Below are 115,343 nucleotides of genomic sequence, written 5' to 3'. Positions count from 1 at the left end.
CGGCGGCGAGCGGGCGGAGCGCCGCGCGGGCGGCGGGTCCGCGCTCCAGGCGGCACTCGACGAACTCCGCGACCGGCTGCGCGGCCCGGTCCGGGCAGTGCCGGGCACAGTCGCGTACCAGGCCGTCGATGCGGCCGGCGAGCACCGGGTCCTCGGTGCGGGCGAGCATCCGCAGCAGCCCGGCGGCCACCGGCGGACCGGCGCCGCCGACCAGCCGGGCCCGGAAGGCGTCCAGCACCGGCCCGGGGTGGTCGGTGAGGGCGGCCCGGAACGCCGTGGGCGGCAGCTGCGGATCCCCCGCCACGAAGCGGGCCAGCGCCCGGTCCAGGAAACGGTCCCGGGTGGCCGGGTCGCCGACGAGCAGGGCGAGCGCGGAGCCGTGGTGGGCACTGTCCGCGGTGCGGGCGAGCAGGCAGAGGGCGGCGTAGCGCAGCAGCGCGCGGTCGGCCGCGGCGGTGACGTACGGGGCGGCCCGCAGACCGTAGGACGCGGCGGCGGCCCGGCGCTCGGGGCGGGCGTCGTGGGCCCAGCGGTCCACGGCCCGGCACACCGCCGCCGGCTCGTCCTCGGCGAGCGCGTCCATCAGCTCGTCGCCCTTGGGGTGCGCGGCCTGCACCAGCGCGTCCGTGAGCGCGTCGAGCGCCGGCCGGCGGTGGGTGTGCAGCAGGGCCTGCGCGGCGGAGGCCACGGTGATCTGAGGGGGCAGCGCGCGGCGGGCCGAGTGGTCGCCCTCCTCGCCCCCGAGGCGCTGAAGCGGCCGGGCGTCGTCGAACCAGGCGCACAGCAGCGGCTGGATCCGCTCCGGGTCCGCGCACAGCAGCTCGGCCGCGGCGTCGAGAAAGCGCGACGAGCGCGGCGCACCGGCCTCGGCCGCGCCGACAGCACTCTCGGGCGACCCGTCGCCGGTGCCCGTCCCGGAGGCGGGGCGGGGGGCTCCGGTCGGGTGCGTCCGGCCGGGCGGGGTCTCGCCGTCCCATCGGCCGGCGGACGTGTCGTCGGCGGGGTGCACGCGTACCCGCGGGGGCGGGGCGAAGGCGCGGCCGGGGGGCGGCACGTCGTCAGACGGCAGGCCGGGGGCCGGCCCGTCGACGGACGGCAGCAGATCGCCTGACGTCCGGCCGGGCGACGGCGAGTCGGACGAAGACCTGCCGGACGAGGCCAGGCCGGACGCCCACGACCCGGTCGACGCGACGGAAGCGGACGCGGCGACGGACGTGGCGACAGAAGCAGCACCAGCCGCCGCGTCGGACACGGACGCCGACAACCGCCCCCGCGGCCGCGGCGGCCCGACCGGCGCACGATCCGCCTCGTCCCCCGGGCCACCCCGCTCCGCCCCGCCTCGCTCTCCCCCACCCGACACCCGCCCCGCCCCGGCCGGCGGCCCGTCCGCCGGCAGAAGACGGCGCAGCAGGTCCATCCGGTCCTCGTCCGCCAGCGCCAGCCGCTCCCAGAACCATGGGCCGAAGGTCTCCAGCCCGGTGTGCGCGAAACCGCCCGTCCGGAGGGACCGTTCGGTGATCCGGTCGGCGAGCAGCCGCAGCACGCCCGTGTACGGCCTCGCATCGGGGACCCGGAGCAGCACCCCGGACAGCACCCGCGCGGCCCACCAGCGGCCGTCCACGGCGTGCGGGGGCGGTGTTCCGGCGGCGGGGGCGGTGGCCATCGGCACCAACTCCGCCAGCCGGAACGTCAGTTGTACCGAGCCCTCGCGCCCGGCGAGCCGCAGCAGCGCCTGGACGACCGGCCCCACGCGGTGTCCGGGGACGGGCAGCAGATCGAGATCGACATGGGCCCCCTGGAGCCACTCCCCGAACTCCTCGTGCACGAAGCGGTATCCGCTGCCTGCCGGGACCAGCAGGCCCTCGGTGAGCACCGCGGAGGCCCAGCCGGCCGCCCGGGGGAAGACCTCCTCGAAGGACGTACGGTCCAGCGCTCCGGGGCCGGGGCCGAGGCAGCGGCGGGCCGCCTCGTGCACCTGGCCGGCGACCTGGGCCGCCAGCCGGCGGACGGCGGTGCCGCGCAGTGCGGGCCGGTGCGCGGCCGCGATCCGTACGGCGATGCGCAGGCACACCAGGTCCAGGTAGGCGTCGAAGATCTGGTGGCGGTCCGGCGAGCCGATGCCGCCGTCCCGCCCGGCCTCGTCCCCCTTGGGGAGCGCCGCCCGGACCTCCGCGAGCAGCCGCAGGGCCAGCGGATGGCGGGCGTCCGGGGCGGCGGGTGCGCCGGACGGCAGGCCGTAGCGGGCGCGGGCGCGCTCCGCGGCCTCCTGGGGGAGGTCGCCGAGCTCCACACAGGCGGGCAGCGCGGGCACCGGGCGGTGCGGCCGGTGCAGCAGGCCGGGCGGGAAGAGCGCACCGGCCCGCTCCCAGTACTCGGGGCGGCAGGCGATCACCAGCCGCACCCCGGCCGTCCCCAGCCAGTCGGCCGTCGCCCCGGTCCACTCGGCCAGCCGCCGCAGCAGGCCCGTCGGCATCTCCTCCGGCCCGTCGAGCAGTACGAGCAACGGACTTCCGGCCGCGGCCGCCGCGTGGGCCACGCCCTGCGCCGTGGTGTCCGCCGGGTCACCGGCCGTACGGTCCGCACCGGCGACGGTCCGGCCCGCGGAGCGCAGCGCGCGCTCGACCGCGCTGCGGACGCCGTCGTCGCCGGGCCGCAGCGCCGCACCGCGCAGCCAGACGGTCGGGGCGGGCGCGGGGCCCTGCGCGCGGCGGGCGGCCAGTCCGGCGAGCTCGGTGCTCCGCCCGGTCCCGGGCTCCCCCACCAGGCCCAGCACCCGTGCGCCCGCCGCCCCGCCGTCCGCCTCGAAACGGGTGAACTCCGCTGCCACGTCGGGCCGTTCGACCGGTTCGCGCCACAGTCGTGGCCGCGTGGCGGAGCCCAGCGCCACTTCGGCGAGATGCCGCGCACCGGCCGGATTCAGCTCGCTGCCGTAGGCCGGGACCGTCCGCGCGTTGCGCTCCAGCAGCGCGGCGAGCGGGCCCCGTGGCGCGGCCTCGGCGGCCGCGCGCAGCGGAATGGCGAAGCCGCCCGCCCGGCGCCCGGGGGCCTGCCCCTTCCGGAAACCGCCGGGTGCCTGGGGGTGCAGCGCGGTGCCGAGGACCGCGAGGACCACGCCCGTACGGGCGTCCAGCACCGGCCCGCCGATCGCGGGACCGCCCAGCCGCAGCGCCTCCCGGCCGCCCGCGCAGAGGCCGAGTTCCAGCGTTTCGTCGAGCAGATGGACGCGCGCGGCGGCGGTGTACATCACCCCGGAGCCGGGCCCGACGACCGTGCCGTCCAGCCAGCCGCCCGCCCAGAGACGGGCGCGGGTGTCCGGGGCCGGCCGGCGCATGGCGAGGGGCAGCGGCGCGAGCCGGTGCGGCCCGAAGCTGTCGGTCCGTACGAGGGCGAGCCCGGCCTCCGGAAGGGGCGTGATCGCCTCGCCCGCCACCAGGCAGGTCCATCCGCCGCCCCCGGCCGCACCCCCGCCCGCGCCGTCCGCCATGGGTTGCAGCACCAGCTGTGCCGCACCCTCCACCGCTTCGTGGCTGGTGACCACGGTGCCGTCGTGGTCCGCGAGGAAGCCCGTGCCCCGCGTCCGACCTGCCAGATCGCGGATCCGCACCAGTGCCGCGTCCGCATCGGCATCCAGCAACGCCATCGTCGGTCCTCTCGCCCTGTCCCGTTCTCCGCACGGTAAGCAGGCGGTGATCGCCGCGGGAGAGCAGCCGGCCAACGCGCCCCCGTCCACTCCTTGATTCACTTCGAGCGCCTCACCGAATGAGTGAATGGCCGGAACCTGTCGGAGCGGAGGGGGTGGGCGGCGGGTGGCGCACGGCCGGCGCCGGTGCGGGCGGCCCCGCGCCGCCGCCGGGTGGCGGCCGGTGCCCCCTATCCGGACACGCGGAAGGCCGGGTCCGGAGCGTGTCTCCACGCCCGGACCCGGCCCCGGTACCAGGCCCTGAGCCCGCCCCTAGAGGGCGAACACCGCCAGGCTCTTGGCCTTCCCGCCCTGGTTCTCCACCAGTGCCAGGAACGTGCCGTCCGGCCCGAAAGCCGCGACCGGCCCGTCGCCCTCGAAGCGCGGCATCGGGATCCGCGCGCCGTTGAGCAGCAGCCGTACCTGCGGTTCGGCGACATCCCAGCGGGTGAACGCCGCGGCGGCCGCGTCGCCGAGCGGCATGACCGGCAGGCCCTCGCCCTCGGCGTCGTCCACCGCCGCCTGGAGCTGGTCGAGCGTGCGCGCCCGGTCCAGCTTGTACGGGCCGACGCGGGTGCGGCGCAGCGCGGTCAGATGGCCGCCGACGCCGAGCCCGGCCCCCAGATCGCGGGCCAGCGCGCGGATGTACGTACCGGACGAGCACTCGACGGAGACCAGCAGGTCGGTCACCGGGGTGCCGTCCTCGGCCTCGGCCTCGTGCGCGGAGTGCACCACGAACGAGGAGACGGTCACCGGGCGGGCCGGGATCTCCACGTCCTCGCCGTCGCGGACCCGCGAGTACGAGCGCTTGCCGTTGATCTTGATGGCGCTGACCTTGGACGGCACCTGCATGATCGCGCCGGACAGCTCGGCGACGCCCGCGTCGATGTCCTCGCGGGCGAGGCCGTGCGCCGGCTTCGACTCGGTGATCTCGCCCTCGGCGTCATCGGTGACGGTCGTCTGGCCGAGCCGGATCGTGCCGACGTACTCCTTCTCCGTCAGCGCGAGATGGCCCAGCAGCTTGGTGGCCCGCTCCAGGCCCAGGACGAGGACGCCGGTGGCCATCGGGTCGAGCGTGCCGGCGTGCCCGACCCTGCGGGTACGCGCCATACCGCGCATCTTCGCCACCACGTCGTGCGAAGTGAAGCCGGACGGCTTGTCGACGATGACAAGACCGCCCGGCTGGTTGCTCTCACGCTTCATTCTGCCGCGGTGCCCTCGTCGTCCTCGTCCTCGCCCGGCTTGCGGTACGGATCGGCCTCACCGGCGTACTGCGCGCCCGAGGAGACCTCGCGCACCTGGGCGTCCGAGGCCCGTGCCTTGTCGAGCAGGTCCTCGATGGTCTTGGCGTTCTCCGGCAGGGCGTCCGCCACGAACGCCAGGGTCGGCGTGAACTTCGTACCGGCCGCCGCACCGACCGCGGAGCGCAGGATGCCCTTGGCGCTCTCCAGTCCGGCGGCGGCGCTGGCGCGGTCCTCGTCGTCCCCGTAGACCGTGTAGAAGACCGTAGCCTCCCGCAGGTCGCCGGTGACCCGGGTGTCCGTGATGGTCACATGCGTGCCGAGCCGCGGGTCCTTGATACCGCGCTGCAGCTTCTGGGCGACCACCTCCCGGATGAGGTCCGCCAGCTTCTTCGCCCGCGCATTGTCGGCCACTGGTCCGTCTCCTTCTTTCTTCCACAATTGTGCTTCCGCCGGCGACGGGACGCCTGGTCATCAGGTCAGTCGTCGTCGCCGTGCAGCCGTCGGCGTACCGACAGCAGCTCCACTTCGGGCCGTGCGGCGACCAGGCGCTCGCAGCGGTCCATGACTTCGGTGAGATGCCCCGTGTCCCCGGAGACCACCGCCAGGCCGATGGTGGCCCTGCGGTGCAGATCCTGGTCCCCGACCTCCGCGACGCTCACCGCGAATTTGCGGTGCAGCTCGGCGACGATCGGGCGGACGACGGAGCGCTTCTCCTTCAGCGACCGTACGTCGCCGAGAAGCAGGTCGAAGGACAGTGTCCCTACGTACATGCAAGACGGGTCGAGCCACCCGTGGGGCCTTGGGAATCCGTGTCTTTTCGAACCGTACACGGAACGGCCGGGGCCGATCGACGGAATTACCTTCCGCCGACCGGCCCCGGCCGGTCCTGCACGGTCAGCCGCGCGGCTTCTCGCGCATCTCGTACGTCGCGATGACGTCGTCGATCTTGATGTCGTTGAAGTTTCCGAGGTTGATACCGCCCTCGAAGCCTTCGCGGATCTCGGTGACGTCGTCCTTGAACCGGCGCAGACCCTGGATGTTGAGGTCCTCCGCGACCACCTTGCCGTCGCGGATGAGGCGCGCCTTGGTGTTGCGCTTGACCTCGCCGGAGCGGATGAGCACACCCGCGATGTTGCCGAGCTTGGACGAGCGGAAGATCTCACGGATCTCCGCGGTACCGAGCTCGACCTCCTCGTACTCCGGCTTCAGCATGCCCTTGAGGGCCGCCTCGATCTCCTCGATCGCCTGGTAGATGACCGAGTAGTACCGGACGTCGACGCCCTCGCGCTCGGCCATCTGCGTCGCACGGCCTTCGGCGCGCACGTTGAAGCCGATGACGATCGCGTCGGAGCCGGACGCCAGGTTGATGTCGGTCTCCGTGACCGCACCGACGCCGCGGTGCAGCACCCGGATGTCGACCTCTTCGCCGACGTCGAGCTGGAGCAGCGAGGACTCCAGGGCCTCGACGGAACCAGAAGCGTCACCCTTGATGATGAGGTTGAGCTGCTGGACCTCGCCGGCCTTGAGCACCTTGTCCAGGTCCTCGAGGGACACCCGGCGGGTGCGCTTGGCGAAGGCGGCGTTGCGCTCGCGCGCCGCGCGCTTCTCGGCGATCTGACGGGCCGTACGGTCCTCGTCGACGACCAGGAAGTTGTCGCCGGCGCCCGGGACGTTGGTCAGACCCAGGACCAGGACGGGGGTCGACGGACCCGCTTCCTCGACGTTGTTGCCCTTGTCGTCGAACATCGCACGGACTCGGCCGTACGCGTCGCCGACGACCATCGTCTCGCCGACGCGCAGCGTGCCGCGCTGGACCAGGACGGTCGCCACGGCGCCGCGGCCACGGTCGAGGTGGGCCTCGATCGCGATGCCCTGCGCGTCCTGCTCCGCGTTGGCGCGCAGGTCGAGCGAGGCGTCCGCGGTCAGGACCACGGCCTCGAGCAGCTGCTCGATGTTCAGACCCTCACGGGCGGAGATGTCGACGAACATCGTGTCGCCGCCGTACTCCTCGGCCACCAGACCGAACTCGGTGAGCTGGCCGCGCACCTTGGTCGGGTCGGCGCCCTCGACGTCGATCTTGTTGACCGCGACCACGATCGGCACATCGGCCGCCTTGGCGTGGTTCAGGGCCTCGATCGTCTGCGGCATGACACCGTCGTTGGCCGCCACCACGAGGATCGCGATGTCGGTCGACTTGGCACCACGGGCACGCATGGCGGTGAACGCCTCGTGACCCGGGGTGTCGATGAAGGTGATGCGACGCTCTTCGTCGTTGACCTCGGTCGCGACCTGGTAGGCACCGATGTGCTGGGTGATGCCGCCGGCCTCGCCCGCGATGACGTTCGTCTTGCGGATCGCGTCCAGCAGTCGCGTCTTACCGTGGTCGACGTGACCCATGACGGTCACCACCGGCGGACGCGCGACGAGCATGTCCTCGCCGCCCTCGTTCTCACCGAAGTCGATGTCGAAGGACTCGAGCAGCTCGCGGTCCTCCTCCTCCGGGCTGACGATCTCGACGACGTAGTTCATCTCGTCGGCGAGCAGCTGGAGGGTCTCGTCGGAGACCGACTGGGTCGCGGTGACCATCTCGCCCAGGTTCAGCATGACCTGGACCAGCGACGCCGGGTTGGCGTTGATCTTCTCGGCGAAGTCCGTCAGCGAGGCACCACGCGACAGGCGAACCGTCGCGCCGTTGCCGCGGGGCAGCATGATGCCGCCCACCGACGGGGCCTGCATGGCCTCGTACTCCTGACGCCTCTGCCGCTTCGACTTGCGGCCACGACGCGCCGGACCGCCGGGACGGCCGAACGCACCCTGCGTGCCACCACGGCCACCGGGACCGCCGGGACGGCCACCGAAGCCGGGACGACCGCCGAAGCCGCCGCCACCACCGGGACCGCCGCCACCGGGACGACCGGCGAAACCGCCGCCGCCACCCGGACGACCGCCGCCGCCACCACCGGGACGACCGGCGAAACCGCCGCCGCCACCGGGACGACCGCCGCCGCCGGGACGACCGGCACCGCCGGGACCGCGACCGCCGCCACCGCCGGGGCCCGGACGCGGGCCGGCAGCGGGACGCTGCGGCATCATGCCCGGGTTCGGGCGGTTACCGCCGCCGCCACCGGGACGCGGGGCGCCACCGGGGGCCGCACCCTGCGGACGGGGCATACCACCGGGGGTGGGACGCGCGCCGCCCTGACCGCCCTGGGGACGGGGACCGCCCTGGCCGCCACCCTGCGGGCGCGGACCGCCGGGACCACCCTGGCCGCCGGGACGCGGGGCGCCACCGGGACGGGGGGCCTGCGGGCGGGCCATGCCCGTGGAGCCACCGGACGTGAAGGGGTTGTTGCCCGGACGCGGACCGGACGGACGGCCGCCGGGACGCGGGCCCGGACGCTCGCCACCGGGACGCGGGGCGTTACCGCGGCCCTGGCCACCCTGGCCGCCCTGACCACCCTGGCCGGACGCCGGACGGGCCGGACGCGGGGCGGGGGCACCGGGACGGGGAGCCGACTGGCTGGCCGCCGGAGCAGCCGGAGCGGCCGGCGGAGCCTGGAACTCGGGCTGCGCGGGGGCGGCCGGAGCGGGCTTGGGTGCCGCGGGGCGCGCCGGGGTGGGGCGCGGACCCGGGGTGGGGCCGGCGGCGGGAGTGCTCTTGGGAGCCACCGGGGCCTCGGGTGCCTTCGGCGCCTCGGGGACCTTCGGTGCCTCGGGGGCTGCCGGAGCCGCGGGGCCCGGCTTGGGGGCGCCCGGCTTCGGGGCAGCAGGACGTTCCCCCGCTGCCTTGGCGGCAGGGGAGGTGCCCCCAGCCTGCGCCGGGGACGGCGCGGACGGCTTCGCGGGGGCCGACTTGCGCGGCGCCGCGGGCTTACCGGCGGCGCGGCCGTTGCCGCTGCCTGCCTGGAAAGCGTCGGTCAACTTGCGAACAACCGGCGCCTCGATCGTCGAGGACGCCGAACGGACGAATTCACCAAGTTCTTGGAGCTTGGCCATGACGACCTTGCTCTCAACGCCGAACTCCTTGGCGAGTTCGTATACCCGGACCTTAGCCACTTCGCTCCTTCTAGGTCCGGGTTTGTCCACCGGACCGTCGCTACTTCATGGGCGTACTCATCGCGTACTCATCGAGTGCTCATCGCAATCTCGACCTACTTCCGACTCGCGAGGTACCTGACCGCACGGTTTTCCGTGCGCTGTGCATTTCGTGCTGTGCGTTATTGCAGGGGCTGCTCGGCACGCTCGACGGACCGCCGCAAGGCCGTCGTGTCGAACGGTCCCCGGGCCCGGTAGGCCCGGTTGAACGCCCGGCGGCGAACCGCCAGGTCGAGGCAGACCAGTGTCGGGTGCACGTAAGCACCCCGGCCGGGCAGCGTACCGCGAGGATCGGGGACGCACTCACCCTCGATCTCCACGATGCGCAGCAAATCGCCCTTGGCCGCTCGCTCCCGGCATCCCAGACAGGTGCGCTCAGGGCATGCGCGGGCATGCGTCCGGCCAGACACTGCTTAAGTCTACCTCCCCGCGCCGCTCCGGCCCCGATGGGGTGAAGGCCGGACGGCTACTCAGAATTCCCGGACGGGCGCCGCGGCACCACCGATTTTCCGGGGCCCGCGGCGCGACCGGCCGCCTAGGACGGTCTCAGTCCTGCGGCGCGTGCTCGGTGTCCGGACGGATGTCGATCCGCCAGCCCGTGAGACGGGCGGCGAGCCGGGCATTCTGCCCTTCCTTACCGATGGCCAGTGACAGCTGGTAATCGGGCACCGTGACCCGGGCGGAGCGCGCCGCCAGGTCCACGACCTCGACCTTGCTGACCCGGGCCGGCGACAGCGCGTTCGCCACCAGCTCGGCCGGGTCGTCCGACCAGTCCACAATGTCGATCTTCTCGCCGTGCAGCTCGGCCATCACGGCGCGCACCCGGCCGCCCATGGGGCCGATGCAGGCGCCCTTGGCGTTCAGGCCGGAGCGGGTGGACCGTACGGCGATCTTGGTGCGGTGGCCGGCCTCGCGGGCGATGGCGGAGATCTCCACCGAGCCGTCCGCGATCTCCGGGACCTCCATGGCGAAGAGCTTCTTCACCAGATTGGGGTGGGTGCGCGACAGCGTCACCGACGGGCCGCGGACGCCCTTGCTCACCCGTACGACGTACGAGCGCAGCCGGGTGCCGTGCGCGTAGTCCTCACCGGGGACCTGCTCCTGCACCGGCAGCATGGCCTCCATCGGGCCGACGTCCACCAGCACGTTCTTGGGGTCCTTGCCCTGCTGGACGACACCGGTGATGACATCACCCTCGCGCCCGGCGAACTCGCCGAAGGTGATCTCCTCCTCGGCGTCCCGCAGCCGCTGGAGAATGACCTGCTTGGCGGTGGTCGCCGCGATCCTTCCGAAGCCGGAGGGGGTGTCGTCGAAGTCGCGGGGCTCCGCGCCCTCCTCCAGGTCCTCCGGATCCTCCTTCGCCCACACCGTCACATGACCGGTGTTGCGGTTCAGCTCCACCCGCGCCCGCCGCCGGCTGCCTTCGGTGCGGTGGTAGGCGATGAGGAGGGCCGACTCGATCGCCTCGACCAGCAGGTCGAACGAGATCTCCTTCTCCCGCACCAGACCCCGCAGGGCACTCATGTCGATATCCACGGCTACGCCTCCTCCTTGTTCTCGTCGATCTTCTCGTCGTGCTGCGCGTCACGCTTGTCGGACTTGCGGTTGAATTCCAGCTCGACGCGCGCCTTGGCGATCTCGTCGAAGGAGACCCGGCGGGCGGTCGGCTTGCGGCCCTTGACTCCCGGCACCTCGAGGTCCAGTCCGGAGTCGTCGACGGCGGTGATCCTTGCCACCAGCTCGCCGCCCTCGTGGAGTTGGGCCTTGATGAGGCGGCCGACGGCGCGGCGGTAGTGCCGCAGCTCGGTCAGCGGGCGGTCGGCGCCGGGTGAGGTCACCTCAAGGGTGTAGGGGGCGCCGCCCATCACATCGGAGTCGTCCAGGATCTGGGAGGCCTCGCGGCTCAGCGCGGCACACTCGTCCAGCTGGACGCCCTCGTCGGAATCGACCACGATCCTCAGCACCCGCCGCTTGCCTGCCGGTGTCACCTCGATCTCTTCCAGATCCAGGTCCCGCGCGGCGATGAGCGGTTCAAGCAGTCCGCGCAGCCTCTCGCTCTGGGTGGTGCTCATCCGGGTGACTCCTCGGCCGCGTGTGCTGTTGTGGGTAGGTCGCGTGTCGGGTCAAAGCCTATCGGTTCCGGCGGGGTACTGACGATTCGGTGGGTGGTCACGGATACTCTCGCCTGCGGTGATCACTACGGAAGACCCCGGGAAGTGCAACGTGCCGAATGCGGCGTACGCGCGTAGAAGGACCCTGCTGGCCGGCGCCGCCCTCGGGGGCGCGGCCCTGCTCACGGGCTGCTCCGAGGACTCCGGCCCCGACCGGGCCGAGCACTCCTCCGCCGCCGAACGGCTGCGCAAGCGCTCGGCCCGCGACAGCGCGACCCTGCTGGCGCGCTACGACGCGACGCTGGCCGCGCACCCGGCGCTGGAGTCGCGGCTGCGCCCGCTGCGCTCCGAAGTCGCCCGGCACGCCGAGGCGTTCGGCGACGAGCGGGCCGCGCCCTCGCCCGGGGGCGGCGCCTCCGACGGCCCCGCACAGGACGCCGGAGCCCCCGCGTCCGGACCCTCGCCGCACGGCGCCCGGCCGTCCGGCCCCCCGGTCCCCGAGGACGAGCGGGCCGCCCGCTCGGCGCTCGCCGACGCGGAGCGCCGGCTCGCCGACACCCGTACCAAGGCGCTGATCGCCGCGCCTCCGGAACTGGCCCGGCTGCTGGCCTCGGTCGCGGCGGCCGGTGCGGTGCACGCGTATCTGCTGGCGGAGCGGGCCGGATGACGGGCCGGGCGGAGCACCGGGCAGGAACCAGCGAAGGGGTGTGCGGATGACGGCCGGAACGGCTCGCGGCAGCAGGCGCGACAACGACGACAGCGGACATGACGAGCTGACGGCGGTGCAGGCGGCGCTGGCCGCCGAGCATGCCGCGGTGTACGGCTACGGCGTGGTGGGCGGGCGGATCGTCGGTGACCGGCGCACCGAGGCCCAGGCGGCGTACGACGGGCACCGTGCCCGCCGGGACGCGCTGCGCCGCGTGGTGCGCGATCTGGGCGGTACCCCGCAGGCCGCGGCCGCCGCCTACGAGCTGCCCTTCCCGGTGCCGGACGCGGCCGCCGCGGCCCGGCTGGCGGCGGAGCTGGAGGACCGGCTGGCCGCCGTGTACGCAGATCTCGTACGGGCCGGCGGCGCGGTCCGGCGGCGGGAGGCGGCGGCCGCGCTGCGCGAGGCGGCGGTGCGGTCGGTGCGCTGGCGCGGCGGCGGCGTAGCCTTCCCTGGGCTCGTGGAGCGGGCCGCGGAGGCCGCGCCGGCCGGCTCCGCGAGCGCCGCCGCGGGCGCGCTCTGAACGACCGGCCGCTCCGCGGTCTCCGCCACCGGGAAAGGGACAGCTCAAGCATGGCAACGGCACCCATCGAACCGCCGCAGCGGTTGGTGAGTTCGCTGAGCGGCGATCCGGAAAGTCCGGTGCGGCAGTGGCTCACGGCGCTGCCGACGCTGGTTCAGCAGCAGCTGGCGGCCTGGGAGCTGACGCTGGAGCGGGTGCAGGCGCCCGGTGGCCGCAGCAGTCTGCTCGCGCTCGTACGGCAGCAGGACGGGACGCCGGCGGCGCTGAAGTTCCCGGTCCCGGGGCGGGTGTCGGCGCACGAGGGCGCGGCGCTGGAGATATGGGACGGCTGGGGCGCGGTGCGGCTGCTGCGGTCCGACGACACGAGCGGTGCGCTGCTGCTGGAGCGGCTCCAGGGCGGGGTGTCGCTGCGTTCGCTGCCGGAGGCCAAGGCGCTGCTGGAGGCGGCCGGCACGGTACGGCGGCTGTGGGTGGAGCCCCCCGCGGGGCACCCGTTCGAGACGCTGGCCGGGCGGACCGAGCAGGACGTGGAAGGGCTGCGCACGGCCGGGGCGCTGACCCGGGCCGCCGGGCCGCTGGTGGAGCAGGCGCTGGAGCTGCGGCGCGCTCTGCCGGCCGGGTCCGACGAGGAGTTTCTGCTGCACGGTGCGTTCCGGCAGGGCAAGGTGCTGGCCGGGGCGCGGGCGCCCTGGCTGGCGGTCGGCCCGTCGCCCGTCGTCGGCGAGCGGGCGTATGACCTGACGGCGCTGGTGCTGGACCGGTTCGAGGATCTGCTGGCCGGGTCCGGCGCGGCCGCCGCGGCCCGCCGCCGGGTGGCCAAACTGGCCGACTCCCTGGAAGTGGACCGGGACCGGCTGCGCGACTGGACGCTGTACCGGGCGGTGGACACCGGCGTCCGGGAGGTGGCCGTGGGTGACCGTCAGCGCGGGGAACTGCTGCTGGAGTTCGCGGCCTGGCTGTAGGCCTCAACCGGTGGTCGGCGCGCGCCCACCGGACAGGCCCTGGTGCACAGGCGAACGGGCCGGCCGGGGCGCACCCCTGGCCGGGCCCGTTCGCCGTACGCCGGTTACGCGCTGAGGCGGGCGACGGCCTCCTCGACCGTCAGCTCCTCGCGCTCGCCGGTACGGCGGTCCTTGACCTCGACGACGCCCTCAGCCGCGCGCCGGCCGGCGACCACGATGGTCGGGACACCCAGCAGCTCGGCGTCGGTGAACTTCACACCCGGCGAGACACCGGCCCGGTCGTCGACGAGGACCCGCAGGCCCGCGGCGCCGAGCTGCTCGCCGACCTCCAGGGCGAGCTCGGTCTGCTTGGCCTTGCCGGCCGCCACGACATGCACATCGGCCGGGGCGATCTCGCGGGGCCAGCACAGGCCCTTCTCGTCGTGGGTCTGCTCGGCGAGGGCGGCCACCGCACGGGAGACACCGATGCCGTAGGAGCCCATGGTGACCCGGGCGGGCTTGCCGTTCTGGCCGAGCACATCGAGCTCGAAGGCGTCCGCGTACTTGCGGCCGAGCTGGAAGATGTGGCCGATCTCGATGGCGCGGTCGATCTTCAGGCCGGTGCCGCACTTCGGGCAGGGGTCGCCGGGCTCGACGACGACCATGTCGAGGTACTCGTCGACCTCGAAGTCCCGGCCGGCGACGACGTTCCTGGCGTGCTTGCCCTCCTTGTTGGCGCCGGTGACCCAGGCGGTACCGGAGGCGACGCGGGGGTCGGCGAGGTAGCGGAACGCCTTGCCGGCCAGGCCCTGCGGGCCGACGTAGCCGCGGACCAGGTCCGGGCGGTCGGTGAAGTCCTCGGCGGTGACCAGCTCGACGGTGGCCGGTGCCAGGTGCTCACCGAGCTTGCCGAGGTCGACCTCGCGGTTGCCGGGGACGCCGACCGCCACGATCTCGCCGTCGACCTTGATCAAGAGGTTCTTGAGGGTCGCGGCGGCCGGTACACCGAGGTACTCGGCGAGGGACTCGATGGTCGGGGTGTCGGGGGTGTCCAGCTCCTCGACGGGGCCGTGCGCGGAGCCGTCGGCCGGCTCGACCTTGACCGTGACGGCCTCGGTGTTGGCGGCGTAGTCGCAGGCCGGGCAGTCGACGAAGGTGTCCTCACCGGCCGCGGCGGGGGCCAGGAACTCCTCGGAGGCGGAGCCGCCCATCGCGCCGGAGACGGCGGAGACGATGCGGTAGTCCAGGCCGAGCCGCTCGAAGATCTTGGTGTAGGCCTCGCGGTGCAGGGCGTAGGACTGCTCCAGGCCCTCGTCGGTGGTGTCGAAGCTGTACGAGTCCTTCATCTGGAACTCGCGGCCGCGCAGCACACCGGAACGGGGGCGGGCCTCGTCGCGGTACTTGGTCTGGATCTGGTAGAGGATCACCGGCAGGTCCTTGTAGGACGTGCACTGGTCCTTGACCGTGAGGGTGAAGATCTCCTCGTGGGTGGGGCCGAGGAGGTAGTCCGCGCCCTTGCGGTCCTTCAGGCGGAAGAGCAGGTCGCCGTACTCCTCCCAGCGGCCGCTGGCCTCGTAGGGCTCCTTGGGCAGCAGGGCCGGCAGCAGGACCTCCTGGCCGCCGATGGCGTCCATCTCCTCGCGCACCACGCGGGAGACGTTCTCCAGGACCTTCTTGCCCAGCGGCAGCCACGTCCAGATGCCGGCGGAGGAGCGGCGGACGTAACCGGCGCGGACGAGCAGCTTGTGGCTGGCGGTCTCGGCGTCGGCCGGGTCGTCGCGCAGTGTCTTGATCATCAAGCGGGACATGCGCTGGACCTGTGCGGCGTGGGCCATGGGAGATTCTCCTGCGTAAGAAAGGTGACTCCCTGGAGGTTAGCTGTAGGGGTGTGGCGCTAGGAAATGCGTATCCGCTGCGCTTTGCCTGTCTCCCGCGATTTTGGCTTTCCCGCCGTGGTGGTTGTTCGCCGTTGCGCCTGCGGCGGGCGGGTCCGCTGCGCGGGGCTGTCGGGGTGCGGTGACGGGCCTCCGGGGCAGGGGTGTGGGACTGCTTCGCTTTACGTCCCACACCCCTGCCCCTCCGGCCCGTCCCCTCCCGTTGGGGGTGGGTGGGGGCCGGTGGGGGTGGGCCCTTGTTCTTGCCTGCGGCCTGATGGCTCGTTCAGGGGCGCTTCAGGGGGAGGGGGGCGCCCATCACCGCGTAGGGGGTGGGGGCGCTGGGGAAGAGGACTCGGCGGGCGAGGTCGTGGTAGCCGAGGGAGCGGTAGAGGCGGCGGGCGGGGCTTTCGGTGTCGATGGCGGAGAGGATGGAGCGGGGTTCGGCGGCCTCGTCGGTGATGCGGGTGATCAGTGCGCGGCCGAGGCCGCGGTGCTGGTAGCCGGGGTGGACGTGCAGCTCGGTGATGGTGAAGGAGTCGTCGAGCCAGTGGTCGAGGCACTCGTTGCGGAGGTAGGGCTCGACGACGGTGGACCACCAGTGGGCGCGGTCGTTGGGCATGCCGTAGACGAAGCCGACCAGCCGGCCCTCGGGAGTGGTGGCGCCGAGCGCGCGGGCGCCGGGGCAGCCGAGGTGGCGCAGCACGATGTGCCGGCGGACGGCGATCTCCTCGTCACTCAGGCCGAAGGCGAGCGCCTGGACGGCCAGCGCGTCATCCACGCGGGCAGCGAGATCAAGGGGGCCGACCGCGACGTCATCCATGCCCGGAGCGTACAAGGCGGTGGGTCAGAACAGTACGCTCATGAACGCTCCGACTTCCTCGAAGCCCACCCGGCGATAGGAGGCGCGGGCCGCGGTGTTGAAGTCGTTGACGTAGAGGCTGACGACGGGGGCGACGTCGCTGAGGGCGTAGCGCAGCACGGCGGCCATGCCGGTCTCGGAGAGGCCCTTGCCGCGGTAGGCGGGGTCGACCCAGACGCCCTGGATCTGGCAGGCCCGCTGGGTGGCGGCGCCGATCTCGGCCTTGAAGATGACCTTGCCGTTCTCCGTACGGGCGAAGGAGCGGCCGGCGCCGACGAGTTCGGCGACTCTGGCCTGGTAGAGCAGTCCGCCGTCGCCGGCCATCGGGGAGATGCCGACCTCTTCGGTGAACATGGCCACGCAGGCGGGCATGATCAGGTCCATCTCGTTCTTGCGGATCCGCCGGACGTACGGGTCGGGGGCGATCTCGGCGGACGGTGCGGTGGTGACCATCAGGGGCTGGTGGGCCCGGATGTCGCGGGCCGGCCCCCAGTGGGGCTCCAGCAGCGACCACAGTTCGGCGGTGGCTTCCGCGGGGCCGACGATGGACGAGCAGCGGCGGCCCTGGCGGCGGGCGCGCTCGGCGAAGCCGCGGATGGCTTCGGAGGTGGCGCAGACCGGGACGAGGTTGGCGCCGGCGTAGCAGAGCGACTCCAGGCGGCCGTCCACGTACCAGCCCCACATCTCGCCGCCCAGCCGCCAGGGGTCGAGGCCGGCGATCTGTACGCGGGCGGCGACGAAGGCATTGGCGACCGGATCGCGGTCGAGGACCGCGAGGGCGTCGTCGAGCTCCCCGGGCTCGAGGACCTTGATGGCAGTGGTCGTCAGCACGTGTCGGAAAGCCTCACCGTTACGGGCCTGGGAGGCCAGGCGGGAGCAGGTCTTGGCACTTTACCTCCCCCCGCGCGGGAGCACCCGGCCGCTGCGGGGGCGGATTGCGCCGGGCAGCGCGGAGCCCCGCGGCCCGGGGCGGGCGCGGGGCTCGGCGGCGGTGCCGCGGGGCCGTGGTGGCCGTGGATCAGCCGGCGACGGCGACGGTGGGCTCGCCGGAGGCGATGCCGTCCTTCTCCATCTGCTCGGCGATCTTCATCGCCTCTTCGATGAGGGTCTCGACGATCTTCGACTCGGGGACGGTCTTGATGACCTCGCCCTTGACGAAGATCTGGCCCTTGCCGTTGCCGGAGGCGACACCGAGGTCGGCCTCGCGGGCCTCGCCGGGGCCGTTGACGACGCAGCCCATGACGGCGACGCGCAGCGGCACCTCCATGCCGTCCAGGCCCGCGGTGACCTCGTCGGCGAGCTTGTAGACATCGACCTGGGCGCGACCGCAGGACGGGCAGGAGACGATCTCCAGCCGGCGCTGGCGGAGGTTGAGCGACTCCAGGATGGAGATGCCGACCTTGACCTCTTCGGCGGGCGGCGCCGAGAGGGAGACGCGGATGGTGTCGCCGATGCCCTCGCTGAGCAGGGCCCCGAAGGCGACGGCGGACTTGATGGTGCCCTGGAAGGCCGGGCCGGCCTCGGTGACGCCGAGGTGGAGCGGGTAGTCGCACTGGGCGGCGAGCTGCCGGTAGGCGTTGACCATCACGACCGGGTCGTTGTGCTTGACCGAGATCTTGATGTCGCGGAAGCCGTGCTCCTCGAAGAGGGAGGCTTCCCACAGCGCGGACTCGACGAGCGCCTCGGGGGTGGCCTTGCCGTACTTCTGGAGCAGGCGGCGGTCGAGGGAGCCGGCGTTGACGCCGATCCGGATCGGGGTGCCGGCGTCGCCGGCCGCCTTCGCGATCTCCTTGACCTGGTCGTCGAACTGCTTGATGTTGCCGGGGTTGACCCGGACCGCGGCACAGCCGGCGTCGATCGCGGCGAAGACGTACTTCGGCTGGAAATGGATGTCCGCGATGACCGGAATCTGCGACTTCCGGGCGATCACGGGCAGCGCATCGGCGTCGTCCTGCGTCGGGCAGGCGACCCGGACGATCTGGCAGCCGGAGGCCGTCAGCTCGGCGATCTGCTGCAATGTCGCGCCGATGTCGGACGTGCGCGTGGTCGTCATCGACTGCACCGAGACCGGTGCGTCTCCGCCCACGGCGACCGGACCGACCTGGATCTTGCGGCTGACCCGTCGGTCGGCAAGTTTCGTCGGTACGTCCGGCATTCCCAGTGAAATGGCAGTCATCTGGCGAGCAACCCCAAGGTGTGGATCAAGGCCCCGCAGCGGCGGGCTCCGGTCTTCGAGATTACGGCACGGGAGTCGCGGCAAGCACATCGCGCCCGTGTCGCGCCACGAATGGAGACGGCCGGACACCTCCAAACGCCACAGAGGCGCCCGGCAAACGCCAGGGAGGTGTCCGGCCGCCGCCAAACCCGTTTTCAGGTCAGCTTCACCGGATTCACCACGTCGGCGACCAGGACCAGCAGCGTGAAGCAGATGAAGATCCCGGCGACGACGTAGGCGACCGGCATCAGCTTGGCGACGTCGAAGGGGCCGGGGTCGGGACGCCGGACGATCTTGGCGAAGGCCCGCCGGATCGACTCCCACACGGCACCGGCGATGTGCCCGCCGTCCAGGGGCAGCAGCGGCAGCATGTTGAACAGGAACAGCGAGAGGTTGAAGCCCGCGACCAGGAACAGCATGGTCGCCACCCGCTGCTCCGGCGGAATGTCCAGGGAGAAGACCTCGCCGCCGACCCGGGCCGCACCGACCACGCCCATCGGGGAGTCCTGCTTGCGCTCGCCGCCGTTGAAGGCCGCGTCCCACAGGTCCGGCACCTTGGCGGGCAGGTTTATCAGCGAGGAGACGCCCTGCTCGACCATGTTGCCCATGCGGTCGACGGACTGGCCGAAGGACTGCTGGACGACGCCGCTGGCCGGGGTGAAGCCGAGGAATCCGGCGGTGACGAATTCGCCGGGGACATAGCCGCCGCGGCCGTCGGTCTTGGCGACCTTGTTCTCGATCAGGTCGGCGTGCAGGGTCTTGCGCGCACCGTGCCGTTCGACGACGAGGGTCGCGGGCCCGGTGGTGTCGCGGATCTGCTGCTGGAGGGCGCCCCAGTCCGGCACGGGGTGGCCGTTGAACGAGACGATCTTGTCGCCGGCCCGCAGGCCCGCGGCCTTGGCCGGGGAGTCCTTCGCGCCGGCCGGGCACTTGTCCGTCTTGGCCGCGGCCGAGATGACGCACTCCGAGACCGAGCCGACCTGGGTGGTCTGGGTGTTGATTCCGAAGCCCATCAGGACGCTCATGAAGATCACGACCGCCAGGATCAGATTCATGAACGGCCCGGCGAACATCACGATGACGCGCTTCCAGGGCTTACGGGTGTAGAAGAGCCGCTTCTCGTCGCCGGGCTGGAGCTCCTCGAAGGCCGCCGAGCGGGCATCCTCGATCATGCCGCGGAACGGCGAGGTGGAGCGGGCCTGGAGCTTTCCGTCGTCGCCGGGCGGGAACATCCCGATCATGCGGATGTAGCCGCCGAGCGGGACGGCCTTGATGCCGTACTCGGTATCGCCCTTCTTACGGGAGAAGAGCGTCGGCCCGAAGCCCACCATGTACTGCGGCACGCGGATACCGAACATCTTGGCCGTGGAGAGGTGGCCGAGCTCGTGCCAGGCAATGGAGAACAGCAGGCCGACGACGAAGACGACTATGCCGAGGATGGTCATCCAGGTCGTCATGCGCGAGCCTCCGAAGGTGTCCGTGCCGCACGGGCGGCCAGTTCGCGGGCGCGGGCGCGCGCCCAGGTTTCCGCCTCCAGGACGTCCGCGACCGTCAGGGAGGTTCCCCGTGCGGGCGTGCCGTGCTCGGCGACCACTGCGGCGACCGTATCCACAATCCCTGTGAATGGCAGCCCGCCCTGGAGGAAGGCAGCCACACATTCCTCGTTCGCCGCGTTGAAGACGGCGGGGGCGGTGCCGCCCAGATCACCGACCCGGCAGGCCAGCGATACGGCGGGGAAGGCCTCCTCGTCCAGCGGGAAGAACTCCCAGGTCTGCGCCTTCGTCCAGTCCACGCCCGGGGCCGCGTCCGGGACCCGCTCGGGCCAGCCGATGCCCAGCGCGATCGGCATCCGCATGTCGGGCGGGCTGGCCTGGGCGAGCGTGGAGCCGTCGGTGAACTCCACCATCGAGTGGATGTAGGACTGCGGATGGACGACGACCTCGATGCGGTCGAAGGGGACGTCGAACAGCAGATGCGCCTCGATGACCTCCAGACCCTTGTTGACGAGGGTCGCGGAGTTGATGGTGACGACCGGACCCATCGCCCAGGTGGGGTGGGCCAGCGCCTGCTCGGGTGTGACCCCGGCCAGCTCGCGCTTGGTGCGGCCGCGGAACGGGCCGCCGGAGGCGGTGACGACCAGCTTGCGGACCTCGGCCCGGTCACCGCCGGCGAGCGCCTGGAAGAGCGCGGAGTGCTCGGAGTCGACGGGGATGATCTGGCCGGGCGCGGCGAGCGCCTTGACCAGGGGGCCGCCGACGATCAGCGACTCCTTGTTGGCCAGCGCGAGCACCCGGCCCGCCTTGAGGGCGGCCAGCGTGGGCGCGAGCCCGATGGAGCCGGTGATGCCGTTGAGGACGGTGTGGCAGGGGGAGGCGGCCAGGTCGGTGGCCGCGTCGGGGCCGGCCAGGATCTCGGGCAGCGGCTCGCCCGCGCCGTAGCGGTCCGCCAGCGCCGTACGCAGCGCGGGCACCGCGTCCTCGCGCGCCACGGCGACGGCGGTCACCCGCAGCTGGTGCGCCTGATCGGCGAGCAGCTCGACCCGGCCGCCGGCCGCGGAGAGCGCGGTCACCCGGAAGCGGTCGGGGTTACGCAGCACGATGTCGATCGCCTGGGTGCCGATCGACCCGGTCGAGCCGAGGATCACGATGTCGCGCGGGCCGCCGGGGTGCGGGGCGGCCGGCTCGAAACGCAGATGCGGGTGGGCGAGGGAGTCCGTCATGTGGTCCATTGTGGCCGGTCGCCGAGGGGGCCCGGACACCCAGGCCCGGTCGGATGGATCATGTGGCTCGCCCGCGCCGCGGGACATGCCCCGGGGCCGGTCCGGTGGATCGCTGCCGGACCGGCCCCGGGCGTGCGGCCGAGGGACGTTCAGCGGATGGGCCGCCGGACGTTGTCGGTCATGCTCGGTCCCGGAGTGGCGTCGGCGATCCAGGGGCCGTCGCTGCTGGGGTCGATGATGCCCTCCTCCAGCCAGGCGTAGCTGCCGTCGAGGACTCCGGAGACGACCTTGCGGTCGAGTTCGTCGGTGTTGGTCCACAGCCGGCCGAACAGCTCCTCGACGCGGATCCGCGCCTGCCGGCAGAACACATCGGCCAGCTGCTGTGCCTCCCGGCCGTGGTCCCCGGTCTCCCGGAGGTACTCGGCACGTACGCAGGCGGCGCTCATCGCGAAGAGTTCGGCGCCGATGTCGACGATCCGGCCGAGGAAGCCCTGCTTGGTCTCCATCCGGCCCTGCCAGCGGGACATCGCGTAGAAGGTGGAGCGGGCAAGCTTGCGGGAGGTCCGCTCGACATACCGCAGATGACCCGAGAGCTTGCCGAACTCCTGGTACGTACGCGGGAGTTGGCCCGGTCCGGCGACGAGCTTGGGCAGCCAGCGGGCGTAGAACCCGCCGGCCTTGGCCGCCGCCCGGCCCTTGTCGGCGAGGGTCTTGTCCGGGTCGATGAGGTCACCGGCGACCGACAGATGGGCGTCCACCGCCTCGCGGGCGATCAGCAGATGCATGATCTCCGTGGAACCCTCGAAGATCCGGTTGATGCGCATATCGCGCAGCATCTGCTCGGCGGGGACCCCGCGTTCGCCGCGGGCGGCGAGCGAGTCGGCGGTCTCGAAGCCGCGGCCGCCGCGGATCTGGACGAGTTCGTCGGCCATCAGCCAGCCCATCTCGGAGCCGTAGAGCTTGGCGAGGGCGGCCTCGATACGGATGTCGTTGCGGTTCTCGTCGGCCATCTGGGAGGACAGGTCGACGACCGCTTCGAGGGCGAAGGTGGTGGCGGCGATGAAGGAGATCTTGGCGCCGACGGCCTCATGCTTGGCGACCGGCCGGCCCCACTGCTCGCGGGCCCCGGACCACTCGCGGGCGATCTTCAGGCACCACTTGCCGGAGCCGACGCACATCGCGGGCAGCGACAGCCGGCCGGTGTTGAGCGTGGTCAGGGCGATCTTCAGACCGGCGCCCTCGGGGCCGATGCGGTTCGCGGCCGGGACCCGCACCTGGTGGAAGCGGGTGACGCCGTTCTCCAGGCCGCGCAGGCCCATGAACGCGTTGCGGTTCTCGACGGTGATGCCGGGTGAGTCCGCCTCGACGACGAAGGCCGTGATGCCGCCCTTGTGGCCCTCGGACGCGGGCACCCGCGCCATCACCACCAGCAGATCGGCGACCACGCCGTTGGTGGTCCACAGCTTCACACCGTCGAGCACATAGTCCGTGCCGTCCGGGACGGCCATGGTCGCCAGCCGGGCCGGGTCCGAGCCGACATCGGGCTCGGTCAGCAGGAAGGCCGAGATGTCCGTACGGGCGCAGCGGGGCAGGAAGGTCTCCTTCTGCTCCTTGGTGCCGAACAGCTTCAGCGGCTGGGGGACGCCGATCGACTGGTGGGCCGACAGCAGCGCGCCGATGGCGGGGCTGGCGGTGCCGACCAGGGACAGCGCGCGGTTGTAGTAGACCTGGGTGAGGCCGAGGCCGCCGTACTTGGGGTCGATCTTCATCCCGAACGCGCCGAGCGCCTTCAGGCCGTCCACGGTCTCGTCCGGAATCTGCCCCTCGCGCTCGATCCGCGCCCCGTCGACCTCCGTCTCGCAGAATTCGCGCAGCGTGGCCAGGAACTTCTCGCCGCGGCGTACGTCGTCGACCGCGGGGGTGGGGTGCGGATGGATGAGGTCGAGCCGGAAGCGCCCCAGGAACAGTTCCTTGGCGAAGCTGGGCTTGCGCCAGTCCTGCTCGCGGGCCGCCTCGGCGACCTGGCGTGCTTCGCGCTCGGAAACGTTGCGGATGGATGGAGCGGTCATCAGGAGCTCACCTCGCCGCGGGATCGGGAGTTCTGCGCCGGCGGGCCGGTCGGCCGCTGGACAGCGCTACTTGTGAGAGTTACCCGATCCGCACGGGTTGCACCACTGGAGCTACCGGGCGCGGGTGGGTGTTCGGGCCACCGCACGCCAAGCGGGACCTGTGCCCCGGCCCCGGACCGGGCCGGCCGGCCGCCCTCCGCCCTTCGGGGGGTGCGGCATACCGCGAAGGTGGTACGCGCGGCGCGGTCTCCCCCCTGGGGCACCGGCGCGGCTCCCCCTCGGACAGGAGGAAGCGGCGGGGGCGCGTCCCGTACGGTCAAGATCCGGCATGGCGGGAGACGATGCCGGAAACGGGGGACGCGGCGCGCTCCGGAAACAGGGTGCCGGAGCGCGCCGCGTCGAGAGGCCGGCGCCGGGGGGCGCGCCGGCCTGGGCCCGGACGGCGATACGGCCCCAGGGAGGGCCGTCGCTGTCCACCGGTCCGGGCCGGGCCGGGTGTTACAGGGCGAGTCCGGTCAGGACCAGCACCCGCTCGTAGGTGTAGTCGTCCATCGCGAAGCGCACGCCCTCGCGGCCCACACCGGACTGCTTGACGCCGCCGTACGGCATCTGGTCGGCGCGGTAGGACGGCACATCGCCGATGATCACGCCGCCGACCTCCAGCGCGCGGTGGGCGCGGAAGGCGGTCTGCACGTCATGGGTGAACACACCCGCCTGAAGGCCGAACTTGGAGTCGTTGACGGCCGCGAAGGCCGCGGCCTCCCCGTCCACCTTCTTGAGCGTGAGGACCGGGCCGAAGACCTCCTCGCAGGCGAGGGTGGCGTCGGCGGGCACGTCCTCCAGGACGGTCGGCGCGTAGGAGGCGCCGTCGCGCTTGCCGCCCGCGAGCAGCTTCGCCCCGCGCTCCACGGCCTCGTCGACCCAGCTCTCGACGCGCTGGGCGGCGTCCTCGTTGACCAGCGGGCCGACCTCGGTCGCGTCGTCCGACGGATCGCCGGTGACCTGCGCCTCGACGGCCGCCACGATCTTCGGCACCAGCCGGTCGTACACGGAGGCGTCCGCGATGACCCGCTGTACCGAGATGCAGGACTGTCCGCCCTGGTAGTTGGAGAAGGTGGCGATGCGCTGCGCCGCCCAGTCCAGGTCCGCCTCGGAGGAGAAGTCCGGCAGGACGACGGCCGCGCCGTTGCCGCCGAGCTCCAGGGTGCAGTGCTTGCGCGGCACCGAGTCGAGGATCGCGTAGCCGACCTTCTCGGAACCGGTGAAGGAGACCACCGGCAGCCGCTCGTCCTGGACCAGCGCCGGCATCCGGTCGTTGGGCACCGGGAGGATCGACCAGGAACCGGCCGGCAGGTCGGTCTCGGCCAGCAGCTCGCCGAGGATCAGGCCGGAGAGCGGGGTGGCCGGCGCCGGCTTGAGGATGATCGGCGCGCCGGCCGCGATAGCCGGGGCGATCTTGTGGGCGCAGAGGTTCAGCGGGAAGTTGAACGGGGCGATGCCCAGGACCGTGCCACGCGGGAAGCGCCGGGTCAGCGCCAGCCGGCCGGCGCCACCGGCGTCGGTGTCCAGCCGCTGCGCCTCGCCACCGTTGAAGCGGCGGGCCTCCTCGGCGGCGAAACGGAACACGGAGACGGCGCGGCCGACCTCGCCACGCGCCCACTTCATGGGCTTGCCGTTCTCCGCGGAGATCAGCCGGGCGATCTCCTCCGTACGCTCCACCAGCCGGCGGTGCACATGGTCCAGCGCGGCGGCCCGCACATGCGCGGGGGTCGCGGCGAGCTCCTCCTGGACGGCGACGGAGGCCGCGACGGCCTCCTCGACCTGGGCCTCGGTGGGGACGCTCACCGTGCCGACGAGACGTCCGTCCCAGGGGGAGGTGACATCGAAGGTGGCCTCGCCGGTGGCCTCGCGGCCGGCGAGCCAAAAGGCGGTGGGGGCTGCATCAGTGGGGATCGGCACAGTGGAACCCGGCCCTTCAGAAGTGGTGGGTGGTGCGCATGGCTCAGGGAGCGTCTCTGCGGTTTTGACTCTGGACCCACGGTAGGGGTGCGGCGCCGTTGTGGCGTTTGTCCGAAGCGGCGTAATCACAGCGCCCGTCTCTCCGCGGTGGAGGGGGCGTACGGGGCCGATCCGGGGCGCGTGGCGGCGCGGCCTCCCGGAGCTCCCGCGGCCGGTCCTCAGGGGGAGCTTCTAGGCGCCTCCGACGCGCTCGTCACCGGCCCGCCGCCGGCCTACGAGGACACGGCCCACCGGCCTACGGGGACGCTGCCTCCCCGCGCCTTCCAAAGACTGCCACCACGCGGAAGCAGCGAGCTCGCTCGGGCGGCCCTCCCCGGGGCGACCCCACCCTCACTACTCCCCCTGCGGCGCCGAGGTGGCCTTGAGCGCCAGCCACAGCTCCATCCGCACATCCGCGTCGTCCAGCGAGCGCCCCAGGATCTCCTCCACCCGCCGCATCCGGTAGCGCAGCGTGTGACGGTGCACCCCCAGGTCGGCGGCGGCCGCGTCCCACTGGCCGTGCCGGGCGAGCCAGGCGCGCAGCGAGGCCACCAGATCGCCGCGGCCGGTCGCGTCGTGCTCACGCAGCGCCCGCAGCAGCCCGTCCGCGAAGGCGCGGACCGCATCGTCGGCGAGCAGCGGCAGCACGGAGCCGGCCGCCACGTCCTCGTGCTCGACCAGCGCACGGCCGCGCCGCCGTGCCACCGAGAGCGCCTGTTCGGCCTGGCGGTAGGCGTTCGCGGCGGCTATCGGCCCGGTCGGCGCCGACAGCCCGACGGCCAGCCACGCACTGTTGCCCGCCTCCGCCCGCGCCGCCCGGCCGCGCGCCCGCGGCTGCGCACCGGCCCGGGCCTCGGCCTCGGCGGCGTACGCGGCACAGGCGTCCGCGGCCGCCCCGCCGTCCGTGACCAGCACGATCAGCCGGCCGCCGTCCGGAACGGCCAGCACCGCCTCACCGGTCCGCGCGGCCGCGGAGTCCATCGCGTCGGCCAGCGCATCGAGCACCCCCACGGCCCCGGCGCCCGCGGCACCGCCCGACGACGGCTCCTCACCGGCCACCGGTTCGGCGACCACCACCCGGAACGGCGCGTCCAGCAGCCCGCCGTAGAGCCGCCCGGCCACCGCCCGCGCATGGTCCGGCTCCCCCGCGAGCAGCATCTTCAGCACCGCGTCACCCAGCCGCTGCTCGGCGTCCTGAAGCGCCCGGGACCGCTCGGTGGTCAGGGTGAGCAGCGCGACCGCGGAGTGCACGGCATAGCGCTCGGCGGTGCCGAGCGGCGCGGCGGTCCCCACCGCGAGCACCCCGCGGGCCCGCCGCCCGGTGCCCAGCGACTGGAGCTCGACCCGGTCATCGCCGTCGGTGTCGCTGACGACCGAGCTGGCGGGGGCGGGCCGCTCCCGCAGCCGCCCGACGTCGTCGGTCAGCCGGGCCGCGCGACGGGCGGCCCAGTCGGGGGCGGCGGCCACCACCGCGCCCGACGCGTCGTAGAGCGCGGCCCAGCCGTCCAGATGCGCCGCGAGCCGGGCCAGCAGCTCGGCCGGCCCCTCCGCGCTGAGCGCCGCCCGGGTCAGCTCCCGCTGCGCCTCGAACCCCGCCGTCACCGCCCGGTACTGGTCGGCGGCGACGGCCGCCGACACCGCCTTGCTGATCGCGATGAACGGCGTCCTGCGCGGCACCCCGAGCAGCGGCAGCCCCTGCTCCCTGGCCGCGTCCACCAGCGCCTGCGGCACCCCCTCGTAATTCACCCCGACCGCGAACCCCAGCCCGACGACCCCGGCCTCCGCGATCCGCCGCACATACCTCCGGGTCGCCTCCGCGTCCTCCGCGTCCAGCTTGAGCGCGGTGATCAGCAGCAGCTCGCCGCCCTCCATGTAGGGCACCGGATCGATCAGCTCGCTGGCGTGCGCCCAGCGCACCGGTGCCTCCAGCCGCTCCTCGCCCGCGAGCACGGTCAGCTTGAGCGCGGTGTGATTGACCAGGGAAGCCAGGGTGTGCGGCATGGAACCTTCATGACATCGACGACTACGAGCGACCGACCGGCAACCGGCCACGAACGGCCGATGCCCGCCCGGCACCCGATTGATTACGCCGCCTCGTATGAACGGCCACTGCCGATTCTGCCTCAACGGAGGAATCGGGGGACCCACCTTTCCAGCCCCCCACGCCTCCGGGCCGGGCAAACGGGAAGGGCGGTCCCCCGGCCCCTCAGGACCGCAGATCCACCAGCACCGGCGGAGCATGCTCCCCGGCCACCGAGGTCACGGACAGCACCGCATGCCCGGGCGGCACCGAATTCGCCAGATCCGACGCGGACCAGCGCTCCCGCTCCACGGTGCGGACGGTGACGGCTTTGGCGGTCACGTTCTTGCCCGTGACCAGCCGCCGGATGGAGTGCATGACCTTGGTGAACGGCTCGTCGGAGACGATCTGCCGGTCGGTGACGTCCCGTGTCTCGACCCACGCCTTGCCCCACACCTCGGCGAACCGCGCCCCGTCCCAGGTGGTCACGCCCGCGAACGCCATCCGGCAGCCGACCGCACCGAGCAGGGTGCCGCGCAGCGCATCGGGCACGTCGTCCAGCGAGCGCAGTGTCAGCACCGCTCCCGCGTTGGCCGACCGCAGCCGCTGTAGCCCGCGGAGCGCCTCCTGGGTGATCACATGTGAGGCGTCGTCAAGTACCAGGCAGGCGAAGACCGACCGGTCCGACCGGGCCACCGCGCACTCGGTGAACTGCGCCAGGACCAGCCGGGCCAGAATCCGCGCGGCCTCCGTGTGTCCGCGTTCGGGCAGATCGATCCGTACCCGCAGCGGATGGTCCAGGGCGCGCAGCGACACCTGCCGTGCGCGCCCGGTCGGGTCGAAGAATCCCGCGAACGCCGGCCGGTCCAGCAACGCGATCCGGTCCGCGAGCAGCACCCCGGCGTCTCCCGGCCGTTCCGCCTGCCGCTCCCGGGCGTCCAGTTCCCGCAGCGCGCCGTGCTCACCGGCCGCGTCGAGCGTGGCCCGCAGCCCCGCCATCGCCTCCCGTGCCCCGTCCAGCAACTCCCGTAGCTCCGCCACCCCGGGGAACCGCCCGTGCGCCACCTGGAACGGCCCCAGCAACTGCCCCAGCACGGTGGCCGCCCGGCGCACATCGCCTCCGGGCAGTGTCGCCGCCACATCCCCTACCAGTGCCTCGGCCAGCATTCCGGCCGCCTCATCGGGGTCGGTCGTCCCGCCGTACAGGTCCAGGTCGCACTCCGCGTCGCGGTGCCCGATCCTGATCACGGCGTCGAAGGCGTCCTCGGGCGCGGGCGTCGAGGCCGCCGTCCCGAGGGAAACGACGGCGGCACGCCCGGCCAGCGCCTGGAGGCACAGGCTCTCAACCAGCGGGCGCACCAGGCGCGTTGTCTTTCCGGAACCGGGCGGACCGACCGCCAGCAGCGAGGTACCGAGCACGTCGGGTTCGAGGGCACAGCCCGTGCCGCGCCGCTCATAGGGGTTGCGTGCGTCCTCGGAGGCCGTGCCGATACGCACCTGGGAGGTGAGGAGATCGTGCGGTGCGGTCCGCGTCGGCAGATCGCGTGCCCCGGAGGGGTGCAGACACGCGGCGGCGCCGTGGTCCCGCACGCTGTCGACGAAGGCCTGAAGCCGGCTCGGCTGTGCTCGCACGGACTGCCAGGCACGGCTGATCCGCGCATGATCGACATCGTTCATGAGCCCGGACCGGGCCTCGTGCGCCAGGCGGTCGGCGGCCCCGGGAGCGCCCGCGGCACGCAGGGCGGCCCACTCGGCCTGGTCCACCTGAAGCACCCGGGCGGTGGGGTCGGCCTTCGTCCCGGCGTCGGACGTGCCCCGACGGCTCGGCGAGCCGTACCGGCGACGCAGCTCCGGCAGGCAGGCGAACCGGCTGAAGACGGCCAGCAGCAGCCCGAGGTCGATCAGCGAGAAGCTGGTGGCGTAGTAGAAGTACGACGCGGCCTGCCCCGACACCGGCGTCAGATGCTCCAGCTGAAGCATCAGGAGGGACGAGTCGGTCGTCTTGTCGATGCACCACTGCCAGAGCAACCACACGAGCAGCAGGGTCACGGCCGCCCGCGCGAACAGCTGTCCGCCGGGGAGCGCAGCGGGGTCCTTGGGCGCCAGCCACGCCGGCAGCCTGTCCCAGACCCGGTTCGCCGCCGGGGCGAGCAGCCGGCGGAACAGCGTGGGCCATCGCCCCACCCGGCTGAAGACGATGACGATCACGCCGAGAACGAGGGCCATATAGATGAACGACGAGACGATGTTGGCGTTGCCCGTCTTCCACGCGTCGGGGAGCATCACCTCGCGCGGCCACTTCCAGTAGGGGCCGAGGTAGTCGTTCATCAGCAACGACCAAATCAGCCACGCACACAGGAACGAAATCACCGCCCCGGCGATCAGCTGCGGCACCGCGATCTCGTGCGGCTCCTCCTTGGGCCGGGGCTTGTGCTCGAAGGCCCAGACCCCTGGCCCCGACAGGACCCGCGGAGCGCTCAGCCAGGCCATGAGCGGGGACTGCGCCGCATCGCCGGGCCGGGTGCCGGAGCCCGCGGCCCGGCCGGCCGCGGCGGTCGGAGCGGCGAAGTGCGGCGCCGCAGTGGGCCGCGGCGGCACGTCCGGGGGTGCCGCCGGCCGCGGCACCTGGTCGGAGCGGGTGTTGCGTGCGTCGTGCGTGCCCTCGGTGTCCATCCGGTGCCCCTTGTCCCCCTTGAGCCATGGCCTGCTGCGGCCGGGGCGGCCGGCCGCGTTGTCATTGTCATGCCCGCGCTGGTGGCCGCCGTTGCCGGGTGGGCCGCGTTCAATCTACTGGCCGTGGGGCGTCGCTATGTCCGGTGCGGACAACGCAACACGCGCACTTCTCCCGAACGGAACATGCCAGACCCGCCCGGCCGCCCCTAGCCTGCGAGAACAACACCTGTGTACGTCCCGTTCCACCCCCAGGAGACTGCCATGACCGAACTGTCCGGAGGCCCCGCCCTCGCCCAGGAGCGTCGCGTCGTCACCGCGATCCCCGGCCCGAAGTCGCAGGAGCTGTGGGCCCGTAAGCAGGCCACGGTGGCCGGTGGTGTCGGCGCCGTGCTGCCCGTCTTCGTCAAGCGCGCGGGCGGTGGCGTCCTGGAGGACGTGGACGGCAACTCCCTGATCGACTTCGGCTCCGGCATCGCGGTGACCTCCGTGGGCAACAGCGCGGAGGCGGTCGTCCGCCGGGCCACCGCGCAGCTCCAAGCCTTCACCCACACCTGCGCCATGGTGGCGCCGTACGAGCCGTACATCGAGGTCTGTGAGCAGCTGGCGGAGCTGACGCCGGGCGACCACGCGAAGAAGTCGGCGCTGTTCAACTCCGGTGCGGAGGCGGTCGAGAACGCCGTCAAGATCGCCCGGGTGCACACCAAGCGTCAGGCGGTCGTCGTCTTCGACCACGGCTACCACGGCCGGACGAACCTGACGATGGCGCTCACGTCCAAGAACATGCCGTACAAGCAGGGCTTCGGCCCGTTCGCGCCCGAGGTCTACCGCGTCCCGGTGGCCTACCCCTACCGCTGGCTGACCGGCCCGGAGAACTGCGCGCAGGAGGCCGCCGACCAGGCCATCTCGCAGATCACCAAGCAGATCGGCGCGGAGAACGTCGCGGCGATCATCATCGAGCCGGTGCTCGGCGAGGGTGGCTTCATCGAGCCGGCCAAGGGCTTCCTCCCGGCGATCGCGAACTTCGCGAAGGAGAACGGGATCGTCTTCGTCGCGGACGAGATCCAGTCCGGCTTCTGCCGCACCGGCCAGTGGTTCGCGTGTGAGGACGAGGGCATCGTCCCGGACCTGATCACGACGGCCAAGGGCATCGCCGGCGGTCTGCCGCTGGCGGCCGTCACCGGGCGCGCGGAGATCATGGACGCGGCGCACGCGGGCGGTCTGGGCGGCACCTACGGCGGTAACCCGGTCGCCTGCGCCGCGGCGCTGGGCTCCATCGAGACCATGCGCGAGCAGGACCTGAACGCCAAGGCCCGCCGGATCGGCGAGGTCATGACGGCCCGTCTGCACGCGATCGCGGAGAAGTACGACATCATCGGCGAGGTCCGCGGCCGCGGCGCGATGATCGCGATCGAGCTGGTCAAGTCCGGTTCCAAGGAGCCGAACCCGGAGGCCACCGGCGCCCTCGCCAAGGCCTGCCACCAGGAGGGCCTGCTGGTGCTGACGACCGGCACGTACGGCAATGTGCTGCGCTTCCTGCCGCCGCTGGTCATCGGGGAGGACCTGCTCAACGAGGGTCTGGACATCCTTGAGGGCGCCTTCGCCGCGCTCTGAGCGGCCGACAGCGCGCACCCCGCGGGAGGAACCCCGGCGCGGCCCGGGGCACGGCTCATGTCGTGCCCCGGGCCGCGCCCCGTTCCGGGCCGGTGGACGGGCGGGTGGGTGGGGAGGACGGGCCGGTGCGCGGGCTGGTGCGGGCCGGTGCACGCCCTGTCCGCCTTCCCCTACGCCCCCCTTCTGTCCCCCTTTCTGGGCTCATTTCCGTATGGACGCGCGTAGCTGGAGACATGGCGTGAAGAAGATGTGCGGGGCCGATGGCGGCAGGGTGATGCGCCTGTCGGGCGCGCTCGCCGTGCCGTACGGTTTCTGCAGATGAGAGAAACACCCCGCTCGCAGGGGACTGCGGGCGACGCCCGGTCGGCGCTTCCCCGGCTCCGATCAGGCCGTGCCCTCGCGCACGACACCGGAACCCCCGGTTCCGGGAATCCTCACCGATCGGATGTCCGCCCGCCCCATACCCCCCGGGGCGCGCGGGACACCGGTCCACCCGGCCGCCTCGGAACCACCCCCCCCTGTTCCGAGGCGGCCGACCCCTTTTCCGGGCTCTGCTGACACACCGTGCTCCCCGGGCCCGTCCGGTGGCGGCTCCCGGGGCTCCTCCCCGTGGTGGGTCGGTGCCTTCGGTGCGCTGCTCTTCGCCGCACTCACCTGGCAGGTGGCCGGCCACGGCCCGCTGCGCGCCCTCGACGAATGGCTCGGCCGCGCGCCGGCCACCAGTCATCTCCCCGCCGGGCCCGCCGAGTTCTGCGCCGATCTCGGCAATACAGCAGTGGCGCTACCGGTGTTGTGCGTGGTCATGGTGTGGGCGGGGTGGCAGGGGTGGCGCGGCAGAAGCGAGGAGGCGCCCAACGACGGTGCCCCGGTGCGGTGGTGGCTGCCGCCGCTCGCCGCCGGCCTCGCCTTGGCCGTCGTACCCGCGCTGGTCGTCCCGCTCAAACTGTGGCTCGCGCGGCCGGGCCCGCCGGGGATGGCGGGCGGGGCGCACGACGGCTTCTATCCGTCGGGCCATGGCGCCACGGCGGCGGTGGCGTACGGGGTGGCCGCGCTGTTGGTGATCCGCGGGGTACGGGGGAGGCGGACGGGCCGACCGGCCCTCCGGTTGTTCGCGCCGGCGGTCGTGGCCGTGGTGGCGCTGCTCAATGTGGCCGTCGGACTCGGTCTGGTGCGTCGCGGCTATCACTGGCCGCTGGATGTGCTCGGCAGCTGGTGTCTGGCCACGGTGCTGCTGGCGGTGTGGTGCGCGGTGTGCGACCGGTGGGCGGGGGCGGGCGCCGGGCGGGCGCCGGGGCGCTGAGGAACACGCCGGGGGCGGACCGCTGCCGGCCGCCCGCCCCCTGCGCCGCGCGTCAGCTGTCGAAGCCCAGCCCCACCTTGTCCATGGCCTTCAGCCACAGATTGCGGCGGCCGCCACGGGTGTCGGCCTGGGTCATCGACCACTGGGTGATCCCGATACCGGCCCAGCGCAGCGGCTCGGGCGGGAAGGGCAGCGGCTTGCTGCGGACCATCTCCAGCTCCGTACGCTCGGTGCGCTCGCCGGACAGCAGGTCGAGCATCACATCGGCGCCGAAGCGGGTGGCCCCCACACCGAGGCCGGTGTAGCCGGTGGCGTAGGCGACCCGGCCGGCGTGTGCGGTGCCGAAGAACGCGGAGAAGCGGGAGCAGGTGTCGATGGCGCCGCCCCAGGTGTGGGTGAAGCGGAGCCCCTCCAGCTGCGGGAAGCAGCGGAAGAAGTGCCGGGCGAGCTTCTCGTAGGTGGCGGGGTGGTGGTCGTACTCGGCCCGGACGCCGCCGCCGTAGCGGTAGACGATGTCGTAGCCGCCCCACAGGATGCGGTTGTCGGCGGTGATGCGGAAGTAGTGGAAGTGGTTGTTGGAGTCCGAGAGGCCCTGGCGGTTCTTCCAGCCGATGGCGGCGAGCTGTTCCTCGGAGAGCGGCTCGGTCATCAGGGCGTGGTCGTAGACCGGGACGATGTACGGGCGGACCCGCTTGACCAGTGACGGGAAGGCGTTGGTGCCGAGCGCGACATGGCGGGCGAAGACCCGGCCGTAGGGCGTACGGACGGCCATGCCGATGCCGTCGGAGGCCAGGTCGGTGGCGGGCGTGCGCTCGTAGATGCGGACGCCGAGGCCGAGGCAGGCCTGCTTCAGGCCCCAGGCGAGCCGGGCCGGGTTGAGCATGGCGACGCCGTCGCGGTCCCACAGTCCGGCACGGAAGGTCGGCGAGTCGACCTGGGCGCGCAGCTCGTCCTCGTCGAGGAAGGTGTGCCGGTCCAGGCCGAGTCCGGCGGCGTCCTCGGCGAACTCCTTGAGTTCGGCGATCTGGTGGGGCTCGGTGGCGATGTCGATCTCGCCGGTGCGCTCGAAGGCGCAGTCGATGCCGTAGCGCTCGACGGCCTCCCCGATGGCGTCGAGGTTGCGGATGCCGAGCTGTTCGAGGGTGGCGAGTTCACCGGGCCAGCGGGCCAGGCCGTTGCCGAGGCCATGGGTGAGGGAGGCGGCGCAGAAACCGCCGTTGCGTCCGGAGGCGGCCCAGCCGATCTCGGCGCCCTCGACGAGGACGACATCGCGCTGGGGGTCGCGCTCCTTGGCGATCAGCGCGGTCCACAGGCCGGAGTAGCCGCCGCCGACGACCAGCAGATCGCAGGTCTCGTCGCCGACGAGGGCGGGTCGGGCGGCCGGGCGGTCCGGGTCGGCCAGCCAGAAGGGGGTGGGTTCGGCGTCCGCGAGCGCATGCGCGGCGGACGGGGTCATGGCAGCTCGTGCCATGGTTCTCAGCTCCTCTTGCTCCTTTTGCGGGCCCCGGCCAGCTGGCCGACGACTACACACACCACGGCGACCAGGAACATCGCCGTGCCGATGACGTTGATCTGAACCGGCGTGCCCCGCTGCGCCGATCCCCAGACGAACATGGGGAAGGTGACGGTGGAGCCGGCGTTGAAGTTGGTGATGATGAAGTCGTCGAAGGACAGGGCGAAGGACAGCAGCGCGCCGGAGGCGATACCGGGGGCGGCGATCGGCAGCGTCACCCGGAGGAAGGTCTGGACGGGGGACGCGTAGAGGTCCTGGGCGGCCTGTTCCAGACGCGGGTCCATGCTCATCACCCGGGCCTTGACGGCGGTGACGACGAAGCTCAGACAGAACATGATGTGCGCGATGAGGATCGTCCAGAAGCCGAACTGGATGCCCATGTTGAGGAAGAGGGTCGCCAGCGAGGCGGCCATGACGACCTCGGGCATCGCCATCGGCAGGAAGATCAGGGTGTTGACGCCGGAGCGGGCCCGGAAGCGGTAGCGGGCCAGCGCGAACGCGATCATGGTGCCGAGGACGGTCGCGCCGACGGTGGCCCACAGCGCGAGCTGGAGGCTCAGGCCCAGCGAGCCGCACAGGTCGGCGACGCCGCACGGATCGCGCCAGGCGTCCGTGGAGAAGCGCTGCCACTGGTAGTTGAAGCGGCCGTTGGGCTTGTTGAAGGAGAAGACCATCACCACGATGTTGGGCAGGATCAGGTAGCCCAGTGTGCACAGGCCCGCTATCGCGACGACGTTGCGGCGCAGCCAGCGCAGACCCCGGTTCGGGGTGCGGACCGCGGTGGCTTGGGTGGTCCCGTGGACGGCCATCAGACCAGATCCTCCGTCCCCGACTTGCGGATGTAGATCGTGACCATGGCGAGGATGGCCGCCATGAGGATGAAGGACAGGGCGGCGGCGGTCGGGTAGTCCAGCACCCGCAGGAACTGCGACTGGATGACGTTGCCGATCATCTTCTGGTCGGTGGAGCCCAGCAGTTCGGCGTTGATGTAGTCACCGGCGGCGGGGATGAAGGTGAGCAGGGTGCCGGCGACGACACCGGGCATCGACAGCGGGAAGGTCACCCGGCGGAAGGTGGTGGACGGCCGGGCGTAGAGGTCCCCGGCGGCCTCGTGCAGCCGCGGGTCGATGCGCTCCAGCGAGGTGTAGAGCGGCAGCACCATGAACGGCAGGAAGTTGTAGGTCAGTCCGCAGACCACGGCGAGCGGGGTGGCGAGCACCCGCTGCCCTTCGGTGAGGCCCAGCCAGCTGGTGACGTCCAGGACGTGCAGCGAGTTCAGGAGCCCGACGACCGGTCCGCCGTCGGCCAGGATCGTCTTCCAGGCGAGCGTACGGATCAGGAAGCTGGTGAAGAACGGCGCGATGACCAGGATCATCACGATATTGCGCCAGCGGCCGGCCTTGAAGGCGATGAGGTAGGCCAGCGGGTAGCCCAGGAGCAGACAGAGCGCGGTGGCGGTGGCGGCGTAGCCCACGGAACGGACGAACTGCGGCCAGTATTCGCCGAGCGCGTCCCAGTACGTCGCGAAGTGCCAGGTGACCTTGAAGCCCTCTTCGAGGGAGCCGGTCTGGATCGAGGTCGACGCCTGGTAGACGAGCGGGGCGGCGAAGAAGACGATCAGCCACAGGATGCCGGGCAGCAGCAGCCAGTAGGGGACGAGCCGCTTGCGGGTGGGGGTCTTGCGCACCTCCAGGGGTGCCGTCCCGGCCTGGCCGTCCGGTGGTGCGGGCGTCTCGGTGGTGGTCACGCGGCCTCCTCGTCGAGGTCCGCGCCGGCCTGGATGTCCTGTGCGGCGTCCAGACCGAAGGTGTGCGCCGGGTTCCAGTGCAGGACGATCTCGGCGCCGGGGACGAGGCGCCCGTCGCGCTCGACGTTCTGCTCGTAGACGGCGAGTTGGCCCAGGCCGGGTACCTCGACGACGTACTGGGTGGAGACGCCGATGAAGCTGGCGTCCTTGATGCGGCCGGGCAGCCGGTTGCGGCCTTCGGCGATGGTGCCGGCGTCATCGGTGTGCTTGAGGGCGACCTTCTCGGGCCGTATACCGGCCAGCACCTTCCCACCGGTACGGGCCGGGGCGCTGCACCGGGCGGCGGGCAGCCGCAGCTTGGCGTCGGCCGCCTTGAGCAGCAGCTCGTCCCCGCCGGCCTCGACGACCTCGGCCTCGATGAGGTTGGAGGTGCCCAGGAAGTTGGCGACGAAGGTGGTGGCGGGGTTCTCGTAGAGGTCGGCGGGGGCGCCGAGCTGTTCGACCCGGCCGCCGTTCATCACGGCCACGGTGTCGGCCATCGTCATGGCCTCCTCCTGGTCGTGGGTGACATGGACGAAGGTGATGCCGACCTCGGTCTGGATGCGCTTGAGCTCCAGCTGCATCTGGCGGCGCAGCTTGAGGTCGAGGGCGCCGAGCGGTTCGTCGAGCAGCAGCACCTGGGGGTGGTTGATCAGCGCGCGGGCGACCGCGACGCGCTGCTGCTGGCCGCCGGAGAGCTGCTGCGGCTTGCGGCGCGCCATCGGGCCGAGCTGGACCAGGTCGAGCATCTCCTCGACCTGCTTCTTGACGGACTTGATGCCGCGCCGGCGCAGACCGAAGGCGACGTTCTCGTAGATGTCCAGGTGCGGGAAGAGCGCGTAGTTCTGGAAGACGGTGTTGACCTGGCGCTTGTACGGCGGCAGGACCGTGACGTCCCGGCCGGACAGCTCGACGGTGCCGGTGGTGGGCTCCTCCAGCCCGGCGATCATGCGCAGGGTGGTCGTCTTGCCGCAGCCCGAGGCGCCCAGGAGCGCGAAGAAGGAGCCCGCGGGGACGGTCAGGTCGAGCGGATGGACGGCGGTGAAGGAGCCGTAGGTCTTGCTGATCCCCTGGAGGCGGACGTCGCCGCCGCTGCTCTGGGGGGTCGCGGAGTGGGTCATGTCGGTCGTCCCGTGGGTCGGAGGGCGAAACGGCTCGGGCGGGCCTGGGAGGTGGGGGATCAGGCGCCGGTGAGGTCGGAGAACTTCTGAGTGAACGCCTTGTTCTCCTTGGCGGACAGGGCACGGAAGGAGTGGGACTTCTCGGCCATCTCCTGGTCCGGGATGATCAGCGGGTTGGCGGCCGCCTTCTTGTCGATCTTGGCGAGTTCCTCGCGTACGCCTTCCACGGGGCAGACGTAGTTGATGTACGCCGCGATCTTCGCCGCCACCTTCGGCTCGTAGAAGTAGTCGATGAGCCGTTCGGCGTTCTGCTTGTGGCGGGCCTTGTTCGGCACCATGAGGTTGTCGGTGGACGTCATGTAGCCGTCCTTGGGGACGGCGAAGCCGATGTCCGGGTTGTCGTTCTGGAGCTGGACGACGTCGCCCGCCCAGGCCACACAGGCGGCGAGGTCGCCCTTGTCCAGGTCGGTGGTGTAGTCGTTGCCGGTGAAGCGGCGGATCTGCTTGGAGTCCACGCCCTTCTGGAGGCGGGCGAGGGCCGCGTCGAAGTCGTCCGCGGTGCAGTCCTCGGGCCGTTTGCCCATGTCCAGGAGGGTCAGTCCGACGCTGTCGCGCATCTCGGACAGGAAGCCGACCCGGCCCTTGAGCTTCGGGTCCTCCAGCAGCTGGCTGATCGAGTCGACCTTGCGGCCCCCGGTGGCCTTCTTGTTGTACGCGATGATCGCCGGGATGCCCTGCCAGGGGTAGGAGTGCGCGCGGCCGGGGTCCCAGGCGGGGTTGCGGAACTGCGGCGTGAGGTTGCTGTAGGCGTGCGGCAGGTTGGCCGGGTCCAGTGACTCGATCCAGCCGAGGGAGATCATCCGCGCGCACATCCAGTCGGTGAGCACGATCAGATCCCGGCCGGTGTCCTGGCCCGCCGCGAGCTGGGCCTGGATCTTGCCGAAGAACTCGTCGTTGTCGTTGATGTCCTCGGTGTATTTGACCGCGATACCGGTGCGCTTGGTGAAGTGCTCCAGGGTGGGCCGGTGCTTGCCGTCGTCGGTGACGTCCATGTACTCGGTCCAGTTGGAGAAGCTGATCCGCTTCTCCGCCCCGGAGTGGTCCTCGGAACGGCCGGCGTCCGTACGGCCCGCGGGCGGGATACCGCAGGCCGACAGGGCACCGAGGCCGCCGATCGTGGCCGCCATGGCGCCGCTCGCGCGCAGCAGGGAGCGGCGGGTCATGGCGAGCCGGCCGTCGGTCATGCTACGGCGCACGGCGGCGAGTTCGGCCGGGGACAGGGGTTCGGGCTGCTGGTGGTGCTCCATGCGCAGTGCCCTTTCAGGGGGTGAGCCCGGCGCTCGGCCGGTGGTGACGATGCCGCGCGGCGCTGGCCGCTGGAGGGGGCCCGCGGGGGCCGGTGGGGGGCTCGGTGGTGCTCGGTGGTGCTCGGCGGCGGACAGCCCTTACGGGCGGTCCCCGAAGATCGTGCGGTGCCAGTCCTTGCGCGCGACCGCCGTGTTGTCGTACATGACGTGCTTGACCTGGGTGTACTCGTCGAAGGAGTAGGCCGACATGTCCTTGCCGTAGCCGGATGCCTTGGCGCCGCCGTGCGGCATCTCGCTGAGGATCGGGATGTGGTCGTTGACCCAGACACAGCCCGCGTTGATCTCACGGGTGGCCCGGCCGGTGCGGTAGACGTCCCGGCTCCAGGCGGAGGCGGCCAGCCCGTAGGGGGTGTCATTGGCCAGCGCGATGCCCTCGTCGTCGCTGTCGAAGGGCAGCACGACCAGCACCGGACCGAAGATCTCGGACTGCACGATCTCGCTGTCCTGCGCGGCCCCGGCGATCAGCGTCGGCCGGTAGTACGCGCCCTTGGCCAGCTCGCCACCGGGAGCCTCACCGCCGGTGACCACGGTGGCGTAGCCGCGCGCCCGGTCGACGAAGCCGGCCACCCGGTCGCGCTGGGTGTGCGAGATCAGCGGGCCCAGGTCGGTGGACGGGTCGAAGGGGTCGCCGAGCCGTACGGTCGCCATCAGGTCGGCGACGCCGCTGACGAAAGCGTCGTAGAGCGGGCGCTGGACGTAGGCGCGGGTGGCGGCGGTGCAGTCCTGGCCGGTGTTGATCAGCGATCCGGCGACCGCGCCATGGACGGCGGCCTCCAGATCCGCGTCGTCGAAGACGACGAACGGGGCCTTGCCGCCGAGTTCGAGGTGCAGCCGCTTGACCGTGCCGGTGGCGATCTCGGCGACCCGCTTGCCGACGGCGGTCGAGCCGGTGAAGGAGGTCATCGCGACGGAGGGGTGGCCGACGAGGCGCTCACCGGCGTCCCGGCCCGCCCCGGAGACGATGTTGAGCACCCCGTCGGGCAGCCCGGCGCGCTGCGCGGCCTGGGCGAACAGCAGCGAGGTGAACGGGGTGATCTCGGCCGGCTTCAGGACGATGGTGTTGCCCGCGGCGATGGCCGGCAGCACCTTCCAGGCGGCCATCTGGAGCGGGTAGTTCCACGGCGCGATGGAGCCGACCACGCCGATCGGCTCGCGGCGGATGACGGAGGTGTGGTCGGCGCTGTATTCGCCGGCCGCCTTGCCCTCCAGATGACGGGCGGCGCCCGCGAAAAAGGCCGCGTTGTCGATCGAGCCCGGTACGTCGAACTCGTTGCTGAGCTTGATCGGCTTTCCGCAGTTCAGCGATTCCGCGTAGGCCAGATCACCGGCGTCCTCGGCGAGCGCGGCGGCGAAACGGTGCAGAGTGTCGGAGCGCTCCCCCGGTGTGGCACCGCCCCACTCCGGGAACGCCTGCCGGGCGGCGTCCACGGCCGCGTCGACATCCGCCGTCCCCGCGAGTGCGTAGGAGTACACCGTCTCGCCGGTCGCCGGGTCCACGACGTCCTGGGTGCGTCCGGAACTGCCGGCGCGGAGACTTCCCGCGATGAATTGCGCGCCCTCGGCGAACCGCTCGGTGACATCGAATCGGTGATCCATGGTGCTCTCCTCCGCCGGGCGCCGGAGCCGCTCAGCGGCACCTTCCGGCGTAGCTATTTCCGGAATCGATGGCCGATCTTGACAGAGTAGAGCGGCCTCAACAAGGGATTCCGTTGTTGCCTTTTGGTTACGCGACGGATTCTGCGATTTCATCCTCGGGGACCCCGACACGTTGTCAGTGCCCGCTGACAGAATCCCGGCATGATGCACGACAGCACGGGGAGCACCACGGGGGACGCGGCCGGACCGGTCGCGGACGGGCCCCGCTCGGTCGGGGAGCTGTGCCGGCGGACCGCCACCGGCAAGCGTCTCAAATACGTCCATTTCTGGGGCCACAGCCCCCGCCGCGACGGCAGCCTGGGCGTGAGCTGCTTCAGCCAGTGGTGGCCCGCCCCCTTCACCGCCGAGGGCGTCCGCTACGCCACCGCGGAGCACTGGATGATGGCCGGCAAGGCCCGGCTGTTCGGCGATGCGGAGGCGGAGCGGCGGGTCCTCGCGGCCCGCCACCCCAAGCAGGCCAAGGACGCCGGGCGCACGGTCCGCGGCTTCGACGAGGAGACCTGGCAGCGGCACCGCTTCGACCTGGTCGTCGAGGGCAGCGTCCACAAGTTCGGCCAGGACGCCGCCCTGCGGGAGTACCTGCTCGGCACGAACTCCCGGGTGCTGGTCGAGGCCAGCCCCGTGGACCGGATATGGGGCATCGGCCTCGCCGCCGACGACGAGCGGGCCGCGGACCCGGCGCGCTGGCGGGGTCTGAATCTGCTGGGCTTCGCGCTGATGGCGGCCCGCCAGCGGCTGCGGGAAGCGGCCGGCGCGGGATCGTGAGGCGGACCGTGGAGCCGGCCGGGCGCGGGAGCGGTCCGCGGACCCCCGCCCCCGGCCGGCCCCGCCCCGCTTAGCATGGCCAGGCCGTTCCAACGCACCCTCGCGCACCCTTTGACCAGGAGGAACCGTTGTCCGATCTCGATGCTTTCATCGCGGGCCTGCCCAAGGCGGAGCTGCACGTCCACCACGTCGGATCGGCCTCCCCGCGCATCGTCTCCGAGCTGGCGGCGCGGCACCCCGACTCCGCCGTCCCCACCGACCCCGAAGCGCTGGCCGACTACTTCACCTTCCGCGACTTCGCGCATTTCATCGAGGTCTATCTCTCCGTCGTGGACCTGGTCCGCGACGCCGAGGACGTCCGGCTGCTGACCTACGAGGTCGCCCGGGACATGGCGCGGCAGCAGATCCGCTACGCCGAGCTGACCCTCACCCCGTTCAGCTCGACCCGCCGCGGTATCCCCGACGCCGCGTACGTCGAGGCCATCGAGGACGCCCGGAAGGCGGCGGAGTCGGAGCTGGGCGTGGTGCTGCGCTGGTGCTTCGACATCCCCGGTGAGGCGGGCCTGGAGGCAGCGGAGGAGACCGCCAGGATCGCCTGTGACCTCCAGCCCGAGGGCCTGGTCTCGTTCGGCCTCGGCGGCCCGGAGATCGGGGTGCCGCGCCCGCAGTTCAAGCCGTACTTCGACCGCGCCCGCGCGGCCGGTCTGCACTCCGTACCGCACGCCGGGGAGACCACCGGTCCCGGCACGATCTGGGACGCCCTCAACGAGCTGGGCGCCGAGCGCATCGGCCATGGCACCAGCGCCACCCAGGACCCCCGGCTGCTGGCCCATCTCGCCGAGCACCGCATCCCGCTGGAGGTCTGCCCCACCTCCAACATCGCCACCCGCGCGGTGCGCACCCTGGAGGAGCACCCGGTCAAGGAGATGGCCGACGCGGGCGTGCTGGTCACCATCAACAGCGACGACCCTCCGATGTTCGGCACGGACCTCAACACCGAATACGCCGTCGCCGCCCGTCTGCTGGGCCTGGACACCACCGGCCTGGCCGCCCTCGCCAAGAACGCCGTCACCGCGTCCTTCATGGACACCACCGCCAAGGCGAAGCTGGCGGCCGAGATCGACGCCTACACGGCATCGTGGCGCGGCTGACGGCGACGGCCACGACGGCCTGACTCCCGCTGCCCCGTCGCCCTGGACCGCGGCGGGGTGGCTCCCGAAGGCGAACGGCCGCGCCCGTCACCTGGGTTCACCACCTGCTCGCGGGCCCTCAGCGGTCGGCGACCAACAAGGTTTGCAGGACGCGGCCGCAGTCTCCGTCCCTGTCGTCGAGCTGCCCGAGTGCCAGGCCGGATCCGCCAGGGCTGGCCGCGGTCGCGGACCGTACGCACAACCATTCACCGACGGGCTCTCGGTGCAGCGCCAGCGTGACGTCCGTGTTGATGACGAACTGCTGCCGGTGGTCGAGTTCGAAGGCCACCCCCCAGCTGCTGTCGGCCAGGGTCAGGGCCCGCGTCAGAGGAGTGTCTTCCTCGCCGGCCACCAGCGGGATGCGCTGCCGCGCCCAGGCCGTTCCCGGTCCGGGCGTGTCAAACCCTTCTCCTGGCGCGAACCGCCACTCCATTGCTGACATGTAGCCGTCCAGGTGAGCATCCGCCATCGTGTGCGCGGGCTGCGGGTGAGGAAGCTGCGGCGGGTCGGAAACGGGCCGCAGCCGGGGAGTGTCGGCAGGACTGCCGGCCACCCGCCAGGCCCGTGCCATCAGCACCCTCTCACCGTCCGAGGTCAGCTCGCCCTCCAACAGCTCGGTGCGCCCGCCCGAGCGGAGGGTACGGACTTCGGCCCGCAGATCGCCCACCGGAACCGGGCGCGGCAGCTCCAGCGTGATGCGGGCAACGCGGAACCCCTCCCGGGGCGCGTGCTGCTCGAACGCCCGCCCCATCAGCGCGGAGGGCGGGCCACCGTGCTGTGCCTTCGGGCTCCACGGCCCCGCGGTGGAGGGGCTGCTCGCGTATTGGCCGTCGCCCAGGGGCCGATAGAAGGATTCATGCAGTGCCGCCACTTCCGCCATTTCGATCGCTCCACTTCCCTGAAATCTGATGAGCCACTTCCCCTCCCACGGCAGGGCAGTCCCGGCCGTGGCGGGTTCGGGTCAGTGCGCGGACGCCTGGCGGGTGCCGCGGTAAGCGATGACCAGGAGCGTGCTCACGGCCAGCACCGCGGCGCCGATGAGGACGGCGGGCGGTGAAAGGACACCGGTGCACAGGGTGAACACGTAGGGGGCGAGGAAACCCAGGTATGCCAGCGTCCAGAAGTACGAGGTCAACCGCGCCAGCCGGTGCGCCGGCGCGAGGGCAGCGACCTCGGTGAGGCCGTAGGCGACGCACAGGCCGTAGCCCGCACCGAGCACCACCGACGCGATCAGCGCGACCACGGGCTGGGCCTGTGCGGCGGCGAGCGCGGCGATCAGCATCCCGAGGGCGACGGCGGCCAGTCCGAGGGCGCCGGTGGCGATGCGGTGCCGGGCGGCCAGCGCACGCGCGAAGGGCGCCACCATGATGCCGGCACCAGGGGTGACAGCGGTGATCACACCGGCGTACACGGTCTGCCGGCCCTCCAGGCCGGCGTCGACCAGGCCGGGCAGCGTGGCGAAGGCGATTGCCGGGGCGATGAACACCCACGGAGCCACGGGGGCGACCAGTCGGCGGAACTCGGCCGCCGAGGCGCGCTGCTCCCGCCGTGCGCCGGGCCCGGGAGCCACCGAGGTCTCACCGGGGTGAGCCGGAGCGGATTCCGGGGCGCGGGCGGCACAGAGCGCCGCGACGGCGGAGAGGATCAGGTGCGGGAAATAGGCGGTGACCATGGGGTGCGGCGCCCACTGGGCGATGAGGGAGGCGGCCAGGCCGCCGGTCGCGAAGCCGGCGGACAGGAACAGACCGGATCGACGGGCCGCCACCCCCGGGTTGGTGGCGGTGCCGTACGGGGGCGAGGACAGCTCCTTGATCCACGCGCTGCCCGCGGCCAGCAGGGCACCCGCACCGATCCCGGTCAGGAAGCGCCCCGGCCACAAGAAGGCGGCCGACGCGGGGCCGGTCATCAGCAGACAGGTGGCCAGAGCCGACGTGCCCAACGCGAGGAAGACGAGGGGCCGACGGCCCCACCGGTCGGCGAGCGGCCCGCCCAGCAGCAGGCCGGGGATGAGTCCCAGCACGTAAATGCCGAACAGCGCGGTCGTGACGGCCGTGGTCAGGCCCAGTTCGCTGCGGTAGGAACCCAGCAGGGCGGAGAACTGGTTGGCACTCCACCCGGAAGCCGTCATCACCCAGCCCGCGCTCAGCCAGTGCCGGGGGACGGGCGCGGGTGTGCCCGACCCCGTCGGCGCGGTGGGAGTGGAGGCTTCAGGTACAGCGGTCGGGGCGGCGTGCTTGCTCATGGCGACCGTTGTACGGTCCGGGCGTTGCCCGGCGCTGCCCCCGTTCAGGAATCCTCAATGCCCCGGTGACCAGGCGCGACACGGTCGTATCGTGGCCCGTATGGATCTGCGGAAGCTGTCCTCGTTCCTGGCGGTGGTCGAGGAGGAACACTACGGACGGGCGGCCGCCCGGCTCTTCCTGTCCCCGGCCGCCGTCACCCTGCATGTACAGCAGCTGGAGCGGGAGTTCGGTGCCCGGCTGCTGGACCGCGGCAACGGCCCTGTCGTGCCGACCGCCGCCGGACACCGGCTGGTCTCCCACGCCCGCACCCTGCTCGCCGCGGCACATGCGGCCGTCGAGGACGTGACCGAGGCCGCCCTCGCTCCGCCGGCGGCCGTCCGCACCCTACGGGTGGGCATCATGGGTCACGGCTCGGCCGAGGTCACCCCGGCCGCCGTCAACGCCTTCCGCCGTGCGCGCCCCGAAGTGCCCCTGGAACTCGTCCAGTTGAACTTCACCGAACACATCAGCGCGCTGCGCGAGGAACGCGTGGACGTGGCCTTCGTCCGCCCTGCCTTCGAAGCCGAGGGCCTCGACGTGGACCTCCTCACCACCGAACAGCGGATCGTGGCGGTCCCGGCCCGTTCTCCCCTCGCGGACGCCGCCGGAACCGGTGTCCACCTGGCCGATGTCATCGACCTGCCCTACCTTCAGGTGCCCCCGCACACGCCTCGCAACTTCACCGACTACCTGTACTTCACATCCGGCGAGCACCGTGCGCCCGATTACGCCCTCACCCCTCAGGACGTCCTCACGAGTGTGGCGGCGGGCCGTGGCGCCGGCTCCGGCCTCCATTCCTTCGCGCGCTACTACCCCTGGCCCGGCACCCGCTATGTGACGGTGCTGGACGCTCCTCGTGCGCACAGCGTCCTTGCCACCCGCACCACCGACACCCATCCCGACGTACGCATCTTCCGTGCCCTGACGGTGGCCCTGGCACGCGAGATGAGCACGGCTGCGGAGCCGTGGTTTCCGCAGCCGCGTGCACAGCGCCTCCCCTATGGCCCTCCGCTCACAACCCCACCATCCCGTTCCACTCCTTGGCGAACTCCGTCCGCTCCTTCGAGGTGATGTCGCGGGCGATGGCCAGCCGCTTGCGCATCGCGTCGTCGGGGAAGATCAGCGGGTCCTCGGCGAGTGCGGCGCGTTCCTTGTCCTTGGAGGAGGCGAGGATGTCGCGGGCGGCCGGTACGGGGCAGACGTAGTTGACCCAGGCGGCGAGGTCGGCGGCCACCTCGGGGCGGTAGTAGTAGTCGATCAGCCGCTCGGCGTTGCGCTTGTGCTCGGCGAGGTCGGGGATCAGCAGGCTCTCGGCCCAGAGCTCGGCGCCTTCCTCCGGCACCACGAACTCGATGTCCGGGTTGTCCGCCTGGAGCTGGATCACATCGCCCGAGTAGGCCTGCGCGGCGAGCACATCCCCGGAGTCCAGGTCCTTGATGTAGTCGTTGCCGGTGAAGCGCCGGATGTGGCCCTTGCTCACCAGGCGGCGGATCCGGTCGGTCATCCGGTGGAAGTCGTCGGCCGTCCAGCGGGTGATGTCCACCCCCTCGCCCTGCATGAGCAGGGCGAAGGACTCATCGAGCCCGGAGAGCAGGGTGACCCGGCCGCGCAGATCGTCCTTCCACAGGTCGGCGGTGTGCTTGATCTCCCGGCCGAGCTTCTTGCGGTTGTAGGCGATGCCGGTGATGCCGGACTGCCAGGGCACCGAGTGTCTGCGGCCCGGGTCGAAGTGCGGGTTCCGCAGCAGCGGGTCGAGATGCCGGGCGACGTGCGGCTGGGCGGCGCGGTCCATTTCCTGGACCCAGCCCAGCCGGACGAACCGGGCGCACATCCAGTCGCTGATGACGATCAGATCGCGGCCGGTGCTCTGGTGGTTCATCAGCGCCGGGCTGATCTTGCCGAAGAACTCGTCGTTGTCGTTGATCTCCTCGGTGTACGTGACGGAGATCCCGGTGCGCCGCTCGAAGGCGTCCAGCGTGGGGCGGCGCTGTTTGTGGCGGTCGTCGACGTCGATGTAGAGGGGCCAGTTGGCGAAGACGAGCCTGCGGTCCCGTGCCGACCGGTCCGGGCCGCCGCGGTCCGCCGTCTCGACGTAGGCCGGCGGCACCCCGCATCCGGTCATGGCGGCCAGCGCCCCCGTCACACCCAGTCCGCCCGTACCCCGGAGCAGCGCCCGCCGCGAAAGATCTGCCATGGCGAGCACTCTCACGTGCCGCGGGCGGAGGCGGCAAGCGACAGAGCGTCAGTTGCCGGGCCTCCGCCCGCGACGGTGTGTCGAGCGTTCCGCCCGACGGGAGCGTTCCCCCGGTTCAGCCGTCGAGGGAGGTCATCACGTGCTTGATCCGGGTGTAGTCGTCGAAGCCGTAGGCCGACAGGTCCTTGCCGTAGCCGGACTTCTTGAATCCGCCGTGCGGCATCTCGGCGACCAGCGGGATGTGGGTGTTGATCCACACACAGCCGAAGTCGAGGCTCCTGGACATCCGCATGGCGCGGGCGTGGTCCTTGGTCCACACCGAGGACGCCAGGGCGTACTCGACGCCGTTGGCCCACTCCACGGCCTGCTTCTCGTCGCTGAAGGACTGGACGGTGATGACCGGGCCGAAGACCTCGTGCTGGACGATCTCGTCGTCCTGCTTGAGGCCCGAGACGACGGTCGGGGCGAAGAAGTACCCCTTCTCGCCGACCTGCTCGCCGCCCGCCTCGATCTTGGCGTGCGCGGGCAGCCGCTCGATGAAGCCCTTGACCTGCTTGAGCTGGTTGGCGTTGTTCAGCGGGCCGTAGAGCACGTCCTCGTCGTCGACCGCGCCGGTCTTGGTCTCCGAGGCGGCCTTGGCCAGCGCGGCGACGAACTCGTCGTGGATGGACTCCTGGACGAGCACCCGGGTGGCGGCCGTACAGTCCTGGCCGGCGTTGAAGTAACCGGCGACCGAGATGTCCTCGACGGCCTTGGCGATGTCGGTGTCCTCGAAGACGACGACCGGCGCCTTGCCGCCCAGCTCCAGGTGGACCCGCTTGAGGTCCTTGGACGCGGACTCGGCGACCTGCATACCGGCGCGCACCGAGCCGGTGATCGAGGCCATCGCCGGGACCTTGTGCTCGACCATCAGCCGGCCGGTCTCGCGGTCACCGCAGATGACGTTGAACACGCCGCGGGAGTGGCCCAGTTCGTCCAGCACGCTGCCGATGATGTCGGCGATCAGCACCGTGGAGGCCGGGGTGGTGTCGGACGGCTTGATGACGACGGTGTTGCCCGCGGCCAGCGCCGGGGCGAACTTCCACACGGCCATCATCATCGGGTAGTTCCACGGCGCGACCTGGGCGCAGACGCCGACCGGCTCACGGCGGATGATCGAGGTGAAGCCGTCCATGTACTCGCCGGCCGAGCGGCCTTCGAGCATCCGGGCGGCACCCGCGAAGAAGCGGATCTGGTCCACCATCGGCGGGATTTCCTCGGACCGTACGAGCGCGACCGGCTTGCCGCAGTTCTCCGACTCGGCGGCGATCAGCTCCTCCGCCCGCTCCTCGAAGCGGTCGGCGATCTTCAGCAGGACCTTCTGGCGCTCGGCCGGGATCAGGTCGCGCCAGGCGGGGAAGGCGGCCTCGGCGGCGGCCATCGCCGCGTCCACGTCGGCGGCGGCCGAGAGCGGCGCGGTGGCGTACGCCTCGCCCGTGGCGGGGTTGACCACCTCCGTGGTCCGCCCGTCGGCGGCGTCCCGGAACTCCCCGTCGATGTAGTTGCGCAGACGACGCAGTGCGGTGGTCACTGTGCGCCCCCTTCAGTCAGAAGTCTGGTGGTTTGGACATCCACCCTAGCCATGGAACCCACGTTTTCAACACACCCACCACCCGGGAACAACGGAATCAGTGAAATTCTGATCGCTACACGACTAATTTCATCGGTTTAGGGTTGCAAGACAGACGAGGCTCGTGCACAGTGAACGGCGTGGCTCCCCGTAACGGTCATGACAGAACCGGCACCCCGTCGATCGACTCCGTCTCCCTGGCGATCATCGAGCAGCTCCAGGAGGACGGGCGCCGTCCGTACGCCGCGATCGGCAAGGCCGTCGGCCTGTCCGAAGCGGCGGTACGCCAGCGCGTACAGAAACTGCTCGACCAAGGCGTGATGCAGATCGTCGCGGTCACCGACCCCCTCACGGTCGGTTTCCGACGGCAGGCAATGGTCGGCATCAACGTCGAAGGTGACCTCGACCCCGTGGCCGACGCCCTGACGGTCATGGAAGAGGTCGAGTACGTCGTCATGACGGCAGGCTCCTTCGATCTCCTCATCGAGATCGTCTGCGAGGACGACGACCACCTTCTGGAAATGATCAACAAGCGGATCCGCACGCTTCCCGGCGTCCGATCCACCGAGAGCTTCGTGTACCTCAAGCTCCGGAAGCAGACCTACACCTGGGGAACGAGATAGCAATGAGCGGCGACCTCTCCAAGACGGCATACGACCACCTGTGGATGCACTTCACCCGCATGTCGTCGTACGAGAATGCCCCCGTGCCCACGATCGTGCGCGGCGAGGGCACCAACATCTACGACGACAAGGGCAAGCGCTACATCGACGGGCTCGCCGGCCTCTTTGTGGTCAACGCCGGCCACGGCCGGGTGGAGCTCGCCGAGACCGCCTTCAAGCAGGCGCAGGAGCTGGCCTTCTTCCCCGTGTGGTCCTACGCCCACCCCAAGGCGGTGGAGCTGGCCGAGCGGCTGGCGAACGAGGCCCCCGGTGACCTCAACAAGGTCTTCTTCACCACCGGCGGCGGCGAGGCCGTCGAGACCGCCTGGAAGCTGGCCAAGCAGTACTTCAAGCTCGTCGGCAAGCCGATGAAGCACAAGGTGATATCCCGCGCGGTCGCCTACCACGGCACCCCGCAGGGCGCCCTGTCCATCACCGGCCTGCCCGGTCTGAAGGCCCCCTTCGAGCCGCTGGTCCCCGGCGCGCACAAGGTCCCGAACACCAACATCTACCGCGCCCCGATCCACGGCGACGACCCCGAGGCCTTCGGCCGCTGGGCCGCCGACCAGATCGAGCAGCAGATCCTCTTCGAGGGCCCGGAGACCGTCGCCGCGGTCTTCCTGGAGCCGGTGCAGAACGCCGGCGGCTGCTTCCCGCCGCCCCCCGGCTACTTCCAGCGGGTCCGCGAGATCTGCGACCAGTACGACGTACTGCTCGTCTCCGACGAGGTCATCTGCGCCTTCGGCCGGCTCGGTACGACGTTCGCCTGTGACAAGTTCGGCTACGTCCCGGACATGATCACCTGCGCCAAGGGCATGACCTCGGGCTACTCCCCGATCGGCGCCTGCATCATCTCCGACCGCCTGGCCGAGCCGTTCTACAAGGGCGACAACACCTTCCTGCACGGCTACACCTTCGGCGGCCACCCGGTCTCCGCGGCCGTCGGCGTCGCCAACCTCGACATCTTCGAGCGCGAGGGCCTCAACCAGCACGTCCTCGACAACGAGGCCAACTTCCTCAACACCCTGGAGAAGCTGCACGACCTGCCGATCGTCGGCGACGTCCGCGGCAACGGCTTCTTCTACGGCATCGAACTCGTCAAGGACAAGACCACCAAGGAGTCCTTCAACGACGAGGAGACCGAGCGCGTCCTGTACGGCTTCCTCTCCAAGGCGCTGTACGACAACGGTCTCTACTGCCGCGCCGACGACCGTGGCGACCCGGTCATCCAGCTCGCCCCGCCGCTGATCGCCGACCAGCCGGTCTTCGACGAGATCGAGCAGATTCTGCGCACGGTCCTCACCGAGGCATGGACCAAGCTCTGACCCTCACGGCGCCAACCGGTCCACTCGTACACAATTGAATATCCAGCGGCCCGGATTCACTCACTTCAAGCCATACGAGTGAATCTGGGCCGTTGTGCTGCCAAGCGGCGAATACCGGGGGTCACCAATCCTTACCGTGCTTGTGACCGATACCCTCCATGGTCGTTCACCCGGTCGGGGGAACGATTCGACGCCTACAACAAGAGGTGCGCAGATGGTGGCCCCGCCTGACAACGACGTTCTCTGGGCCCGCGGCCTGCACCACGCGTACGGCGGCACCTCCGCCCTCACCGGAGTCTCCGTCGGCGTCCCCGAAGGCGAGATCCTCGCCGTCACCGGCCCGCGCGGCAGTGGCAAGACCACCCTCCTGAAATGTCTCTCCGGTCAACTCGTCCCGGCCGAGGGCGAGGTGTGGTTCAACAGCTCCCCGGTGCACACCCTCTCCTCCCCCAGCCGCGAACGGCTGCGGCTGGACCGGTTCGGCTGGATCGACACCGAACCGCACCTCGTCGCCGAACTCACCGCCTGGGAGAACGCCGCCCTCCCCCTCCTGCTCCGCGGCACCGGCACCCGCTCCGCCAAGCACACCGCCCTCGAATGGCTGGACCGCCTCGACGTCGGCATGTGCGCGAACCGCCGCCCCGCGCAGCTCGACCAGTCCCAGCGCCAGCGCGTCGCCATCGCCCGCGCGCTCGCCACCACGCCCCAGGTGCTGTTCGCCGACGAGCCGACCGCCCCGCTGCACCGCGCCGACGGCATCCAGGTGCTGCGCACCCTCACCACCGCGGCCCGCTCACACCAGATCACCGTGGTCCTGGCGACCCATGACCCCGATGTCGCCACGCTCGCCGACCGGACCCTCGCGCTCCTCGACGGCCACCAGTCGAGCGGTGCGCCCGCCACCACCGGCGCCTCCGATGAGGAAAGCAGGGCAGAGTGCTCGCTCTCCGTCTAGCCCGCGGCTCGCGCCCCCTCGTCCTGCTGCGCCGCCTCTCGGTCACCGCCGCGGCGGCCGGCACCGGCTTCCTGCTGCTCTCCACCCTCGGCCATGCCGCCGGCCATCCGTCCGCGGCCGACGAGTCGCTGGTGCGTCTGCTGTGGTGCGCGGCCCCGCTCGCCGCCACCGCCCAGTTCGCGGTGTCCACGGCGCGTACGGATCCCGCCGCCCGCCTCCAGCGCGGGATGACCGCCGCCGGTCTCGGCCCGCTCCGGCTCACTCTGCTCGCCACCGCCTCCACCGCGCTGACCTGCTTCCTCGGGGTCGCGCTGGCCCTGTTGGCCTTCCTCCGGCTGCGCGGCGACCTCGGCCCGGGGCAGCTCGGCCGCCCGTCCTCCCTCGGTCTCGACTCCGACCTGCTCGGCAGCGGCCACCCGGTGCCGCTCGTCGGTGCCCTGCTGCTGCTGGCGACGGTGCCGCTGACCGCCGCGGCCGCGACCGCCGTCGCCCTGCGCCCCCGCGACGAGGCCGGCACGCCCGAGATCGACAGCCGCCCCCGGACCGCCCAGCCCTCCGGCCTCCCGTGGGGCATCGCGATGGCCGCGGCCGGCCTGGCGATCGAGGCATACGCCAGCCGCGGCGCCCACGCCCCCGGCGGACTGCTGCCGCTGCCCGGCCGGCTGATCGGCAGCCCTCCCGGCGTGCTGGCCGGCTGGGCGCTGTCGGCCTTCGGCCTCGTGCTGGCCGGTCCCGGGCTGGTGCATCTGTGCGGGCGGCTGCTCTGCGCCGGCCGCCCCGGCGCACTGCGTCTGCTGTCCGGCCGCGTGCTCCAGGAGGAGTCGCACCGCCTCGGCCGCCCGCTCGGGGTGCTGTGCGCGGTCGCCTCCGCCGCGTACGCCGCCGTGAAGGTCTACGAGTCCTCGCCCGCCAGTCCGTTCGGCCCGCTCACCGCGGTCGGCGCGGCGGTCGTCCTCGCCTGTGTCACCGCCAGCGCGCTCACCGCCGCGGTGGAGTCCCGCTCGGCCCGCGCCCACACCACGGCGGCCCTCCGCCGCCTGGGCGCCTCCGCCTCGGTACTGCACCGCGCCGCCGCCCTGCGCTTCCTGGCACTGGTCCTCGTCCTGGCCCCGCTGACCTGGACCGTCGCGGAGATGGCCACGCTCCCGCTGGTGCACTGAGGGTGCGGGGCCCGGGCGGCCCGCCCCGAGGACGGCGGGCGCACCGTGCTGCGCCCGCCGTTCCCGCCTACCAGGTACCCGCGCCGTAGTCGAGCGGCAGCCCGGCGAAGTGGCCGGAGGGGAGGAGGGCCATCGAACGGTCCAGGACCGGTTCCAGCAGGCCCCGGCAGTCCAGCACCTCGGCGGTGCGCGGCTGGAGGTGGAGCACCTTGGACCGGCCGGTCCGTTGGGGCAGCCGCTCCACGACGGCGGTCCGCGCCCCGGCCAGGCCCAGCTCGCCGGCGAGCAGCAGGCCGGTCGGGCCCGCCCCCGCGATCAGCACCTCGGCGTCGGTGTCCACGGCTCGCCCTACAGCTTCATGCCGTGCCGGGTGAGGTACCAGTTGTGCCAGGTGAGCAGCCCGCCGAGGAGCGCCAGCCAGAGCACGGTGCTGGTGAGCGGGAAGGCGTCCACCGGGATCGTGTACGCCAGCACCACCCGCAGCGCCGCGTCGAGCAGGAAGACCGCGCCCCACACCGCCGTGACCAGCCGCAGGTGGTGACGGAACGTCGGCTCCGCGTCCCACCGCGCCTCCCATCGGGCCAGTCCGGCCTCGCCGACCTTGGCGATGACGATGCCGCGCGAGGCCGACATGATGAACGGGCGCCGGGTGAGCAGCGTGCCGAGCACCCAGAGCCCGATCGCGGCGGTCAGCCAGCTGTCCCGGATCATCAGCACCCGCGGGCTGCCGCTGATCAGGGACAGCAGGGTGCCGGCCACCACCAGGCTCAGCGTGAACACCGCCATCGCCTCCACCCGGCGCCGGCGCACGATGCCGTAGCCGATCCACGGCAGCAGCAGCACACCGCCGGCGACCATCGAGAGCCACTGGCTCGCGCCGGCCGCGCGCAGCCCGTAGTAGGAGCCGAGCGGGAGGACGAGTTCGAAGAGCAGCTGCGCGGCGAGCCGCCGGCGCAGCGCCGCCGTGCGGCCCGGGACGGGCGCCACCGCGGGCGCGTCGGTTCCGGTCTGCGGTGCGTGTGGCGTTGCCATGGTGTCTGCCCCCGTGTCTGTGGTCATGACGTGCTTCTGGTGGCGCGGTCGAACAGGTCCGCCAGCTCCCGGCCGGCGGCCCGCACATCGAGACCGGGATCGTGGGTGGCACGGCGCACCACGTCGTCGATGGCGGCGCGGATCGCCCGCATCATCACCCACGGGTCGAACTCCCGGAACTCGCCGGTCCGCTGCGCCGTGCGGAGCTGTTCCACCTGGACGGCGAGGTTGGCCTCCGTGGTGTCGAGGAAGGCGACCATGCCGGGGTCGCCGCCGCGGAGGTTGGCGAGGATCTCGACGATCGCCGCGAGGTGGTTCGGGTACTCGGCGAACAGGTCGAGGTTGCCCTCGATGGAGGCGCGCAGCCGGGCCGCGTAGCTCTCGTGGGCCTCGATACGGGGGCGGAGATAGCCCTCCGCGAGCCGCATCACGTCGGTGACGACCTCGCGCATCAGGTCGTCCCGCCCGTCGAAGTGGTACGAGATCATCCCCGTGCTGCTCAGCCCGGCGCGCTCCGCGATCTTCGCGAAGGAGGCCCGGTGGTACCCGGCCTCGGCGATGACCTCGATCGCCGCGGCGACGATCTGGGCGCGGCGTCCCGTCTCCGTGAAGGAGGGACCGGTCCTGCGCTCCTTTTGCTTGGCCGTGCTGTTTTTTGCTTGCATGAGCAAGAAGGTAGCGAGGTTTGCTCAGCCGAGCAAGACGGTGGGGCGCCGGGACGGAACCGGCGGGGTGGCGAGCGCGTGAGCACGGACGTACCGGGCCGGGCGCGCGGCGGTCGCTGCGGGTCGTCCTCGAAGCGGTGGCCCCGGGCGGAGAGGCACCTCGCCCCCGGGGCAGCGACACCGCGGTCCTAACATGACGGGCGTGCAGTCGAATTCACCGCCGCCGGCGTCCCGCCGCACCCGCGCCCATGCCGACCACGACGACCGTGAGATCGAGACCCTGGAGGAGTTCGACCAGGTGGTCGCCTCGGGGAGTCTCGCCGGACATCGTGTCCAGTCGGTCGACCTGACGGACCGTACGTTCGCGCTGCTCAGCGCGGACACCACGGAGTCCGTGTTTCTCGGCTGCGCCATGGAGCCGGACGCCGCCGCCAAGGTGCGTGCCGGGGGCGCCCTGGTCTTCCCACCCGTGCCGGGCCTGCCGTTCGATCCGTACCGGGGCGCTCTGTACGGCCCGGACGAGCTCTTCGAGGGGCTGGCCGACGGCGGCTTCGACGCCACCCCGGACGCCCGTACCTACGGCTGGTACCAGGAGACCAAGTCGGACGGCGACATCTTCGCCTCGATGCTGCGCAGCATCCACGACGACGCCGTGTCCGACGCCCTGGACGAACACCTCGCCGGTGCGCAGGTGGTGGGCATCATGGGCGGCCACGCATTGGAGCGCGGTTCCGCGGCGTACGCGGGCGCGGCCCGGCTCGGCCGCCGGCTCACCCGCGACGGGCTGACCGTCGCGACCGGCGGCGGCCCCGGCGCGATGGAGGCGGCGAACCTCGGGGCATACGCCGCGCCCTTCGAGGACGAGATGCTCGACCGGTCACTGGCACTCCTCGCCAAGACACCGCACTTCACCCCGTCCGTCACGGACTGGGCCCGGGCCGCCTTCGAGATACGCGAGAGCCGGCCGGGCGGCGGCGTCTCGGCCGGCATCCCCACCTGGTTCTACGGGCATGAGCCGCCGAACGCCTTCGCGTCCCACATAGCCAAGTACTTCGTCAACGCGGTGCGCGAGGACGGGCTGCTGGCGCGCTCCAACGCCGGCGTCGTCTTCCTGCCGGGCGCGGCCGGGACCGTACAGGAGATCTTCGACAACGCGACCCCGAACTACTACGAGTCGCGGGGCGAGCCGACCCCGATGGTGCTGGTGAACCGCGCGCACTGGACGGAGAAGCTGCCCACCTGGCCGCTGCTCCAGGCGCTGGCGGCGGACCGTCCCATGGCGGCCCGGATCGCCCTCGTCGACTCGGTGGACGAGGCCCCGGAGGCGCTGGCCCGCCTCCGTACCCAGGCGCCTTCCTGACCCGTCCGTCGCCCGCCGGCTTCCCGGCGTCGAGGGCTCCGCGCGACTGCCGTTCGGCGGCGCACCGGTGTATTTGCCGGCGGAGGCAACTCCCGCCCCCGAATGCACGTCTGCCAGGAAGGTAATGAACGAGTAATGCGCACAGCGGGCGAACGGAGCTCTTGGTGATCATCGGCCTTCTGACGGCCGTGGCGGCGTCGGCCTGCTACGGCACGGGATCGGTCCTCCAGGCGGTGGGCTCCCGCAAATCCGCCCGCCGGGAGGCGGCCGCGTCGTCCACCACCGGGGTGACCCAGCATGGCGGGCCCAGCCTGTCATCGACCGCGAAGGCGGCCGTGACCTGGGAGTTCATGGTGGGCACGGTGCTGGACTTCATCGGGTTCGGGCTGGGCGCACTGGCTGCCCGGCTACTGCCGCTGTTCCTTTCGCAGACCGTGATCAGCGCCAATCTCGTGATCACGGCCGTACTGAGCATCAAGCTTCTCGGCATCCGGCTCAGCCGGGCCGAGTGGTCCTCCATCGCGGTGGTCTGCTCGGCGCTGGTACTGCTGGCCACGGCCGCGGGGCCGGAGGGCAGCGGCCACACCCCGATCGCCGCCCACTGGTGGCTGCTCGTCGCCTCCGTCGTGCTGATGGGCGGCGGCACCCTGATCGTGCGGCTGCTCGGCGGGCGGGCCGCGATCCTGGCGGGTCTGCTCTCCGGCCTGGGCTTCGGTGCGCTCGGGGTCGGCGTACGGGTGCTGAACGGGGTGGACCCCTTCCACCTGCCGTCGCTGCTCGGCGACCCCGCCCTGTACGCGATTCTGGTGGCCGGTATCGGGGGCATGTATCTGCACACCGTCGCCCTCCAGATCGGCTCGGTGAACGGCGCCACGGCGGCGCTGGTGGTGGGCGAAACGGTGATCCCCGGCATTCTCGGGGTGCTGTGGCTGGGGGACGCGTCCCGTCCGGGCTTCGCCTGGGTCGCCGTTCTCGGCTTCGTGGTGGCGGTGGCCGGCGCCGTCGCGGTCGCGTGGTTCGGCGAGCCGGAGCCGGAGCCCGGCGTGCCTGGGGCCGGGACGGCGGAGGCCGGCGCGCTGCCCACGGAGGTCGCGGCCCGCTGAGGCGCGCCTCCGTACTGCCGGACGCGGGCGCCTGTCAGCGGCCCACGGCCCCTGCGTCCCAACGGGCCCCTGCGGTCAGCCCGCCGGAGCGGCCGCGTCCAGCACCACCACGTCCTGCGCCTGGAAGGCGATCCCCGCCCGCTCGCCCACTTCGGGCGCGTCCCGCAGCGCGCAGGCCGCCTCCACCTGGGGGCCGGCGGCCGGCTGGAGCAGCAACGCGACATGGGTGCCGCGGAAGGTACGGGCCGCGACCGTGCACGGCAGGCCCTCCGCGGCGGCCGTCAGCCGTACCCCCGCCGGGCGGACGAGCAGCCGGCACGGCCCGTCCGGGGTGGCCGCCGGAACGGGCACTTTCCCCCAGGGGGTGGCGGCCGCGTCGCCCTGCACCGTCGCCTCGACCACGTTGTCGAAGCCGAGGAAGCGCGCGACGAATTCGGTGGCGGGCCGCTGCCAGACCTCCAACGGGGTGCCGGACTGCGCGATCCGGCCGTCCTGCATCACCACGACCCGGTCCGCGAGCGCGAAGGCCTCCCCCTGGTCGTGGGTGACGGCCAGCACGGTCGTTCCCAACTCCCGGAAGAGCCGCCGCAGTTCGACGACCAGCCGTTCCCGCAGCCCGCGGTCGAGCTGACCGAGCGGCTCGTCCAGCATCAGCAGACGGGGGCGGGGGGCCAGGGCCCGGGCCAGGGCGACGCGCTGCTGCTCGCCTCCGGACAGGGAGGCCACGGCGCGCCGCTGGGCGCCCGGCAGCCCGACGAGGTCCAGGAGTTCGGCGACCGTACGCTCCTGGTCGGCGCGCGGGGTACGCCGCATCCGCAGCCCGAAGCCGACGTTTCCCGCGACATCGCGCTGCGGGAAGAGCTGGTGGTCCTGGAACATCAGGCCGACCCCGCGCCGGTGGGTGGGCACCCCCGACTGGTCCCGCCCCTCCAGCAACACCTGCCCCGCGTCGGCCTGCTGGAGCCCGGCGACCACCCGCAGCAGCGTGGACTTGCCGCTGCCGCTCGGCCCCAGGACGCACACGATCTCCCGGGCGGCGACCACCAGATCGACCGCGTCCAGCGCCGGGTCCCCGCCCGCGCCGAAGCGGACGGTCACCCCGCCCAGCCGCAGCAGCTCCCGCGCTGTGCTCCCGGCCCGTGCCGTCATCTAGAACTCCCCGGATCGGTCGAGGGGGCGCAGCCGCTCCAGTATCAGCAGGGCCGCGGCGCACACCACCATCAGGATGGTCGACAGGGCCATCGCCTGCCCGTAGTTGAGCTCCCCCGCACGTCCCAGCAGCCGGGCCACGGCCACCGGCAGCGTCGGCTGGTCCGGCCGGGCGAGGAAGACCGTCGCCCCGAACTCACCGAGCGACACGGCGAACGCGAAGCCCGCGGCGATCAGCAGCGCCCGCCGCACCATCGGCAGGTCGACCGCGCGCCACACCTGCCAGGGCGAGGCGCCGAGCACGGCGGCCGCCTCCCGCAGCCGGCTGTCGACCGCCCGCAGCACCGGCAGCATCGTCCGGACCACGAACGGCACCCCCACCAGCGCCTGGGCGAGCGGCACCAGCCACCACGAGGCGCGCAGATCGAGCGGTGGCGCGTCGAGGGTGATCAGAAAGCCGAAGCCGACGGTCACCGCGGAGACTCCCAGGGGCAGCATCAGCAGCGCGTCGAAGCCGCCGACGAACCGGCTGATCACGGGCGTCCGCCCGGACGGACCGCGCCGCAGCCGGGGCAGGGTCAACGCGGCGGCCGCCAGTCCGCCCACCACCAGCGCGATCGCGGTGGCCGCGGCCCCGTAGGCGAGGGAGTTCCACAGCGCGTCCAGGGGGGCGACGGCGAAGGTGCTGTCGGCGCTCGCGGCGGAGCCCAGCGCGGCGTAGAAGACCGTCCCGTAGCCGTCCGGCCCGGCGAACGAGCGCTCCACGAGCACCACCAGCGGCGCGAGGAGCAGGACGGCGATGACCGCGAACGTCCCCCACAGCAGCGCCCACTGGCCGCGGCCGCGCGGCCGGCGGGCCGTCTGCGACGCGTCCACGAGCCGCAGCGCGGATTCCCGGCGGCGCACGGTCCAGGCGTGCAGCGCCAGGACGCCCAGCACCGCAGCGAACTGGATCATGGTGAGGACGGCGGCCGTCGGCAGATCCAGGAAGTCCGCGGTCTGCCGGTAGATCTCCACCTCCAGCGTCGAGAAGGCGGGGCCGCCCAGGATCTGCACCACCCCGAAGGAGGTGAAGGTGAACAGAAAGACCATCAGGGCGGCGGCCGCGACGGCCGGCCCCAGCGCGGGCAGCGTCACCCGCCGCCAGGCCGCGAACCGCCCGGCTCCCAGCACCCGCGCCGCCTCCTCCTGCCGCGGATCGAGCTGCCCCCAGAGCCCGCCGACGGTCCGTACGACCACGGCGTAGTTGAAGAAGACATGCGCCAGCAGAATCGCCCACACCGAGGTGTCCAGGCGCAGGCCCCACAGGTCGTCCAGCAGCCCGCCCCGCCCGACCAGTGCCAGGAACGCCGAGCCGACGACAACGGTCGGCAGCACGAACGGCACCGCCACGACGGCCCGCAGCAGCTGTTTGCCGGGGAAGTCGAAGCGGGCGAAGACATAGGCGCCGGGCAGCGCGATCAGCAGCGTCAGCCCGGTCGAGGCGGCCGCCTGCCAGACGGTGAACCACAGCACCTGCACGACATCCGGGTCGCTCAGCACGGCACCGAACCGGCCGAGCTGCCACTGTCCGCCGTCCTTGAGCCCCCGTCCGACGATCGCCACGACGGGATAGGCGAAGAACAGCGCGAAGAAGGCGAGCGGCACCGCCATCAGGCCGAGCCGCACCGCCGTCCCCCGCGCGGGCCTGCCGCGCCGGGCGCCCTTGACGTCCGAAGGCGTTACTTCAGAACGAGCGAGGACCACTGCTTGATCCACTGTTCGCGGTTCTTGGTGATCGTCCCGGGCGCCAGGGTGGCCGGCTTGTCGATCGTCGTGCCGTACTTGGTGAACAGCTCCGGCACCGCGGCGTCCTTACGGGCCGGGTTGACGAACATCTGCAACGGCACGTCCTCCTGGAACTTCTTGCTCAGCAGGAAGTCCAGCAGCGCCTTGCCGCCCTTCTCGTTCTTCGCGCCCTTCAGCAGACCGCCGAATTCGATCTGCCGGAAGCAGGTGCCGGCCGCGACACCGGTCGGGGCCTCCTTGGGCGCGGGCTTCTTGCCGAGCACCTCGGCGGGCGGGCTGGAGGCGTAGGAGACCACCAGCGGCTTGTCGCCCTTGCCCTTGCCCGCCGCGGAGCCGGAGAACCGGTCGTTGTAGGCCTGGTCCCAGCCGTCGACGACCTCGACGCCATTGGCCTTGAGCTTCTTCCAGTAGCTCTGCCAGCCCTGCTCGCCGTACTTCGCGATGGTGCCGAGCTGGAAGGCGAGCCCCGGGGAGGAGGTGGCGGAGTTCTCCGTGACGAGCAGCCCCTTGTAGCGGGGCTTCAGCAGATCGTCGAAGGTCTTCGGCGGCGCGATCTTGTGCCGGGTGAAGTAGCCGCGGTCGTAGTTGACGCAGATGTCGCCGTAGTCGAGCGGGGTGACCCGGTGCTCGCCCTTGTCGAGCTGAAGCCCCGCCGGGACGCTCTCCAGCCCCTTGGCCCGGTAGGGGCTGAAGAGCCCCTCGTCCAGACCGCGCGAGAGCAGCGTGTTGTCGATACCGAAGAACACATCACCCTGCGGGTTGCCCTTGGACAGGACCGCCTGGTTCACGGCCTTGCCGGCGTCCCCGCCCTTGAGCATCGTGACCTTGTAGCCGCTCTCCTTCTCGAAGGCGGCCAGCACGGACTTGGAGACATTGAACGAGTCATGGCTGACGAGCGTGACGGTCTTGGCGTCCGCGCTCCCGCCGCCGGGGCTCCCGCAGGCGGCGAGGGCGGTCATCCCGACCGCGGCGGCCATCGCCGTCGCGGCGATCCTGCTGATGGTGCTCACTGATTTCCTCCTGGCTGGCCAGGAAGAGACGCGGCCCTGCCCGGTGTCCACGACTCCCGGCGTCCGGGGACGCGGGGAGGGAACTCCGGGCAGGGCGCAACAGCATGAGTGACGACCGAACTTCCTACCCGGAATGACCCGGGCGAGGTTCAAGGGTCTGCGGGCACCGTAGGACTACGACGCTTCCGCACTCTCAGCGCTGTGGCGCTCCCCTGTCGGAATGTGCATTTGTTCGACGACACCGTACCAGCGGGGCGGTCAGCGCTCCGAGGCCGCGAGCTGCCCGCAGGCGCCGTCGATCTCCTGGCCGCGGGTGTCGCGGACGGTCACCGGAACCCCGTGCGCCTCGATGGCCTGGACGAACGCCCGCTCGTCCTCGGGCCGCGACGCGGTCCACTTCGAGCCCGGCGTCGGGTTCAGCGGAATGAGGTTCACATGGACGCGCTTGCCCTTCAGCAGCCGTCCCAGCAGGTCACCGCGCCACGCCTGGTCGTTGATGTCCCGGATCAGCGCGTACTCGATCGAGATCCGCCGCCCGGACTTCTCGGCGTACTCCCACGCCGCGTCCAGCACCTCCCGCACCTTCCAGCGCGTGTTGACGGGCACCAGGGTGTCGCGCAGCTCGTCGTCCGGGGCGTGCAGCGACACGGCCAGCCGGCACTTGAAGCCCTCGTCGGCGAACCGCAGCATCGCCGGCACCAGCCCGACCGTGGAGACGGTGATCCCCCGCTGCGACAGCCCCAGCCCGTCCGGCTCGGGATCCGTCAGCCGCCGGATCGCCCCGACCACCCGCTTGTAGTTGGCGAGCGGCTCCCCCATCCCCATGAAGACGATGTTGGACAGCCGCGCCGGCCCGCCCGGCACCTCGCCGTCGCGCAGCGCACGCATCCCGTCGACGATCTGGTGCACGATCTCGGCGGTCGACAGATTGCGGTCCAGCCCCGCCTGCCCCGTGGCGCAGAACGGGCAGTTCATCCCGCACCCCGCCTGCGACGAGATACACATCGTCACCCGGTCCGGGTACCGCATCAGCACCGACTCGACGAGCGTCCCGTCATGCAGCTTCCACAGCGTCTTGCGCGTGGTGTCCTCATCGCACGAGATGTGCCGCATGACCGTCATCAGCTCCGGCAGCAGCTCACTCGCCAGCTTCTCGCGCGCCGCCGCCGGAATGTCGGTCCACTCCGCCGGATCATGCGCATAACGGGCGAAGTAGTGCTGCGACAGCTGCTTGGCACGAAACGGCTTCTCCCCGATCGCCGCCACCGCTTCACGGCGCTCGACGGGGCTGAGATCAGCAAGGTGCCGCGGCGGCTTCTTGGCCCCGCGCGGCGCGACAAAAGTAAGTTCTCCGGGTGCAGGCATGGTGCGTCCAGTGTGGCAGATCGTCCTGGGCGGCCCGGGCCGCAGGCGGTGAGAGGACGGTCACCGCTACGGCGCAGGGTGCCTGGGGCCGGACCAAGACCTCCCCCGCCCTCCGGACCCCGATCCCCCCGCCATGTCGCTCCCGCACCGAAGGGACGCAGCCGGCGTATCCGCAGCCCCGTGCCCTCGTTGGCCACCGCGCCGGTGGTGGCGGGGTGGGGTACGTCAGGAGTGTGGAGCGGTGGCCGTGACCCGTTGGATTGTGATCAACGTGCCGTCCTGGTTGGTGCTGGCGGGGCTGGTGGTCGGTATCGCCGGTGGGACGGCGGCCGTCCAGGCGCTTGTCCGGCACCGTTTCCCCCGGCTTGAGCGGGGCGAACACAATGAGATCGCCCAGTTCCTGTTCCCCGTCATCGCCGTGGTCTACGGGTTCCTCATCGGCTTCATCGTCCTGGCGCTCTGGGGCCAGGTGAACACGGCGGACCAGACGACGCGGGCCGAGGGGGCCCTGGCGGCGCAGATGGCCAGGGGGCTCGAGGTCCTCGGCGGGGCCGAGCGCGTACGGATCCGGAGCGGGCTGCTGGAGTACGGGCGCGCGGCGTCGGCCGAGTGGACCGACGCCGCGACCGGGCGCGCGAGGCCCGGGGCCGAGACCGCGCTGAACCGCCTCTACGGCGCGTACGAGGCCGTCAGGCCCCGCGACGACACCCAGCGGGCCTTCCTCGCCACCTCCCTCGCGTCGCTGCGGGAATTGAGCAAGGCGCGGACGGAACGGCTGCTGGAGGCGCGCAGCAACGTCGGCCCGCCGCTGTCCTTGTGGCTGGTGATCTTTCTGACCAGCGGACTGGTCCTCGGGTTCTCCGTCGTCTTCGGCTGCCGGCAGGCCCGGATGCACTACGGGATGGTGGGGGCGGTGAGCGTCCTCGTCGCCGCCAACCTCTTCCTCGTCGTCGAGTTGGGGTATCCGTTCCTCGGCGAGTTCGCGACGTCGCCGGAGCCGCTGCGCGCGGTGGTCGAGGTCCTGTCGACGCCCCGGTAGGCGGCGGTCGGCGCACAGGTGAGGGCAGGGAGAGGACTTCCTCTCCCTGCCCTCACCTGCGAGAACCGTGCGATCAGCCGGCTCCCACGAAGATCACGAAAAGCAGCCAGACGACCGGTGCGGTCGGCAGCAGGGAGTCGAGCCGGTCCATGATGCCGCCGTGACCGGGGAGCAGAGTGCCCATGTCCTTGATGCCGAGGTCCCGCTTGATCATGGACTCGCCGAGGTCGCCGAGGGTCGCGCTGGCCGCGACGGCGAGGCCGAGCAGCAGACCCTGCCACCAGGCGCCGTCCACGATCAGGAACTCCATGCACAGCGCGCCGGCCGCCATCGCGAAGAGCACCGCGCCGAGGAGTCCCTCGCGGGTCTTGCCGGGGCTGATGCGCGGGGCGAGCTTGTGCTTGCCGAAGCGCCAGCCGACCGCGTACGCACCGGTGTCGCTGACGACCGTGAGCAGCAGGAACGTCATCACCCGCTCCGGCCCGTCGGCTTCGGCCGCGAGCATCAGTGCCACGAACGTCGCGAGGAAGGGCACATAGAACGCCGCGAAGACGCCGGCGGTGACATCCCGCAGATAGTTCTCGGGCGCCTCGGTCATCCGCCAGACGAGCACGGCGAGCGCGGTGAGCGCCATCGCCACCCAGGCACCCTCGGCGCCGCGGACATAGCCGGCCACCACCATGGCCGTACCGCCGACCGCGAGCGGCACCAGCGGCACCCGGATGTCCTTGCGCTCCGCCAGCCGCGAGGTCAGCTCCCACAGGCCCACGACCACGGCGATCGCTATCACGCCGATGAAGACGGGCTTGTAGACGAAGAGCGACGCAACAATGATCGCGCCGAGGCCGATGCCGACCCCTATGGCGGCGGGCAGGTTGCGGCCCGCGCTCTTCTTCTTCGGCTTCTCTGAGTCCGGCGAGCTGTCGGACCCGGAAAGAGAGGTGGGCATGGGCTCCTGCGGCTTTTCGTCGCGGAACAGGGGGCCGCTCCGTCGAGCAGCCCCCCGGTCGTCCAGGTGATCCTGGTTATCCCGGATGTCCCGATGTTCTCGGTTGTCATCCTGGTATCCGCCTTGCCCGGGGACAAAGGGCATGGGCCGAGTCTGCGCCGCATCGCCCCAGTCGTACACCGGACCCGCCGGAGCGGGGGGCGCCGCCCCGCGAAGCGAGGGGGCCGGTCCGTGGTCGGGCGGTCCCCATTGACCGGCGCCGGGCGGGGCCCCCCAGGAAGACTCGTTCATCAGACCTCGAGGAGCTCGGATTCCTTGTGCTTGAGGAGCTCGTCCACCTGCGCGACGTACTTCGCGGTGGTGTCGTCGAGCTCCTTCTCGGCGCGGCGGACCTCGTCCTCGCCGGACTCCTTGTCCTTGACGAGCTTGTCGAGGGTCTCCTTGGCCTTGCGCCGGACGCTGCGGATCGAGATCTTCGCGTCCTCGCCCTTGTTCTTGGCGACCTTGATGAACTCCTTGCGGCGCTCCTCGGTCAGCTCCGGGAACGTCACTCGGATGATGTTGCCGTCGTTGCTCGGGTTGACGCCGAGGTCGGAGTCGCGGATGGCCTGCTCGATGTTGCGCAGCGCGCTCTTGTCGAACGGGGTCACCACGGCCATCCGCGGCTCGGGCACCGAGAACGACGCCAGCTGGTTGATCGGCGTCATGGCACCGTAGTAGTCCGCCACGATCTTGTTGAACATCGCCGGGTGCGCACGCCCGGTGCGAATCGCGGCGAAGTCCTCCTTGGCGACCACGACGGCCTTCTCCATCTTCTCCTCGGCCTCGAGGAGGGTCTCTTCGATCACCACTTGCTCCTGGTCTTTTCGGTAAGAAGCAGAGCCTCGCCCCTGCCGCGCGTCTTCTCCTGCACGGTGTCCGACCGGCAGGCCGTTGTCCATCCCCGTACCAGGGTCCTACCCCGGCCGGGAGCTGCCGCCCGTACGGGCCGATGCCCGTACGGAATCGCGGCAGTTGAGGCCGTCAGGCCCGGGTGTCCTGATCGCTGACGAGCGTGCCGATCTTCTCACCCTTCACCGCACGCGCGATGTTGCCCTCGGCGAGCAGCTCGAACACGAGGATCGGGAGCTTGTTGTCCCGGCACAGCGTGATGGCGGTGGCATCGGCGACCTTCAGGTCACGGGTGATCACCTCGCCGTATTCGAGCGCGTCGAACTTCACCGCGTCGGGGTTCTTCTTGGGGTCGGAGTCGTAGACCCCGTCCACCCCGTTCTTCCCCATCAGCATGGCCTCGGCGTCGATCTCCAGGGCACGCTGGGCAGCGGTGGTGTCGGTGGAGAAGTACGGCATACCCATACCGGCGCCGAAGATGACGACCCGGCCCTTCTCCAGGTGGCGCACCGCGCGCAGCGGAATGTACGGCTCCGCGACCTGTCCCATGGTGATGGCTGTCTGGACGCGGGAGTCGATGCCCTCCTTCTCCAGGAAGTCCTGGAGGGCCAGACAGTTCATGACCGTGCCGAGCATGCCCATGTAGTCGGAGCGGGCCCGGTCCATACCGCGCTGCTGGAGTTCGGCGCCGCGGAAGAAATTGCCGCCGCCGATCACGATGGCGATCTCGTAGCCGTCGCGCACCACGGCGGCGATCTCGCGGGCCATCGCGTGCACGACGTCGGGGTCGACGCCCAGTCCCCCGCCGCCGGCGAACGCTTCGCCCGACAGCTTCAGCAGGAAGCGTCGCCTGCCGCCGTGACCGGCATGGTCTGTGTGCGCGCCGTCGGCACCGTGAATCATTGAGCTCTCCTCGTGCACATACGAAGAAGGCCATTGCCGTGGGTCTGGTTCAGATCCCTCTGCGGCAATGGCCTCCTCGTCACATCTGCGGCCGGCCGTTGAGCGGCCGACTGCGTACGACCCTAGCGGGGTCGCAGGTCATTCGCTGCCTTCGCGACAGGCTCAGATGCCGACCTTGATGCGCGAGAAGCGCTTCAGGGTGACACCGGCCTCCTGGAGGACCTTCTCAACGGACTTCTTGTTGTCAAGGGCGTACGGCTGACCGAGCAGCGTCGCGTCCTTGAAGAAGCCGTTGATCCGACCCTCGACGATCTTCGGAAGAGCAGCCTCGGGCTTGCCCTCCGCGCGGGTGGTCTCCTCGGCGACACGCCGCTCGGCCTCGACGACCTCGGCCGGCACGTCGTCCTTGGCGAGGTACTTCGGGGCGAACGCGGCGATGTGCTGCGCAATGCCCTTGGCGACCTCGGCGTTCTCCTTGTCGAGCTCGACGAGAACACCGATCTGCGGCGGCAGGTCGGGCATGGTGCGGTGCATGTACGCCGCCACGTAGCCGTCGGCGAACTGCGCGAAGCGGTCCAGGACGATCTTCTCGCCCAGGGTGGCGTTGGCCTCGTCGACGAACGCCTGGACGGTCTTGCCGGCCTCGATCTCGGAGGCGAGCAGGGCCTCGATGTCGGCCGGGGAGGTCTTCGCGACGTGCGCGGCGATCTCGTTGGCGACGGCCTGGAACTTCTCGCCCTTGGCGACGAAGTCCGTCTCGCACTTCAGCTCGACGATGACACCGGAGGTGTTGTCGCCGGCGATCACGGAGACCACCGCGCCGTTCTCGGCGGACCGGCCCTCGCGCTTGGCGACGCCCTTCTGGCCCTTGATACGCAGCGCCTCGACGGCCTTGTCGACGTTGCCCTCGGCCTCGTCCAGGGCCTTCTTGCAGTCCATCATGCCGGCGCCGGTGAGCTCGCGGAGCTTCTTGACGTCAGCGGCGGTGTAGTTCGCCATGGTCTGTGAATCTCTTCTCGAAATCTCGAAGTCGAAAGATCTACGGGTGGACGGCGGGGGCGGCGCTTGTGGCGCCCTCCCCCGCCGTCATCAGCCGGATGCTGCGGGTCAGGCCTGCTCGGCCGGCTTCTCGGCCTCGGCCTCGGCGGCGGGGGCCTCGGCGGCCGGAGCGGCCTCCTCAGCGGGCTTCTCCTCGGCCTTGGGGGCCTCGTCGTCAGCCTTCTTCTCGCCCTCGAGCAGGTCGCGCTCCCACTCGGCCAGCGGCTCGGCGCCAGCGGCCTTCTCGCCGGGCTTCTGGTCGCCGGTGGCGGCACCGGAGCGGGCGATGAGGCCCTCGGCGACGGCGTCGGCGATCACGCGGGTGAGCAGGGTGACGGAGCGGATCGCGTCGTCGTTGCCCGGGATCTTGTAGTCGACCTCGTCCGGGTCGCAGTTGGTGTCGAGGATCGCGACGACCGGGATGTTGAGCTTGCGCGCCTCACCGACGGCAATGTGCTCCTTCTTGGTGTCCACGATCCAGACGGCGCTGGGCACCTTCTGCATCTCGCGGATACCGCCCAGGGTCTTCTCCAGCTTGGCCTTCTCGCGGGAGAGAACCAGGAGCTCCTTCTTGGTGAGGCCGGAGGCGGCCACATCCTCGAAGTCGATCTGCTCGAGCTCCTTCAGGCGCTGAAGGCGCTTGTAGACGGTCGAGAAGTTGGTCAGCATGCCGCCGAGCCAGCGCTGGTTCACGTAGGGCATGCCCACGCGGGTCGCCTGCTCGGCAATGGCCTCCTGGGCCTGCTTCTTCGTGCCGACGAACATGACCGAGCCGCCGTGGGCGACGGTCTCCTTGACGAACTCGTAGGCGCGGTCGATGTACGACAGCGACTGGAGCAGGTCGATGATGTAGATGCCGTTGCGCTCGGTGAAGATGAAGCGCTTCATCTTCGGGTTCCAGCGGCGGGTCTGGTGCCCGAAGTGGACGCCGCTCTCCAGCAGCTCCCGCATCGTGACGACGGCCATGGCCGTACTCCTTGTTGTTCTCGGTTCCACTGCGGCCGGTCGGCCGCGGTGCCTGACGCCCCGACGCGCCTGCCGGGGAAGACACCTTGCGGAGCCGTCCGAGGACCGAGGGGCGCGGCCGTCGTGCTGCCCGAACGGGACTGGTGCACTGACGGCGGGGCGTGCGAAGTCGACCCGGTGACCCGGATCGCCATCAGAAGTGTACGGGACTGCCGATGCACCGGGCGACACGCACCTTTTCGAGCCCCGCCCGAGTGACACCGTTGTCCACAACCGCCCCGTCATCCACAGCTTCAGACCAAGATCCACACCCCGCGACGGACTGCGCCACCGTCAGCACATGCGACGAAACCCGCGACGAGACCCGCGACGAGACCCGCAACAAAATCCCCGCCGGCATTCGCTCCCGACCAGCGCCTTCCGCGCCTCCTTCAGCGACCTCCGGGGGCGCTTCCCGCGGCTGGTGGCCGGTGGGCGGCCCAGGCACCGGGGCCGCGACCGAGCGGGGCACGGGCCGGGGCCCCTCCCGGCTGCCCGGCGCCGGCCACGGTCCTCGCCCTCGTTCCCACCTCCGCCTCGGTCCCAGTCCAGGTCCAGGTCCAGGTCCCGGTCCCGGTCCCGGTCTCGCTGCTCGTCCCCGCCCCCGTCCCGCTTCCGGTCGCCCGCGCCTCTGCCACCGGGGCCGCGAGGAGAGCCGAAGGGGTATGGGCCGAGCTGCTTCTTCCCCGCCCACGCGGCGGGCGTGCTGCTGGCCCCGGCCACGGCCGCGGTCCTCACACTCTTCACACCGGCCCTCGCGAGCGCTGCCGCTCCGTCGGTGAATGGGGTGGCGGGGCGAGGGGTGGAGGGTGGGGTGGAACGACTGGCGGCGCGCGGGGCAGAGGGCGGGCTGGGGCTCGTGGCGGGGCGGCCCGGGCAGCACCGGATCGACGGGCCTGCGGGGAGCGGGACGGAGGGGCCGGTGCTGCGCGGCGCGAAGAGGCCGGAGCTGCGTGGGGCGGAGAGGCCGGTGGGGCGCGAGGTCGACGAACCGGTGGGGCGCGGGGTGGATTGGGCGGTGGTTGCGGGACGTGGGGAGGTGGGCGAGGGGGTGGGGTGGCGTGCCGAGAGTGGGGCACCCGCGGCACCTGCCGTGCCACCGGACAAGGACAGATCCTGGCCGGTGGGAGGCCCTGTGGGCGCACAACCAACGGTGATCAGGGGCTGGGAGCCGCCTCCTTCCCCGTGGGCGGCCGGGCACCGCGGCGTGGACCTGGCCGCTTCCGCCGGCGCCGTGGTGCGAGCAGCGGCCCCTGGCCGGGTGACCTATGCGGGAACCGTCGCAGGCCGCGGCGTCCTGACCCTCGAGGTCTCCCGCTCGGGCCGCCCTCCGTTACGCACCACGTACGAACCCGTACGCTCCACGGTCCGGAAGGGCCAGCGCGTCAAGGCCGGCCAGCCAGTCGCCGTCCTCCAGCCCGACGGCCCGTTCCACTGCCGCGAGCCCTGCCTCCACTGGGGCCTACGCCGCGGCAAGACCTACCTGGACCCACTGTCCCTGCTGCCCCGAAGCATGCTCCGCGGCGGCCCGTCCCGACTACTGCCGATCTTCGGGATTCCCCTACCGGCAGGCGGCGCTGCCTCTTCCCCGCATCCAGAACCACCGGAGCTCACAGCGCAGGCAAGAAGCTCGGCGCCTACGGCGGCAGCCCTCATCGAGGCGGCCGGACTCGCGGCCGTGGCGATCTGGGCGTTCGGTCGGCTCCCCGCGGCCCGGCCTCGGCAGGCGAGGAGGACCCGCGGAGGCGGCGGAGTGGAGGGCGCTCGTGGCACGTCGTCGGGCGAGGGGGTGAGTGAGCGCGAGACGCCGTGACCACGGCGAATCGGTGATCCCGACGCTGCGGTGATCGCCACGGAACGGGCGAGCCCGCAAAGGTGAGACCAGCCCGGCCAGCGAGGCGACGGTGGCGTCGCACGGGTAACGGCCCACGCCAGGCCCAGGCGAAAGCAGCGCGAGGGCCGCACAGCAGCTCGGCACCACGCCACGGGCACGACCGGGCTGCGGGCTGCGGGCTGCGGGCTGCGGGCTGCGGGCTGCGGGCTGCGGGCTGCGGGCTGCGGGCTGCGGGCTGCGGGCTGCGGGCTGCGGGGCCAACGAGCGTGGAGGTGGTGGAGGTGGGTGGGTGGGCCGGGGGCCCGGGGGGGGAAGCCCCCGAAGTCAGCCGCCAACCCCGCGGAGAGCCATCGCCACCGCCGCCTCCGTGATCTCGCCCGGGTCCTCTGCGGCACCCAGTTCGATGCGGCGGACCGCGGCGTCGACGACCCCCTGGAGGAGCATGGCCGCGAGCCGGGGCTGTTCGTGGCCGAGGGCGGCGAGCGCCTCGACGATCATGGCGATGAGTCCGCCGTGTGCCGCGCGGATCTTCTCGCGCGCGCCCGCGTCCAGCTCGCCGGCCGAAATGGCCACGACGGCGCGGTGGCGCCGGTCGCCGACCAGCGCGAGTTGCCGGCGCACATATGCCTCGACCTTGTCCTCGGGCGTGTCGACGCGCTGCATCGCCACTTCGACCTCGGCGGCCCAGACCGGGAAGTCGACGGCGCACAGCTCTTCGACGACGGCGGCGCGCGAACGGAAGTACTCATACACGGAGGAGCGCGCGAGGCCCGTGCGCTCGGCGAGGGCGGGGAAGGTCAGCGCTTCCGTTCCGCCTTCGGACAGCAGGGAGCGGGCGGCGTCCAAGAGGGCGCCGCGCTGCATCGACCGGTGCTCGGCCACGGAGGCCGCTCGAATCCTGGGCACGTCACCACTCTACGGATGGCACACCCGCCGTGGCACTCCGCATGGCGACACCACGTGGAAAGACCTGGCGCCCGCAACGCGTGACTCAGCGTCCGACGTCGGCGAGTTTCGCCCTGAGCTGGAGTACGGATTTGGTGTGAATCTGGCTGACTCTGCTCTCCGTGACGCCGAGGACATTGCCGATCTCGGCGAGCGTGAGGCCTTCGTAGTAGTAGAGCGTGACCACGGTTTTCTCGCGTTCGGGGAGGGTGTTGATGGCGCGCGCGAGCAGGCGCCGCAGCTCGCGGTCCTCGGCGATCTCGACCGGGTTCTCGGCGGCCGTGTCCTCGAGGGTGTCCATCAGGCTCAGCCGTTCGCCGCCCTCGCCGCCGACGTGCAGCAGCTCCTCCAGCGCCACGACGTTGGCCAGGGACAGCTGGCTGAACACCCCGTGGAGTTCCTCCAGGGCGATGCCCATCTCCTCGGCGACCTCCGCCTCGGAGGGGGTACGGCGCAGTTGCGCTTCGAGGGTGGCGTAGGCGCGTTCGACGGCGCGGGCCTTCTGCCGTACGGAGCGCGGAATCCAGTCGAGTGCGCGCAGCTCGTCGATCATCGCGCCACGGATGCGGGTGATGGCGTAGGTCTCGAACTTGATGGAGCGTTCGGGCTCGAACTTCTCGATGGCATCGATCAGTCCGAAAACCCCGGAGGAGACGAAGTCGGCCTGTTCGACGTTGGGGGGCAGGCCGACGCTGACGCGGCCGGCGACGTACTTGACCAGCGGGGAGTAGTGCAGGATCAGCTGCTCCCGCAGCCTGCCGTCGCCTGACGCCTTGTAGGCGCGCCACAGCTCGTCGAGCGCGCTGGGCGGAGCGGGGCGCACGCTGCCGCGTGCGGCGGGTGGTACAGCCGCACGGTCAGACCCGGAGGTGTGCTGGGGCATTCGTCGCCTTGAGCCGTTCTGCCGAGACGCGGGTGGATGGATGTATGGGGGTTGAATTGCCTGTGAGCGTAGCGTGACCATAGCGTCGCGGTGCGCGAGGAAGGCAGGTTCGGGGGTGCGCAGATACGTTCCGCTGCCCGCACCCCAGAGTTACCTCGTACGGCGTGGCGACATCCGGACACGGTGCCGGGCGCGGGCTTCCGGAGGGCCGTGCGGGCGGACGCCATGACATGACGGGCGGGGCCTCATGCGTCCCGTGCGCCACATTGCCGTCTCCCCACGGGTCGGGCCCGTGCCACGAAGCACGGCAAACCTGGATTCTGCGGTCATTCCCCTCACCCTTTCACCCGTTCACCCCAGGTCAAGTACCGCCTCGCCGGGAACGCCCGGTCGTCTCGGCGCGTCGCGCCAACTCCCAGCGATCACCGCACTTTTGAACGAATCCGAGGGACAGCAGCTCGAAGAGTTTGGCGCGGGTGACATCGCGGGGCACGCCGGCCTCCTGGGCCAGATGGCCGGTGCCCTCGCTGCCGCGCGCCGGCAGCGCCTCCAGTACGAGGGTCGCGACGGGGTCCAGAAGGTCGCGGATGCGGGTCCGGCCTTCCCGGTCGGGGGCGAGGTCGCCGATGCTGCCGACGAGCTCGATGACCTCGTCGGCGTCGGTGACCACCGCGGCCTCGCCGCGCAGGAGTTGATGCACACCGGCGGACAGGCCACTGGTGACCGGGCCCGGCATGCCCATCGTGAAGCGCCCGAGGGTCTGTGCCCGCCGGGCGGTGACGAGGGAGCCGCTGCGGAGTTCGGCCTCTACGACGACGGTGCCTCTGGTGAGCGCGGCGATCACGCGGTTGCGCTGGATGAAGCGGCTGCGGGTGGGGTGGTCGCCTGGCGGTAACTCAGCGACCACCAGGCCCTGTTCGGCGATCCGGCCGATCAATTCGGTGTGTCCGCGCGGGTAGGGGTGGTCGACTCCTGAGGCCATGACGGCGGTGGTCGCGCCGTCCGCGGCGAGCGCGCCACGGTGGGCCGCGCCGTCCACGCCGTAGGCGGCGCCGGAGACGACGGTCCAGCCGCGGTCGGCGAGTCCGGCGCCGAGGGTGGTGGCGAGGTGGGCACCGTATTCGGTGCAGGCTCTGGCGCCGACGACGGCGACCGAGCGCAGTGCCCACAATCGGAGGTTTGCCGTTCCACGCACCCACAGGCCGATGGGGCGGGCGTCGCCGAGGTCGTCGAGCTGGCCGGGCCATTCGTCGTCCCCGGGGCAGATGAACCGGCCGCCGAGGGCGGTGACGGCGTCGAGGTCCGCCGTGGGGCGTGCGCGGGCGGCGCGCAACCGCAGGCCCGCGACCTTGGCCGGGCTTGCGCCCGGGGGTGGGGCCGAATCGTCGTCGGACAGGGTCTGCCACAGGGCCTCCGGGCCCATCTCGCGCAGCCAGCGGCCGGCGGTCTCATCACCGGGTTCGAGGATGCGGGTGAGGGCTGCGCGGGCCGTGCGCTGCGGGTCGGCTGCCTCGCCGACTGCGCGCGATGGCTCGGTGGTCGCGGGGCTCGGCTCGGTCGTCGTGGGTACGGCATGACCCGGTCCGGCCGTGGGGTCGTGTGCGCGGCCCCGGTGGTTGTCGGCTGGCTCCGGCTCGCCAGTGGCGAAGCCCCATGCGTCGATGCCGTTCATGGTTGCCCCTGCTTGTGCTGCGGCCGGGCGGTAGCGGTCTCGTGGCGCTTTCCGCCGCCACCGGCCGCTGTCAGCGCGCCGCGGCGTACGCCGGTGCGGAGTTCCAGGGCCCAGTTGACGTCCTCCTTGGTGGGGCGGTCGCGGCCGGCCAGGTCGGCGGCCGTCCACGCGACGCGGAGGACGCGGTCGAGGCCACGGGCGGTGAGGAGGCCGCATTCGAGGTCGCGTTCCGCCTGGGCCAGCGCGCCCGGGTGGACCTGCCAGCGGGTGCGCAGCTCGTGCCCGGGTACCTCGCTGTTGGTGTGCCACGGTGTGCCGGCGAATCGGGCTGCGGCGCGTTCCCTGGCGGTCCGGACGCGTTCGGCCACAGCGGCGGTGGTTTCCGTGTCGCACCCGAGGGCGATCAGTTCGGCGCGGGCGACCGGCTCGACGGCGATGCGCAGGTCCACCCGGTCCATCAGGGGGCCGGAGAGCCGGGCCCGGTAGCGGCGGACGGACGACGGCCGGCATTCGCAGCCGCCGCTGGTGGTGCCGTGCCGTCCGCAGGGACAGGGGTTGGCCGCGAGGGCAAGGAGGATGCGGGCGGGCATGCGCATCATGCCCGCGGCGCGGGCGACGACGACATGACCGGACTCCAGCGGCTGGCGCAGTGCGTCCAGGACGCGTGGGCTGCACTCCGCGGCCTCGTCCACGAACAGCACGCCGTGGTGGGCGAGGGAGACGGCGCCGGGGCGGGGCAGTCCGGTGCCGCCGCCCACGAGGGACGCCATGGTCGCGGAGTGGTGCGGGGCGCAGTAGGGCGGCCGGTGGACGAGCGGCTGCCCCGGCGGGAGAGTGCCGGCTACCGAGTGGACGGCGGTGACCTCCAGGGATTCCTTGGGCGACAGAGGCGGCAGCAGCCCCGGGAGGCGTTCGGCGAGCATGGTTTTGCCGGCGCCGGGTGGGCCCTTGAAGAAGATGTGGTGCCGTCCGGCGGCGGCCACTTCCAGGGCGCGGCGGGCGCTGTGCTGGCCTGCGACGTCCGCCAGGTCGGGGGTGTGGTCCCCGGGTGGCAGGCCCGCGCCCACGCTGGTTCCGGGCACGACCAGCCCGGCGAGCGAGGGGTCGGGGCGGCCTTCTTCCCGGGGGTCCTCCTCCTCGGGCACCGGTTCGTCGGCGAGGACGGCGATGAGCTGGCGCAGGCTGCGCACGCCGAGGACGGAGATGCCGGGGACGAGGGATGCCTCGGCCACGGTCTGTTCCGGGACGACGACCTGGCGGTATCCGGCGTCGGCGGCGGCTAATACGGCGGGCAGTACTCCGCGTACGGGGCGGACGCGGCCGTCCAGCCCCAGTTCGCCGATCATCATCAGGTCGGTGAGTTCGCGCGGGTCCAGGCGCTCGGCGGCACCGAGGACCGCGCAGGCCACGGCCAGGTCGAAACCGCTGCCGCCTTTGGGCACGGAGGCCGGGCTGAGGCCGACGGTGAGCTTCTTCTGCGGCCATTCGGCGCCGGAGTTCACGACGGCCGCGCGCACCCGTTCTCTGGACTCGATGAGGCTCTTGTCGGGGAGTCCGACGAGGGTGAAGGCGGCGACGCCGGGTTCCAGGTCGGCCTGGACTTCGACGACGACACCTTCGACGCCTACCAGGGCGACGGAGCAGGTGCGGGCGAACCCCATCAGGCCACCCCTCGCGCGTGCTGGACGACCGGGGCGCCGCGGGTCGGCAGCAGTACGCCGATGACGTCGATCCGTACGCCTCCGGGCGGGGGGCCGCCGTGTCGCTCCAGCCAGCGTTCCGCCAGGAGTCGCAGCCGGGCGGTCTTCTCGGGGCGTACGGCCGCCATGGGGTGTTCGTACCAGCCGGCGCGGCGGGTTTTGACTTCGCAGACCACCAGGGCGTCGCCGTCGGCCGCGACGATGTCGATCTCTCCGTCGCGGCAGCGCCAGTTCCGGTCCAGGATCCGCATCCCGGCCTCGATGAGCCGCCGGGCTGCGAGGTCCTCGCCGTACCGGCCGAGGGCGCGGCGCCGGGTGTCGGGCGGTTTGGCCGTCGTGGGGCCGGCGTCTCTCGGGTCGGTGCCTGATGGCTCGGCGGCGGTTCGCCCGTCCGCCGCGGGGGGCTTACGCCCCGGGGGCGGCCCTCCGCCCCTGCGGCCACCGGCCGACCTAACCTTCGCGGCCTGCCCCGAACCAACCTTCGCGACCTGCCCCGAACCCGTGCTGTGCACCTCTTCGCCGCCCGGCCCCGCGCCGCTGCGTGCCCCGTCCGGACCGCTCGTCGAACGCGACCCGACCGCCTCGCCCTGCCCGCTCGTCGAACGTCCCCGGAGCACCTCGCCCCCGGCGCCCGCCGAGCTCGCCCCCCGTGCCGCGTTCCGGTCCCTCGCGGAGCGCGTCCTCGACGGCGTCTCCGTGATCGATGCGTTCTTTCCGGCCTCCCGGCCGGCCTGCATGGCGTTCATGCGGTACCACCTCCGGCACCGACTGTGACGCCCCCGACCCGAACTTTTGGATCTTGGTGGACAGTGAGCCGGATGTGGATAACCCGCTCACCCGTCCGGATGACGGTGGGCCGCCCCGGGACCCGGCGCTCCGGCCGGCTCAGCTCCCCGGAAGATCCAGATCGCTCTTGTTGAGCTCCTCGATGTTCACGTCCTTGAACGTGAGTACCCTCACCTGCTTGACGAAGCGGGCCGGGCGGTACATGTCCCAGACCCAGGCGTCAGCCATCGACACTTCGAAAAAGACCTCACCCTGGACCGAGTGCACCTGCATCTCGTAATCATTGGTGAGGTAGAAGCGACGCTCGGTCTCGATCACATATTTGAACAGCCCGACGACGTCGCGGTACTCCCGGTAGAGCTTCAGCTCCATCTCGGTCTCGTACTTCTCGAGGTCCTCGGCGCTCATGGCAGATCCCCTTCAGCCGTGCGTCCCCCCATTGTGCGTCAGACCCGCTCGGTCTCCAGGAGCACCGGCGCATCGGGGGGCCCATCGTCGAGCAGCGTACGCAGCAGCTCGACGAGTCTGGTCGGATACACCGTCTCACGGGATGCGGACAGTTCCTCCCAAGTCCACCACCTCAGTCCCGAGACGCTGCGTCGCTCCAGCTCCGTCTGCCCGCCGGTGTGGGTGGCCGTCCGGTCGGTTCTTCCCAGGTAGTACCACTCATCCTGCTCCCAGCGGCGCCCGTCGAACGGAAATGCGCAGTGGCGCTTCCACAGGACGGGGCCGAGGACGACGTCAGTGATGCCGGTCTCCTCGGCGAGCTCGCGGCGGGCTGCCTCTTCCCGGCTCTCCGTGCCTTCGAGGCCGCCGCCGGGGGTGAACCACCAGGTGTCGGTGGGGCGGTCCGGTTCGAAGCCGTGGAGCAGCAGGATCCGGTCGTCGGGGTCGAGCAGCACGACGCGGGAGACCTGGCGTACCGCGGTCGCCTCCGGTGCGTCGGGGGCGGCATCGGCTCGTCCTTCGGCCGCCGCACGGCGCCCGGCGGACACGTCACCGCCGGCCGCAGCACCGTCCGCCGGCCCACGCCCCATGGGCTCCTCGGCACCCCGCCCCGACCCCTCAGCCACGCTTACGCGCCCCGCGCCGGGCGAGCGGTCCGTAGGCCGCACCGCCAAGGATGAGAACCGCACCGGCGACCACCGCGAAGGTGATGGGCTGCACCGGGCCGGGCTGGGAGATACCGCCGGGCAGGGCGGCGAAGCTTGTCGGGCGCTGCATCACGCCGACGCTGCCGAGCGGCCAGGCGCGCGCGTCGACCCGGGCGTTGACGGCGCTGCGCGGCACCGAGCCGTGGTCGCCGTCGGTGAGGTGGACACGGGAGTCGAGGGAGTCGTTGCGGTGATCGCCGAGCAGGAAGAGCTGGCCGGCGGGGACCTTGGCCTTGAAACCGACGGGCGAGGCGGGCCCGCTGCCCTGGAGATACGGTTCCTCGACGGGCTTTCCGTTGACGGTCAGCCGCCCCTGCTTGGTGCAGCAGGCGACCTTGTCGCCGCCGGTGCCGACGACGCGCTTGACCATCGGAAGGTCGCCCCAGACGTCGTCCTTGAAGACGACGATGTCGCCGCGCCGTATCTCGGAGCCGTCCACCCGCTCGGCCAGAACCCGGGCACCGGCCGCGATCGTGGGCGACATCGAATCGGTCGGCACCGTATAGGGGCGGTATATCAGCGCCCCCCATACGAAGCCGCCCAGGAACAGCACACAGCCGACGGCCACGGCCAGACCGGACAGCACGCTGCCCGTCGTCCGGCCGCGGCCGTCGGTCCTGTGTTCGGTACTGCTGCTCATCCCAGCGCTCCCACCCCGCGGAACCGGCCCGCGTCGAAGATCCGGGACGGCACCTTACCTGGGGTTACGCGCTCCGGTCAGCCTCCGGCGGCGCCACATCACGATCGGCACCGCGCCCGCCAGCCCCAGGGCGGCCGGAGCCGCACCCATTGCCTTGTTGATCCCGGGCTGGTCGAAGGTGTCCGGTACCGGCAGGGTCGACCAGCGGTTGATCGGCCATGCGATGGTGAACGCCCGGCCGACGACCTCCTCCTCCGAGACCGTGCCATTGCCCTTGAGGTTCTGGTGGTACCGGGAGTCGAGGGAGTCGTCACGGTGATCGCCCATCACCCAGATCCGGCCCTTGGGGACGTGGATCGGGCCGAACGCGCGGTCACCGCAGGGGGTGACGCCGGGGAAGATGTACGAGTCTTCCTTGAGGGCCTTGCCGTTGACCTTGACCGGGCCGGTGCCGTGGCACTCGACGGTGTCGCCGCCGACCGCGATGACCCGCTTGATCAGGTCCTTCTCCTCGGCCGAAGGCATCAGCCCGATGAAGCTGAGGACCTTCTGGACGGGGTTGGGCTCGGGGGTCGGCGTCTCGTTCAGCCAGCCACCCGGGTCGTGGAAGACCACGACCTCGCCGCGCTGCGGCTTGGAGCCGAACCACGGCGTCAGCTTGTCGACCAGGACCCGGTCCCCGCGCTGGAGAGTGTCCTGCATCGAGTCGGACGGGATCGAGAATGCCTGCACCAGGAACGTCTTGATCAGCAGCGCCAGGAGCAGAGCGATGCCGATGAGGATCGGCAGCTCCTTCCAGAAGGCGCGCGGCTTCTTGGCCTTCTTCATGCCGCCGCTCACCTCCTCGCCCGACGACCTGTCCAACGTATCGGATGTGTCCGATACGTCGGCCGGGGCCGAACGCTGCGACTGCGCCCCTGACTGTGCTGGTGACTGATGCACGGAACTCGTCGCCGGTCCCGCGGCCTCACCACGCCCTGCCGGCTCTTCGGGCTCTTCGGTTCCGGACCGCGCGCCGACCGCCAAGTCCCCCACATCTGCTCCTCACTCCACGCACTCGCCCACCCGTCAACCGGTGCAGGCCCATCACTCCCATAACGAGCGGGAGTTCCGCAGGGGTCGGGAGTACGGTCAAACTCTCGGATGCCACCTTATGCGGCGTTCCTGCCGAGGACGCCTTGGCGCCCGGCGCGTCGCGCACCGTCGCAAAGGTGTCGGGCTCTTCGAGGCGCCGCCAGTGGCTGAACGGCCAGGCGATCACCACGGCCCGGCCCACGACACTGTCCTCCGAGACCGTGCCACGGTACGGCTCGTCCAGGTGGAAGCGCGAATCCGCGGAGTCCGAGCGGTGGTCGCCCATCACGAAGATCCGCCCGGTGGGGACGGCCACCGTGAACTTCAGTGTGGAGGGCGGGTTGCCGGGATGGATATACGGTTCGGTCAGCGGTGCGCCGTTGACGGTGACCCGGCCCTGCTTGTCGCAGCACTTGACGGTGTCGCCGCCGACCGCCACGACCCGCTTGATCAGGTCTTGTTCATCGGCCGACGGCAGCAACCCGATGAAGGTCATGGCGTCCTTGACCGGCTGGAAGGCGCCCCCGTCGGCGGGGGGCTTGGTCTGCTCGCCCTTGAGCCAGCCCCCGGGATCCTTGAAGACGACGACGTCGCCGCGCTCCGGCTTGGAGCCGAACCACGGCGTCAGCTTGTCGACCAGCACCCGGTCGCCGATTTTGATCGTCTGCTCCATGGAGCCGGACGGGATGACGAATGCCTGGACGAGAAAGGTCTTCAGGACGAGGGCGATGGCCAGCGCCACGCCCACCAGGATCGGGATTTCCTTCAGGTAGGAGCGCTGTCTGCGCCGCTTGATGCGCCGCGCCTGGCGCCGCCGCTCGGCGCGCCCGCCGGTCGCGACCCGGGCCGACCGCCGGCCGCCGTGCCCGACCGTCTCCTGGGGACCACCACGCGCGCCGGAGTCGCCGTACGCCTCGTCGCCCGGCCCCGTGGGGTCGGCACCGCGCGCCCGGCTCCGCTTCGGCGGGCCATCGCCCTGGCTCCCGTGGCGGGGCCGCCCGCGCTTACCCATGGGGACCTGCCGCGGCGGGTATCCGGTCGAAGGTCTCTGGGGTGTCGAAGGTGCGCCAGCGGCTCATCGGCCAGGTGATCAGGTCCGCACGGCCGATGACCCTGTCCACGGGGACCGTGCCGCCGCCCGCCTGACCGAGGTGGTCGCGGGAATCACTGGATCTGGCGCGGTGGTCCCCCATGACCCACAGCCTGCCCTCGGGCACCACGATGTCGAAATCCACCGAGGACGGCGCGTCCCCAGGGTGGAGATACGCCTCGCTCACGGGCTCACCGTTCACTTCGATCCGTCCCCGTTTGTCGCAGCAGGTCACACGGTCACCGCCGATGCCGATCACACGCTTGACGTAGTCGGTCTCGGCGGGACGGGCCAGGCCCAGCGCCGCGCCGGCTCCGCGCAGCAGCCCCGTGACGGGATTCTCCCCCTGTTCCCTGTGAACGAAGGACCCGGTGCCGTCGAAGACCACCACATCGCCGCGCTCCGGTGCGCTGCCGAAGCGGTAGGCCAGCTTGTTGACCAGCACTCGGTCCCCGATGTGCAGGGTGTTCTCCATGGAGGAGCTGGGGATCAGAAAGGGCTGTGCGATGAACGTGCTGAGCAGCAGCACAAAGGCCAGGCACAACGCGAGCAGGGTGACCGGCCGGTGGCGCAGACCGGCCGTACGGGCGCGGAAACGCGCGAAGCGCGACCCCTGCTCCGGCCCCTGGTCGGGGGTGGGAGAGGGGTCGCGCTCCGTGAGCTGTGCGTCGGTGTCCATCGGGCCCTGAGCCTATCCGGCCGGATCCGGACACCGTACGCGAGCGTCGGTTTGCGTTGCCCCGGCGCAAAAAATCGTGCTCCGGGGCGCACCGGCTCAGTTGTCGCGCTTCTCCTTGATCTTCGCGGCCTTGCCGCGGAGCTCACGGAGGAAGTACAGCTTGGCGCGACGGACGTCACCGCGGGTCACGACCTCGATCTTCTCGACGATCGGGGTGTGCACCGGGAAGGTGCGCTCGACGCCGACGGAGAAGCTGACCTTGCGGACCGTGAAGGTCTCGCGGACGCCGGCGCCCTGACGGCGGATGACAACGCCCTTGAACTGCTGCACACGGGAGCGGTTGCCCTCGATGACGCGGACGTGGACGTTGACGGTGTCACCCGGGCGGAAGGCCGGGATGTCGCTGCGCTTCGACGCGGCGTCGACGGAGTCGAGAAGGTGCATGACCTACTGCTTTCTTCGCTGATGCCACAGGTCATCAACGGGATATGGGAAGGATGTTTCGGATGCCGTTCCGTCGGGCGGGCGTCGTTCCCCCTGTGGCAGGGGCGCGCGCCGGACGCACACAGCAGCGGCCTATTCTTCCACGGCCTCGCTCGTCCGCCCAAATCGGCCGTCGTCACCCACCGCCCAGCCGAGGGCGGCGAGGATCGCGCGGTCGTGTTTGTCGAACGCGGCGGGGTCGGCGCGCTCGATCAGATCGGGGCGGTTGAGGTCGGTCCGGCGGAACGCCTCGTCCCGGCGCCAGCGGGCGATCTTGCCGTGGTGGCCGCTGACCAGGACGTCGGGGATCCCGCGGCCGCGCCACTCGGGAGGCTTGGTGTAGACGGGCCCTTCCAGGAGGTCGGCCATCGCGCCGGGGGCGAAGGAGTCGTCCTGGTGGGAGGCGGCGTTGCCGAGGACACCGGGCAGCAGCCGGGCCACCGCCTCGACCATGACCAGGACCGGTGCCTCGCCACCGGCCAGGACGTAGTCGCCGATGGAGGCCTCACGGACGTCGACGCGGTCGCCGTACTCCTCGATGACGCGGCGGTCGATGCCTTCGTAGCGGGCCGGGGTGAACACCAGCCAGGGCTTGGCGGAGAGTTCGACGGCGAGCTGCTGGGTGAAGGGGGCGCCGCTGGGCGTGGGGACGACGATCACCGGCTCCCCGTCACCGGACGCGAGGATCTCGTCGAGCGCCTCGCCCCACGGCTCGGGCTTCATGACCATGCCGGGGCCGCCGCCGTAGGGCGTGTCGTCGACGGTGTTGTGCTTGTCGTGCGCCCATTCCCGCAGGTCGTGGATGCGCACATCGAGCTGTCCGCGGGCCCGGGCCTTGCCGACGAGGGAGACGTTCAGCGGCTCGAGGTACTCGGGGAAGATCGTGACGACGTCGAGCCGCATCAGCTGTCCTCGCGGCTGCTGGCGATCTCGGCCTGGCTGTCGTCGAGGAGGCCGGGCGGCGGGTCGATGACCGCGCGCTGCTCCTCCAGGTCGATCTCCGGGACGATCTCGGAGACGAACGGGATCAGGACCTCGCTGCCGTCGGGCCGCTGGACGACCAGCAGGTCCTGGTAGGGCAGGTGGGAGATCTCGGAGATCCGGCCGACCTCGGTGCCGGCGCGGGTGACGACGTCGAGGTCGATCAGCTGGTGGTCGTAGAACTCCTCGGGGTCCTCGGGGACTTCCTCGGGGTCGACCTCCGCGATCAGCAGGGTGTTGCGCAGCGCCTCGGCGGCCGTGCGGTCCGCGACGCCCTCGAAGCGCAGCAGCAGCCGGCCGCTGTGCACCCGCCCGGTGGCGATGGTCAGCGGTCCGACGGAGGAGGGTTCGGTGGCGAGGACGGCGCCCGGGCCGAGCCGCAGCTCGGGCTCGTCGGTGCGCACCTCTACCGTGACCTCGCCCTTGATGCCGTGGGCGCGGCCGATCCGCGCCACTACCAACTGCACGCTGTTCTCTCCCGTTGTTGCGGCCGAACCGCCGCCGCTTGCGCGGAGGCGGCGAGCGCCGTCGTGGTTTCTCGATGGAGGGTGACGAGGGTGGATCCACGCTCACCAACGAACTCAGGCCGGGGACGGCCCGAGGGCCCTCCCCGGCCCGAGCCGGTGTTCAACTTGTCAGCGGACCTGGTCCACGTCGACGAGGTCGACGCGGATGCCACGGCCGCCGATGGCGCCCACGACGGTCCGCAGCGCGCGGGCGGTCCGGCCATTACGGCCGATCACCTTGCCGAGGTCGTCGGGGTGGACCCGGACCTCGAGCACGCGTCCGCGGCGCAGGGTGCGCGAGGCTACCTGCACATCGTCGGGGTTGTCGACGATGCCCTTGACGAGGTGCTCGAGGGCTTCCTCGAGCATGCTCAGGCCTCGGTCGACTCGGAGGTGGACTCGGCCGCAGCCTCGTCCGCCTTCTTGTCAGCCTTCTTCGCCTTCGGGGTGATGGCCTCACCCTTCGGCTCGTCGCCGGAAGCCTTGGCGGCGGCCTCGAAGAGGGCGCGCTTGTCGGCCTTCGGCTCGGCAACCTTCATCGGCGCCGGGGCGGGCAGGCCCTTGAACTTCTGCCAGTCGCCGGTGACCTTGAGGATGGCCATGACGGGCTCGGTCGGCTGCGCGCCGACACCCAGCCAGTACTGGACACGCTCGGAGTCGACCTCGATGCGCGAGGGGTTCTGCACCGGGTGGTACAGACCGATCTCCTCGATGGCCCGGCCGTCACGGCGGGTACGGGAGTCGGCGATGACGATGCGGTAGTGAGGCGCGCGGATCTTGCCCAGACGCTTCAGCTTGATCTTGACTGCCACGGGAGTGGTGTCTCCTGGTCTTGACGTGGTGGGGCACAACGGGATGCCACGTGGGGTTGCGGTACTCGGGGTGCCCGATGGACGCGTCAGCCGGAGGAGAGAGGGGTCCTATGCGACTGTCGAGTACAGCTAGCTATTGTGCCACACGCCCTCGGGTCAGCCGACCGCGGCCACCTCGGGGATCCGGAAAGGCTTCCCGCAGCCGCCACAGACGATCGGCGCCTGGGCGAGCACGGACGGCACGACGCGGACATTGCGCCCGCAGTCGCAGACGGCCTTGACGCGGACGCCGCCCCCGGAGGAGCCGTGCCGGGCGGCCGGGCCCCGGAAGCTGCGGGTGGTGTCGGTGGCGGTGGCGGCGGTGTGCGCCTTGAGGGCTCTGCCGAGGCGTTCGATGGTGGAGCGGTAGCGCCTTCTGGCTTCGGGGTTGAGCGTGACCAGGGAGAAGCCGCTGCTGGGGTGCGGCTCGTCGATATGGTCCAGGCCCAACTCCTCGGCGATCGCCAGGAATCGGCGGTTGTGGTAGCGGCCTGCGCGGGAGGTGTCGCGGACGCCGCGGGCGGCGGCGATGCCATGGACTGCCTCATGGAGCAGCCGTTCGAAGGAGAGTTCCGCGCCACAGGCGGACGAGGACTCCCCGATCAGGGACTCGGGCGCGGCCAGATCCGGCAGCTCGGGGTGGTGCCGTTGAATATCGGCCCAGGCGAGCGCCAGTTCGGCGGCGAGGACAGGCGGTGTCGTGCTCACGTCGTGACAACGAGCCGGGGTCGTCGAGTGTTCCGATTCCGGGGCATCTCAAATAATTTGCACGTACCAGTCAGTTTCCGGTCATGAGTCGTGCCGAGGGCGGGGTGCGCAGATCTGCGCAGAAGGCGCCCAGCGGCCCGCAAGCCGGTACGTATCCCCGCGTACGCCGCATGGCGTAGCCGATCGCATCCGGTCGTATGCCGAGGCAACGATCATGGCGGCGATGGTACGGGGCGTACCTGTGCCCGGCCGCACCGGCTCGAATCCCACCGTAGGCCCGTCGGACGTGGGAGTCCGGAGAACCGGGCGGCGGGCGCTGCCGTGGCGGAACGGCGCCGGCCGGGGCACGCTGGAACGGCGCTCCAGGGAGCGGGCCCGGCGCACACGGGGGCGCGCGGGAGATAACCCCGGCGCATCCCCTGGACGCTTGGGCGAATGCGCAGTTGTCTGGATTGCGGGGGCGCACCACGCGCGAACACGGGGGCGATCGGTACGGAACAGCTTCGGGTTCTCGGCGAATAGGGGCGCTATCGATGTCACCGACGCTCGTGCGGCACCAGCTTCCGCATTCCGGATCCACGCGCTGCGACGACCCGCCCGCTCCGGCCCGGTCGCGGGCGCGCACCCGCGACTGGGCCGAGATCCAGGAGCGGATGCTGGTGCCGCTGTACGAAGCCGCGTACGACCGTCTGGGGGTCGGTCCCGGCACCCGCCTGCTCGGGCTGGGCTGCGGGTCCGGTCTGGCGCTGCTGCTCGCGGCGGCGCGCGGCGCGCAGGTCAGCGGGGTGGACGCGGACGAGTCCCGGCTGGAGCTGGCGCGTGAGCGGCTCACACCGGACGGCATGCCGGAGCACACCAGGGTGGTCAGCGGCGGTCTGGAGGCCGCGGCGCCCGGGGACGCCCCGTTCAACGTCGTGACGGCGTTCCACCCGGTGGGCTGTGTGAGCACGGTCGAGGGGCTGACGGCGTCGCTCACCGCGGCGGCCGGGCTGGCGGAGCGCGGCAGCGCGGTGGTGCTCGGCGGCTGGGGCCCGGTGGAGCGGTGCGCCACGGCCGGGGTGCTACGGGTGGCGCAGCGGCTGGCCGATCCCCCCGGCGACCCCGTCATCGGCTCCCGTGGGTGGCGGCCCAGCGGACGGGACGACCTGGAGGACCTGGCGGACCGGGCCGGGCTGCGGCCGGACGGCTCCGGGCGGGTGGCCTGCCCGTTCGGGTACGCGGATCTGGCGAGTGCGGTACGGGGGCTGCTGTCGACCGGGCTGTTCGACGCCGCGCTGGAGGTGGCCGAGCAGCGCCAGGTGGAGAAGGAACTCGTGGAGGCACTGCATCCGTATCAGCGGGCGGACGGGACGGTGTGGATGCCGAATGTGTTCCGGTATCTGATCGCGCGGACGCGATAGCGGGGCGGGGCGGTTGGTGGGGCGGGGGGGGGGGCGGCTTTCGCCTGTGGCTCGGGGAAGCTGGATTTTCCCTTGCGGCCCGGGGGTCTGGCGTTGCCTTGCGGCCTGGGAACCCTGGCTTTCCCCTGCGGCCACCAGGGCCCTGACTTCGCCCACGGCCCCAAGGCCCTGGATTTTCCCCGCCGCCCGGGGCCCTGGATTTTCCCCGCCGCCCACCCCCCTTCGGGGGGTGGGCGGGTGTAGAGGCTCGGTTTTCGGGTGCGGGTGTAGAGGCGCGGCCTTCGGGTGGCGGGTGCAGAGGCGCGGCTTCAGCAAGCAATGAGCCCCCGGCCGTCTCCAAGAGAGGGCCAGGGGCTCGTACTGCCAAGCTTGGGGGTCAACCCGTGAACCGGGTCAGCCCATGAACTTCTTGAATTCCTCGGGGAGTTCGAAGTTCTGCGGGTCCTGGCCGCCCTGGGGCAGGCCCAGCGGGTTGCCGGCCTGGGCGGCCTCGCGGCGGGCGGCCGCGGCCTCTTCCTCGGCCTTGCGCTTCATCGGGTTGCCGCTCTTGCGCTTGCCCTTGGCCTGCTTGACCTGCTTCTTCTTGCGCGCGCCGCCGCCCATGCCAGGCATCCCCGGCATGCCGGGCATCCCGGGCATGCCGCCGCCCTGGGCCATCTTCGACATCATCTTGCGGGCGTCGAAGAACCGCTCGACCAGGCCCTTGACCGCGCTGACGTCGACACCGGAGCCCTTGGCGATACGGGCCCGGCGCGAGCCGTTGATGATCGTCGGCTCCTGGCGCTCGGCCGGGGTCATCGACTTGATGATGGCGGCCGTGCGGTCGACCTCGCGCTCGTCGAGGTTGTTGATCTGGTCCTTCATCTGCCCCATGCCGGGCAGCATGCCGAGCAGCTTGGAGATGGAGCCCATCTTGCGGACCTGCTCCATCTGGGCCAGGAAGTCGTCGAGGGTGAACTCCTTGGGGCCCTTCGCCAGCTTGGCCGCCATCTTCTCGGCCTCGGCCTGGCTGAAGGTCTGCTCGGCCTTCTCGATCAGGCTGAGCATGTCGCCCATGCCGAGGATGCGGGACGCCATGCGGTCCGGGTGGAACGCGTCGAAGTCGTCCAGCTTCTCGCCGTTGGAGGCGAACATGATCTGCTTGCCGGTGACATGCGCGATGGACAGCGCGGCACCACCGCGGGCGTCACCGTCGAGCTTGGAGAGCACCACACCGTCGAAGCCGACGCCGTCGCGGAACGCCTCTGCGGTGTTGACCGCGTCCTGACCGATCATCGCGTCGACGACGAAGAGGACCTCGTCGGGGCTGACCGCGTCGCGGATGTCCGCGGCCTGCTGCATCAGCTCCTGGTCGATGCCCAGCCGGCCGGCGGTGTCGACGATGACGATGTCGTGCTGCTTGCCACGGGCGTACTCGATCGAGTCCTTCGCAACCTGGACCGGGTCACCGACGCCGTTGCCCGGCTCGGGCGCGAAGATCGCCACGCCGGCGCGCTCGGCGACGACGGAGAGCTGGTTGACGGCGTTGGGGCGCTGGAGGTCGCAGGCGACCAGCATCGGGGCGTGGCCCTGGCCCTTGAGCCAGCGGCCGAGCTTTCCGGCGAGGGTGGTCTTACCGGCGCCCTGGAGACCGGCCAGCATGATCACGGTCGGCGCGGTCTTGGCGAGCCGCAGGCGGCGGGTCTCGCCACCGAGGATGCCGACGAGCTCCTCGTTGACGATCTTGATGACCTGCTGGGCGGGGTTCAGCGCCTGGGAGACCTCGGAACCGGAGGCCCGCTCCTTGACCTGCTTGATGAAGGCGCGGACGACGGGCAGGGCGACATCGGCCTCGAGCAGCGCGATCCGGATCTCGCGCGCCGTGGCGTCGATGTCCGCCTCGCTCAGGCGGCCCTTGCCCCGGAGGTTTTTGAAAGTACTCGCCAAGCGGTCGGAAAGCGTATCGAACACGGCGGTCGTCGATCCTCGGGGTCGGGGGCGGGGTCCAGTCGGCTTCTAGGGTATCGGCCTCCGCAAGCAAACCGTTCCTGCCCTGCATTCCGGGCCGCTACTGAAGGGCGCGTTCCACGGCCGCCGCCACCTCGTGCGCCGCGGCGTCCGCGAGGGGCGCCCCGTCCGGCCCGGTGACGTAAAACGCATCCACGGCGTTCGCGCCCAGGGTGCTGATGTGAGCGCTGCGGACGGCGACACCGGCCGCCTCCAGGGCGCGCCCGATGCGGTGCAGCAGGCCGTGGGCGTCCTGGGCCCGGACCTCGATGACGGTCGCGGTGTCGGAACTGCCGGTGGCGACGGTGACCCGGGGTGGCGGGGCGAGCACGGCCCGGGAGCGGCGGGCGTAGGCGCGCTCCCGCTCGGCGAGGCGGGCGGGGATGTCGAGGGTGCCGTCCAAGGCGCGCAGCAGGTCGGCGCGCAGCCGGTCGGCCTGCGGCAGCGACCCGTATTCGGCGGCCACCCGCCAGCTCAGTACCAGGACGGGGCCTTCGTCGATGGGGTCGAGGAGGAGCAGGTCGGCGGCGCGGACGGTGAGCCGGTGCAGGGCCAGCACCCCGGCGGCGGCGGGCAGCACGCCCGGCTGGTCCGGGACGGCGATGAGCAGTTCCACCCCGACCGGTTCCTGGGCGGGTGCCGGGGTCTCGGGGCCGGTGTCGGCCTCGGTGGGCGCCTCGGCGCGCGTGTGCAGGGCCAGGACCGGGCCGCCGGTGCGCCGGGCCTCGATCGCCAGCCGCTCCTGTTCCGCGGTCGGCTCGCCGGTGCCGCGCAGCTCCGTGTCGGGTTCCCCCGCGAGCCGCGCGGCGACCCGTTTGACCAGGTCGGCGACGAGGCCGCCGCGCCAGGCACTCCAGGCGGCGGGCCCGGTGGCCAGCGCGTCGGCCTCGGTCAGGGCGTGCAGCAGCTCCAGGGTGCGGGTGCTGCCGACCGCCTCGGCGACCGCGCCGACGGTCGCCGGGTCGTCCAGATCGCGCCGGGTGGCGGTCTCGATGAGCAGCAGGTGGTGCCGTACGAGGGTGGCGATGACCGTGGTGTCCCGGGCGCCGAAGCCGAGCCGGGCCGCCACGTCGCGGGCGATGGTCTCGCCGGCCACCGAGTGGTCGCCGGGCCAGCCCTTGCCGATGTCGTGCAGCAGGGCGGCGACCAGCAGGAGGTCGGGGCGGTGTACCCGGCGGGTCAGGGCGGCGGCCCGTACGGCGGTCTCGACCAGGTGGCGGTCGACGGTCCAGGTGTGGACGGGGTTGCGCTGGGGGCGGCAGCGGACGCGCTCCCAGTCGGGCAGCAGCCGCGGGATGATGCCCTCGGCCTCCAGGGCCTCCCATACGGGCACGGTGTGTGTGCCCGCGCCCAGGAGGGTCACCAGCTGCTCGCGGGCCTCGGCGGGCCAGGGCACGGGCAGCGGCCGGTTGGCGGTGGCGCAGCGGCGGATGGAGTGGGTGGCCAGCGGCAGTCCGGCCTGGGCGGCGGCAGCCGCGGCGCGCAGCACCAGCACCGGGTCGCGCTCGGGGCGCGCGGTGCGGGCCAGTACCGCCTCGCCGTCGAGTTCGACGACGCCCTCGGCGAGCGGGGAGCGCTCGCCCTTGCCCGCGGTGCGGCCGTGCAGCAGCCCGCGCAGGGTCGGCTTGAGGGAGCGGGCGCGCAGCACCCGGCCGACCTCGCGCCAGGTGACATCGGCCGCGTAGGAGATGGTGCGGGCGGATTCATAGGTCTGCCGCAGCAGGGCGTCCGCGTCCAGCATGCCGAGGGCGGTGGCGACCTGGTCCTGGTCCTGGAGGGAGAGCCGGTCGGTGGCCCGGCCGGTGGTCAGGTGGAGCGCGTCGCGGGCGTCGAGGAGACGGGTGCGGGCGGCTTCCAGGCCGCCGCGCGGGGCGTCGGCGAGCCAGGAGGCGGCGACGGCCCGGAGCGCGGTGGCGTCCCGCAGCCCGCCCCGGGCCTCCTTGAGGTCGGGTTCGAGGAGGTATTGGAGTTCGCCCTGCCGTTCGGCGCGCTCCTGGCACAGGTCGTGGAGTTCCGGGAGCCGCTTGGGGGCGCTCTCGCGCCAGTCGGCGTAGGCGGCGGTGCGCACCGTGGCGGTCAGGTCGGGGTCGCCGGCCAGGTGGCGGGCGTCGAGCAGGCCCAGCTGCACCTTGAGGTCCTCGCGGGCGGCCTTACGGGCCTGGGCGGGGGTGCGTACGGAGTGGTCGAGGGCGAGGCCGAGGTCCCAGACGGGGTACCAGAGCCGGTCGGCGAGCGCGGCGAGGGCGCCGGCGTCGGCGCGGCCGTCGTGCAGCAGGAGCAGGTCGAGGTCGCTGCGCGGGGAGAGCTCGCCGCGGCCGTAGCCGCCGACGGCCACCAGGGCGGTGCCGGACAGGCCGGCGGCGGTGCCGTGCCGGGCGAGCAGGCCGGCCAGCCAGTCGTCGGTGAGCCGGGCGAGGGCGGCGCGGCGGTCGGGTCCGTTGGAGGTCTCGTCCTGGAGGAGGCGCAGCCGGGCCGCGGGGTAACCCCCTTCCGGGGCGGTCGCGGGCTCGTTCCCCGGGCTCTGCGCTCCGGCCGGTCCTGCCGTGTCCTCGACGCTGTCCGTCAACGCGCGCGCTCCTTGGTCGTGGTGGTCCCCCGCCGTCCCCGTCGCCCGTGCGGCCGCCCCCGTACCGGCCGGGCCCGCACGATCAGTCTGTGCTGCCGCGGGGCGGTCGGCCATCCGCCGCTCGGGCGGCCGGGCCCGGCCGCGGTCCCCGGCGGCAAAGAGCCGCCCGGGGCCGGAGCCGGGGCCCGGCCGTGGCCTCACAGTGCGTCCGGTCCCCGTTCCCCGGTCCGCACCCGTACCGCGTCGTCGACGGGGATGCTCCACACCTTCCCGTCGCCGATCTTGCCGGTGCGGGCCGCCTTGACGATGACGTCGGTCAGTTCCTCGGCGTCGGCGTCCTCGACCAGCACCTCGATACGGATCTTCGGGACCAGGTCGACGGTGTACTCGGCGCCGCGGTACACCTCCGTGTGCCCGCGCTGCCTGCCGTATCCGCTGGCCTCGGTGATCGTCAGGCCGTGCACACCGAATGCCTGGAGGGCGTCCTTCACCTCGTCCAGCCGGTGCGGCTTGATTACTGCCGTGATGAGCTTCACGCGTTCACCTTCTTTGTCAGGGCCTCGCCGAGTCGGCCGACCGTGCCACCGCCCGCGCCGGTGAAGTCGTATGCGGTCTCCGCGTGCGCGGCCTGGTCGATGCCGGCGACCTCCTCGTCCTCGCCGATCCGGAAGCCCATCACCAGGTCGATCGCCTTGGCAAGGACATACGAGACGACCAGGGAGTAGAGCAGCACGCTGAACACACCGATGGCCTGCCGGCCGAGCTGTTCGAAGCCGCCGCCGTAGAACAGGCCCTTGGCCTTGCTCTGCACCCCGCCGGTGGCGAACAGGCCGACCAGCAGCGATCCGGCGACACCGCCGACGAGGTGGACGCCGATGACGTCGAGGGAGTCGTCGTAGCCGAACTTGTACTTCAGGTTGACGGCCATGGCGCACAGCACACCGGCGATCACACCGACCGCGATGGCGCCCAGCGGGCTGACCGCGCCGCAGGCCGGAGTGATCGCGACGAGTCCGGCGACCGCGCCGGAGGCCGCGCCGAGCGTGGTGAACGAGCCGTGCCGGATCTTTTCGTACGCCAGCCAGCCGAGCATCGCGGCGGCGGTGGCGACCTGGGTGTTGACGAAGGCGACCGCGCCGATGCCGTCGTCGTTGCCGAGCCAGGAGCCGGCGTTGAAGCCGAACCAGCCGAACCACAGCAGACCGGCGCCGAGCATCACCAGCGGGAGGCTGTGCGGCCGCATCGGGTCCTTCTTGAAGCCGATGCGCTTGCCGACGACGAGGAGCACGCCGAGGGCCGCGGCACCGGCGTTGATGTGGACGGCCGTACCGCCCGCGAAGTCGATGACCTTCAGCTCGAACAGCCAGCCGCCCTCGCCCCAGACCCAGTGGGCGACGGGGAAGTAGACGACGGTGACCCACAGCGCGATGAACAGCGCCCAGGCGGTGAATTTCACCCGGTCGGCGAGCGCACCGCTGATCAGCGCCGGCGTGATGATCGCGAACATCAGCTGGAAGACGGCGAAGACATAGACCGGGATGGTGGTGGCGCCCCACAGCTCCGTCAGGCCGATGCCGCTGAGCCCGGCGAAGTGTCCGTCCCAGCCGATGAAGCCGCCCTGGTCGGTACCGAAGGCGAGCCCGAAGCCGTACAGGACCCACAGGATCGTCACGATGCCCAGGCTGATGAAGCTCATCATCAGCATGTTGAGCACGCTCTTGACCCGGACCATGCCGCCGTAGAAGAAGGCGAGACCGGGGGTCATGACCATCACCAGTGCGGAGCAGATCAGCATGAACCCGGTGTTGGCCGGGCTGAGTGTCGCTTTGTCCGCTGCGAGCGTCAGGATGCCTGGGGGCATCGGCGTCTCCTCGTCGTCGATGCGGCCCGTGCTGGCATGTTCTGGTGGGCCGACTTCGCGATGAGGTTGTCGCAGCACGGTTTCGGCCAAACCTTGCGGGTGTTTCACACCGGTGACGAAGACACCCCCCGTGTTACACCCCGGTGAACTCCCAGATCAGCCCCACATCCCCCGTTCACCCCCCAGCAACCACAAATTGAGCAACCCCCACGGCGCCCAGCCACCTCCGCGAAAGCGGCGCCGGTTCAGGCGCAAAGGGGGGCGCAAAAGCGAGCCCGGCCGCGGCTGCCGCCCGCGTGACCTGGCATGGGGGAGCCGAGTCGGGCTGTACGGGGCGGTGGCCGCGGCCGGAGTTCAGGGGCGGGGTGCCGTCAGACGGCCTCCGCGGTTTCGGGCAGCTGTCGGGTGAGCTCGTCGCTGAGCCGGATCACCTCGGCGACCCCGCCGAACTCCCGCGCCGCGTTGTCGACGGTCTTGCGCAGCCGGGTGTTGACCCGTTCGGAGCGGACCTGCCGGGCGAACGGGATCGCTTGCTGCGCCATCGCGGCGCAGGCCTCGGGCTCCTTCTGGAGCAGATGCACGGTGGCCATCCCGATCAGGTTGAGCGCGTACGAACGCTGGTGCTCGGGGTCCTTGCCGAAGAGCTCCACGGCGCGCTGCATGACGGGCTCGGCGAGCGAGGCGTAGGTGGGGCTGCGGCCGGCGACATAGGCGAGGTCGCGGTAGGAGTGGGCGTTCTCGGCGTTCAGCTCGGCCTCGGAGAAGAAGCGGATCCAGTCCGGCTCGGGCTCGCCGGGCAGGACGTCGGAGAAGGTGTCCTCGGCCATCCGGACGGCCCGCTTGACCTTGCTGGGCTGGCCCATTCCGGCGTAGGCGCGGGCCTCCATCGCATACAACATCGCCTGGGTGCGCGGGGTGGCGGTCTCACGGCTGCCGTACTGGGCGAGGTGGATCAGCTCCAGGGCGTCGTCCGGCCGGCCGAGGTGGATCATCTGGCGGCTCATGCCGGAGAGGATGTACGAGCCCAGCGGCCGGTCGCCGGCCTCCTTGGAGGCGTGCAGCGCGAGCACGAAGTACTTCTGCGCGGTGGGCTGGAGGCCGATGTCGTAGCTCATCCAGCCGGCGAGTTCGGCGAGTTCGGCGGCGACCTTGAACAGCCGCTTGGACACCTGCTCCGACTGCGGCTCCTGGAGGAGGTCGGTGACCTCGTGAAGCTGGCCGACCACCGCCTTGCGCCGCAGCCCGCCGCCGCACTGCGCGTCCCACTGGCGGAACATCGCGGTCGTCGACTCCAGCAGATCCAGCTCCGGCCCGGACAGCCGCGCGGGGCGGCGGGCGCGGTCGGGTTCCTCCGCGCCGCCCTGGCCGGCGGGCACCGGGACCAGCCAGCGCTGCATCGGCTCGATGAGGCTGGGTCCGGCGGCGAGCGCGAGGGAGGTGCCGAGGAAGCCTCGGCGCGCCAGCATCAGGTCACTGCGGGAGAACTCGCTGATCAGGCCGACCGTCTGGGCCCCGGCCCAGGGCAGGTCCACGCCGGAGACCGACGGGGACTGGTGCGCGGAGCGCAGGCCCAGCTCCTCGATGCCGACCACACAGCCGAAGCGTTCGGAGAACAGCTCGGACAGGATCCGCGGGATGGGCTCGCGCGGCTGCTCACCGTCGAGCCAGCGGCGCACCCGCGAGGTGTCGGTGCTGATGTGGTGGGCGCCCATCTGGCGGGCCCGGCGGTTGACCTGCCGGGCCAGTTCGCCCTTGGACCAGCCGCTGCGCATGAACCACGAACCCAACTGCGCGTTGGGTTGCTTGACGGCGTCGGTGCCGCCCGTGCCGCCGTTGCCGCCCACTGGAAGCCCCCATCCCGATAGCTGCGTTGGTGCCTGGTACCTGGTGCGTGCCGCGAACTGCCCACAGGCCACCGTCCGTTACGACGCCTGTCCGGGGTACATCTACCCGATCACGGTTTCCGGCCACACCTTTTGGCCTGTGCTCGACCTGTGCGTTGCCACCGGCATACCCGTGCGAAGGGTGCCTCTCCGGGGTTCGCGCACCGAAAGTAATCCTACGATCACGCCCGCCGCGAGGGCGATCGCGGAAACGCCACCATTCGCCACCCCTTCGAATGAACTCCCCGCCCAGCTCTCGCGATTGACTTGACACAGGCCGAAGAACGCCGGGCGGAACGAAGCACACAAGGGCTCACGCGGCGCACCACACCACCCGGCACACCACCGCACCACGGGCGCCGCGGGGAACCAGGCGGCGCCGGACCGTCAACCCGCCGACTCGTAACCACTGGCACGCACCACCCGTTGGAGGGGGCATGGGCTTCACGATCGGCGGCATCCGAGAGATGCGTTCCAGCTCCCGGCGCCGCGCCCGCTCGACCGAGATCTCGGCGGTGGCGGAGTACACCGGGCTGTGGGGCTGGGACGTCGTTCCCGGCGCCCGGGCGGTCCGCGCGGGCAGCGGGCGTACGGACTGCTCGTGCGGGGCCGACGACTGCCCCTCCCCCGGCGCTCATCCGCTGGCCTTCGGCGAGGAGCTGGTGGCCGGTGCCGGCTGGGAGAAGGCCGCCGCGGCGTGGGCCGAGACACCGGGCGCCGCCATCCTCCTCCCGGTGGGCCGGTCGTTCGATCTCCTCGACGTGCCGGAGGCGGCGGGCCGCAACGCGCTGGCGCGGCTGGAGCGGATGGGCCTGCCGCTGGGCCCGGTCGCGGTGGCACCGACCGGCCGGGCGCTGTTCTTCGTCGCCCCCGGCGCGGCCGGGCAGCTCCCCGATCTGCTGTACCGGATGGGCTGGGACGACGCCTCGCTGGACCTGCGCTCCCTGGGCCCCGGCGACCATCTCACCGCACCCCCCTCCGACCTCGGCGGCCACGGCCCGGTGCGCTGGCTGCGCCCGCCGACCCTGGACACCGCGGGCCGGCCGCCGCAGGCGCGACTGATGGTGGGCACCCTGGCGTACGCCTGCAACCGCTCGGCGGTCTGAGCCCCTCGGCCGGCCTGAGGTCTCCGGCCGGCCGGTCTGAGTGTCCGGCCGGTCCGGCACGGCCGTCGTCCGCAAAAGGCATCTGACCGACGGGGCCGGGCGGGCCTCCGGCCCGTATGGAGCCGGCCGTCGCGCGGCAGGGCGAGCCCCGTGCGGACAAGTGTCAGCCCCCGGTACCCGCGCGCTGCGGGTCCGGGGGCCGGTGACGGTCCGGGCATGGTGCCCTGGTGGCGGCGTCAGTCGATCAGTGCGTCGACAAAGGCCTCCGGCTCGAACGGCGCCAGGTCGTCCGCTCCCTCACCCAGGCCGACGAGCTTGACGGGGACGCCGAGCTCCCGCTGGACGGCGACGATGATGCCGCCCTTGGCGGTGCCGTCGAGCTTGGTGAGCACCACGCCGGTGATGTCCACGACCTCGGCGAAGACCCGCGCCTGGACCAGACCGTTCTGGCCGGTGGTGGCGTCCAGGACGAGCAGTACCTCGCCGACCGGGCCGTGCTTCTCGACGACCCGCTTGACCTTGCCGAGCTCGTCCATCAGACCGGTCTTGGTGTGCAGCCGGCCCGCGGTGTCGATCAGTACGACATCGGCGGCCTCGGCGATGCCTTCCTTCACCGCGTCGAAGGCGATGGAGGCGGGGTCGCCGCCCTCGGGTCCGCGGACCGTACGGGCACCGACCCGCTCGCCCCAGGTCTGGAGCTGGTCGGCGGCCGCGGCGCGGAAGGTGTCGGCGGCGCCGAGGACCACGGACTTGCCGTCGGCGACCAGGACCCGGGCGAGCTTGCCGGTGGTGGTGGTCTTGCCGGTGCCGTTGACGCCGACGACCAGGACGACGCCGGGGATCTCGTCGCCGCCGTTGCCGATGCCGTTGGCGGTGTGCACGGTGCGGTCGGCGTCCGTGCCGATGAGGGTGAGCAGCTCCTCGCGCAGCAGCGCGCGCAGGTCCTCGGGGGTGCGGGTGCCGAGGACCTTGACCCGCTCGCGCAGCCGCTCGACCAGTTCCTGGGTGGGCGTGACGCCGACGTCGGCGGTCAGCAGGGTGTCCTCGATCTCCTCCCAGGTCTCCTCGTCGAGGTGTTCACGGGAGAGCAGGGTCAGCAGGCCCTTGCCCAGGGTGTTCTGGGAGCGGGAGAGCCGGGCGCGCAGCCGGACCAGCCGGCCGGCGGTGGGCTCGGGGACCTCGATGGCGGGCGCCGCGGGCGCCTCGGGCTCGGCGGCCGGCGCCTCGGCCGCGGGGGCCTCGGCGGTGGGCAGCGTGACTTCTTCGATGGTGCGACGCTCTTCGTCGCGAGGGGTCTCGGCCTCCTCACCGACATGCGGTTCGGCAGGGGGCGCGGTAACGGAGGGCTTCGGGGCGGCCGGCGGGGACGGCGGCAGCTGCTTCTTCTTGCGGCCGCTGATGACGAGCCCGCTGATCGCGCCGAGCACGACCACGGCGATGACTACAGCAAGGATGACGATGTCCATAACCCCTCCAGTATCAGCCACGCTCCGCCCGTGGGGACTGCACGCGCCGAACCTGGAGGGGCGGTGTCCGGAAAGCGGTGCCCGGGCCTCGTGGCGCCCTGCCCGGGCTCACGCCGGGCGCCTCTCGGGGACGCCGGCACGACGCCGGGCCGTACGGACCGGGGGTCCCCGGGGAGGCGGGCGAACGTCCTGACCCCGCCCCCTCCGGACGGGCTCCGAGCAGCCCGACTGGACCCTTCGACGAGGTTCGGCGACACTCGTCCTCGTCGTGGGGTCCAACGGAACGAACCGGTGGAAGTTGGATCAAAGTACGATGGTGGATGGCCGCGCAACGCGCGTAGAGTCCTGGCAACCAATTTCTGGCCAGGCACCACAGCTGCTGCCTGCACCCCCTTCCCCCCGGGGGTGCCCCCAGATCCCCCGCTCGGAGATACCTGCACCATGGGCACCACGTCCGCTTCCGCTCCCGCAACCGAGGGCGCCGTCGAGACCCGCGGCATCGAGCCGGTCCCCGACAACGAACGCCAGGGCCGCGTCCGCGAGCTCTTCCCGACCTGGGTCGCCGCCAACATCAGCGTGTTGTTGCTCACCATGGGCGCCTCGCTCGTGGTCGGCAACGGCCTGAACTTCTGGCAGGTCCTGCTGGTCGCCGCGATCGCCGCGGCCGTCGCCTTCGGCATGGTGGGCGTGCTGTCGGTCTCGGGTAAGTGGGGCGGCGCCCCCGGCGCGATGCTCTCCCGGGCCGCCTTCGGCGTCCGCGGCAATTACTTCCCCGGCGCGATCCTGTGGGTCGCCCGCTTCGGCTGGGAGACGATCAACGCGGTCACCGGCGCCTATGCGGTGCTGACCGTGCTGCATCTGCTGCTCGGCATCGAGAGCAACAACGTCCTCGTCGTCGTCACCCTGCTCGCCTTCGTGGCCGTCACGTATCTGGTGAGCGGTCTGGGCCGCAAGGCGCTGAACGTCTGCAACAAGTACTCGACGTATCTGTTCGGCCTGTTCAGCATCATGGTGCTGGTCTACCTGGTCGCCACGATGGACTGGGATGCCGTCTTCGCCAAGAAGGCCGGCACCACCGCCATGGTGATCGCGGGCATCGGCACCATCGCGGCCGGCGGGATCAGCTGGGTGCCCACCGGCCCCGACTTCGCGCGGTACCTGCCGCACTCCGCGTCCGGCAAGAAGATCGTCGGCACCACGGTCTCCGGCGCGGCCCTGGTGCTGCTGCCCATGGTGCTGATGGGCGGCGTGATGGCCGTCTCCAACCCGAAGCTGGCCGGCCAGAACACCGACCCGATGTCGTTCCTCGGCAGCATCCTGCCGGGCTGGCTCGCGGTGCCGTACCTCATCACGGCCCTGGTCGGGATGGTGCTGATCAACAGCCTGTCGATGTACTCCGCGGGCTTCACCGCCCAGACCATGGGCGTCAAGCTGCCCCGTGCCCTGGCGGTCAGCATCAACGCCGTCATCAGCCTGGTCGGCGGCCTGTTCATGATGCTGGTGGCCAAGGACTTCATCGGCCAGTTCATCGCCTTCCTGACGCTGCTCGCGGTCTCCTTCTCCGCCTGGATCGGCGTCTACGGCATCGACATGGCCCGGCGGCGCAAGCTGGCGGTGCGCTATGACGCCGACAGCCTGATGAACACCGGCCGCACCAGCCGCTACTGGTACGTCGGCGGCTTCTGCTGGCAGGCCATGACCGCCTGGGGCATCGCGCTCGCCGCGGGCCTGTGCTTCACCAAGGTCCAGTGGTTCACCGGCCCGCTGGCCACCACCTGGATCGGCGAGAACGGCCTGGGCTGGGCGGCCACGATCGCGATCGCCGCGCTGGTCTTCGCCGCACTGCCGACGCCGAAGGAGTCCGCCCCGGCGGCCGGCCCGGACGAGGCGGCCGAGACCCGGCAGCCGGTCGAGGTGAGCTGACCCGGGCCCCGTGGACCGGACTCCCCCTCTAGTGATCTGACGCATCGTCAGCTAACGTCCCCTTCGCCAACCACCCCGGCGAAGGGGACGTCTGCGATGCCCGCTCTGCCTGTCACGGTCCTGCGGATCAACCTCGTCGACCCCGCACCCACGCCCGACTCCCTGTCCGCGCGCTACCGGGCCGCCGTCGAGATGGCGGCCTTCGCCGACGACCGCGGCTTCACCATGGTCCAGACCGAGGAGCACCACGCCACCACCAACGGCTGGATGCCCTCCCCGCTCACCTTCGCGGGCGCCGTCTTCGGTGCCACCCGCCGGATCGGTGTCACCGTCTCCGCACTGATCACCCCGCTGCACGATCCGCTGCGGCTGGCCGAGGACCTCGCCTCGCTCGATCTGCTCAGCGGCGGCCGGCTGATCACCGTCGCCGGCCTCGGCTACCGGCCCGAGGAGTACGCGGCGCACGGCAAGGACTGGCCGGGCCGGGGCCCGCTCCAGGACGAGGTGCTCCAGACCCTGCTGTCCGCCTGGACCGGGGAACCGTTCACGTATCGGGGGCGTACGGTCCGGGTCACCCCGCGCCCGTACACCCAGCCGCATCCGCCACTGCTGATCGGCGGCAGCTCCCGGGCCGCGGCCCGGCGCGCGGCCCGCCTGGGGCTCCCCTTCTTCCCCAGTGCCCGCCTCCCCCGGCTGGCGGCCTACTACCAGGAGCAGTGCGCCGCCCACGGCACCGACGGGTGGGTGATGCAGCCGCCGGAGCGGACCGCGCTCCTCCACCTCTCCGAGGACCCGGACCGCACCTGGGCCGAGTACGGCAGCCATCTGCTGCACGAGGCCCGGATGTACGCGTCCTGGCAGTCCGCCGGGAGCCGCTCCGCGGTGCGCTCGTCCGCACGGGACGCCGGGGCGCTGCGCGAGGAGGGCGTCTACCGCGTCGTCACCCCTGACGACTGCGTCCGGCTGGCCCGGCGGACGGGCGCCGGGGGCTCGTTGATCCTCCATCCGCTGTGCGGCGGGATGCCCGTCGACGAGGGCTGGCGCTCGCTGCATCTGTTCGCCGAGCGGGTGCTGCCCCGCCTCACGGACTGACCGCTTCGGGCGGCGGGTTCGGACTTCCGGGGAGAAGGCGATAACGCCTGAGGCGCCAAGGCGGCCTGCGCACGAACGCCCCGGGCACAGAAAACCCGGGGACAAAAAAGGGGTACTGCCCGGGGTCCCTGATGACCCGGGGCAGTACCCAGTGCTGAGGAGACGGACTGGCGGGGGGTTAGCCCATCTCCTCCAACGCCTTGCCCTTCGTCTCCTTCACGAACTTGAGCACGAAGGGGATCGAGAGCAGGGCGAAGACCGCGTAAATGATGTACGTACCCGAGAGGTTCCAGTCGGACAGGCTCGGGAAGCTGGCCGTGATGGCCCAGTTGGCGATCCACTGCGCGGAGGCGGCGACGCCCAGCGCGGCGGCGCGGATCTTGTTCGGGAACATCTCGCCGAGGAAGACCCAGACCACGACGCCCCAGGAGAGGGCGAAGAAGAGCACGAAGACATGGGCGGCGATCAGGGCCACGGTGCCTTCGAGGTGCGGCAGGGTGCCGGCCGCGGTCTTGGCGGAGAAGGCCCATGCCTCCAGGGCGAGCGAGACGGCCATACCGGCCGAGCCGATCAGCGCCAGCGGACGGCGGCCGATCCTGTCGACGAAGACCATCGCGATCACGGTGCCGATGATGTTGATGATCGACGTCGTGAAGCTGTAGAAGAACGAGGCGCTCGGGTCGATGCCGACGGACTGCCACAGCGCCGAGGAGTAGTAGAACGCGACGTTGATGCCGACCAGCTGCTGGAAGACCGAGAGACCGATACCGACCCAGACGATCGGCAGGAAGCCCATCTTGCTGCCGAGCAGGTCCTTGAACGAGGACTTGTGCTCGCGGCGCATCGCGTCCTGGATCTCGGTGACCCGGGTGTCGAGGTTCACGGACTTGCCCTCGACCTCGGAGAGCACCTCCTTGGCGCGGGAGACCTTGCCGACGGAGATCAGGTAGCGCGGCGACTCGGGGATCGCGAAGGAGAGCAGACCGTAGAGGACGGCCGGGACGACCATCACGCCGAGCATCCACTGCCAGGCCTCCAGGCCGGCGAGGGTGCCGCGCTGGTTGCCGTCGGCGAGGTTGAGGATGCCCCAGTTGACGAGCTGGGAGATGGCGATACCGACGACGATCGCGGCCTGCTGGAACGAGCCGAGGCGGCCGCGGTAGGCCGACGGCGAGACCTCGGCGATGTAGGCCGGGCCGATGACCGAGGCCATACCGATGGCGAAGCCGCCGATGATCCGCCAGAAGGCGAGGTCCCAGAGGGAGAACGGCAGAGCGGAGCCGACGGCGCTGATGGTGAACAGCACCGAGGCGATCTGCATCACCCGGATACGGCCTATGCGGTCCGCGATCCGGCCGGCGGTCGCGGCGCCGATGGCACAGCCGATCAGGGCGACGGCGATCACCTGGGCGAGGACCGCGGATCCGACGTCGTAACGGCTGCGGATCGCCTCGACGGCACCATTGATGACGGAACTGTCATAGCCGAAGAGAAAGCCGCCCATCGCGGCAGCCGCGGTGATGAAGATGACATGGCCGAGATGGTCGGGATGGGCCTTCCGGCCTTCCGGAACCGTCGGCTGCGCGGTGCTGGTCAACGTGAACTCCAGTGGCCCGGCTGCGCTGCCGGGCGTAGGGGGCTGGCCCTTCTAGTGGTGCATAGGTTGGGGGTACCCACCACTTGAAGGTAAAAGCAACGTTGCAGAGACTATGCCTTCAAGTTTCGAAGTCAATAGGACGTGATGAATTTGTTTCTCGGACGTCCTGGTGGTCATTCGTTCAAGTTCTGAACTGATGGGGTGTCGGATACTCCGGGCGATCATCAGCGGTGCCGGGAAGCGGCCGTCGCGCCCGTCGGCACCGGCCCGCGGCCGCCGCACGAGCCGCTCGCGCGAGCGCGGTCAGTGCAGCCGCTGACTGATGACCTTCGATACGCCGTCACCTTGCATCGATACCCCGTAGAGCGCGTCCGCGACCTCCATCGTGCGCTTCTGATGCGTGATCACAATCAGCTGGGAGCTCTCCTGGAGTTCCTCCATGATCCGGATCAGCCGCTGGAGATTGGTGTCGTCCAGCGCGGCCTCCACCTCGTCCATCACATAGAACGGGCTGGGCCGCGCCTTGAAGATCGACACCAGCAGCGCCACCGCGGTCAGCGAGCGCTCACCGCCCGACAGCAGCGACAGCCGCTTGACCTTCTTCCCGGGCGGCCGCGCCTCCACATCCACCCCCGTCGACAGCATGTCGTCCGGATCGGTGAGCACCAGCCGCCCCTCCCCGCCGGGGAAGAGCCGCGCGAAGACGCCCTCGAACTCCCGAGCGGTGTCGTGGTACGCCTCGGTGAAGACCTGCTCCACCCGCTCGTCGACCTCCTTGACCACCTGCATCAGGTCGGCCCGGGTCTTCTTCAAGTCTTCAAGCTGTTCGCTCAGGAACTTGTGCCGCTCCTCCAGCGCCGCGAACTCCTCCAGCGCCAGCGGGTTCACCTTCCCGAGCTGCTGATACGCCCGCTCGGCGGCCTTGAGCCGCTTCTCCTGCTCGGCACGTACATAGGGCACCGGCTGGTTGCGGGGATGCTCCGGATCGTCCGGGAGCACCTCTCCCTCGGCGGGCGGCGACGGCGGTACCGGCTGCTCGGGGCCGTACTCGGACATCAGCCCGGCCGGCTCCACCCCCAGCTCCTCCAGCGCCTTGCTCTCCAGCTGCTCGATCCGCAGCCGCTTCTCCGCGCCCAGCACCTCACCGCGGTGCATCGAGTCCGTCAGCTTGTCCAGCTCGGACTTCAGCTCCCGGCCCTGGTTGCGCTCGGCCACCAGCGCCTGCTCCCGCTCGGCCTTGGCCCGGTCCGCGGCGCCCCGCTCCTCCTCGGCCCGTACGGCCGACACCTCGATATGCGCCAGCAGCTGCCGGGCACCGGCGGCGACCGCCCCGGCCACCGCCGCCTCGTGCCGGAGCCGGGCGCGCCGCCGCTCGGCCCGCGCCCGCGCCTCGCGCTCGGCCCGCGCCCCCCGGTCCAGCGCGTCCGCCCGCCCGGCGAGCGCCTTCACCCGCTCCTCGTGCGTCCGCGCCTGGAGCCGGGCCTCCATCTCGGTCTGCCGCGCATTGGCGCCGTCGGCGGCCAGCCGGTCCCGTACGGAGGTGTCCGGCTCCTCGTCGCCGACGCCCGGGTCCTCCTCGGCCACCGCGAGCCGCTCGGCCAGCTCCTCGGCCTCCTCGGTGGCCCGCAGCAGCGCCTCCTCGGCCTTGGCTGCCGCCGCCTCGCAGCGCTCGGCCTCGCCCGCGGCCGCCCGCGCCTGCCCGCCGAGCCGGCCCAGATCCCCGGCGACCTTCGACTTCTCCCGGTCCGCCGCCCGCCACCGCTCGGCCAACTCCTCGACCAGCGCGGCACCCGCCGTACGGCGCTCCGCCGCGGCCCGCTGGGCCTCCGCCAGCTCCTCGCAGCGCGCCGCCAGTTCCTCCAGCTCGGCCGCCGCCTCGTCGACGGACGCCTGCACCTCCAGCAGACTCGGCGCACCGGCGGAACCGCCCTGGGCGAAATGCGCCCCGAGCAGATCGCCCTCACCGGTCACGGCCATCAGCTCCGGCCGCGCGGCCACCAGGTCCTCGGCGTCCTCCAGCGTCCCGACCACCACGACATCCCGCAGCAAACGGGCAACGGCGGCGGTCAATTCCGCGGGCCCCCGGACCAGTTCCGCCGCCGGCACCGGCTCGGCACGCGGCCCGGGAACACGGTGCACGGCCGCCTCGGGCGCACCGGCCGCCCCCGCACAGACCTCCACCGCGGTCCCCTCGGCCGCTCCGGCGAGACCATCGGCCCCACCGGCCCTACGCACCGGATCGGCCCCGTGAGCCCCAGCAGCACTGGCGACCCCGGCAGCTCCACCAGCACCGGAGGCACCTGCGTCCCCACCCCACGCCGCCCCCTCAGCAGCATCAACAGCCCCCACGGCCTCCGCGGCTCCGCCGCCCTCCGTGGCCTCCACCGCCCGTGCGGGCGCGGGCACCCGTCCCGTCCCGCTCCGGCCCCCGGTTCCCCCCAGCACCATCGCCGCCCGCCCCGCATCCTGCTTCCGCAGCAGCCGGATGGCTTCGGCGGCGGTGGCCGGGCCGGTGACGGCGACGGCGTCCGCGGCCGCGCCGAGCGCCGCCGCCACCGGGATCTCGAAGCCGGGGGTGACGGTCAGCAGTTCCGCCGCCGGCCCGAGCAGTCCGGTGAGCCGGTCCGCGGCGGCCAGCAGCGCTCCGGTGCCGTCCTTACGGCGCAGCCCGAGCGCCAGCGCGTCGTGCCGGGCGGCGGTCGCGGCCCGTTCGCGCTCGGCCGCGGTCAGCGCCTCGCGCGCGGCGGTCAGCGCGGTCTCCGTCTCCGCCAGCTCCCGGCGGGCCGCCTCATGCCGCTCCGCGATCTCCTCGTCATCCGCGTCCAGCCCGTCGACCTCGGCCCTGAGCTGCTCGTACTCCTCCTGGGCGGTCTCCGCCCGGCTCCGCGCGGCGTCCCTGGCCTCGGCGAGCCGGCCGATCTCCGCCTGCGCCGAGGCGGCCCGGCCCCGGGCGGCGGTGACCTGCCCGCTCAGCCGGGCCAGCCCCTCCCGGCGGTCGGCGATGGCACGGGCCACGTCCCGCAGCCGCCGCTCCTCGTCCGACAACTGCCGCTCCAGTCCGGCACGGTGTTCGACGGTGTCCTCCAGGGCCCGGCTCGCCGCCTCCAGCGCGGCGCTCAACTCCGCCTCCTGCTCGCGGATCCGGGCCGCTTCCCGCTCCATGTCCTCGGGGTCCCGCCCGTGCCGCTCCTCCGGCGGCGCCGCCGTGGCGCTCTTCACCCGCGCCTCGGCCAGCGAGATCGTGCCGCGCACCCGCTCCGCGAGCTGCGACAGCTCGTACCAGGTCTGCTGCGCACGCTGCACCCGCGGCGTCAGCGTACGGACCTCCTCCTCCAGCGCCGCCTCCCGCTGCTGGGCGGTGCGCAGCCGGTCCTCGGCGGTCTGCTTGCGTTCCTTGAGCGCCGCCTCGTCCGCGATCTCGGCGCGCAGGGCCCGGCGCAGGGTGACGAGGTCGTCGGCGAGCAGCCGCAGCCGGGCGTCGCGCAGGTCCGCCTGGATGACGGCGGCGCGCCGGGCGACCGCGGCCTGCCGCCCCAGCGGCTTGAGCTGGCGCCGCAGCTCATCGGTCAGATCCTGGACCCGGGCGAGATTGGCCTTCATCGCCTCCAGCTTCCGCAGCGCCTTCTCCTTGCGCTTGCGGTGCTTGAGGACGCCGGCCGCTTCCTCGATGAAGGCCCGGCGCCCCATCGGGTCGGCATGCAGCACGGAGTCGAGCTGGCCCTGCCCGACGATGACATGCATCTCCCGGCCGATACCGGAATCGGAGAGCAATTCCTGGATGTCCAGCAGCCGGCAGGTGTCACCGTTGATCTGGTATTCGCTGCCGCCATTGCGGAACATGATCCGGGTGAGGGTGACTTCGGCGTACTCGATCGGCAGCGCGCCGTCGGAATTGTCGATGGTGAGCGACACCTCGGCGCGGCCGAGCGGCAGCCGCCCGGTCGTCCCGGCGAAGATCACGTCCTCCATCTTCCCGCCGCGCAGCGACTTGGCGCCCTGCTCGCCCATGACCCAGGACAGCGCGTCCACGACGTTGGACTTGCCGGAGCCGTTGGGGCCCACGACACAGGTGATGCCCGGCTCGAAGCGCAGCGTCGTTGCGGAAGCGAAGGACTTGAAACCTCGCAGGGTCAAACTCTTGAGATGCACGCCGTGGGACTCTACCGGCCGTTCCCAGGCGGGTGACCCCAACATTCCGGGGCGCTCCCCGGCCCTGTACGGCCCCCGGGTATACCGCGCCGTTCATTTTCGGTTTCACTGCAGAAAGCGCAGGGCACATCATGCGGTAAGGGAGGGCCGTCAAGGCTGAAGTGACCAGGTGGTTCGCGGAAAAGGCCGCAGCACGAAAAGGCGGAAACGACGAAGGGACGCCGAAGCGTCCCTTGCAGATCTTGAAGAAAGCGGTGCCTCAAGCGGCTGGCGAGCAGCCCTACCGGCCCTGGGGTCGGGGTCAGGTGAGCGCGGGCTCCGCCTGGGGTACGTCGATGTCGAGCATCGAGTCGTCGCGACGTGCGGCAGCGGACAGCATGTCGTTTTCGGCCTGCATCCGAATAAGTTCGGATTCAAGGTCTTGGACGCGCTGCTGAAGCCGTCGCATCTCGGAGAGGACTCGGGGGTCGGAGCCGCCGACGTAACCGAGAAGCGCCTTTGCCATGATGGATGGTCCTCCACAATGAGTGACCGACCGAAGCGGTGTGGGTCGTGAGGGATTCGCACCCGCGGTGCTTGTCATTCTCTGGTGTACTCAATGCCAAACAGCTAAGGTGCGCGGGGATTCCAGAGTCTCACCAAACGGTTTGACGGTCAACACGATCACACCCCGTATCCTCGGGCACCTGAGAGTGCGCGGCCGTGAAGGCACTGCGCCGACTCCCCAGAAAGGTCCCGCCGGGGCGTGGAGATCATCCGTACAGCGGCAGCCTTGCACGGGTCGGCCGAGTTGGCAACCACCAGGCCTTATCTCCCGTAAGCAGCTCACAAAGACGCATCCGCAAGATCGCTCATGACGGCCGTACGGACGGTTCCGGCAGGCCGGATCAGCGGATCTCGAAGCCGTCGTAACCGCCGCGGGGCGTGTCCCAGATCTCAGTGACTCCATCGACCCGCCCGGGCGTGTCTCCGGTGCGGAGCCAGTCGAGCAACTGATCGCAGCGCTCCTTCGGGCCCTCGGCGACCACCTGGACGCGGCCGTCACCCAGATTGACGGCAAATCCCGCGAGTTCGCCGATGCGAAGGGCGTTGGCCCGGGTGAACCAGCGGAACCCGACGCCCTGGACCTGACCACGCACCCAGGCGGTCACTCGGACAGCTTCATTCATGTGTGCACGCTAACCGGCCAATTGCTCAGTGGTCACATCTGCCTCCTAGGCCATGGCGTACAGTCCCCCGGCAGCGAGGCTCACTCTTATGGGTGAGTCATCTGGACGCCAGGAAAGCGGTGCGGCGTAGCCGCTCCAGTGGAGCCGGTGCCTGCACCGGTGGAAGGAAGACAGCGGATGGGCCGCCATCGACGCTCTGCTCCCCTTGCCCCCGACTCCGCCGGTGCGGGGCCTGTTGACGCTCCGACGGCCGAACGGCCGGGCGCGGCGGCCACGACGCGGCAGCGCGGACATCGCGCGGCGCGCGGCAGCGGCAGGGCACCCGTCCGCACCGGACTGCTCGGCGCCTCCGCGATGGTGGCGATGGGAGCCGTGGCGGTCGCCTCCGGACTGATCCCCGGTCACGGCCAGTTCGACGGGGGTGCGGACGGCGAGCAGGGCGACCGGGTCCGGGCCGGTGCGCTGCCGGAGGCCACCGAGCCGATGGGCGGCGTCTCGGCCTCGCCGACCGACCGCGCCACCCAGGAGGCGAGCCGCGGCGGAGCCCGTACCGAGGTCCCGGAGAGCGGGCGCCCCTCCCGCAGCGCCACCCGGCCGGTGTCCCCCGCCCCGCACCAGCCGTCCAAATCACCCACCGGGGCGACCGGTTCGCACCGGTCGGCCAAGCCCTCCGAAGAGCCGAGCTCCGCGGCGCCCGAGCGCACCGTGGCCGCGTCGAAGACCCCCGACGCCCGGTCGTCCGCGGAGTCCCAGGTCCTGTCGCTCGTCAACCAGGAGCGCGCCCGGGCCGGGTGCTCGCCCGTGACGGCGGATCAGGAATTGGCCGGTCTCGCCCAGGGTTTCAGTGACGACATGGCCCGGCGGGGCTTCTTCGGCCACACGGACCCGGACGGCGACACGCCCTGGGACCGGGCCGAGGACGCGGGCATCGACGACCTCGGCGGCGAGAACATAGCCCGCGGCCAGGCCAACGCCCAGTCCGTCATGGACTCCTGGATGAACAGCCCCGGCCACCGCGCCAACATCCTCAACTGCGAGTACAAGACCCTCGGCGTCGGCGCCCACTTCGGGGCCGGCGGCCCGTGGTGGACCCAGGATTTCGGCTTCTGAGGCAGCCCGCCCCGCGGTGACACCACCGCGGCCGGACGAACGCCCGCGCCGCCCCGTGACCGGTCACGGGGCGGCGCGGGCGTTTCGCGTACCGGACCGCTACAGCCCGGCGGTGTGCCGGTCAGGCGGCGAGTGCCGCGCGGCCCGCGACGACGATGCGGGCCTGCTCGGCGATCCGCCGTCCGAGGTGCTCGGCGGTGGCGATATCGGCCTTGTGGACGCCCTCGGCACCCTGGTCATTCGGGGACTGGGCGGCGGCGCCCAGGAAGAAGCCCAGCCGGTTCAGGTCGTTCTCGGACGCGGTGGAGGAGTTCCAGCCGGGGAGCAGGTTGAGGCTGACCCAGGTCATCCCGTGCTGGGCGGCGAGCACCGTGAAGAACTGGAGGGTGTGCAGCTTGTCGCCGCTCTTGGAGGCGGAGTTGGTGAATCCGGCGGCGAGCTTGTCCTGCCAGGCACGGGTGGCCCAGCGCTTGGAACTCGCCTCGGCGAAGGTGTGGAAGGCGCCGGAGGCCGTGCCCATGTACGTCGGCGAGCCGAAGACGATCGCGTCGGAGGCATCGAGCTGCGCCCACTGGGCTTCGGTGATCTCGTCGACCTTGATCAGGTGAACGGTGGCGCCGGCCTCGGTGGCGGCGGCCCGGACGGCCTCGGCCAGTACGGCGGTGTGGCCGAAGCCGGAGTGGTAGGCGAGCGAGACGACGGGGGTGGGCAGAGCAGGCGTGGTCACGGTGTTTTCTCCTCAGGGGTCACGGCATGCCGGGACGGCCGGCACCCGGGAACGTCGGGCTGCGATGAGGAAAAGAGAAGCACTAACTTTTAGAAAGCGCAACCCGTTGGTTAGCGCTGCGCGGGGGTAGGGTGTCCTCATGGCGACCGAAACCACCGGCGAGACGGACGGGGAGCCCACCCCCGGCTGTACGGACGACCTGGCCTACAACGTCTTCGCGCGCGACTGCCCGTCCCGCGACGCGCTCCGGCACATCACCGACCGATGGGGCAGCCTGACCCTCGGCGCCCTGCTCGACGGCACCTTCCGCTTCAACGAACTGCGCCGCCGGGTGGCCGGGGTGAGCGAGAAGATGCTGGCCCAGACTCTGCACGCACTGGAGCGGGACGGACTCGTGCACCGCACCGCACAGCAGACCAACCCACCCCGCGTCGATTACGCGCTGACGCCGATGGGCGACCAGGTCGCCCGTCAGCTGCGGATGCTGATCGACCTGGTGGAGGACCGGATGCCGCAGGTCATGCAGGCCCGCGAGCAGTACGACGCCCAGCGCACCGACGGCTGAGCCGGTGAACGGGCCGCGGGCCGGCGCTCAGGCGCGCGGCGGCCGCTGGCAGCGGGGGCAGAAGTAGCTGGAGCGGTTCATCCAGGGGCGGCGGCGGATCGGGGTACCGCAGCGGCGGCAGGGCTCGTCCTCGCGGCCGTAGGCGTCCAGCGAGCGCTCGAAGTAGCCGGACTCACCGTTGACGTTGACATAGAGGCTGTCGAAGCTGGTGCCGCCGACGGCGAGCGCGGCGTTCATCACGTCCCGTACGTGGCCGAGCAGCTCGGCGGTGCGCGGCCGGGTGAAGGTGGCGGTCGGCCGCTCGTAGTGGAGCTTGCTGCGCCAGAGCGCCTCGTCCGCATAGATGTTGCCGACGCCGCTGATCAGCGTCTGGTCGAGCAGCGCGCGCTTGACGGTGGTCCGGCGGCGGCGCAGCGCGTCGTGGAAGGCGGCGTCGTCGAAGGCGGGATCGAGCGGGTCCCGGGCGATATGGGCGATGACGTCGGGCAGCAGATCGGCGTCACCGGGGACGGTGTCGTGCAGCGAGAGGCCACCGAAAGTGCGCTGGTCGACGAAGCGGAGTTCGGTGGCCAGGTCGTCGGCGAAGCGGACGCGGATCCGCAGGTGCTTCTCGTCGGCGGCGTCCTGCGGCTGGACCAGCAGCTGGCCGCTCATGCCGAGGTGGGCCAGGATCGCCAGCCCGTGGGTGACGGACGGCGTGACCATCGGAGGGATGCCCTCCGCCGCGGTCTGGGCGGCCGGACCGCCGCCGGTCACCGGAATCCAGAGGTATTTGCCGCGCCGCCGGGCCGTCCCGAGGCGCAGCCCCTTGAGCCGGGCCGCGAAATCGGCCGCCCCGGCGGTGTGCCGGCGGATCGCACGCGGATGCCGCACCTCGACGGCGTCGATCGTGCGGCCGCTGACCCAGCGCTCCAGTCCGCGGCGTACGACCTCGACCTCGGGCAGCTCGGGCACGAAGGGCTCCTTGGGAACGACGGTGGGGTGAAAGACCTCTGACCCCGTCCGGAGCGACGCGCGGTCGCCCCGGACGGGGTCAGAATCAGTGCTTCAGTGTGCCGACGACGAACCGTCGCCGGCGGCCGGAGCCGAGTCCTCGGCTGCCGGCGGCGCACCGTCGCCGGAGGAGGCCGCCTTGGCCGCCTCGTCCGCCGCGGCGCGAATCGCACGCCACGCGGACTCGGCCGCCTGCTGCTCGGCTTCCTTCTTGCTGCGGCCGGTGCCGGTGCCGTACGAGACACCACCGACGCGGGCGGCAGCAGTAAAGGTCTTCTCGTGATCGGGGCCGGTCTCGGTGACCAGGTACTCCGGAACGCCGAGACCTTCGGTCGCGGTGAGTTCCTGGAGGCTGGTCTTCCAGTCCAGGCCTGCGCCCAGGCTGGAGGACTTCTCGATGAGCGGGTCGAAGAGCCGGTGCACCAGCTCGCCGGCCGCGTCGAGGCCCTGGTCGAGATAGACCGCGCCGATCACCGCTTCAAGGGTGTCGGCGAGGATGGAGGCCTTGTCCCGGCCGCCCGTACCCTCTTCGCCCCGTCCGAGGCGGATGAAGGCACCGAGGTCGAGGCCACGGCCCACCTCGGCAAGCGCACGCGAGTTGACCACCGCGGCCCGGAGCTTGGCCAGCTGGCCTTCCGGGAGATCGGGGTGGATCCGGTACAGCGTGTCCGTGACCACCAGGCCGAGCACCGAATCCCCGAGGAATTCGAGCCGCTCGTTGGTGGGCAGACCGCCGTTCTCGTATGCGTACGAGCGGTGCGTCAGCGCACGCACCAGAAGGGCGGACTCGAGCTGATACCCGAGCCGCCCTTCCAGAAGCGTGTGCGACGAGGCTGTGTCCGCCGGAGTCGGTTCATCCCCGCGTTTGCGGGAAGTCGAATTGGCGTCTGACATGGAGCCTGTCACCAGCCGCTCAGACCTCGAGGACCTGGCGCTTGTTGTAGGTGCCGCAGCTCGGGCACGCGATGTGCTGCTGCTTCGGCTCGTGGCAGCGCTCGCACGCCACCAGGGTGGGGACCGCAGCCTTCCACTGCGACCGGCGGTGGCGCGTGTTGCTGCGCGACATCTTCCGCTTCGGAACAGCCACGGCTACTTCTCCTGCTTCTCGTCGACGCCCGCTTCGGCGCCGCCCATGTTGTCCTTCTCGCCGTCCTTGACGGTCCCGGCGAGTCCCTGCAGTGCCGCCCAACGGATGTCGACGGCGTCGTGGTGGTGGTCCGGGTCGTCCGCGAGCCGCACTCCGCAGTCGGAGCACAGGCCCGGGCAGTCGTCCTGGCACACCGGCTGCATCGGCAGTGCAAGCACCACCGCATCACGCAGCACGGGTTCGAGGTCGAACAGGTCGTCCTCGAGGAAGAGGGTGTCCTCCTCGTCCTCGGCGTCGTCGCCGGCGTCCTCATGGACCCGGGCGTCGGCGTCGGGGTAGGCGAACATCTCCTGGAAGTCCGCGTCGAGCTGTCGCTCCAGCGGCTCCAGACACCTTACGCACTCCCCCTTGACGGTTGCACGGCCGGTGCCTGTGACAAGCACCCCGTCCATGACCGACTCCAGGCGGAGGTCGAGCTCGATCGGTGCGCCCTCGGGCACGCCGATGACCTCATTGCCGAGGTCCCGGGGAGCCTCGACGGAGCGGGAGACCCTCTTGAGCGCACCGGGACGCCGCCCCAGCTCGCGTGTGTCGAACACGAGAGGGGAACGGTGGTCGAGGCGGGCGTTGATGGCTTCCTGCTTTCTACGGGGTTTACGCGCCGCCCGTATTCCAGCGGTGCGGGATTCGGGCAGCAGAGATCGCGGATATACGCGCGACCGAAGAGCCAGGATACTGGACGGGCCCCGATAGGCCCAATCCGCTCCCGGCCGTCCCTCCGGTCCTGCGGACGGGAGCGCCTACTGACGCCCCTCCTCGTACGCCCGGAGCTGGTCCAGGTCGATCATGCTCGTGTCGAAGAGGCTGGTCTCGTCCAGCGCGCCCGGCTGCTCGGCGTGGCCGTGCGGGGCGTGCTGGGGCTGCTGGGGCACCTGCTGCGGGAGGTACGCATGCGGGTCGTAGCCCTGCTGTTGGGCCTGCTGCTGGGCCTGCTGCTGCCAGTCGTAGCCGTACGCACTCTGCTGCTGGGGGTCCTGGGCGTACGCCGCCTGCTGTGGCTGCTGATAGCCGTAGACGTCCTGCTGCGGGTAGGCCGCGGGGTCGGTGTAGTAGCCCTGCTGCTGAAGCTGGGGCTGGAGGGGCTGCTGATGCTCCTGGGGCTGCTGCTGGGGCTGCGTCTGGGGCATCGGGGGCGCCTGGGGCGGCTGCGGGGCCTGCTCGGCGCTGATGTCCGCCAGGCCGGCGAGGTAGTCGGCGTCGGCCTGCGGGCCGGACTGCGCATCGCCCTGCGCCGCCAGGTGGATCGCCAGCTCATCGATCGCACGGGCGCCCTGGAGCTTGTCGCGGCCCCGGCCGACGGCCTCCAGCGTCTTGGTCAGCACGGCCTGGAACGCCCCGAACTTGGCGTCCACATAGGCGTCCGCGCGCTGCTTGAGGGTCTCCGGGTCGCCGCTGCGCTCGGGGGCCTCGGTGTCCACATAGCCCTGCTCGTCGAGCCCCGGGCCACGGCCGAGCAGCTTCTCGCGGCCGCGGTCGACGGAACCGATGGTCTTGGTGAGCACGACCTCGAAGTTGGCGAGCTTGCTGTCGACGTAGTCGTCGGCCTCGGCGCGGATCTCCTCCGCCTCCCGGCGGGCGTCCGCCAGGATCCGGTCCGCCTCCTCCTGGGACTGCCGGGCGACCTCGGTGTCGGAGATCAGTGAGCCGCGCTGGGCGTGCGCGGTCTCGATGATCCGCTCCGCTTCCGCCCGCGCCTGCTCGACCATCTGCTCCCGCCCGCCGAGCAGCTCCTGCGCCTGTGCCAGGGAGCCCGGCAGCGCCGCGCGCACCTCTTCCAGCATGGCGAGCAGCTCGGCGCGGTTGACCACGCACGAGGCCGACATGGGCATGGACCGGGCACCGCCGACGGTCGCGACGATGTCGTCGAGCTTCTTCTGCACGTCCACCTTGGACTCGCCACTCTCTGAAGGGTTTTGAACGACGGGAACGGGACGACTGTACGTCCACCGGCCCTCCGCCCGACACCGGCCGACGCACCGTCAGTGCGGCTTCGCGCGCGGTGCGCCGGGTGGGGTGCTCAGTCCTTCTTCCGCAGGCGCTCGGTGAGGGCTTCGAGGACGAACGGCGGGACCAGGTGGGAGACATCGCCGCCCCAGGCGGCGACCTCCTTCACGAGGCTGGAGGAGAGGAAGCTGTAGGTCGGGTTGGTGGGGACGAAGAGCGTCTCCACACCGGACAGGCCGTTGTTCATCTGGGCCATCTGGAGCTCGTAGTCGAAGTCGCTGACGGCCCGCAGCCCCTTGACGATCGCGGGGATGTCGCGCTGCTTGCAGAAGTCGACGAGCAGGCCGTGGAAGGCCTCGACCTCCACGTTGCCGTACTCGGCGGTGGCCCGGCGGATCAGGTCGATCCGCTCGTCGACCGTGAACAGCCCCTGCTTGGACTGGTTGATCATCACGGCGACATGGACCACGTCGTACAGCTTGGAGGCACGGGCGATGATGTCCAGGTGCCCGTTGGTGATGGGGTCGAACGACCCCGGACAGACGGCGCGGCGCAACTCGGTCTCCTCGCTCTCCGATCCGGTCATGACACGCTTGCTGACGTCGATTCGGCGGACGTCGAAGCGGCGCGACCGTACCAAAGCGTCCCTTCGCCGTAGCGACGGGCCTTGATCGCTTCAAATCCGTCCGGCCATGGGAACGTGCCGCCTCTGGTGCTGCGTTCCACGGTGACGAGTGCCTGCTCCGCAAACCAGCCCTGACCACGGAGTGTGATCAGGATCTCGCAGAGTTCCGCGTCGGTGACCACGTAGGGCGGGTCCAGGAAGGCGATGTCGTACGGCTCGCCCGGGGGCGGTGCGGCGGCGGTCTGCTCGGCCTTGCCGGCCCGGACCTCGACGCCGGGAAGGCCGACCGTACGGACGTTGTCCCGGATCGTGCGTACGGCGCGGGCATCGGCCTCGACCAGCAGGACGTGCGCGGCACCGCGCGAGAGGGCCTCCAGGCCGACCGCGCCGGACCCGCCGTACAGATCGAGCACCCGGGCTCCGGCCAGCGGCCCGTCGAGCGACTCCCAGGTGGAGAACATGCCCTCGCGCGCCCGGTCGGAGGTGGGGCGGGTGCCGTTTCCCGGTGGTACGGCCAGGCGGCGGCCGCCGGCTGTACCGGCGATCACGCGGGTCATGGGCCCGTCCTTACGTTGCGCGTGGTCGGTGTACTGAGGGGGAGCCGGGCAGGCTCCGCACCTCCACGATATTCGGTCAGCCGACGGCCGATGCCCGGCCGGAGCCTCCGGGGAGCACGGCGGGCGGTGATCGATCTCACCCGCGGCGGGCCGCCGGGCCCGTCCGCCGCGTCCCTCCCGTCGCCGCGGCGGTGCTCATCCCTTGTCCAGATACTGCTCCCGTTCGTCGTCCAGCAGGGCGGACAGGGCGATCCGCAGCTCCGGATATCCGGCCAGCTCGGGGTCGGCGGCGACGAGTTCGGTGGCCTCGTCGCGGGCGGCCGCGATCACCTCCTCGTCGTCGATGACCGCGAGCATCCGCAGCGAGGAGCGGACGCCGGACTGCGCCTGGCCGAGGACATCGCCCTCGCGGCGCTGTTCCAGGTCGATACGGGAGAGTTCGAAGCCGTCGAGGGTGCCGGCCACGGCGGCGAGCCGGGCGCGGGCCGGGCTGGCCTCGGGCATCTCGCTGACCAGCAGACACAGGCCGGGGGCCGCGCCACGGCCGACCCGGCCGCGCAGCTGATGCAGCTGGGAGACGCCGAAGCGGTCCGCGTCCATGATCACCATGGCGGTGGCGTTCGGGACGTTCACGCCCACCTCGATGACGGTCGTCGCGACCAGCACATCCAGCTCACCGGCCGCGAATCGGCGCATCACGTCGTCCTTGTCGTCCGGCGCCATCCGGCCGTGCAGCACCGCCACCCGCAGGCCGTCGAGCGGGCCCGTGGTGAGCTGGTCGGCGATGTCGAGCACCGCGAGCGGCGGTCGCTTCTCGGCCACGTCCTCCGGTGAACTCGCCTTGGCCGCCGCACCCTTGGAACCGGCCGCGCCCTTCTTCGCCCCCTTGGGCGGGTCCTCCTCGTCGCCGATCCGGGGGCAGACCACATAGCCCTGGTGCCCGGCCGCCACCTCTTCGCGGACCCGCTCCCAGGCGCGCGCCAGGAAATGCGGCTTGTCCTTGGCGGGCACCACATGGCTGGCGATCGGCGAGCGTCCGGCGGGGAGCTGGTCCAGGACGGAGGTCTCCAGATCGCCGAAAACGGTCATGGCGACCGTGCGCGGGATCGGGGTCGCCGTCATCACCAGCAGATGCGGTGGCTGTTTGCCCTTGCTGCGCAGGGCGTCCCGCTGCTCGACGCCGAAGCGGTGCTGTTCGTCGACGACGACCAGGCCGAGGTCGTGGAACTGCACCTTGTCCTCGATCAGGGCATGGGTACCGACGACGATGCCGGCCTCGCCGGTGACGAGATCGAGCAGCGCCTGACGGCGCGCCGCGGCACCCATGGAGCCGGTCAGCAACACCACCTTGGTGCCCCGCTCCGCGCCGCCGAGCATCCCTCCCTCCCGTCGCCCGCCACCGCCCCCGGCCGACTGCGCTTCGCGCAGGCCCCAGTTGTCTGCCAGCTCCCCCATCATCTCGGTGATCGAGCGGTGGTGCTGCTGGGCCAGGACCTCGGTCGGCGCCAGCATCGCGGCCTGGCCGCCGCTGTCGACCACACCGAGCATGGCGCGCAGCGCGACCATGGTGTTGTGCGTGACGGTGAAGTGGTCGGTCACATAGGCGTGGCCGGGGTGCCGGACGCTGATGCACTGGACGGGTTTGCGGCCGACGTACTCGATGGCCTCAATGGTGCGGCGGAAGCCGGGGCCGTCCTCCGGGTGGCCGCCGGACCCGCCCGGCACCGCACGCTCGGGGGCCCGGTCACGGAAGGGCGGATACGCGTCCGGCAGCGCCACCGAGACGTCGTACGCGCCGTCCCGTACGGGGTGGAGCCGGGCACGGCCGCCCAGGGAACGCACCAGCCAGGCCAGGTCACCGGCCAGGGGAGCGGCCGCCGCGGGGTACACCGCGGCGCCCCCCGCGGGCCTGCCGCCGGCGTCCATCAGGCCCTGCACCACGGCCAGCCGGTCCTTGAGGGGGGCGTTG

The 115,343-nt window shown here is 71.6% G+C and carries 98 protein-coding genes and 1 pseudogene (2 of these 99 only partly in view); 23 read left to right on the top strand and 76 right to left on the bottom strand.

Annotation, left to right across the window (positions count from 1 at the left end):
• The 8 genes from CP981_RS28225 to rimP form a co-directional block, all read right to left on the bottom strand.
• Positions 1-3,640, bottom strand: partial view of a hypothetical protein gene (locus tag CP981_RS28225; protein WP_085927368.1) — the 5' portion only. The gene continues 443 nt to the left of window position 1, outside the view; the window shows 3,640 of its 4,083 coding nt (coding positions 1-3,640); the start codon lies at positions 3,638-3,640; its stop codon lies off the left edge, out of view.
• Between the two features lie 312 nt (positions 3,641-3,952).
• Complete coding sequence (gene truB / locus CP981_RS28220) at positions 3,953-4,882, bottom strand: tRNA pseudouridine(55) synthase TruB (protein WP_085927367.1); 930 nt, start codon at positions 4,880-4,882, stop codon at positions 3,953-3,955.
• Positions 4,879-5,334, bottom strand: coding sequence for a 30S ribosome-binding factor RbfA (gene rbfA / locus CP981_RS28215; protein WP_085927366.1), 456 nt, complete (start codon positions 5,332-5,334; stop codon positions 4,879-4,881). Before rbfA ends, truB begins: the two co-directional genes overlap by 4 nt.
• Positions 5,335-5,399: 65 nt before the next feature.
• The gene (locus CP981_RS28210; protein WP_085927365.1) at positions 5,400-5,693 is read right to left on the bottom strand and encodes a DUF503 domain-containing protein; all 294 of its coding nucleotides are present in this window, start codon (positions 5,691-5,693) and stop codon (positions 5,400-5,402) included.
• 124 nt (positions 5,694-5,817) lie between these two features.
• The gene (infB, locus tag CP981_RS28205) at positions 5,818-8,979 is read right to left on the bottom strand and encodes a translation initiation factor IF-2 (protein WP_085927364.1); all 3,162 of its coding nucleotides are present in this window, start codon (positions 8,977-8,979) and stop codon (positions 5,818-5,820) included.
• 161 nt (positions 8,980-9,140) lie between these two features.
• On the bottom strand, positions 9,141-9,428 hold the full coding sequence (locus tag CP981_RS28200) for a YlxR family protein (RefSeq protein WP_042149520.1): 288 nt from the start codon (positions 9,426-9,428) through the stop codon (positions 9,141-9,143).
• 136 nt (positions 9,429-9,564) lie between these two features.
• Complete coding sequence (nusA, locus tag CP981_RS28195) at positions 9,565-10,554, bottom strand: transcription termination factor NusA (RefSeq protein ID WP_085927363.1); 990 nt, start codon at positions 10,552-10,554, stop codon at positions 9,565-9,567.
• A gap of 2 nt (positions 10,555-10,556) precedes the next feature.
• Entirely contained in the window at positions 10,557-11,090 is a 534-nt protein-coding gene (gene rimP / locus CP981_RS28190; RefSeq protein ID WP_085927362.1) for a ribosome maturation factor RimP, read from the bottom strand.
• A 118-nt stretch (positions 11,091-11,208) separates the two neighbouring features.
• Here rimP and CP981_RS28185 point away from each other — a divergent pair, with 118 nt between their 5' ends.
• The 3 genes from CP981_RS28185 to CP981_RS28175 are packed head-to-tail and all read left to right on the top strand — an operon-like array spanning position 11,209 to position 13,320.
• Positions 11,209-11,796: a hypothetical protein gene (locus CP981_RS28185; RefSeq protein ID WP_244329812.1), complete on the top strand. Its 588-nt coding sequence runs from the start codon at positions 11,209-11,211 to the stop codon at positions 11,794-11,796.
• 46 nt (positions 11,797-11,842) lie between these two features.
• Entirely contained in the window at positions 11,843-12,358 is a 516-nt protein-coding gene (locus CP981_RS28180; protein ID WP_085927360.1) for a ferritin-like domain-containing protein, read from the top strand.
• A 50-nt stretch (positions 12,359-12,408) separates the two neighbouring features.
• Complete coding sequence (locus CP981_RS28175) at positions 12,409-13,320, top strand: aminoglycoside phosphotransferase family protein (RefSeq protein WP_085927359.1); 912 nt, start codon at positions 12,409-12,411, stop codon at positions 13,318-13,320.
• Positions 13,321-13,424: 104 nt separating this feature from the next.
• Here CP981_RS28175 and CP981_RS28170 read toward each other — a convergent pair whose 3' ends face one another.
• The 10 genes from CP981_RS28170 to CP981_RS28125 form a co-directional block, all read right to left on the bottom strand.
• A complete protein-coding gene (locus CP981_RS28170) occupies positions 13,425-15,134 on the bottom strand; it encodes a proline--tRNA ligase (RefSeq protein ID WP_085927358.1) in 1,710 nt (569 codons plus the stop codon).
• Between the two features lie 325 nt (positions 15,135-15,459).
• Positions 15,460-15,996, bottom strand: a complete 537-nt coding sequence (locus CP981_RS28165; RefSeq protein ID WP_085927568.1) for a GNAT family N-acetyltransferase — start codon at positions 15,994-15,996, stop codon at positions 15,460-15,462.
• Between the two features lie 24 nt (positions 15,997-16,020).
• The gene (locus CP981_RS28160; RefSeq protein ID WP_085927566.1) at positions 16,021-16,866 is read right to left on the bottom strand and encodes a GNAT family N-acetyltransferase; all 846 of its coding nucleotides are present in this window, start codon (positions 16,864-16,866) and stop codon (positions 16,021-16,023) included.
• Positions 16,867-17,053: 187 nt separating this feature from the next.
• On the bottom strand, positions 17,054-18,211 hold the full coding sequence (ispG, locus tag CP981_RS28155) for a flavodoxin-dependent (E)-4-hydroxy-3-methylbut-2-enyl-diphosphate synthase (protein ID WP_085927565.1): 1,158 nt from the start codon (positions 18,209-18,211) through the stop codon (positions 17,054-17,056).
• Between the two features lie 194 nt (positions 18,212-18,405).
• Positions 18,406-19,707 carry a M50 family metallopeptidase gene (locus CP981_RS28150; protein ID WP_085927564.1) on the bottom strand — a complete coding sequence of 434 codons (1,302 nt, stop codon included), beginning with the start codon at positions 19,705-19,707 and terminating at the stop codon, positions 18,406-18,408.
• On the bottom strand, positions 19,704-20,969 hold the full coding sequence (gene dxr, locus CP981_RS28145) for a 1-deoxy-D-xylulose-5-phosphate reductoisomerase (protein ID WP_085927563.1): 1,266 nt from the start codon (positions 20,967-20,969) through the stop codon (positions 19,704-19,706). The genes CP981_RS28150 and dxr overlap by 4 nt, the downstream gene beginning before the upstream one ends.
• 149 nt (positions 20,970-21,118) lie before the next feature.
• The gene (locus CP981_RS28140; RefSeq protein WP_085927562.1) at positions 21,119-23,038 is read right to left on the bottom strand and encodes an acyl-CoA dehydrogenase family protein; all 1,920 of its coding nucleotides are present in this window, start codon (positions 23,036-23,038) and stop codon (positions 21,119-21,121) included.
• A 498-nt stretch (positions 23,039-23,536) separates the two neighbouring features.
• The gene (locus CP981_RS28135; protein WP_085927561.1) at positions 23,537-24,997 is read right to left on the bottom strand and encodes an aldehyde dehydrogenase family protein; all 1,461 of its coding nucleotides are present in this window, start codon (positions 24,995-24,997) and stop codon (positions 23,537-23,539) included.
• A gap of 393 nt (positions 24,998-25,390) precedes the next feature.
• Positions 25,391-27,037, bottom strand: a complete 1,647-nt coding sequence (locus CP981_RS28130) for a PucR family transcriptional regulator (protein ID WP_085927560.1) — start codon at positions 27,035-27,037, stop codon at positions 25,391-25,393.
• 205 nt (positions 27,038-27,242) lie between these two features.
• Positions 27,243-29,729 carry an ATP/GTP-binding protein gene (locus CP981_RS28125; RefSeq protein ID WP_085927559.1) on the bottom strand — a complete coding sequence of 829 codons (2,487 nt, stop codon included), beginning with the start codon at positions 29,727-29,729 and terminating at the stop codon, positions 27,243-27,245.
• A gap of 261 nt (positions 29,730-29,990) precedes the next feature.
• Here CP981_RS28125 and gabT point away from each other — a divergent pair, with 261 nt between their 5' ends.
• Both gabT and CP981_RS28115 read left to right on the top strand, forming a co-directional pair.
• Complete coding sequence (gene gabT, locus CP981_RS28120; protein WP_085927558.1) at positions 29,991-31,340, top strand: 4-aminobutyrate--2-oxoglutarate transaminase; 1,350 nt, start codon at positions 29,991-29,993, stop codon at positions 31,338-31,340.
• Between the two features lie 661 nt (positions 31,341-32,001).
• Positions 32,002-32,640, top strand: coding sequence for a phosphatase PAP2 family protein (locus CP981_RS28115; RefSeq protein ID WP_107429585.1), 639 nt, complete (start codon positions 32,002-32,004; stop codon positions 32,638-32,640).
• A 52-nt stretch (positions 32,641-32,692) separates the two neighbouring features.
• On the opposite strand, the gene CP981_RS28110 is transcribed toward CP981_RS28115, so the two are convergent.
• The 6 genes from CP981_RS28110 to CP981_RS28085 all read right to left on the bottom strand — a co-directional run bounded on the left by CP981_RS28110 (position 32,693) and on the right by CP981_RS28085 (position 40,023).
• The gene (locus tag CP981_RS28110; protein WP_406480251.1) at positions 32,693-34,111 is read right to left on the bottom strand and encodes an NAD(P)/FAD-dependent oxidoreductase; all 1,419 of its coding nucleotides are present in this window, start codon (positions 34,109-34,111) and stop codon (positions 32,693-32,695) included.
• Positions 34,112-34,116: 5 nt separating this feature from the next.
• Positions 34,117-34,962, bottom strand: coding sequence for an ABC transporter permease (locus CP981_RS28105; RefSeq protein ID WP_085927556.1), 846 nt, complete (start codon positions 34,960-34,962; stop codon positions 34,117-34,119).
• Complete coding sequence (locus CP981_RS28100; protein WP_107429584.1) at positions 34,962-35,900, bottom strand: ABC transporter permease; 939 nt, start codon at positions 35,898-35,900, stop codon at positions 34,962-34,964. The genes CP981_RS28105 and CP981_RS28100 overlap by 1 nt, the downstream gene beginning before the upstream one ends.
• Positions 35,897-37,060: an ABC transporter ATP-binding protein gene (locus CP981_RS28095; RefSeq protein WP_085927555.1), complete on the bottom strand. Its 1,164-nt coding sequence runs from the start codon at positions 37,058-37,060 to the stop codon at positions 35,897-35,899. Before CP981_RS28095 ends, CP981_RS28100 begins: the two co-directional genes overlap by 4 nt.
• A 59-nt stretch (positions 37,061-37,119) precedes the next feature.
• Positions 37,120-38,367: an ABC transporter substrate-binding protein gene (locus tag CP981_RS28090; protein WP_085927554.1), complete on the bottom strand. Its 1,248-nt coding sequence runs from the start codon at positions 38,365-38,367 to the stop codon at positions 37,120-37,122.
• 138 nt (positions 38,368-38,505) lie between these two features.
• Positions 38,506-40,023, bottom strand: coding sequence for a gamma-aminobutyraldehyde dehydrogenase (locus CP981_RS28085; RefSeq protein ID WP_085927553.1), 1,518 nt, complete (start codon positions 40,021-40,023; stop codon positions 38,506-38,508).
• Positions 40,024-40,224: 201 nt separating this feature from the next.
• Between CP981_RS28085 and CP981_RS28080 the strand changes: the two genes are divergently transcribed.
• Complete coding sequence (locus CP981_RS28080) at positions 40,225-40,848, top strand: NADAR family protein (protein WP_085927552.1); 624 nt, start codon at positions 40,225-40,227, stop codon at positions 40,846-40,848.
• A 128-nt stretch (positions 40,849-40,976) separates the two neighbouring features.
• Entirely contained in the window at positions 40,977-41,999 is a 1,023-nt protein-coding gene (locus CP981_RS28075) for an adenosine deaminase (protein ID WP_085927551.1), read from the top strand.
• 118 nt (positions 42,000-42,117) lie between these two features.
• Here the strand turns inward: CP981_RS28075 and CP981_RS28070 are convergent, their stop codons facing one another.
• Positions 42,118-42,918 (bottom strand): thioesterase family protein, encoded by an 801-nt coding sequence (locus CP981_RS28070; RefSeq protein WP_085927550.1) that lies wholly within the window; start codon positions 42,916-42,918, stop codon positions 42,118-42,120.
• An 81-nt stretch (positions 42,919-42,999) separates the two neighbouring features.
• Positions 43,000-44,280 carry an MFS transporter gene (locus tag CP981_RS28065; protein WP_085927549.1) on the bottom strand — a complete coding sequence of 427 codons (1,281 nt, stop codon included), beginning with the start codon at positions 44,278-44,280 and terminating at the stop codon, positions 43,000-43,002.
• A gap of 100 nt (positions 44,281-44,380) precedes the next feature.
• On the opposite strand from CP981_RS28065, the gene CP981_RS28060 reads away from it, so the two are divergent.
• Positions 44,381-45,391 carry a LysR family transcriptional regulator gene (locus CP981_RS28060; RefSeq protein ID WP_085927548.1) on the top strand — a complete coding sequence of 337 codons (1,011 nt, stop codon included), beginning with the start codon at positions 44,381-44,383 and terminating at the stop codon, positions 45,389-45,391.
• Here CP981_RS28060 and CP981_RS28055 read toward each other — a convergent pair.
• Together CP981_RS28055 and CP981_RS28050 are read right to left on the bottom strand one after the other, a co-directional pair.
• Entirely contained in the window at positions 45,333-46,514 is a 1,182-nt protein-coding gene (locus CP981_RS28055) for a polyamine ABC transporter substrate-binding protein (RefSeq protein WP_085927547.1), read from the bottom strand. The two genes, CP981_RS28060 and CP981_RS28055, sit on opposite strands and share 59 nt — an antisense overlap.
• A 115-nt stretch (positions 46,515-46,629) precedes the next feature.
• Complete coding sequence (locus CP981_RS28050; RefSeq protein ID WP_085927546.1) at positions 46,630-48,084, bottom strand: gamma-aminobutyraldehyde dehydrogenase; 1,455 nt, start codon at positions 48,082-48,084, stop codon at positions 46,630-46,632.
• Between the two features lie 170 nt (positions 48,085-48,254).
• Between CP981_RS28050 and CP981_RS28045 the strand changes: the two genes are divergently transcribed.
• From CP981_RS28045 to CP981_RS28030, 4 genes are all read left to right on the top strand, one after another.
• Positions 48,255-48,746, top strand: a complete 492-nt coding sequence (locus CP981_RS28045; protein ID WP_085927545.1) for an Lrp/AsnC family transcriptional regulator — start codon at positions 48,255-48,257, stop codon at positions 48,744-48,746.
• Between the two features lie 2 nt (positions 48,747-48,748).
• The gene (locus tag CP981_RS28040; protein WP_085927544.1) at positions 48,749-50,110 is read left to right on the top strand and encodes an aspartate aminotransferase family protein; all 1,362 of its coding nucleotides are present in this window, start codon (positions 48,749-48,751) and stop codon (positions 50,108-50,110) included.
• Between the two features lie 214 nt (positions 50,111-50,324).
• A complete protein-coding gene (locus CP981_RS28035) occupies positions 50,325-51,065 on the top strand; it encodes an ABC transporter ATP-binding protein (protein WP_085927543.1) in 741 nt (246 codons plus the stop codon).
• The gene (locus CP981_RS28030; RefSeq protein WP_085927542.1) at positions 51,047-52,225 is read left to right on the top strand and encodes a hypothetical protein; all 1,179 of its coding nucleotides are present in this window, start codon (positions 51,047-51,049) and stop codon (positions 52,223-52,225) included. The genes CP981_RS28035 and CP981_RS28030 overlap by 19 nt, the downstream gene beginning before the upstream one ends.
• A gap of 67 nt (positions 52,226-52,292) precedes the next feature.
• Here the strand turns inward: CP981_RS28030 and CP981_RS28025 are convergent, their stop codons facing one another.
• The 3 genes from CP981_RS28025 to CP981_RS28015 are packed head-to-tail and all read right to left on the bottom strand — an operon-like array spanning position 52,293 to position 53,922.
• A complete protein-coding gene (locus tag CP981_RS28025) occupies positions 52,293-52,565 on the bottom strand; it encodes an FAD-dependent monooxygenase (protein WP_244329811.1) in 273 nt (90 codons plus the stop codon).
• Between the two features lie 8 nt (positions 52,566-52,573).
• Positions 52,574-53,284, bottom strand: a complete 711-nt coding sequence (locus CP981_RS28020; RefSeq protein WP_085927541.1) for a VC0807 family protein — start codon at positions 53,282-53,284, stop codon at positions 52,574-52,576.
• Positions 53,281-53,922: a TetR/AcrR family transcriptional regulator gene (locus CP981_RS28015; RefSeq protein ID WP_085927540.1), complete on the bottom strand. Its 642-nt coding sequence runs from the start codon at positions 53,920-53,922 to the stop codon at positions 53,281-53,283. The genes CP981_RS28020 and CP981_RS28015 overlap by 4 nt, the downstream gene beginning before the upstream one ends.
• A gap of 193 nt (positions 53,923-54,115) precedes the next feature.
• Between CP981_RS28015 and CP981_RS28010 the strand changes: the two genes are divergently transcribed.
• Together CP981_RS28010 and CP981_RS28005 are read left to right on the top strand one after the other, a co-directional pair.
• The gene (locus tag CP981_RS28010) at positions 54,116-55,282 is read left to right on the top strand and encodes an LOG family protein (RefSeq protein ID WP_085927539.1); all 1,167 of its coding nucleotides are present in this window, start codon (positions 54,116-54,118) and stop codon (positions 55,280-55,282) included.
• 164 nt (positions 55,283-55,446) lie between these two features.
• Positions 55,447-56,385: a DMT family protein gene (locus CP981_RS28005; RefSeq protein WP_085927538.1), complete on the top strand. Its 939-nt coding sequence runs from the start codon at positions 55,447-55,449 to the stop codon at positions 56,383-56,385.
• 75 nt (positions 56,386-56,460) lie between these two features.
• Here the strand turns inward: CP981_RS28005 and CP981_RS28000 are convergent, their stop codons facing one another.
• From CP981_RS28000 to rlmN, 4 genes are all read right to left on the bottom strand, one after another.
• A complete protein-coding gene (locus CP981_RS28000) occupies positions 56,461-57,534 on the bottom strand; it encodes an ABC transporter ATP-binding protein (RefSeq protein WP_085927537.1) in 1,074 nt (357 codons plus the stop codon).
• Complete coding sequence (locus CP981_RS27995; protein WP_425282170.1) at positions 57,535-59,280, bottom strand: ABC transporter permease; 1,746 nt, start codon at positions 59,278-59,280, stop codon at positions 57,535-57,537.
• Positions 59,256-60,332 (bottom strand): thiamine ABC transporter substrate-binding protein, encoded by a 1,077-nt coding sequence (locus CP981_RS27990; protein WP_085927535.1) that lies wholly within the window; start codon positions 60,330-60,332, stop codon positions 59,256-59,258. The genes CP981_RS27995 and CP981_RS27990 overlap by 25 nt, the downstream gene beginning before the upstream one ends.
• 258 nt (positions 60,333-60,590) lie before the next feature.
• Positions 60,591-61,697, bottom strand: a complete 1,107-nt coding sequence (gene rlmN, locus CP981_RS27985; RefSeq protein ID WP_085927534.1) for a dual-specificity RNA methyltransferase RlmN — start codon at positions 61,695-61,697, stop codon at positions 60,591-60,593.
• A 247-nt stretch (positions 61,698-61,944) separates the two neighbouring features.
• Between rlmN and CP981_RS27980 the strand changes: the two genes are divergently transcribed.
• Positions 61,945-62,736: a bestrophin-like domain gene (locus tag CP981_RS27980; RefSeq protein ID WP_244329809.1), complete on the top strand. Its 792-nt coding sequence runs from the start codon at positions 61,945-61,947 to the stop codon at positions 62,734-62,736.
• Between the two features lie 73 nt (positions 62,737-62,809).
• Here the strand turns inward: CP981_RS27980 and CP981_RS27975 are convergent, their stop codons facing one another.
• From CP981_RS27975 to rpsB, 5 genes are all read right to left on the bottom strand, one after another.
• The gene (locus CP981_RS27975) at positions 62,810-63,976 is read right to left on the bottom strand and encodes a phosphatidate cytidylyltransferase (RefSeq protein WP_208852990.1); all 1,167 of its coding nucleotides are present in this window, start codon (positions 63,974-63,976) and stop codon (positions 62,810-62,812) included.
• Positions 63,976-64,533, bottom strand: coding sequence for a ribosome recycling factor (frr, locus tag CP981_RS27970; RefSeq protein ID WP_085927531.1), 558 nt, complete (start codon positions 64,531-64,533; stop codon positions 63,976-63,978). The genes CP981_RS27975 and frr overlap by 1 nt, the downstream gene beginning before the upstream one ends.
• Before the next feature lie 175 nt (positions 64,534-64,708).
• On the bottom strand, positions 64,709-65,479 hold the full coding sequence (gene pyrH, locus CP981_RS27965) for a UMP kinase (protein WP_018087130.1): 771 nt from the start codon (positions 65,477-65,479) through the stop codon (positions 64,709-64,711).
• A gap of 162 nt (positions 65,480-65,641) precedes the next feature.
• The gene (gene tsf, locus CP981_RS27960) at positions 65,642-66,478 is read right to left on the bottom strand and encodes a translation elongation factor Ts (protein ID WP_085927530.1); all 837 of its coding nucleotides are present in this window, start codon (positions 66,476-66,478) and stop codon (positions 65,642-65,644) included.
• Between the two features lie 108 nt (positions 66,479-66,586).
• Positions 66,587-67,483 carry a 30S ribosomal protein S2 gene (rpsB, locus tag CP981_RS27955; protein WP_085927529.1) on the bottom strand — a complete coding sequence of 299 codons (897 nt, stop codon included), beginning with the start codon at positions 67,481-67,483 and terminating at the stop codon, positions 66,587-66,589.
• A gap of 340 nt (positions 67,484-67,823) precedes the next feature.
• Between rpsB and CP981_RS39575 the strand changes: the two genes are divergently transcribed.
• Positions 67,824-69,335 (top strand): peptidoglycan DD-metalloendopeptidase family protein, encoded by a 1,512-nt coding sequence (locus CP981_RS39575; RefSeq protein WP_425282169.1) that lies wholly within the window; start codon positions 67,824-67,826, stop codon positions 69,333-69,335.
• Positions 69,336-69,680: 345 nt separating this feature from the next.
• On the opposite strand, the gene CP981_RS27940 is transcribed toward CP981_RS39575, so the two are convergent.
• From CP981_RS27940 to CP981_RS39405, 5 genes and pseudogenes are all read right to left on the bottom strand, one after another.
• The gene (locus tag CP981_RS27940; protein WP_167536249.1) at positions 69,681-70,220 is read right to left on the bottom strand and encodes a TetR/AcrR family transcriptional regulator; all 540 of its coding nucleotides are present in this window, start codon (positions 70,218-70,220) and stop codon (positions 69,681-69,683) included.
• Between the two features lie 127 nt (positions 70,221-70,347).
• Positions 70,348-71,184 carry an RNA polymerase sigma factor WhiG gene (gene whiG, locus CP981_RS27935; RefSeq protein ID WP_085928607.1) on the bottom strand — a complete coding sequence of 279 codons (837 nt, stop codon included), beginning with the start codon at positions 71,182-71,184 and terminating at the stop codon, positions 70,348-70,350.
• Positions 71,185-71,545: 361 nt separating this feature from the next.
• Complete coding sequence (gene dprA / locus CP981_RS27930; RefSeq protein ID WP_085928606.1) at positions 71,546-72,856, bottom strand: DNA-processing protein DprA; 1,311 nt, start codon at positions 72,854-72,856, stop codon at positions 71,546-71,548.
• Positions 72,853-74,517, bottom strand: a complete 1,665-nt coding sequence (locus CP981_RS27925; protein ID WP_085928605.1) for a YifB family Mg chelatase-like AAA ATPase — start codon at positions 74,515-74,517, stop codon at positions 72,853-72,855. Before CP981_RS27925 ends, dprA begins: the two co-directional genes overlap by 4 nt.
• Positions 74,517-74,867 (bottom strand): annotated as a pseudogene (locus CP981_RS39405) (YraN family protein); the annotation flags it as partial. The pseudogene CP981_RS39405 and the gene CP981_RS27925, both read right to left, overlap by 1 nt.
• A gap of 190 nt (positions 74,868-75,057) precedes the next feature.
• Here CP981_RS39405 and CP981_RS38840 point away from each other — a divergent pair.
• Positions 75,058-75,330, top strand: a complete 273-nt coding sequence (locus CP981_RS38840) for a hypothetical protein (protein ID WP_244330116.1) — start codon at positions 75,058-75,060, stop codon at positions 75,328-75,330.
• A 111-nt stretch (positions 75,331-75,441) separates the two neighbouring features.
• Here the strand turns inward: CP981_RS38840 and CP981_RS27915 are convergent, their stop codons facing one another.
• The 12 genes from CP981_RS27915 to CP981_RS27860 all read right to left on the bottom strand — a co-directional run bounded on the left by CP981_RS27915 (position 75,442) and on the right by CP981_RS27860 (position 83,508).
• Positions 75,442-75,750, bottom strand: coding sequence for a DUF2469 domain-containing protein (locus CP981_RS27915; RefSeq protein WP_003980220.1), 309 nt, complete (start codon positions 75,748-75,750; stop codon positions 75,442-75,444).
• A gap of 38 nt (positions 75,751-75,788) precedes the next feature.
• Positions 75,789-76,379 carry an NUDIX hydrolase gene (locus tag CP981_RS27910; protein ID WP_244329808.1) on the bottom strand — a complete coding sequence of 197 codons (591 nt, stop codon included), beginning with the start codon at positions 76,377-76,379 and terminating at the stop codon, positions 75,789-75,791.
• 28 nt (positions 76,380-76,407) lie between these two features.
• The gene (lepB, locus tag CP981_RS27905; RefSeq protein ID WP_085928603.1) at positions 76,408-77,136 is read right to left on the bottom strand and encodes a signal peptidase I; all 729 of its coding nucleotides are present in this window, start codon (positions 77,134-77,136) and stop codon (positions 76,408-76,410) included.
• Positions 77,137-77,190: 54 nt separating this feature from the next.
• On the bottom strand, positions 77,191-78,171 hold the full coding sequence (gene lepB, locus CP981_RS27900) for a signal peptidase I (protein ID WP_425282168.1): 981 nt from the start codon (positions 78,169-78,171) through the stop codon (positions 77,191-77,193).
• Positions 78,104-79,222 carry a signal peptidase I gene (gene lepB, locus CP981_RS27895; RefSeq protein WP_085928602.1) on the bottom strand — a complete coding sequence of 373 codons (1,119 nt, stop codon included), beginning with the start codon at positions 79,220-79,222 and terminating at the stop codon, positions 78,104-78,106. The genes lepB (CP981_RS27900) and lepB (CP981_RS27895) overlap by 68 nt, the downstream gene beginning before the upstream one ends.
• Complete coding sequence (gene lepB, locus CP981_RS27890; RefSeq protein WP_085928601.1) at positions 79,215-79,979, bottom strand: signal peptidase I; 765 nt, start codon at positions 79,977-79,979, stop codon at positions 79,215-79,217. Before lepB (CP981_RS27890) ends, lepB (CP981_RS27895) begins: the two co-directional genes overlap by 8 nt.
• 96 nt (positions 79,980-80,075) lie before the next feature.
• Positions 80,076-80,423, bottom strand: a complete 348-nt coding sequence (gene rplS / locus CP981_RS27885) for a 50S ribosomal protein L19 (RefSeq protein ID WP_018087148.1) — start codon at positions 80,421-80,423, stop codon at positions 80,076-80,078.
• 132 nt (positions 80,424-80,555) lie between these two features.
• Positions 80,556-81,365, bottom strand: a complete 810-nt coding sequence (gene trmD / locus CP981_RS27880; protein ID WP_085928600.1) for a tRNA (guanosine(37)-N1)-methyltransferase TrmD — start codon at positions 81,363-81,365, stop codon at positions 80,556-80,558.
• On the bottom strand, positions 81,365-81,910 hold the full coding sequence (gene rimM, locus CP981_RS27875; RefSeq protein WP_085928599.1) for a ribosome maturation factor RimM: 546 nt from the start codon (positions 81,908-81,910) through the stop codon (positions 81,365-81,367). Before rimM ends, trmD begins: the two co-directional genes overlap by 1 nt.
• A 168-nt stretch (positions 81,911-82,078) precedes the next feature.
• Positions 82,079-82,318: an RNA-binding protein gene (locus CP981_RS27870; RefSeq protein WP_003980229.1), complete on the bottom strand. Its 240-nt coding sequence runs from the start codon at positions 82,316-82,318 to the stop codon at positions 82,079-82,081.
• Between the two features lie 2 nt (positions 82,319-82,320).
• Positions 82,321-82,761 (bottom strand): 30S ribosomal protein S16, encoded by a 441-nt coding sequence (gene rpsP / locus CP981_RS27865; RefSeq protein ID WP_006602842.1) that lies wholly within the window; start codon positions 82,759-82,761, stop codon positions 82,321-82,323.
• Positions 82,762-82,917: 156 nt separating this feature from the next.
• On the bottom strand, positions 82,918-83,508 hold the full coding sequence (locus CP981_RS27860) for a hypothetical protein (RefSeq protein WP_085928598.1): 591 nt from the start codon (positions 83,506-83,508) through the stop codon (positions 82,918-82,920).
• A 533-nt stretch (positions 83,509-84,041) separates the two neighbouring features.
• Here CP981_RS27860 and CP981_RS27855 point away from each other — a divergent pair.
• On the top strand, positions 84,042-84,908 hold the full coding sequence (locus CP981_RS27855) for a methyltransferase domain-containing protein (protein ID WP_085928597.1): 867 nt from the start codon (positions 84,042-84,044) through the stop codon (positions 84,906-84,908).
• A 393-nt stretch (positions 84,909-85,301) separates the two neighbouring features.
• Here CP981_RS27855 and ffh read toward each other — a convergent pair whose 3' ends face one another.
• The 5 genes from ffh to nsdA form a co-directional block, all read right to left on the bottom strand.
• Positions 85,302-86,858, bottom strand: coding sequence for a signal recognition particle protein (gene ffh, locus CP981_RS27850; protein ID WP_085925214.1), 1,557 nt, complete (start codon positions 86,856-86,858; stop codon positions 85,302-85,304).
• Positions 86,859-86,955: 97 nt separating this feature from the next.
• A complete protein-coding gene (locus CP981_RS27845; RefSeq protein ID WP_085925213.1) occupies positions 86,956-89,460 on the bottom strand; it encodes a [protein-PII] uridylyltransferase in 2,505 nt (834 codons plus the stop codon).
• A 197-nt stretch (positions 89,461-89,657) separates the two neighbouring features.
• On the bottom strand, positions 89,658-89,996 hold the full coding sequence (locus CP981_RS27840; protein WP_018087155.1) for a P-II family nitrogen regulator: 339 nt from the start codon (positions 89,994-89,996) through the stop codon (positions 89,658-89,660).
• On the bottom strand, positions 89,993-91,321 hold the full coding sequence (locus CP981_RS27835) for an ammonium transporter (protein ID WP_085925212.1): 1,329 nt from the start codon (positions 91,319-91,321) through the stop codon (positions 89,993-89,995). The genes CP981_RS27840 and CP981_RS27835 overlap by 4 nt, the downstream gene beginning before the upstream one ends.
• A 371-nt stretch (positions 91,322-91,692) precedes the next feature.
• Positions 91,693-93,165 (bottom strand): transcriptional repressor NsdA, encoded by a 1,473-nt coding sequence (nsdA, locus tag CP981_RS27830; protein WP_085925211.1) that lies wholly within the window; start codon positions 93,163-93,165, stop codon positions 91,693-91,695.
• Between the two features lie 476 nt (positions 93,166-93,641).
• Here nsdA and CP981_RS27825 point away from each other — a divergent pair, with 476 nt between their 5' ends.
• Positions 93,642-94,310 (top strand): bifunctional DNA primase/polymerase, encoded by a 669-nt coding sequence (locus CP981_RS27825; RefSeq protein ID WP_085925210.1) that lies wholly within the window; start codon positions 93,642-93,644, stop codon positions 94,308-94,310.
• A 236-nt stretch (positions 94,311-94,546) separates the two neighbouring features.
• Here the strand turns inward: CP981_RS27825 and ftsY are convergent, their stop codons facing one another.
• A complete protein-coding gene (gene ftsY, locus CP981_RS27820) occupies positions 94,547-95,776 on the bottom strand; it encodes a signal recognition particle-docking protein FtsY (protein WP_085925209.1) in 1,230 nt (409 codons plus the stop codon).
• A gap of 441 nt (positions 95,777-96,217) precedes the next feature.
• Here ftsY and CP981_RS27815 point away from each other — a divergent pair, with 441 nt between their 5' ends.
• The gene (locus tag CP981_RS27815; protein ID WP_085925208.1) at positions 96,218-97,699 is read left to right on the top strand and encodes a purine-cytosine permease family protein; all 1,482 of its coding nucleotides are present in this window, start codon (positions 96,218-96,220) and stop codon (positions 97,697-97,699) included.
• A 96-nt stretch (positions 97,700-97,795) separates the two neighbouring features.
• Positions 97,796-98,791 (top strand): LLM class flavin-dependent oxidoreductase, encoded by a 996-nt coding sequence (locus CP981_RS27810; RefSeq protein WP_085925207.1) that lies wholly within the window; start codon positions 97,796-97,798, stop codon positions 98,789-98,791.
• Between the two features lie 178 nt (positions 98,792-98,969).
• On the opposite strand, the gene CP981_RS27805 is transcribed toward CP981_RS27810, so the two are convergent.
• The 4 genes from CP981_RS27805 to CP981_RS27790 all read right to left on the bottom strand — a co-directional run bounded on the left by CP981_RS27805 (position 98,970) and on the right by CP981_RS27790 (position 105,706).
• The gene (locus CP981_RS27805) at positions 98,970-100,388 is read right to left on the bottom strand and encodes a sugar porter family MFS transporter (protein WP_085925206.1); all 1,419 of its coding nucleotides are present in this window, start codon (positions 100,386-100,388) and stop codon (positions 98,970-98,972) included.
• Positions 100,389-100,691: 303 nt separating this feature from the next.
• The gene (locus CP981_RS27800; protein WP_085925205.1) at positions 100,692-104,537 is read right to left on the bottom strand and encodes a chromosome segregation SMC family protein; all 3,846 of its coding nucleotides are present in this window, start codon (positions 104,535-104,537) and stop codon (positions 100,692-100,694) included.
• A gap of 301 nt (positions 104,538-104,838) precedes the next feature.
• Positions 104,839-105,042, bottom strand: a complete 204-nt coding sequence (locus CP981_RS27795; RefSeq protein WP_006602857.1) for a hypothetical protein — start codon at positions 105,040-105,042, stop codon at positions 104,839-104,841.
• A gap of 382 nt (positions 105,043-105,424) precedes the next feature.
• Positions 105,425-105,706, bottom strand: coding sequence for an acylphosphatase (locus tag CP981_RS27790; RefSeq protein WP_085925204.1), 282 nt, complete (start codon positions 105,704-105,706; stop codon positions 105,425-105,427).
• Between the two features lie 177 nt (positions 105,707-105,883).
• Between CP981_RS27790 and CP981_RS27785 the strand changes: the two genes are divergently transcribed.
• The gene (locus CP981_RS27785; RefSeq protein ID WP_085925203.1) at positions 105,884-106,816 is read left to right on the top strand and encodes a CAP domain-containing protein; all 933 of its coding nucleotides are present in this window, start codon (positions 105,884-105,886) and stop codon (positions 106,814-106,816) included.
• A gap of 121 nt (positions 106,817-106,937) precedes the next feature.
• Here the strand turns inward: CP981_RS27785 and CP981_RS27780 are convergent, their stop codons facing one another.
• A complete protein-coding gene (locus CP981_RS27780) occupies positions 106,938-107,528 on the bottom strand; it encodes a flavodoxin family protein (RefSeq protein ID WP_190842325.1) in 591 nt (196 codons plus the stop codon).
• Between the two features lie 154 nt (positions 107,529-107,682).
• On the opposite strand from CP981_RS27780, the gene CP981_RS27775 reads away from it, so the two are divergent.
• Positions 107,683-108,108 carry a winged helix-turn-helix transcriptional regulator gene (locus CP981_RS27775; RefSeq protein WP_085925201.1) on the top strand — a complete coding sequence of 142 codons (426 nt, stop codon included), beginning with the start codon at positions 107,683-107,685 and terminating at the stop codon, positions 108,106-108,108.
• Positions 108,109-108,135: 27 nt separating this feature from the next.
• On the opposite strand, the gene mutM is transcribed toward CP981_RS27775, so the two are convergent.
• The 8 genes from mutM to CP981_RS27735 form a co-directional block, all read right to left on the bottom strand.
• Complete coding sequence (gene mutM, locus CP981_RS27770) at positions 108,136-109,062, bottom strand: bifunctional DNA-formamidopyrimidine glycosylase/DNA-(apurinic or apyrimidinic site) lyase (RefSeq protein WP_085925200.1); 927 nt, start codon at positions 109,060-109,062, stop codon at positions 108,136-108,138.
• A 93-nt stretch (positions 109,063-109,155) separates the two neighbouring features.
• Positions 109,156-109,995 carry a ribonuclease III gene (gene rnc, locus CP981_RS27765; RefSeq protein WP_085925199.1) on the bottom strand — a complete coding sequence of 280 codons (840 nt, stop codon included), beginning with the start codon at positions 109,993-109,995 and terminating at the stop codon, positions 109,156-109,158.
• 19 nt (positions 109,996-110,014) lie between these two features.
• Entirely contained in the window at positions 110,015-110,188 is a 174-nt protein-coding gene (gene rpmF, locus CP981_RS27760; RefSeq protein WP_003951102.1) for a 50S ribosomal protein L32, read from the bottom strand.
• Between the two features lie 2 nt (positions 110,189-110,190).
• Positions 110,191-110,820, bottom strand: coding sequence for a YceD family protein (locus CP981_RS27755; protein ID WP_190146182.1), 630 nt, complete (start codon positions 110,818-110,820; stop codon positions 110,191-110,193).
• 168 nt (positions 110,821-110,988) lie between these two features.
• Complete coding sequence (locus tag CP981_RS27750; RefSeq protein WP_085925197.1) at positions 110,989-112,134, bottom strand: ATP synthase F0 subunit B; 1,146 nt, start codon at positions 112,132-112,134, stop codon at positions 110,989-110,991.
• Between the two features lie 131 nt (positions 112,135-112,265).
• Complete coding sequence (gene coaD, locus CP981_RS27745) at positions 112,266-112,778, bottom strand: pantetheine-phosphate adenylyltransferase (protein ID WP_026169199.1); 513 nt, start codon at positions 112,776-112,778, stop codon at positions 112,266-112,268.
• Positions 112,775-113,374 carry a 16S rRNA (guanine(966)-N(2))-methyltransferase RsmD gene (rsmD, locus tag CP981_RS27740; RefSeq protein ID WP_085925196.1) on the bottom strand — a complete coding sequence of 200 codons (600 nt, stop codon included), beginning with the start codon at positions 113,372-113,374 and terminating at the stop codon, positions 112,775-112,777. The genes coaD and rsmD overlap by 4 nt, the downstream gene beginning before the upstream one ends.
• A gap of 195 nt (positions 113,375-113,569) precedes the next feature.
• Positions 113,570-115,343: the 3' portion of a helicase-related protein gene (locus tag CP981_RS27735; protein WP_085925195.1), read on the bottom strand. The gene runs 1,328 nt beyond the window's last position; the window shows 1,774 of its 3,102 coding nt (coding positions 1,329-3,102); its start codon lies off the right edge, out of view; its stop codon occupies positions 113,570-113,572.

Origin of the sequence: Streptomyces platensis (genome assembly GCF_008704855.1) — a bacterium.
In the GTDB taxonomy this organism is placed as follows: domain Bacteria; phylum Actinomycetota; class Actinomycetes; order Streptomycetales; family Streptomycetaceae; genus Streptomyces; species Streptomyces platensis.
This window is presented reverse-complemented; position numbering and strand designations above follow the sequence as displayed.

Coding starts and splice junctions, on each gene's coding strand:
- truB (WP_085927367.1), bottom strand. CDS start 4,882: ATGAAGCGTGAGAGCAACCAGCCGGGCGGTCTTGTCATCGTCGACAAG.
- CP981_RS28210 (WP_085927365.1), bottom strand. CDS start 5,693: ATGTACGTAGGGACACTGTCCTTCGACCTGCTTCTCGGCGACGTACGG.
- rimP (WP_085927362.1), bottom strand. CDS start 11,090: ATGAGCACCACCCAGAGCGAGAGGCTGCGCGGACTGCTTGAACCGCTC.
- CP981_RS28180 (WP_085927360.1), top strand. CDS start 11,843: ATGACGGCCGGAACGGCTCGCGGCAGCAGGCGCGACAACGACGACAGC.
- CP981_RS28175 (WP_085927359.1), top strand. CDS start 12,409: ATGGCAACGGCACCCATCGAACCGCCGCAGCGGTTGGTGAGTTCGCTG.
- CP981_RS28170 (WP_085927358.1), bottom strand. CDS start 15,134: ATGGCCCACGCCGCACAGGTCCAGCGCATGTCCCGCTTGATGATCAAG.
- CP981_RS28165 (WP_085927568.1), bottom strand. CDS start 15,996: ATGGATGACGTCGCGGTCGGCCCCCTTGATCTCGCTGCCCGCGTGGAT.
- ispG (WP_085927565.1), bottom strand. CDS start 18,211: ATGACTGCCATTTCACTGGGAATGCCGGACGTACCGACGAAACTTGCC.
- CP981_RS28150 (WP_085927564.1), bottom strand. CDS start 19,707: ATGACGACCTGGATGACCATCCTCGGCATAGTCGTCTTCGTCGTCGGC.
- dxr (WP_085927563.1), bottom strand. CDS start 20,969: ATGACGGACTCCCTCGCCCACCCGCATCTGCGTTTCGAGCCGGCCGCC.
- CP981_RS28140 (WP_085927562.1), bottom strand. CDS start 23,038: ATGACCGCTCCATCCATCCGCAACGTTTCCGAGCGCGAAGCACGCCAG.
- CP981_RS28130 (WP_085927560.1), bottom strand. CDS start 27,037: ATGCCGCACACCCTGGCTTCCCTGGTCAATCACACCGCGCTCAAGCTG.
- CP981_RS28125 (WP_085927559.1), bottom strand. CDS start 29,729: ATGGACACCGAGGGCACGCACGACGCACGCAACACCCGCTCCGACCAG.
- gabT (WP_085927558.1), top strand. CDS start 29,991: ATGACCGAACTGTCCGGAGGCCCCGCCCTCGCCCAGGAGCGTCGCGTC.
- CP981_RS28110 (WP_406480251.1), bottom strand. CDS start 34,111: ATGGCACGAGCTGCCATGACCCCGTCCGCCGCGCATGCGCTCGCGGAC.
- CP981_RS28105 (WP_085927556.1), bottom strand. CDS start 34,962: ATGGCCGTCCACGGGACCACCCAAGCCACCGCGGTCCGCACCCCGAAC.
- CP981_RS28095 (WP_085927555.1), bottom strand. CDS start 37,060: ATGACCCACTCCGCGACCCCCCAGAGCAGCGGCGGCGACGTCCGCCTC.
- CP981_RS28090 (WP_085927554.1), bottom strand. CDS start 38,367: ATGGAGCACCACCAGCAGCCCGAACCCCTGTCCCCGGCCGAACTCGCC.
- CP981_RS28085 (WP_085927553.1), bottom strand. CDS start 40,023: ATGGATCACCGATTCGATGTCACCGAGCGGTTCGCCGAGGGCGCGCAA.
- CP981_RS28080 (WP_085927552.1), top strand. CDS start 40,225: ATGATGCACGACAGCACGGGGAGCACCACGGGGGACGCGGCCGGACCG.
- CP981_RS28070 (WP_085927550.1), bottom strand. CDS start 42,918: ATGGCGGAAGTGGCGGCACTGCATGAATCCTTCTATCGGCCCCTGGGC.
- CP981_RS28065 (WP_085927549.1), bottom strand. CDS start 44,280: ATGAGCAAGCACGCCGCCCCGACCGCTGTACCTGAAGCCTCCACTCCC.
- CP981_RS28060 (WP_085927548.1), top strand. CDS start 44,381: ATGGATCTGCGGAAGCTGTCCTCGTTCCTGGCGGTGGTCGAGGAGGAA.
- CP981_RS28055 (WP_085927547.1), bottom strand. CDS start 46,514: ATGGCAGATCTTTCGCGGCGGGCGCTGCTCCGGGGTACGGGCGGACTG.
- CP981_RS28040 (WP_085927544.1), top strand. CDS start 48,749: ATGAGCGGCGACCTCTCCAAGACGGCATACGACCACCTGTGGATGCAC.
- CP981_RS28035 (WP_085927543.1), top strand. CDS start 50,325: ATGGTGGCCCCGCCTGACAACGACGTTCTCTGGGCCCGCGGCCTGCAC.
- CP981_RS28020 (WP_085927541.1), bottom strand. CDS start 53,284: ATGACCACAGACACGGGGGCAGACACCATGGCAACGCCACACGCACCG.
- CP981_RS28015 (WP_085927540.1), bottom strand. CDS start 53,922: ATGCAAGCAAAAAACAGCACGGCCAAGCAAAAGGAGCGCAGGACCGGT.
- CP981_RS28010 (WP_085927539.1), top strand. CDS start 54,116: ATGACGGGCGTGCAGTCGAATTCACCGCCGCCGGCGTCCCGCCGCACC.
- CP981_RS28000 (WP_085927537.1), bottom strand. CDS start 57,534: ATGACGGCACGGGCCGGGAGCACAGCGCGGGAGCTGCTGCGGCTGGGC.
- rlmN (WP_085927534.1), bottom strand. CDS start 61,697: ATGCCTGCACCCGGAGAACTTACTTTTGTCGCGCCGCGCGGGGCCAAG.
- CP981_RS27975 (WP_208852990.1), bottom strand. CDS start 63,976: ATGAACGAGTCTTCCTGGGGGGCCCCGCCCGGCGCCGGTCAATGGGGA.
- pyrH (WP_018087130.1), bottom strand. CDS start 65,479: ATGATTCACGGTGCCGACGGCGCGCACACAGACCATGCCGGTCACGGC.
- tsf (WP_085927530.1), bottom strand. CDS start 66,478: ATGGCGAACTACACCGCCGCTGACGTCAAGAAGCTCCGCGAGCTCACC.
- rpsB (WP_085927529.1), bottom strand. CDS start 67,483: ATGGCCGTCGTCACGATGCGGGAGCTGCTGGAGAGCGGCGTCCACTTC.
- CP981_RS39575 (WP_425282169.1), top strand. CDS start 67,824: ATGCGACGAAACCCGCGACGAGACCCGCGACGAGACCCGCAACAAAAT.
- CP981_RS27940 (WP_167536249.1), bottom strand. CDS start 70,220: ATGCAGCGCGGCGCCCTCTTGGACGCCGCCCGCTCCCTGCTGTCCGAA.
- whiG (WP_085928607.1), bottom strand. CDS start 71,184: ATGCCCCAGCACACCTCCGGGTCTGACCGTGCGGCTGTACCACCCGCC.
- dprA (WP_085928606.1), bottom strand. CDS start 72,856: ATGAACGGCATCGACGCATGGGGCTTCGCCACTGGCGAGCCGGAGCCA.
- CP981_RS27925 (WP_085928605.1), bottom strand. CDS start 74,517: ATGGGGTTCGCCCGCACCTGCTCCGTCGCCCTGGTAGGCGTCGAAGGT.
- CP981_RS27915 (WP_003980220.1), bottom strand. CDS start 75,750: ATGAGCGCCGAGGACCTCGAGAAGTACGAGACCGAGATGGAGCTGAAG.
- CP981_RS27910 (WP_244329808.1), bottom strand. CDS start 76,379: ATGGGGCGTGGGCCGGCGGACGGTGCTGCGGCCGGCGGTGACGTGTCC.
- lepB (WP_085928603.1), bottom strand. CDS start 77,136: ATGAGCAGCAGTACCGAACACAGGACCGACGGCCGCGGCCGGACGACG.
- lepB (WP_085928602.1), bottom strand. CDS start 79,222: ATGGGTAAGCGCGGGCGGCCCCGCCACGGGAGCCAGGGCGATGGCCCG.
- lepB (WP_085928601.1), bottom strand. CDS start 79,979: ATGGACACCGACGCACAGCTCACGGAGCGCGACCCCTCTCCCACCCCC.
- rplS (WP_018087148.1), bottom strand. CDS start 80,423: ATGCACCTTCTCGACTCCGTCGACGCCGCGTCGAAGCGCAGCGACATC.
- trmD (WP_085928600.1), bottom strand. CDS start 81,365: ATGCGGCTCGACGTCGTCACGATCTTCCCCGAGTACCTCGAGCCGCTG.
- CP981_RS27870 (WP_003980229.1), bottom strand. CDS start 82,318: ATGCTCGAGGAAGCCCTCGAGCACCTCGTCAAGGGCATCGTCGACAAC.
- CP981_RS27855 (WP_085928597.1), top strand. CDS start 84,042: ATGTCACCGACGCTCGTGCGGCACCAGCTTCCGCATTCCGGATCCACG.
- CP981_RS27835 (WP_085925212.1), bottom strand. CDS start 91,321: ATGCCCCCAGGCATCCTGACGCTCGCAGCGGACAAAGCGACACTCAGC.
- CP981_RS27825 (WP_085925210.1), top strand. CDS start 93,642: ATGGGCTTCACGATCGGCGGCATCCGAGAGATGCGTTCCAGCTCCCGG.
- ftsY (WP_085925209.1), bottom strand. CDS start 95,776: ATGGACATCGTCATCCTTGCTGTAGTCATCGCCGTGGTCGTGCTCGGC.
- CP981_RS27815 (WP_085925208.1), top strand. CDS start 96,218: ATGGGCACCACGTCCGCTTCCGCTCCCGCAACCGAGGGCGCCGTCGAG.
- CP981_RS27810 (WP_085925207.1), top strand. CDS start 97,796: ATGCCCGCTCTGCCTGTCACGGTCCTGCGGATCAACCTCGTCGACCCC.
- CP981_RS27795 (WP_006602857.1), bottom strand. CDS start 105,042: ATGGCAAAGGCGCTTCTCGGTTACGTCGGCGGCTCCGACCCCCGAGTC.
- CP981_RS27790 (WP_085925204.1), bottom strand. CDS start 105,706: ATGAATGAAGCTGTCCGAGTGACCGCCTGGGTGCGTGGTCAGGTCCAG.
- CP981_RS27785 (WP_085925203.1), top strand. CDS start 105,884: ATGGGCCGCCATCGACGCTCTGCTCCCCTTGCCCCCGACTCCGCCGGT.
- CP981_RS27775 (WP_085925201.1), top strand. CDS start 107,683: ATGGCGACCGAAACCACCGGCGAGACGGACGGGGAGCCCACCCCCGGC.
- rnc (WP_085925199.1), bottom strand. CDS start 109,995: ATGTCAGACGCCAATTCGACTTCCCGCAAACGCGGGGATGAACCGACT.
- coaD (WP_026169199.1), bottom strand. CDS start 112,778: ATGACCGGATCGGAGAGCGAGGAGACCGAGTTGCGCCGCGCCGTCTGT.
- rsmD (WP_085925196.1), bottom strand. CDS start 113,374: ATGACCCGCGTGATCGCCGGTACAGCCGGCGGCCGCCGCCTGGCCGTA.